The organism is Pseudokineococcus basanitobsidens (assembly GCF_037482545.1).
Classification (GTDB): domain Bacteria; phylum Actinomycetota; class Actinomycetes; order Actinomycetales; family Quadrisphaeraceae; genus Pseudokineococcus; species Pseudokineococcus basanitobsidens.
In genome coordinates this window covers 179,561-291,166 of sequence record NZ_JBBIAA010000001.1, presented here as the reverse complement: position 1 = coordinate 291,166, position 111,606 = coordinate 179,561, and the positions used below count along the sequence as shown (strand labels likewise).

Sequence of the window (111,606 nt, the reverse complement as noted above, 5' to 3'; positions counted from 1 at the left end):
GCCCGCCGCGACGCCCGGGAGAGCGCGGCGGCGCGCGCCGCCGCCGTCGCGACGAGCGTCGCCGACTCCCCCGACGTGCGCGACGTCGCCGTCTCGGGGGTCGCGGCGACGGAGGCGAGCGCCGAGCTCCAGCCCTTCGCCGAGCAGGTCCGCCGCGAGACGGGGACGTCGTTCGTCGTCGTCATGGCCCCCGACGGCACCCGCTGGACGCACCCCGACCCCGCGCAGGTCGGGCGCACCTACCTCGGCACGCGCGCCGGCGCCCTCGCCGGCGGCACCGTGGTGGAGACGTACACCGGCACGCTCGGCCCCTCGGTGCGCGTGGTGGTGCCCGTGCGCGCCGACGGCACGACGGGCGACGTCGTCGCGCTGGTCTCCACCGGGATCACGGTGGCGCAGCTCGGCCAGGGCTTCGCCGCCGACCTGCGCGTCATCGCCCTCGCCGGGCTGGGGGTGCTGGTGCTGGCGGTCGGCGGCTCGGCCCTCGTCGCGCGGCGGGCACGGCGGATCACGCTCGGCCTCGCGGGGCCCGAGCTGGCGCGCCTGGTCACCACCTACGACGCGGTGCTCCGCTCGGTGCGCGAGGGCCTCGTCCTGCTCGACGACGCCGGGCGGGTGCGGCTCGTCAACGACGCCGCCCGCGCCCTGCTGGACCTGCCGCCCGACGACGAGGTGCTCGGGCGCACCCCCGGCGACCTCGGGCTGGCCGCCGGGCTCGTGCGCGTGCTCGAGGGCCCCGCCGACGCCCACGGCACCGCCGAGCTCGACGACGAGGTCGTGCTCACCGAGCAGCGCGTGCTCGTCGCCTCGGCCCGGACGGCGCGGCCGGCCGCGGGCGCACCGGCGGGCGCCGGCGGCCGGGTCGTGACGCTGCGCGACCGCACCGACCTGCTCGCGCTGACCGACGAGCTGGAGACGACGCGCTCGCTCGCCGACGCGCTGCGCAGCCAGGCGCACGAGTTCGCGAACCGGCTCCACACCGTCGTCGCGCTCGTCGAGCTGGGCCGCGGCGCGGAGGCCGTCGAGCTGGCCACCGACGAGCTCGCCGCCGCCCAGGCGCTGACCGACCGCGTCGTCGGCGCCGTCGGCGAGCCCGTCGTCGCCGCCCTGCTCCTGGGGGCGAGCGCGCGGGCGGCCGAGCGCGGGGTCGAGCTCGTCGTCGCCGACGGCAGCCAGCTGGACGAGGGCGACCTCGCCCGCGCCGGCGTCCCCGTGCGCGACGTGCTGACGGTCGCGGGCAACCTCCTCGACAACGCCGTCGACGCGGCGGCCGCCCGGCCGCGGCCGCTCGGCGCCGTCGTCCGGGTCCTGCTGCGCACCGACGCGGACGGCGCCCTGCGGTGCCAGGTCGACGACTCCGGCCCGGGGCTCGCGCCCGACGACGCCGCGCGGGCCTTCCGGCGCGGGTGGTCGACGAAGGCCGACGACGAGCGGCCGCAGGGGCGCGGGCTGGGGCTGGCGCTGGTCGGGCAGGCCGTGCACCGCCACGCCGGCGAGGTCGCCGTCACCCGCTCCGACCTCGGCGGCGCCCGCTTCGCGGTCGTGCTGCCCGCCGGGCGCGCCGCCGCAGCCGCGCCCGCCACCGCGGGAGGGGCGGCGTGACCGCCGGGCCCGCGGCGGGCGGGGCGCCCGGCGGGACGTCGCCCCGCCCGGCCGACCTCGTGGTGCTCGTCGTCGAGGACGAGCCGGTCGCCGCCGCGGCGCACCGCCACCACGTCGACGCGACGCCGGGCTTCCGGGCGCTGGAGCCCGTGGCGACGGCGGCGGACGCGCTCGCACGCCTGCGCGGGCCGGAGGGGGCCGTCGTCGACCTCGTCCTGCTCGACATGCACCTGCCCGACCGGCCCGGCCTGGACGTCGTGCGCGCGCTGCGCGCGGCCGGGCGGTGGACGGACGTCCTCGCCGTGACGTCGGCCCGCGAGCTCTCGGTGGTGCGCGCCGCCACGTCGCTCGGGGTCGTCGGGTACCTGCTCAAGCCCTTCGCGGCCGCGGCGCTGCGCGAGCGGCTGCGCCGGTACGCGCTCTCGCGCGGCCGGGCGGACGACGACGGCGGCGCGGCGCTCACGCAGGCCGACGTCGACCGCGCCCTGGCCGGCCACCTCGTCGGCGGCGGGGACGAGCGCCCGTCCGGTCTGGCGGAGGAGACGCTCGCCGCCGTCGCCGGCGTGCTGGCCGGGGGCCCGGCGTCCGCCGGCGAGGTCGCCGCCCGCCTCGGCGTCGGCCGCGTGACGGCCCGGCGCTACCTCGAGCACCTCGTCGAGGCCGGCTCCGCCGAGCGCCGTCCCCGCTACGGCGGTGCCGGGCGCCCCGAGCTGGAGTACCGCCGCTCCCCCTGAGCGGCCTGGTCCCCGCACGGGGGACGGGGCGGGGGCACGGTCAGGACCGGTAGGGCCGCAGGCACGAGGCGGGCAGCCAGCCGAGGACGACGCCGGACGTCCCGCCGTCCCCGAGCAGGTACGCGACCCGGCCCTCCCAGGCCCCCGACGGGTCGCGCCGCCAGGCCGCGACGACGCCGGGCATCGGCTCCTCGTCCGGCATGAGCACCCAGCAGTGCGAGCCCCGCCGGGACCCCCGCGCCGAGCCGGGCTCGTCGTCGGGCTCGTCGTGGTCGTGGGCACCGGCGAGCGAACGGCGGAAGTCCGCCGCCCGGCTGCTCGACCACCCACCGCCCACGCACGGCAGGTTCGCACACGTGTTCGACTCGTCGCACGCCCGCCCCTCAGCCGGGTGAGCCGAGCAGCGCCTCGACGTCGCCGCGGCGGGGCGCGGACGACGCGGCCCCGTGCGAGCGGACCGACCAGGCGGCCGCCGCGGTCGCGAACCGCGCTGCCCCCCGGAGGACGTCCTCGTCCGACACGTCCTCCCCGGGCGTCTTCCCGGGCGTCATCCCGGGCGCCTCCCCGGCCGCCCGACGCGTCCGGGCCACCTCCAGCCCCGCGACGAGCGCCCCGCTGAAGACGTCCCCCGCGCCGGTGGTGTCGACGGCCTCGACCTCCAGCCCCGGGACGTGGACGCCGTCGGGCCCACCACCGCGGACGGCCACGAGCGCCCCGCGCGCACCGAGGGTCACCACGACGGCCGGCACGTCCTCGAGCAGGCGCCGGGCCAGCGGTCGTGCCCTCTCGACGACGGACCCGTCGGCGCCGGACCGTCCGGAGCCGCCGGCGAGCTCGGCCGCCTCGTGCTCGTTGACGACCAGGACGTCGACCGCCACGAGCAGGTCGGGCGGGAGCGCTTGCACCGGTGAGGGGTTCAGCACGACGACGCCCCCGGCGGACGACGCCGCCCGCGCCGCGGCGACCACGGTCGGCAGCGGCACCTCGAGCTGGCAGAGCAGGTGCCCGGCGCCGCGCACCGCGTCCAGCTCGTCGTCGGTCAGGTCCACCAGGCCCGCGTTCGCGCCGGCGTCCACGACGATCGCGTTCTCGCCGCCGGCCGCGACCGTGACGAACGCCGTCCCGGACGGCTCGCCCACGACCCGGCAGCGGACGTCGACCGCCTCCTCGGCGAGCACCTGCCGCAGCCGCCGCCCGCCGGCGTCGTCACCCACGGCGCCCACGAAGGTCGTCGCGGCACCGGCCCGCGCCGCGGCGACCGCCTGGTTGAGGCCCTTCCCGCCGACGTGCTCGGTGCGCGAGCGCGCCAGCACCGTCTCCCCGGGGCGCGGCACGTCGTCCACGCCGAGCACGACGTCGACGTTCGCGCTCCCCACCACGACGACCCCGCTGCGCTGCGCCACGGCCGACACCCTGCCGCACCCGCGCCGTGGGCACGGGGCCGTGCCGCGGACCCGGGCGGGGGCGGCGTCCTCGGGCCCGGGCGGGAAGAGGCAGGGCGGGAAGAGGCAGGACGGGTGGCCGGCCGGGTCGAGGACGGCCTGGTGCCGCCACCGGGAGGACGCGGCGAGCGCGCGCGGGTCGGACGGCGCCCGTGCCGGACCGTGGTGCCGCCGCGGCGGCTCAGCCGTCGCGTCGTCGCTCGCTGTGCACGTCCGCCCGCACCTGCCGCCCGGCGGGCACGCGCTGCTGCACGAGCCGCAGCGCCGCACGGCCCCCCAGCCAGTCACCGGCGTCGAGGGGGACGAAGAAGCCGCGCGCACCGACCAGCCGGTGCGTGAAGCCCTCGCTGTCGTCCTCGACGAGCGCGAGGGCGTCGTCCCACCGGACGGTCGTCCGGCGGTCTCCCCCGAGGTCGAGCATGACGCCCTCGTCACCGACGACGAGACGGGCGCGCACGGGGGTCCCCTTCCACCAGCGCGGCCGGAAGACCCGTCCCGTGACTTGCTCCGGCGACCACCCGGGACGCCGCGGCAGCCCGCGCACGTCGAGCTCGACCCCTTCGGGGACCACGACGAGCGCCGTCCGCTCGACGGCGCGGCAGACGTCGCGGACGTCCTGGGGGCGCAGGGCACGGGCCTCCGCGTCCCGACGGTCCGCGGTCGCGCTCGACCACCCCAGGACGAGGCACTCGGCGGCGTGCTGCACCTCCCCCAGCGCGTCCAGCCGCTCGACGTCGTCGTCCGGCTCGCCGCACCAGGCGTCCACGTGCTCCGCCAGCTCCTCCGGACGGGGGCCGTGCGCGGCGAGCTCGCCGAGCACGTCCCTCAGGACGGTGACGGCGCCGTGCTCCTGGCCCTCCTCGACCTCGAACGACACCAGGACGTGCCGCTCGGTCTCCGAGACCCGGTCCCACGCGACGTCGACGTCGTAGGTGAGACCGCGGCGGTAGCGCAGCTCCTCCATCAGACGGTCCTCCAGGACGACGACCGCCAGGTCACCGGCCGTGCCGTGCGGGACGACGGCCGACACCGCCACGGGGGCGCCCTCGAACGCGGCCCAGGCGGGGAAGTCCCCGAGGACCTGCTCGGACCGGTCCACGACGGGGGCGCCACCGCCTGGCAGCGGCAGGCTCAGGCCGTCGGGGACCGGCCCCGTCAGCCAGAGCGCCGCGTTGCCCCGCACCGCCCAGCGCGCGGCCCAGGCGCGGACGTCCTCCGCGGTGATCGAACGGACGGCGGGGTCGGGCACCGCCGTCCCGCCGGCCCCGCGGTTGCCGTAGCGCTCGCCGTGCACCGTGCCCAGGAGGGCCGGTCCCCCCTTCTCCCGGGCCTCGGCGAGCAGCACCGACGCCTCGAGCGCGAGGCGCTCGACCGGGGGGTCCGCGAGGAGCTCGCAGACCTTCCGGAGGAAGTCCCGCACCCGGTCGGGGCGACCGGTCGCCGTGAACTCCGTCGTCGCCAGCTCGACGCAGGCGTTCGTGCTGAGCACCCTCGACCGCGCCTCGTGCATGACGAGGTGCTCGAGGAGGTGGGTGGTGCCGGCCCGGGCGAGCTCCTCGTCGCGCCGCCCCACGCCGAGGACGAGTCCCGCGGACAGCGGACCCGGCGTCGCCCGCCAGACGACCGGGACCCCGTCCACCTCGGTGCGGCGGAGGGGGCCGACGTCGTCGGCGGGCGGCCTGCCGGCCGTGCCTGCGGTACCGGTGCTCATGCGGTCCGTCATCGGCCCCCGCCGGCGACGGCTGAGGACCCCAGCCGTGCGGGGGCCGGACCGGGGCCGTGCCCGAGCCGCGTGGGGGCCGCCGTCAGACCTCGTCGCGCCAGGAGTGCTGCGGGTCGAAGCCGAGCAGCTCGCGGGCGGTCCCGATGCCGAGCAGGGTCTCGTGCTCGCCGAGGTCGCCGCGCACCTCGACGTCCGGGAACACCTCGGCCGCGAGGCTCGCGCTGGAGCGGCTCATCACCGTGTCCGCCGCGGCGACGATCGCCACGTGGGCCCCGGGGCGGTCCAGCTCGAGCCCCTTGCGGACGGCCTGCGCGCCGTCACGGGCGTCGACGTAGCCCCACAGGTTCCACTTCCGGAGCATCGGGTCGGCGTCGAAGGACGGGAACTGCGCGTAGTCGTGGGGCTCCATGACGTTGGAGAAGCGCAGGCCCACCATCGTCAGCGCGGGGTCCCACCGGCACAGGTGGTGCGCCATCTCCTCCTCGAGCGTCTTCACGAGGGAGTACGTCGAGCCGGGCCGCGCCCGGTAGTGCTCGTCGACGGGCAGGTACGGGGGCGCCTCGTCGAAGGGCAGGCCGAGGACGGTCTCGCTGGAGGCCCACACGACGTGCTCGACGCCGGCCGCACGGGCAGCGGTCTGCACGTTCCACGACGCCGTCATGTTGTTCGTGAAGGTGGCGCTGTTCGGGAGGACCCCCGGCGCGGGGACCGCCGCGAGGTGCGCGACCGCGTCGACGGTGCCCCCGCGCTCGTCCGTCCGGCCACCGACGACCTCGACGACCTGCGCCTGGTCGGTGAGGTCGACGACGAGCAGCCCCTCCGGCGGGTCCGCGCCCGGGGCGCGGTCCACGGGCAGCACGTCCCAGCCGTGCGCGCGCAGCTCGGCGACGGTCGCCCGGCCCAGCTTGCCGGCGGCCCCGGTCACGACGACGCGGCTCACCGGGCGCTCCTCGTGCCGGCGGGGCTGCTCGTGGCGGCGGCGCTGCTGGTGGCGGCCGGCAAGGACGCCGGCGCGCGCGGGCCGACGGTGGGCGGGGAGGTCTGACGCATGGCGGCGACCGTGCCACCGGGCCCGGGGGCGCGCACGTCGGCGAGGCGTCCGCACCTCTCCCGGCGGGAGCACGGCTGCCCCGGCCCCGGCGCCCCGGAGAAGGCTGCCCCGGAGAAGGCTGCCCCGGAAAGGCGGCCCCGGAAAGGCGGCCCGGAAAGGGCTGCCCCGGGACCGGGCTTTCCCCCTGGCCGCCGTGGCCCGCACCTGGTATCCACGGACGGGTGACGCCGCCGCGGCGCCGCTCCTCCTGACCCACCGCCCGGGAGGCTCCCGTGCTCGCTCGCCTGCGCGTCGTCGTCCCGGACCGGACCGGGTCCCTGGGCGTCCTGTCCTCGGCCGTCGGCGCCACCGGCGCCGACGTCGTCGGCGTCCGCGTCCTCGGCTCGGAGGCCGGGCGCGCCGTGGACGACGTGCTCGTCGACGTCCGCGACGAGGCGCACCTCTCGCGGCTGGAGAGCCGCCTCGCCGCCACCGCGGGCGTCGTCGTCGAGGGTGTCCGCGCGCCGGCGCACGCCGCCGACGGCCACCCCGAGCTCGGGCTGGCCGCCCAGGTCGTCTCCCGCCCCGCGCACGCCGCGCGCACCCTCGTCGACGGCGCGCCCGCCGCGCTCGACGTCGACTGGGCCGCCGTCGTCCACCTCGACCGGCACGGCTGCGCGCTGGAGGCGGTCGCGGTCACGGAGCCCGGCCCGGGCGCCGACGCCGTCCGCCCCGGGGCGCCCGCCCGCGTGGCGACCCAGCCGCTGCCGCGGCCGGACGGGTCGGGGCACTGCGCCGGTGCCGCGCTGCTGCGGGCGGGGCGCCACCCCGTCGGCGTCCTGCTCGTGCGGGAGCACGGGCTCGGCCTGCACCGCGCCGAGCTGTGGCGGCTCGGCGCGCTCGTCGACGTCGTCGCCACGGCCCTCGCCCGACAGCTGCTCGACCGCGCCGCCTGAGCGCACGCCCCACCGGTCGTCACGCCTCGGGCGGCGGCACCCGGGACGACAGCACCCCGGGACGAGGCACCCCGGGACGAGGCACCCCGGGACGAGGCACCCCGGGACGAGGCACCCCGGGACGAGGCACCCCGGGACGACGACGGCGCCCGACCCCTCCGCGGGGTCGGGCGCCGTCGTACCCGGGTCAGCCCGGCGTCACGTCAGCCGACCGTCACGGCCGCCAGCGCGTCGACGAGACCCTCGCCGAAGTAGGCGTTGTCCTGCGTCGACCCGGTGCACGGCTTCGTCGCGGGGGACGTCGCCGGGCACGCCGTGTCGGTCGCCTGCTGCTCGAGCAGCGCCGTCAGCTCGGCCGGCGAGGCGTCCGGGTGCGTCGAGGCGAGGAGCGCGAGCACGCCCGCCACGTGCGGGGAGGCCATCGACGTCCCGGAGATGGACGCGTAGCCGGACGGCGACACGCTCTTCGGGAAGGTCGAGACGACGGCGCTGCCCGGGGCGGCGACGTCGATCACGCCCTCGCCGTAGTTCGAGAAGCCCGAGAGGGTGCCGGCCGACGTCGTCGAGGACACGGTCGCGACGCCCGGCAGCTCGGTGGGCATGTCGACGCAGCCGGTCACGTCGCGGTTCGGGATCGGGGTGCTGTCGTTGGGGCTCGAGCTGCTCGTCGTCTTGTGCGCGAGGTCGTAGCTGGAGTTGCCCGCCGCCGCGGCGCTCACGACGCCCTGCTCCTGGGAGTAGGCGACGGCGCGCTCGACGGCCTCACGGGCGGCGGCCTGGTTCACCTCGTCGTCGCACCAGAACTCCCACGGGTCGACGTAGTAGCTGTTGTTCGTGACCTCGAAGCCCTCGCTCGCGGCGTGCATGAAGCCGCAGATCGCCGACTCCGGGAAGATGTAGCCCTCGTCGCTGACGACCTTGACCGCGGCGAGCGTGACGCCGGGGGCGACCCCGACGATGCCCTGGCCGTTGTCGGCCGCGCCGATCGTGCCCGCGACGTGGGTGCCGTGGTACGCGCCGGGGGACGGCAGGTAGGCGCCCTCGCTGCCGTCGAAGCGGCCGCCGCCGGTGCAGTCGCCGGACAGGCTGCGGTCGACGCGGCCCGCGAGGTCGGGGTGGGAGTCGTCGATGCCGTCGTCCAGCACGCCGACCACGACGTCGGGGCTGCCGGGGTCCACCGCGTTGGCGTCGTCCGCGCCGATCGCGGCCATGTCGTACTGCACGGCCTCGCCCGGGTCCGGCACGTTGACCTGCGCGACGTCCACGGCCGTGCGCCCGCCGAGGCCGCGCAGGTCGGTGCGCTGCGGGTGGGCGCCCGGGCCGCGCAGCCGCCCGGGGACGCCCTCGACGACGGGCGCGGTGCGGGTGGGTCCGACCGAGTCGACGAGCGACGCGAAGTGCCCGCCGAGGACGGCGTCCCGGAAGCCGGGGTCCGCCGAGCGGGCCACGACGACGCCGATCTCGGGGTAGTCGACGACCGTGCTGCCGCCGGCGCGGGCCACGGCGACGCGCACCTTGGCGACGGCCGAACGGCTCGCGTCGGTGTTGACGACGTAGCTCATGACGCCGTCGCCCGGCTCGGTCCGGGTGATCGGGTCCGCCGCGGCGGGTCCGGCGAGCACGGTGGCGGTGGTGGCGCCGGCGAGCGCCAGGGCGAGCGCGGCCGCAGCGGCGCGGCCGGCCCGTCGGGGTGCGTGGGTCACGAAGGCTCCAGGGCTGAGGTGCGGACCGGGGCTCCTGCGCCCCGGGCTGGACCCGCAGACCGTACGTCGGGGCACCGACAACTGGGGCGGAGCGGACGGATCCCGTCGCATGGCCCGGCCGCGAGCTCAGCCCAGCTGGTCCACCAGCCGGCTCGCCAGCCCGGTGTACGTCGCGGGCGTGAGCGCGGCGAGACGCTCGGCGACGTCGTCGGGCAGCCCGAGGCCGGCGACGAACGCGCGCATCGCCGGGGCGTCGACACGGCGGCCGCGGGTGAGCTCCTTGACCCGCTCGTAGGGCTCGTCCATGCCGGGCACCCCCGCGACGGCCTGCACGCGCATGACGGACTGGACGGCCTCCCCCAGCACCTCCCAGTTGGCGTCGAGGTCGCGCGCCATGACGTCCTCGGCGACGTCGAGGCCGGCGAGCCCGCGGCGCACGTTGTCGAGGGCGAGCAGCGAGTGCCCGACGGCGGTGCCGATGTTGCGCTGCATCGAGGAGTCCGTGAGGTCGCGCTGCAGCCGCGACGTCACGAGCGTCGACGCCAGGACGTCCAGCAGCGCGTTCGAGACCTCGAGGTTCGCCTCCGCGTTCTCGAAGCGGATGGGGTTCACCTTGTGCGGCATCGTCGAGGAACCCGTCGAGCCGTGGGCACCCAGCTGCTGGCGGAAGTAGCCGACGGAGACGTAGCTCCAGACGTCGGTGCACAGGTTGTGCAGCACCCGGTTGAAGCGCGCGAGGTCGGCGTAGAGCTCGGCCTGCCAGTCGTGGGACTCGATCTGCGTCGTCAGCGGGTTCCAGGTGAGCCCCAGGTGCTCGACGAAGGCCCGGCCCTGCGCGGGCCAGTCGACGTCGGGCAGCGCCGCGACGTGCGCGCCGAAGGTCCCCGTCGCGCCGTTGAGCTTGCCCAGGTACTCGGCGCCCTCGACCCGGCGCAGCTGGCGGCGCAGCCGGTGCGCGAGGACGGCGAGCTCCTTGCCGAGCGTCGTCGGCGTCGCGGGCTGGCCGTGCGTGCGGGCCAGCATCGGCACCTCGGCCGTGGCGCGCGCGAGGTCGGCGAGCTGGTCCACGAGCGCCGTCGCGGCCGGCAGCCACACCTGCGTCACCGCGCCGCGGACCATGAGCGCGTAGGCGAGGTTGTTGACGTCTTCGCTCGTGCAGCACAGGTGGACCAGCGCCTCGGCGCCCTCCAGCGACGTGCCCTCCAGGTGGCGGGCGACGTAGTACTCGACGGCCTTGACGTCGTGCGCCGTCTCGCGCTCCAGGGCGGCGAGCTCCGCGACGGAGTCGGCGTCGAAGCCGTCGACGAGCGCGCGCAGGGCGTCGACGTCCTCGTCCGTCGGCCGGGGCGCGCCCGGGACGACGCCCGTCAGGTGCAGCAGCCACTCGACCTCGACGTGCACGCGCTCCCGGTTGAGCGCCGCCTCCGACAGGTGCTCGACGAGCGGCGCGACCGCGCCCCGGTAGCGCCCGTCGAGCGCACCGAGCGGGATGCCCGCGTCGGCCAGCGGGGTCGGAGTGGGCTGGGCTGCAGCAGGCGCGTCGGTCACGGCCGCCATGGTGCCGCAGGGCGGGGAGCCCCCGCGCCGAGCGCCGCCTCGCCCGACGGCCGCGCGAGGCGACCTGCAGAAGTCCTGCCCGCTGCGGCCCGCAGGCCCGCCACCTGCGGCGACGCGCGGAGGGCTCTCGGTTCTGCAGGTCGCCTCGCGGGCCTCGGTGCGCGCGTCAGGCGAACGGCAGCAGGGTCTGCCAGTAGTCCCAGAACCGGATGCCGACGAGCAGGACGACGACGGCGTAGGAGACCAGGACGAGGGGCACGCGCAGGTCGACGACCGCCGACGCGACCCCGCGCGGTGCGGGCAGCACCCCGCGCTCGAGGGAGCGGGCGGTCGTCGTCCAGAACAGCGGGATGACCACCGTCCACACGACCATGCAGTACGGGCAGAGCGCGCTGATCGAGTAGAGGCTCTGGCCGATGAGCCAGACGACGAAGGCCGTGGCGGCCGTCACGCCGACCTGCAGGCCGAGGCCCACCCACCGCGGCAGCCGCGCGCCGGTGGCCAGGACGACGCCGAGCGTCGTCAGCACCGCGAAGGACGCGATGCCGATGAGCGGGTTGGGGAAGCCGAGGACGGCGGCCTGGTCGGTCTCCATGACGCTGCCGCAGGACAGGACCGGGTTGATGCTGCAGGACGGCACGTAGCTCGGGTCGAGGGCCAGCTCGAAGCGCTCGACCGTCAGCACGAAGGCGGCGACGAACCCGACGAGCCCCGCGACGACGAGCCGGACGCCGAACCCCCGGTCACCGATGACCGGCTCGACCTCGGGGAGCTCGTCGTCGACGAGGTCGTCGTCGGGCGTGCTGCCCTCGGCGTCACGGGCGTCCCGCTCGCCCGCGGCGCGCTGGTCGGTGGCCGACATGCTCGAAGGGTAGGACGAACCGCCTGGGAGCGGGCTGAGGGCACGGGCCCTCACCCGGCCGGCGCCCTCCGCCACGTCGGTGGCGCCGCCGCGCGCCTCACCGCCGCGCGCCTCACCGCCGCGCGCCTCACCCCCGGGCGCGGCGCGGGCGCAGCGCGAGCGCGACGAGCGCCGCGGCGGCGAGGACCACGGCCGCCCCGATGGCGGCCGTGACGTCGACGCCGGCGGCGAAGGCGTCCCGCGCCGAGGCGAGCAGGGCGTCGCCGGCGGGGCCGCCGAGGGCGCGGGCGCCCTCGACGGCACCACCGAGGGTCTGCGTCGCGGCCTCGGCCGTCTCGGGCGTCGCGGCGTACGGCACCGCGAGATGCGCGCGGTAGACCGCGCCGAGCACGCTGCCGAGCACGGCGGTGCCGAGCACGGACCCGACCTCGTACGCCGTCTCCGAGACCGCGGACGCCGCGCCGGCCCGGTCCGCCGGCGCGGCGGTGAGGATGGCGTCGTTCGTCAGCGTCTCGGCGAGGCCGACGCCCGCCCCGACGAGCACCGAGGCCGCCACGAGCAGGCCGGCGGCGGGGGCACCGCCCAGCTGGGTGGCGAGGACGTAGCCCAGCGCCGACGTCGCGAGCCCGGCCGGCACGAGGACGTGCAGGGGCCACCGACGCGCCAGCCGGACGGCGAGCAGGCCGGTCCCGATCGTGGCGACCATGCTCGGCAGCAGGTGCAGCGCCGCGGCCAGCGGCGAGAGGCCGACGACGAGCTGCAGGTACTGCGAGGTGAAGAAGAGCAGGCCGACGAAGGCGAAGATGCCCAGGAGGTTCGCCGCCACCGAGGCGCTGAAGACCGGCGCGCGGAACAGCGAGAGGTCCAGCAGCGGCCGGGCGCGGCCGAGCTGACGGCGCACGAAGGCGACGCCGCTGACGGCGCCGGTCCCCGCGGCCGCGAGCGCGACCCCGGTGACGCCGTCCGCGGCGACCGCCTTCACCGCGTAGACGAGGGGCGCCATCGTCGCGAGCGACAGGAGCACCGAGAGGAGGTCCACGGGGCCGGGCGCGCTCTCGCGCGACTCGGGCAGGACCCGCGGGCCGGCCAGCAGGATGAGCGCCGCGACGGGCACGGCGACGAGGAAGGCCGAGCCCCACCAGAAGTGCTCGAGCAGCACGCCGCCGACGATCGGCCCGACCGCCGCGCCGGCCGAGAAGCCGGTCGCCCAGACGGCGACGGCCAGGCGCCGCTGGCCCGGGTCGGGGAAGACGCTGCGCAGCAGCGCCAGCGTCGGGGGCATGAGCATGGCGCCGAAGACGCCGAGCAGGGCCCGCGCCCCGACGAGGGCCCCGGCGGTGGGGGCGAACGCCGCGGCGACGGAGACGACGCCGAAGCCGGCGCTGCCGACCAGCAGGAGCCGGCGCCGTCCGACCCGGTCGCCGAAGGAGCCCATGGCGACGAGGAGACCGGCCAGGACCAGGGGGTAGACGTCGACGACCCACAGCAGCTGCGTCGCGCTCGGCCGCAGCGACGTGCTGATGGTCGGCAGCGCGAAGGACAGGATCGTGCCGTTGGCCGCGGTGAGGATCGTCGGCAGGACGAGGACGACGAGCGCCAGCCACTGCCGGGGCGTGATGGACGGGCTCGGCACGTCCGCCCGGCCGCGCTGCGCGGGCAGCGAGCCGGTCGGCGTCGTGGTGGCGTGCGTGGCAGTGCTCATGGCGGTCCTTCGTCGGTCGTGCTGCGGTGGCGCACGCCGCCAGCGGCCAGGGCCGCCGCGGCGGCTCGGGCCGGGCGACGGCGCTCGGGTGGCCGGTCCGCCGTCCGGGGCGACCACGGACCGGCGGGGGCCGACCCGCATAACTATACCGTCTGGACGGTTTATTTCCGACGCCTGGCTACGCTGCCCGGATGACGGCCCGCGACCGCGTGCTCGACGCCTACGAGTCCCTGCTCATCGAGGCGGGGCCGGCGGCGGCCACGCTGGACGCGGTGTCCTCGGCGGCGCAGGTCTCCAAGGGCGGGCTGCTCTACCACTTCCCCAGCAAGGAGGCCCTCGTCACCGGGCTGCTGGAGCGCCTGCGCCGGCGCGGGGCGGAGGACGCCGAGGCCATGCGCGCGTCCGCCGACGGCGCCGTCGTCACCTGGCTGCGCGGTTCGGCCCCGCCGCTGGGCGGGACGAGCGGGCTCTCGCGGACCTACGTCGCGGCGCTGCGGGTCGCCGGCGGCGACGAGGCGAGCGAGCTCGCGTCGTCCGTCTTCGCCGACATCGACGCCGGCTGGTTCGCCGCCCTGCGCGACGAGCTGGGCGACCCCGCCCGGGCGCGCCTGGTCCAGCTCGTCGGCGACGGCCTCTACCTGGCGGCGCTCACCGGCGCCGAGGACGCCGGCCCCGTGCCCGTCGACGACCTCCTCGCCGCTCTGGCGCCCGTCCTCGGCGCCCGGGAGCCGTAGCGGACCGAGGCCCGCCCGGCCGGCGCAGCCGCCTCGCCGACCCGGCGGGTCAGCGGCGAGGACGGGAGCGACGCGCCCCGACGAGGTGGTCGAGGCTCGCCCGGCCGGGGCCCGCGCCGAGCAGGGCCAGCGCCGCGGCGGCGACGACGGCGACGAGCTCCCAGCCGCCGCCGTCGACGAAGACGCCGTTGCTGCGGTGGACGAGCCAGAAGGCCCCGGCCATGTCGACGACGACGAGCGCGCACACGACGGTCGTCGCGGCACCGAGCACGAGCAGGGCGCCCCCGCCGAGCTCGAGGACGCCGACCGCGACGGCGACGACCTCGGGCACGGGCACGCCGAGCGACCCGAAGAAGCCGGCCGTCCCCGAGACGCCCTGGTCGACGAGCTTGTCCCAGCCGTGCGCGACGAGGACGACCCCCACCAGGAGCCGGGTGAGCAGCAGGGCGAGGTCACGGACGGGCTCGGGCACGGTGGGCCTCCCGGGTCGGCGGTGCAGGTCCGAGGACGGCGGACGAGGGCAGGATGCGTGAACCCTCAAGGAGTGTGAGCCTAGACGGTGCGGCCGGCAGGCCGGCACGACACCCGAGAGCACGAGGGAGACGACGATGGCTCGCTACGACGTCCAGGACCGTTCGGCCGTGGTGACGGGGGGCGGCTCCGGCATCGGCCGCGCCGTGGCCCTCGAGCTCGCCGCGAGCGGGGCCGCGGTGCTCGTGGCCGACCTCGCCGAGGACGCCGCCCGCTCGGTGGCCGACGAGATCACCGCCGCCGGCGGCACGGCGCGCGCCTTCACCGTCGACGTCACCGACCCCGACCGCGTCGCGGAGATGGTGGCGGCCGCCGGCGAGCTCGGCCCGCTGCGGGTCGCGGTCAACAACGCCGGCATCAGCGGCCCCTCCGCCCCGGTCGCCGACTACCCCGCCGACGGCTGGCGGAACGTGATCGACGTCAACCTCACGTCGGTCTTCACGTGCCTGCAGGCCGAGATCCCCGTGCTGGCCGCGAACGGCGGCGGGTCCGTCGTCAACATGGCCTCGATCCTCGGCAGCGTGGGCTTCGCCGGCTCCAGCGCGTACGTCGCGGCCAAGCACGCCGTCGTGGGCCTGACGCAGACGGCCGCGTGGGAGTACGCCGACGCGGGCGTCCGGGTCAACGCCGTCGGCCCGGGGTTCGTCGCGACCCCGCTCGTCGAGGCGGGTCTGTCCGACGAGGCGCGCCAGGCCCTGGGGGCCGCCCACGCGCCGGGCCGGCTCGGCACGCCCGAGGAGGTCGCCGGCCTCGTCGCCTTCCTCGCGAGCGACGCCGCCGGGTTCATCACCGGCAGCTACCACCTCGTCGACGGCGGGTACACCGCCCGCTGACGGGCGAGCAGGTGGACCCCAGACACGGACCACCCCCTCCCTGGTCCCCCCCCCCCCTCCCCCCCCTCTCCTCCCCCCCCACCCACCCCCCCCCGCCCCCCCCCTCCCCCCCCCCCCTTCCCCCCCCCCCCCCCCCCCCACCTCCCCCTCCCCCCCCCCCCCCCCCCGCCCCGCTCACCGACCTGCCCGTCGACCGGCCGGCTCAGGTCAGGTGGGCGTCCGCCCAGACGTGCATCGCCTCCCGGAGGTACGCCGCGAGGCCGGGCTCGACCTCGTCGTAGAAGGAGCGGAAGCGCTCGTCCTCGACGTAGAGGTCGCCGAGGCCCGCGTAGCTCGTCCGGTCGGGCGTCCAGTGCTCGGCCACGCCCGCGTGGTGCTCCGTGACGAGGGCTTGGACCGCTTCGGCCGACGGCGCGTCACCCCCGCGCCGGTGCTGCGCCAGCCGCTCGGCGAGCTCGCGGTGCTCGCGCGCGCCCCGCTCGAAGTCCTCGCGGCTCCAGCCCGACGTGCGCTGCTGCGCCTCGACGAAGCGCGCGCGGACGCCGTCGCCGTACCGCCCGGCAAGCTGCTCCTGCATGCTCGCCCGGTCGCGCGCCAGGCCCTCGAAGAACTGCTGCTCCGTCATCTCGACCTCTCCCTCCAGGTGGGCCGCGGTGCGACGGGCGGTGGCGGCGAGCCGGGCCAGCCGAACACCCTCCGCCTCCAGCCGGTCCGCGTGCTCGCGCAGGGCCGCGACCTCGTCGCGCTCCCCGGCGAGCACGTCGCCGACCACGGCGACGGGGACGCCCAGCTCGCGCAGCAGCAGGATCCGCTGCAGCCGCAGCAGGTGCTCACGCTCGTAGAGCCGGACGCCGCCCGGCCCGGTGCCGGCCGGCACGAGCAGCCCGACGGCGTCGTAGTGCCGCAGCGTGCGCGCCGTCGTCCCCGACAGGCGCGCCACCTCGGCCGTCGTCCACGTCACCGCCGTCTCCTCCCCCTCGCTCCCGCGGCGCCGGCGGGACCTCCCCACCGGCGCCGGCGACGCTAGGGACTGACGCAGCGTCAGCCGCAAGCCCGCAAGCCCGCAAGCCCGCAAGCCCGCAAGCCCGCACGCCGCCGTGCCCCGGAGCCGGTCAGGCCGGGGCCGGCAGCGGCTCCGGCGGCGCGGCGAGGACGTCGAGCACCCAGGCGTACTCGAAGGCGCGCTCCTCCCAGCCCTTGTAGCGCCCGGACGGGCCGCCGTGCCCGCCGTCCATCTCGGTGCGCAGCAGGACCGGACGACCGCCGGTGCCGACCTCGCGCAGCCGGGCGACCCACTTGGCGGGCTCGACGTAGAGCACCCGGGTGTCGTGCAGGCTCGTCATGGCGAGGACCGCGGGGTGGTCGACGGCCGCGACGTTCTCGTAGGGCGAGTAGCCCTTCATGTAGGCGTAGACCTCAGGGTCGGCCAGCGGGTTGCCCCACTCGTCCCACTCGGTGACGGTGAGCGGCAGCGAGGGGTCGAGGATCGACGTCAGCGGGTCGACGAACGGCACCTGGGCGAGGACACCGGCGAAGGCCTGCGGCGCGAGGTTCATCGCCGCGCCCATGAGCAGCCCGCCCGCCGAGCCGCCCATCGCGACGGTGCGCGCCGGCGTCGTCCACCCCTGCTCGACGAGCGCGTCCGCGGCGGCGACGAAGTCGGTGAAGGTGTTCCGCTTCCGCAGCCGCTTGCCGTCGTCGTACCAGTGGCGCCCCAGCTCGCCGCCCCCGCGGACGTGCGCGAGGGCGAAGACGACGCCGCGGTCGAGCAGCGACAGGCGCGAGGTGGAGAAGGCCGGGTCCATGCTCGCCTCGTACGAGCCGTACCCGTAGAGCACGAGCGGCGCACGCTCGCCGCGGTCGTGCGCGGCGGCGACGTCGCGGCGGGCGACGACGGAGACCGGCACCCGGACGCCGTCCGGCGCGGTGGCCCACGTGCGCCGCTGGACGTAGTCCTGCGAGGCGTACCCCCCGAGGACGGGCGTCTCGCGGCGCAGCGTCTGCTCGCCGGTCGCGACGTCGAGGTCGAGCACGCGCGGCGGGGTGACGAACGACGTGCGGACGAACCGCACGAGCGGCTGGTCGAACGCGCGGTTGCCGCCGAGCCCGACGCTGAACAGCTCCTCGTCCACCTCGACCTCCGACGCCGCCCCCACCGCCTGCGCGGTCAGCGGCGCGATCGCCAGCCGCGGCAGCACGTCGCGCCGGTAGGCGAGCGCGACGAACCCCGCGAACGGGGCCACGCCCTCGAGCCGCCGTCCCGGCTCGTGCGGGAGGACGACCTCCCAGTGCTGCGGCGACGGGTCGTCGACGTCGACGACGGCCAGCTCGAAGTCCTCGGCGCCGTCGTTGTGGAGCACGAGGAAGCGGTCGCGGACCGACCCGTCGGGCTGCGGCAGCACGACGTGCTCGACCTCGTACTCGACGCCCTCGCGGCGCGGCGCGACGACGCGCAGCTCGCCGCCCGGCTCGGTCGTGTCGAGGACCCGCACCTCGGTCGTCGTCTTGGCGGCGCTCTCGACGACGAGGTAGCGGCGGCTGCGGGTGCGCCCGACGCCGACCCAGAAGCGCGCGTCGTCCTCGCGGAAGAGCACGTCGTCCTGCGCCGCGTCCGTCCCGACGCGGTGGCGGCGCACCTCGTGGGGGCGCCAGGCCTCGTCGACGACGGTGTAGTGCACGACCTCGGAGTCGACCGACCACGTGGCGCCGTAGAAGGCGCCGGGCACCTCGTCGGGCAGGTCCTCGCCCGTCTCGAGGTCCCGCACCCGCAGCGTGTACCGCTCGTCGCCGGTGGTGTCGCCGGACCACGCCAGGCGCCGGCCGTCGGGGCTGACGGACGCGGCGCCGAGGGAGAAGAACTCGTGGCCCTCCGCCTCGACGTTGGCGTCGAGGAGCACCTGCTCGCCCGGCAGGGCGCCGTCCTCGCCGGCCGTCGGCGGCGTCCAGTCGTCGACGTCGGTCACGGGCGCGCGGCAGGACAGCCCGTACTGCTGCCCCTCGACGGTCCGGCCGTAGTACCACCAGCCGCCCTCGCGGGCGGGCACGGAGAGGTCGGTCTCCTGGGTACGGGCGCGGATCTCGTCGAAGACGCGTGACCGCAGCCTCTCCAGGTGCTCGGTCACCGCCCGCGTGTGGGCGTTCTCCGCCTCCAGGTGGGCGCGGACGGCCGGATCCTCCTTGGCGCGCAGCCACTCGTACGGGTCCTCGACGACGTCGCCGTGGTGCTCGCGGCGGACGGGACGGCGCTCCGCGACGGGAGGGGCGGGGTGCTCGCTGGACGACATGCGCCCGACCGTAGGGGCCGTGGGACGGCGGGCCCGCGCGGGGCCGACGCGCCGAGGGGGGCCTCAGGCCTTCAGGCAGGCCCAGACGTGCTTGCGGCCGTCCTCGACGTACCAGCCGCGGTCGGTCGCCAGCATGGCGACGAGCGGGAGGCCGTGCCCGCCGAGACCCGGGGAGCGGTCGTGCTCGGGCGTGGGCGGGCTCTGCGGGTCGTGGTCGGCCACGTCGAGCAGGCAGGTGGACCCGTCCTGGCGCACGGTCACCTCGGCGGGGGGCACGGCGTGCCGCAGCGCGTTCGTGACGAGCTCGCTCAGCAGCAGCGCCAGGACGTCGGGGACCCGCAGGGATCCCCGGGCACCGTCCGGCCCGCCGAGGTCGGCCACGAGCGTGACGAGGTCCCGACGGGCGCCGGTCAGCTCGGTCGCGCTGGTGAGGACCCAGTGGGCGAGCACCCCGCCGCCGACGTCCGGACGGGCGCGCGGCCAGTCGGTGAGCTCGGACACCGACCCCCACCCACTCCCGACCCTCGCGGTCCTCGACGTGGCCCGGCGAGCGCCGGCCCGGCACCGGCGGCGCCGTCGCGACCACCGTAGGTCCGACCCACCGTCCCCGCCCGCCCGACCGGGAGCGGCGCCGTGCGGGTCAGGCGTGCCCCGCCGCGGCCTGGTCGACCCGCGCCGCCGCCTCGTCGAGCATCTGCCGCCAGCGGGCGTCGTCCCGGAAGTCCTCCGAGGCCCGCACCACCCGGTCGCGCGCCGCGAGCACGTGCCGCAGCTGGTCGGGGGCCCCGCCCACGACCGCCGCCGCACGGGCGAGCAGCTCGTGGAGGGCGACGAGCACGACGGGGTCCTCGCTGGCGTACAGCAGCGGCTGGCCGACGACGACGTCCAGCACCTCGGGCACGCCCTGGCGGCGCAGGACGACGCGCACGACGTCGTCCTCGTCCCGCAGGAGGGCGTCGCCGACGCCGTGCTCGAGCGCCGCCGCCGTCACGTCGGCCAGGTGCGCGAGCGCGTGGACCGCCGTCGTCGGGTCGTTGAGGGACGGCGACACGGCCCGGACGGCGACGTCGACGATCTGCCGGAGCCCGTACGTGGGGTCCTGCGCGGAGGTGCGCTCCTCCCCCATGACGACGCCCGAGCGCACCGCGCGCTCCAGCTCCTCGTCGGCGTAGCGGGTCTCGCTGCCCGCGGCGACGCCGGGGAGCAGGCGGCCGAGGTGGTCGCCGCGGACGAGCAGGGCCCCCGGCGTGGCGGTGAGGTCGAGCACGGCGTCCCGGCTGCGGGCCAGCTCCACGAGCGCGTCGCGGTCGAGACGGGCGACGAAGCCGGTCTCCCCGGCGCGCACGACCAGCCCGTCCGTGCGCTCCTGCAGCGACGCCGGCACCGGCTCGGCGCGCTCGCTGCCGGTGACGGCGACCATGGCCTCGGCCCGGACGTCGACGAGGATCGGCTCGATCCGGATCCGCCGCACGAGGTGGGCGAGGAACAGCACGAGCCCGACGACGCCACCGACGGCCAGCAGCACCGCCAGCGTCACCGAGAGCTGGGGCACGAAGCCGCCGCCGTCGTCGAGCGGCTCCCGCACCGTCCTCAGGACGACGAGGGCGTAGACGAAGACGGACAGGAAGAGCCCCAGCGTGAGCTGCACGGCGCGGTCGCCGGCGAAGGTGCGCAGCAGCCGCGGCGAGTACTGGCTGCTCGCGAGCTGCAGCGTCACGACGGTCAAGGAGAACGTCAGCGAGGTCACCGTGACGAAGGCGCCGGCGATGGCGGCGAGGACGTCGCGCGCCGCGGAGGCACCCCCGCCGAAGACGACGTCGCTGACGAAGGTGGGCAGGTCGTCGTCGACGACCTCGTCCAGCAGCGGCAGGAGCGTGCCCGCCAGGAGGGCGAGGGCGATGAAGGCCAGCGGCGTCGGCCACAGGCGCGCCCGGGCCGCCTCGAGCAGGCCGGAGACGAAGCCCTCCCGCTGGTCCCGCTCCGCCTTCAGGAGACGTCCCCGCGCGCTTCCCGCGCCTCGCGGTCGGCCTGCTCGGCCCGGCTCTCCCCGCCGCTGCGCAGGCGCAGCTCGTAGCCCTCGTCGACGTCCTCGCGGGCCTTGGCGGCCTTCTTGTCGCTGACGCTCGTGTCGCGCGGCGGCAGCTGGATGGTCTCCTCCGCCCGGATGCCCGCCTGGAGCTCGCGCCCGCGCTCGACCTCGGTGTCGACCTCGGCGCCGAAGAGGAGCGCGATGTTCGTCACGTAGAGCCACAGCAGGAAGACGATGACACCGGCGAGGGCGCCGTAGGTGGCGTCGTAGCTGCCGAAGTTGACGACGTAGACCGCCAGGACGGCGGACGCCACGAGCCAGACGACGATCGCGACGAGCGATCCCAGGCTCATCCAGCGGAACTTCGGCTGCTGCACGTTGGGCGTCGCGTAGTAGAGGACCGCCACGACCACGACGACGATCACCAGCAGCACCGGCCACTTGGCGATCGACCACACCGTGACGGCCACGCCGCCGAGCCCGACCACGTCGCCGACGGCCTGGGCCACGGGCCCGCTGACGACGAGGATGACGAGGGCCAGGGCGATGAGCAGGACCGCGACGAGGGTGACGAGCAGCATCACCGGGCGCACCTTCCAGATCGGGCGCCCCTCCTCGACCTCGTAGATGCGGTTCATCGCGCGCGAGAAGCCGTTGACGTAGCCCGAGGCGGTGAAGAGCGCCCCGAGGATGCCGAGGACGAGGCCGAGGCCGGCACCGCCGGTGCTGAGGCCCCCGATGAACGTCTCGACGGCGCCGTTGATGCCGGAGGCGGTCGTCTCGTCCGGCGACAGGGTGCTGACGACCTGGGTGAGCCCGTCGACGACCGCCTGGCTCTGCCCGACGAGACCCAGCAGCGAGATGAGCGCGATGAGCGCCGGGAAGAGCGCGAGCACGGCGCGGTACACGAGCGCCGCCGCGAGGTCCGTGCACCCGTCCTCGGAGAACTCCCGGACCGTGCGCCCGAGCACGTACCTCACGGTGGGCTTCGTGAGGTCGTCGGGGCTGTCCGGCTTGCGCGGGTCCTCCGGGGGCGGTGCGGTCCGGGCCTTGGCGTGCGTGTCCGACATGGGCCGGTGTTCCTCTTCCTCGGTGGGGCCGGGGCCCTCGGCGGCCGTGCGCGGCCCTGCTCTCGACCGCTCAGGGTGGACCGCGACGGGCCCTGCCGCGCGCCGGACGCGCCGGAGGCCGGGCTCCGTCCGTCGCGGGCACGGGGGCGCCCGAGCCCGGCTCAAGGCCCGGGGCCGACGTGCCGATGCCCCGCCCGTGAGCGCCTCCCCGAGCCCGGCCCCGCGCCGGGCGCTCGCGGCCGTGCGCGCCGTCGCCCGGCGCCGCGGCCGCCGCCGCCCGTCCGCGCGCGCCTGGCGGCGCCGGCAGGGGCTGCTGGCGGGGGTGCTGTCCGTCCACGCCGCCCTGCTCGCCGCCGCGGCGGCGCTCGTCGGCGAGGCCGCCGTGCCCGGTCTCGTGGCGGCGGCCACCGCGGTCATGGCCCTGCTCGCCGTCGCGACGGTCCCGCTCCTCGTCCCGCGGCTGCACGTCCCGCGCGCCGTGGCCGCCGCGGCCGCCGGCGCCGGGCTGGCCGCGGCCGCCCTCGCCCTCGGCGCCCTGGCCGCCGGGGGGCTGGGCGTCGGAGCCGCTCCCCTCGTCGCGGGAACGCCCCTGACGGGCCTGCCGACCGGCGGCCTGCCCACCACCGTGACGACCGCCCACCTGCTCCTCGTCGTCGTCCTCGCCTCCCTGCACCGCTCGGCCCCGCCGGTCCTCGCCGTGCTCGCCACCGTCCTCGCCGGTCGCCTCGCCGCACCGGTCGCGGACCTGCCCGCCCCGACCGGCGCCGAGACGGCGGCGGAGCTCGTCGCCCTCGCCGCCGCGGGGACCGTCGCCCTCGTCTCCTGGCGGGCCGAGGCGCGGCAGGCGCCGCCGGGGCCGGAGGTCCGCAGCGCCGACCGCGAGGGCCTGCGCGCGCTCCTCGTGGCGCACCTGCAGGACCACCCGGACGCCCCGCTGGCGCTCCTGCTCGTCGCCCTCGTCCCCGGGGAGGGTCGCGACGGCGCCGGCGGGGGCGAGGCGGACCTCCTGCGTGCCGTGACGACGCGCGCCGCCGGCGCCGTCCGGGACGGGGACGTCGTCGTCCGGCTGCCCGAGGGACGTCTCGCCGTGCTGCTGCCGGGCGGGACGGCCGCCAGCGCCCGCCGCGTGGGCGAGCGCGTCCGCAGCGCCCTGTCCGAGGGCGTCGTCGTCGCCGGTGCCCTCCTGGACGTCGAGGCCTCCGTGGGCGTCGGGGGGTCGACGGCGACCTCGGCGCCCGAGCCGTCCGCCCGCGCGCACGACGCCGGCGGTGCACGCGCGACCGCCGACCGCCTGCTCGCGGAGGTCGACGCCGCGCTGGAGGTCGCCCAGGACACCGGCACCGGGGTGGCCGTCGTGGACCCCGACGAGCGCGAGGGGGCGCGCCTGGCCGACCTCGCCGCCCTGCGCGCGGCGCTGCGCGGCGCGCTGGCCCCGGCGCCCGGGGCGGGGCCGGGGCCGGGGGCCGGGCCGGGGCCGCGGCCGGGGGCGCGGCCGGGGGCGGAGGAGGTGGCGGGACCGACGACCGGGGGCCTCGAGCTGCGCTGGAGGCCGCAGTTCGACGTCCGGACCGGGCGCTGGACGACCGCGACGGCGGAGCTCGTCTGGGGCCCCGACGCGCCCGCCGCCGCGGGGGCGCGCCACGGCCGCCGTCGGGCGCCCGTCGAGCTGGCCGCGGGGACGACGGTCGCCCCGGACCTCGTGCACGTGCTGCTGCGGCGGGCGCTGGCGGCGACGACGACGTGGCGCGCCGAGGGCGTCCGCGTCCAGGCCGCCGTCGCCGTCCCCGGCGAGGCCCTCGGCCGACCCGGGCTCGTCGACCTCGTCACGGCCGCGCTGGCGGACGTGGGGGCCGAGCCCGGCGACCTGCGCCTGCTGGTCGCCGACGCCGACGTCGTCGCCGACCCCGCCGCCGCGGCCGCGGCGGTCAGCCGCGTGGCGGCGCTCGGCGTCGCCGTGTCCGTGACGGGCGTGGGGGCCAGCCGCTCCTCGGTGGCGGCGCTCGGCGCCCTCGCCGTGGACGAGGTGGTCGTGGACCCCGCCCTCGTCGTCTCCCTCGGCGCGGGCCGTCCCGACGACGCACGGCTCGTGCGCGCCGTCACCGGCCTCGGCCACGGCCTCGGGCTGCGGGTCGTGGCGGACGGCGTGGACGACGTCACGGCCCACCGGGCCGCCGTGGCCCTGGGCTGCGACGCCGTCCAGGGCGCCCACGTCGGCGACCGGACGACGAGCAGCGGGGTCGCCGACCTCGTGCGCGGCGGCCACGGCGGCGACCTGCTCGCGCCGTCACGGCGTCCCGGGCTGCCCGCCCCTCGCCGCCCGGACGGCGGCTGAGCCGACCGTCGGCCGCCCCCGGTCAGGCCTCGACGTCGAAGAAGTCCGTCATCGCGGTGATGTCGAGCATCTGCACGACCGGGCGGGACGGCCGGACGAGCCTGACCTTCTCGCCGCGGGCGCGTGCGGCGACGGCCGCGGTGATGAGGCAGTGCAGGCCCATCGAGTCGATGAAGGTCACCTCCTCCGCCTCGACGACCTCGACCCGGCGCAGCGCCTCCTCGAGCCCGGCGCCGGCCGTCTCGACGGCGTGGAGGTCCACCTCGCCCCGCATCCGCAGCAGCGTCGGGTCGTCGTCGTCCAGGGCGACCGCGGCCCCCTCTCCCGCGACCCCGTCACCCGGGGCCCCGTCACCCACGACCCCGTCAGCGGCGGCTGGTCCGAGGTCGTCAGAGGGGGTCACAGGCCCCATCGTCGGGGGTCGGACCGCCCCGCCGCACCACGAGCCCGCCACGGCCGACCGGCCCGGGACGTACGCCGACCCCGGGAGCCGACGGGGGGGACGGCTCGACCGGGGTCGACGTGACCAGGATAGGGCCACCACCGGGCCGGCCGCACCGGAGGCGCGCCGCCGCGCGCACCGACGGCGCACCGCGAGGAGCCCGGCGCCGGTGCGCGCCCACCGACGTGGTCCACGACGACCCGGCCCTCGGCCGTCCTCGTACGCTCGGGCGGCCACCGCCCACCGGGGGAGGTGCGCGGCCCCGGAGCCTCCATGCAGATCGACCTGTCGCAGGTCTCGCTCGTCGTCGCGACCGTCGTCGCGGTCGTGGACGTCGTCATCCGCGTCGTCGCGCTGGCCGTGGTCCCGCGAGAGCGTCGTCCCTCGTCCGCGATGGCCTGGCTGCTGCTCGTCTTCTTCGTGCCCTCGCTGGGCGTCATCGCGTTCCTGCTCATCGGGAACCCGAAGCTGCCCCGGCACCGCCGCGAGAAGCAGCGGGAGATGAACCAGCTCATCGAGGAGGCCGTCCGCGCCTCCCACGTGGCCGACGTGGTCGCGCACCCCTGGCCGCCGTGGGTCGAGGGCGTCACCGCGCTCAACCACCGGCTCGGGGCCATGCCCCTGCTGCCCGGCAACGACGCGCACATCATCGCCTGCTACGAGGACCAGGTGCCGGAGCTCGCCGCCGCCCTCGACCGGGCGCAGCGCTACGTGCACGTCGAGTTCTACATCTTCTCCTGCGACGACGCGACGAGGCCCTTCTTCGACGCGATGGAGAAGGCCGTCGCGCGGGGGGTGGAGGTCCGCGTCCTGCTCGACCACATCGGCACCTGGCGCTACCCGGGGTACCGGCAGACGCTCGCCGAGCTGGACCGGATCGGCGCCCGGTGGCGCCTCATGCTCCCCGTGCAGCCGCTCAAGGGGCGCTACCAGCGGCCCGACCTGCGCAACCACCGCAAGCTCGTCGTCGTCGACGGCGTCGAGGCCTACGTCGGCTCCCTGAACCTCATCGACCGCACCTACAACAAGCGGGCCGCCATCAAGCGCGGCCTGCTGTGGGAGGACCTCCTCGTGCGCCTGCACGGGCCGGTCGTCCACGAGGTCGACGCCCTCTTCGTCACCGACTGGTACAGCGAGACGGACGAGATCGTCGCCCCCGCCGCCGACCCCCTGCCGCAGCCGGTCGAGGAGAAGGGGCTGCACTGCCAGGTGGTGCCGAGCGGGCCGGGGTTCGAGGGGGAGAACAACCTCAAGTTCTTCAACTCGCTGATCTACGGCGCCCAGCGGCGGCTGTCCATCACGAGCCCCTACTTCGTGCCGGACGAGTCCCTGCTCACCGCGGTGACGACGGCGGCGGAGCGCGGCGTCGAGGTCGAGCTCTTCGTCGGCGAGATCGGGGACCAGGTCCTCGTCTTCCACGCCCAGCGGTCCTACTACGAGACGCTGCTGCGGGCCGGCGTGCGGATCTGGCTGTACCCCCCGCCGTACATCCTCCACGCCAAGCACATGAGCGTCGACGAGGAGATCGCGGTCGTCGGCTCCAGCAACCTCGACATCCGCTCCTTCGAGCTGGACCTGGAGCTCACCCTGCTCGTGCTCGGTCGGCAGTTCGCCCGCGAGCTGCGGGACGTCGAGGACGACTACCGCGCCAAGAGCCGCGAGCTGACGCTCGAGGACTGGTCCCGCCGGGGGTTCTGGCGGCGCACCGTGGACGACCTCGCGCGCCTCACGTCCGCCGTCCAGTGACGTGCCGGACGCGCGCGGGGCACGAGGGCGTCAGGACGAGCCGCGGCCACGGCGTCCGGCCCGATCCGACCCGGCCGACGGCATGATGATCCAGAGCACGGCGTAGGCGATCAGCTGGGTGCCGGGCAGCAGGAACGAGAGCACGAAGAGGACACGCACGAGGGTGCGGCTGGTGCCGAAGCGGTCGGCGAGACCGGCGCAGACGCCGGCCACGACGCGGCCGTCGCGAGGGCGGACGAGCACGGGGGCCTCCTGGGGTCGACGTCCGCGCCCGGGGCCGCGCGCGGTGACCCCGCAGCGTCCCAGCCCGTCCCCGCGCCCGCGCGGCGAGCCGCGGCCCTCGGCCGGACCCGGCAGCCGGCCCCGGCAGCTGGGCCCGGCGCCCGGCTCAGCCGGCGGGGGTCGCCGGCGCCGCGGACGCCTGCAGCTCGGAGAGCGGGACGGCACCCTGCGGCGCCTCGACGGCGACGTCGGTGCCCCAGTCGGAGAAGTCGACCGTGGACTGCGAGGACACCTGCTGGCTGTCGGCCGACGTCTCCACGGTCGTCGCCGTCCGCACGGGCAGCCCGTCCTGCCCGACGTAGAGGTCGAAGGGGATGGTCGACAGGCCGAGCTGCTGGTACTGCTGCCGCAGCTGGTCGAGGTCGGCCCCCTCCTGCTGCGCGCCCTCCGCCGCGGCCTCGAGGTCGACCTCGCCGCGGTAGTGCGTCGTCGCGGCGCCGTCCACGTCCTCGGCCCCGACCTCCTCGACGTCCCCGGCCTGCTCGAGGAGCGAGAGCTGCTGCGAGGGGTCGGCCCCGCCGAGCGGGCCCCCGGCCGCGCCGAGCTCCTCCAGGGACACCGAGACCCACTGGTCGGCCGGCTGCCCCGGGAGGCCGGAGACGTACGCCGTGCCGTCCACCTGCCGGAGCTCGAGGGCGACCTCGCCCTGGCCGGGGAGCTGGGAGGACAGCCGGAGGTCCAGCGCCTGGCTGCCGGTGTCGAAGGTGCCCTCGCCGGTGGCGACGACGGTCTGGCCCCCCGCGTCCGTCTGCGAGGAGAAGTCGAAGGCGCCGGTGCCGGCGTCCCGGGCGGCGGCGAGGGAGTCCGCGACCGCCTGCGCCGCCTCGCTGGTCCCGTCCACCGGGTCCGTGGGCGCCGGGTCCGTGGGCGCCGCGCTCGCGCCGGCGGACGCGGACGTCGAGGGGGACGCCGCCGCGGCCGAGGAGGCGGCGTCCGGCGCGTCGTCGTCCGCACCGCTGCAGCCGGCGAGCGCGAGGGTGCCCGCGGCGATCAGGACGACGGACGTCCGGCCGGTGCGGCGGGGGCGCCGCGCGGCGGGGGCGGCGGTGCGGGCGGTGCGCATGGGGGCTCCTCGGGGGGTCGTGTGGCGCCCACGGTCGCACGTCGACCTGCGGGGACGGGCGAGGGCCGCACGCCGTCACCTGGTCCGGTGGCGACCGGGTCGACGCGCCCCGACGGACGAGGACGCGGACCCGTCGCAGGCGCCGGGAGGTCAGGCGACCTGGATCGACCGCTTGGCGAAGCCGATCTGGAAGTCGTCGACGACGGTCGTCGGCGGGGCGGTCGGGTCCGTGGCCGCGCCGAGGGTGATGAACAGGGGCGTGTAGTGCTCCACGGTCGGGTGCGCGTAGGGCATGCCCGGCGCCTTGGTGAGGTCGGCGAGGGTGTCGACGTCGCCGCGGGCCAGCGCGTCGGCGGCCCAGGCGTCGAAGTCGGCCGACCACGCCGGCACCTCGTTGCGCTCCACCATCGCGCGGGTGAGGAACGGCAGGCCGTGCGTCATGTAGCCGGAGCCGACGACGAGGACGCCCTCGTCGCGCAGCGCGCGCAGCCGACGGCCGAGGTCCAGCAGCCGGGCGGGGTCGTGCGTGGGCATGCTCAGCTGCAGGACGGGGACGTCGGCGTCCGGGTACATGATCGTCAGCGGGACCCAGGCGCCGTGGTCGAGGCCCCGGGTCGCGTGCTGGTGCAGCGGCTCGGCGTCCGGCATGGCGGCGGCGACGCGGCGGGCGAGGGCCGAGGCGTCCGGCGTCGCGTAGCGCATCGTCGAGTAGCGCGGCGCGAAGCCGCCGAAGTCGTAGACGAGCGGGGTCCCCGCCGCCGACGCGGACAGGCTCAGCGGCGCGGACTCCCAGTGCGCGCTGACGATCACGACCCCCGTCGGCCGCGGCAGCTGCTGCGCCCAGCCGAACAGCTGGGAGATCCACAGCGGGTCGTCGAAGAGCAGGGGGGCGCCGTGGCTGAGGTAGAGCGCCGGCATCGGCCCGTCGGCCGGCGTCCACGCGCGGCGCTCCCGGGTGAGCGCGCCGTGGCCGGCGAGGAACTCGTCCCACGCGGCCCCCGGGCGCTCGGGGCGGAAGAGGTTCGGCATCGGTCGCTCCAGGGCACGGGGCCCGCAGGCCGTGCGGGTCACCGGCGGGCCCGCTGGGACGAGCGTACGCCGATGTACGTGAGCGCTCAAGCACCGACCGCGGGTGCTACGCCGGTCGGAGCTGCTCGGCCGTGAGCCAGGACTCGACGACGGTCGCCGTCTCGTCGTCACCCAGCGCGTAGACGACCCGACCCAGCCACCCGGTCGGCGTGGACCGCCACTCCGCGACCACACCCGCGAGCGGCTCGTCGAGGCCGTCGTCCTCGCCGGGGAGCACCCAGCAGTGCCGCTGCGTGCGCCGGACCTCGGCCGGGCTCGCCGTCGGGACGCGGGCGTCCGGCGCCGGGCCCTCCTCCTCGACGGGGGGTGGCGCCGACGGCCCCGAGGGGACGCCACGGCTGCCCGCGCCCTCCACGCCGGGCGGCCCGGCGCGGCCGAGCAGCACCCGGCCCGCCGCCGTCGTCGCCGTCGGCTGCCCGCGCTGCGGACCCCGGCCCGCCGTCATGCCCCCTGCCACCCGGCCATCCTGCCACGGACGTCGAACACCTGTTCGACGTCCGTGCGTCAGCGGCGCGGGCGGTGCGCCTCCACGAGCCGGTCCATGACGGCGTCCATGTGCGCGTCCACGACCTGCCGCGCGGGGTCGGCGTCGTACCACTCGAGCATCTCGCGGGCCCCGGTGGCGAAGGGCGTCGTCGCGACCCAGCCGGGGACGAGCGCCTTCACCTTGCTGTTGTCGAAGACCATCGAGTGCGCCTTGTCGCCGAGCAGGCCGGCGCCCCACTCGGCGTCCTCCGCGGCGATGGCGTCGGACGGGACGTGCACGAGGCGCGGCTCGGCACCGGCGGCCGCGGCGACCGTGCGGAAGATCTGGTCCCACGTCGGGGCCTCGTCGGAGGTGATCTGGACCGCCTCGCCGATCGCCCGCGGGTTGGCCAGCAGCCCGGTGAAGGCGGCGGCGAAGTCGCGGTGGTGGGTGAGCGTCCACAGCGAGGTGCCGTCGCCGTGCACGACGACCTCGGCGCCGCGGCGCATCCGGTCCACGACCGTCCAGCCGCCGTCGAAGGGCAGCAGGGTCTTGTCGTAGGTGTGCGACGGGCGCACCACCGTCACCGGGAAGCCGTCCTCGCGGTAGGCCCGCGTCAGCAGGTCCTCGCAGGCGATCTTGTCGCGGCTGTACTGCCAGAACGGGTTCCGCAGCGGCGTCGACTCGGTGACCGGGACCCGCAGCGGCGGCGTCTGGTACGCCGAGGCCGAGCTGATGAAGACGTACTGACCGGTGCGCCCGGCGAACAGCTCGACGTCGGTGCGCACGTGGTCCGGGGTGAAGGCGACCCAGTCGACGACGACGTCGAACTCCTCCTCCCCCAGCGCCTCCCGGACCGACGCCGGGTCGCGCACGTCGGCCTGCACGACGCGCGCCGCCTCGGGCAGCGGCCGGGTCGACGTGGTCCCGCGGTTGAGGACCGTGAGGTCGAGCCCCGCCTCGACGGCGAGGGCGGAGCAGGCCGAGCTGATGACGCCGCTGCCGCCGACGAACAGGACCCTGGGGGCGCTCATGCCGTCACCGTAGGAGCCGGGAGCGCTCCCCGCCGCCCTGCGCCCACCGGCCCCCCTCGTCGACCAGCTCGCGCAGGGCCTCGTCGACGGCGCGCAGGTGGCGCCCGGCCGACAGCCACAGCGCGCGGGTCGGCCCGTCGGCGCCGCCGGGCAGGGCGTCCGGGTCGTCGGCGGCCGCGGCGCTGCGCCGGTCGGCCGCGTCCAGCGCGTCCGTCGCGGGCCGGGCCACCTCGCCGCCGTCGGTCCGGTCGCCCCCGCGACCGCCGGCCGCGGCGGCCGCCACGGCGTCCGCCGTGGCGGCGACCTCACGCGCGGCGTCGCCCAGCCCGGGGTGCGCGGCGCGGGAGGGGCCGCCCGCGAGCCGGTCGACGACCCGGGTGAGGGCGCGCGCGTGGTGCTCGCACACCCCGAGGACCCGCACCGTGCGCAGCGCGCCGCTCCGCCGCGTGCGCCCGAGGAGGCCGCCGGTCACCGGGCGCGCCGTCGTCCGGAGCTCCACGACCGCGTCGCGCAGCGACCGCGACATGTCGAGCACCCGCGCGGCGCCGCCCGCCGCGGCCCGGTCGCCGGCCAGCCCCGCGCCGGCGGCGCGCAGCAGCTCGGCCAGGTCGTGCAGCGCCTCCTGTCCCTGCTCGTCCGTGCGCGTCCGCGACCGGGCGGGCAGCACGAGGAAGGCGACGGCGACCCCGACCGCCGCGCCCGCCGCCGTCTCCTCCAGGCGGAGCACCAGCAGGTCCACCGTCAGCGTGCCCAGCAACCCGTAGAGCAGCGCCAGCAACGTCGTGAAGAAGAAGACCGTGACGCCCTGGGACACCGGCATCATGAAGACGGCGCCGAAGAGGCAGAGGCCGACGAGCACGAGCGAGACGGCCACGTCCCCGCCGACCAGGGCCCCGACCAGCACCCCCGCGACGACGCCTGCCAGCGTCCCCACCACGCGCTGCCACCCCTTGCGGAGCGTCTCCTCCCGCGTCGACGTGCCGATGAAGACGACGAAGGTCGCGATCACCGCCCAGAACCACCGTGCGGGCGAGAGGAGCTCGCCGACGACGATGGCGCCGACCGCGGCCACGCCCACCTGCAGCGCCTCGCGCGCCGTCTCCCGCCGGGCCCGGCGCCGCTCGTCGGGGTCGTCGGGGTCGTCGGGCCCCGGCGACCGGTCCGGCTCGTCGTCCTCGCCGCCGCGCTCGGGCAGGGCGTCGTCGGCGTCCTGCGCGCCCGGGTGGCGCACCCGCGTCCAGGCCTCGTCGAAGCGGTCCACGGCGCGGACGAGCCGTCGGCGGAGGTCGGCCGTCCCCGGGTCGTCGTCCGGCGCCTCGCCGCCGCCCGTGCGTGCCGGGACGAGGGGGGCGTGCAGGCGCGGGTGCATCGCCCGGTGCCGCGTCTCGAGCGCCTCGGCCAGCCGGGCCCGGTGGTCGCCCGGCAGGTCCCGGCCGTCGAGGAGCTGCGTCGTCAGCGCCGCGACGCGCTCGACGGCGAGCTGGAGGTCGACGACGCGGACGTCCATGGCGTCGTTGTCGAGCGACGGCACGAGCCTCCCGTCCGCCTCCTCCAGCCGCTGCTCGACCATGAGCGCCGCCTCGGCGGTGGCCCGTAGGCGGTCGTCGAGGCGCCGGACGTCCGCGGCGGCCAGAGAGCCGGAGCGGGCCGCCGTGGCGAGGACGTCGAAGACCGCCCCCGCGCGCAGGCCCAGGGCCGCCAGCACCCGCCGGAGGTCGCGGTAGGGGTGCCGGGGACGCAGCAGCGTCCGCACCGTCCAGCTCACGCCCGCCCCGACGACGACGGACACGAGCAGCGGGGGCAGCTGCCCGGGCGTCGCGCCCAGGAACAGGGCGAAGAAGTAGCCGATGAAGGCGACGAACCCCACGGGGGCTCCCCGCGGCCCGAGCCGGCGCAGGAGCACCGCGCCGACGATGACGAGGACGAACGCGCCGTCCCCCAGGAGCATCCTGGAGCTCAGCACCGCCGCGAGGCTCACCGACGCCCCGGCCACCGGCACCATGAGCGCGACGGTGACGCCCCGCGCCCGGGGGTCCTCGCCCCGGACGGCGACCGAGGAGATCATCGCCACGACGACGCCGAGCAGCGCCGAGGTGACGGGCTGCCCCCAGACGCGCATGACGGCGGTGAGGACCCCCAGCGAGGTCGCCAGGGCCAGCAGCGTCGTCGCGGCGGTCCGCAGCCGGACGAGGCCGGGGTCGGAGGCGCGGAGCAGCGTCCACGCCCCGCGCACCGAGCGCTCCAGGGAGCCGGGCTCGCGCTCCCCCACGGGCGAGCGGGCGGGGGCGGTCGTCACGAGCCCATCCTCGGGCCCGCGCCTCCTACCGCCTACCGCCCGCCCGCCTGCCCGCCTGCCCGGAGGCGGGCTCAGGCCTGGGCGGCGCCCTGCGGTCGCGACGGGCGCTGGACGTGGCCGAAGCGGTGCCGGGTGCGGCTGACCGCCTGCTCGCGGACGACGGTGAGCAGCTCCCGGCGCCCGGCGGCGAGCGCCGGCCCGGGCACGACGCTCGTGCCCGCCTCCGCCGCGGCGAGGGCGACCTCGGGCTCGAGGCCGCCGAGCACCCGCAGCCGCTCGCCGCCGGCCAGCCGCTCGCCCAGCGCGGCCGCGTCCTCGACGACGACGTGCACCCGCGGGGCCGGGTGCGCCCCCGCCGCGGCGAGGGCCCGCAGGTCCTCGGCGCCCGTGCGGCCCGGCCCCTCCGGGACGCTCACCTCCAGCGGCGTGCCGGTGCGGGCGGCCGCGAGCCGGACGCGGGCGACGTCGCGCGCCGTCGTCCCCGGCCCGCACCGCACCCGCAGCCGCGGCAGGGGCCGGTACCGGAAGGTGTTCTCCTCCACCTCGAGCCCGGTCTCGTCATGCTCGACACCGACCTCCTCGGCCCAGGCGCGGGAGTCCGAGGCCGCCGCGGCGCGCAGCCACGCGAGGTCCTCCCCGGCGAGGCGGTCGGTCACCCCGGCGAGCACGGCGGTGACCTCGGGCGTCAGCGCGCGACCGTCCGTCGCCGGCGCCGCCCCCGTGTCCGCCCACGTCCCGAGCTGCGCGACGTAGTTCGGGCCGCCCGCCTTGGCGCCCGGGCCGACGGACGAGCCGTCCCACCCGCCGAAGGACTGGCGCTGCACGACCGCGCCGGTGATGTGCCGGTTGACGTAGGCGTTGCCGACGGGCGCCGTCGCGAGCCAGCGGTCCACCTCGTCGTCGGACAGGGAGTGGATGCCACCGGTCAGGCCGAACCCGGTCTCCGCGGCGACGGCGGCGGCCTCCTCGAGGTCGGCGACGGCCACGACGCCGAGGACGGGGCCGAAGCACTCCGTCGTCGCGAACCACGAGCCACGACGCACGCCCTCGCGCACGCCCGGCGACCACAGGCGCCCCGTCCCGTCGAGCTGCCGCGGCTCCACGAGCCACGACTCCCCCGGCTCCAGCGTCGTCAGCGCGCGCAGCAGGTTCCCGCTCGGCGGCTCGATCACCGGGCCCATCACCGTGGCCAGGTCCGTGCCGTCCCCGACGGGCAGCGAGCGGACGGCGTCGGCGAGCTGGCGGCGGAAGCGGTCCGAGCGCGCGACGCTGCCGACGGCCAGCACCAGGCTCGCGGCCGAGCACTTCTGCCCGGCGTGCCCGAAGGCCGAGCGGACGACGTCGGCGACGGCGAGGTCGACGTCCGCCGACGGGGTCACGACGAGGGCGTTCTTGCCGCTCGTCTCCGCCAGCAGGCGCAGGTCGGGCCGCCAGGAGCGGAACAGCCGCGCGGTACCCGAGGCGCCCGTGAGCACGACGGCGTCGACGCTCGGGTGGGTGACGAGGCGCCGCCCGGCGTCGCCCTCGTCGGTGCGCAGGAGCTGCAGCAGGCCGTCGGGGGCGCCGGCCTCGGCGAGCGCGGCCTGGATCGGCTCGAGGCCGACCTCGGCGCAGCGCACCACCTGCGGCGCCGGCTTGATGACGACGCCGGCCCCGGCCGCGAGCCCGGCGAGCACCCCACCCATCGGGATGGCGACGGGGAAGTTCCACGGCGGCGTCACGACGACGACGCGGGCCGGCGTGAAGGCGGCACCGGCCACCCGCTCGAGCTCGAGCGCGCTGCCCGCGTAGTACCGGGCGAAGTCGGTGGCCTCGGAGACCTCCGGGTCGGCCTCGGCGACGGTCTTGCCGGCCTCGTGGGCCATGACGGCGACGAGGTCGCCGCGGCGCGAGGCCAGCAGGTCGCCGGCGCGGCGCAGGACGGCGGCGCGCTCGCGCGCGGGGGTCCGCGCCCACCGCTCCCCCGCCGCGCGGGACCGCTCGACGGCCGCGTCGACCGCGGCGACGTCCGTGACGACCTCCGCCCGCACCGGACCCGGGTCCCGGGCGAGCACCTGCTGCGCCCACACCCGGTTGGCCGGCAGCGACGGGTCGGTGTCGGGCTCGCCGGCGAACGCGCGCTCCTCGTCCGGCGCGCCGCCCGTCGTCGGCGCGCCGTGCGCCTCCTCGGCCAGCCGGTCCTGGGTGCGCCGCGGTCCGGCGGCGACCTCGAAGCGACGGCGGACGGAGTCGCGGAAGCGCTGCACCTGGTCGGCGAGCGGGGCGCCGCCGGCGGACTCGGGCGCGAAGAGCGCGTACAGGTAGTTCTGCGGTGCGGCGTTCTCCTCGAGGCGGCGCACGAGGTAGGAGACGGCGACGTCGAAGTCCTCGGGGTGCACGACGGGCGTGTAGAGCACGAGGCGGCCGGCGTCGGCCTGGACGGCGCGCGCCTGCGCCGGCGCCATGCCCTGCAGCATCTCGACGTCGAGGCCGTCCTGCGCGCCGCGCTCCCGCGCGACCTCCACGGCCAGCGCCACGTCGGGCAGGTTGTGGCTCGCGACGCCGATGCGGACCCACCGGGTCCGCTCCGGCGTCAGCGCGACGTCGAGCAGCCGCACGTAGCTGGCGTCGACGTCCTCCTTGGTCGCGTAGGGCGCCTGGGGCCAGTCGTGCAGCTCGGCGTCGACGTGCTCCATCGCGAGGTTCGCGCCCTTGACGAAGCGGACCTTGACCGGCGCACCGCCGGCCTCGACCCGGGCCCGGGCGAGCGCCGTGACGCGCTCCAGCGCGGGCAGCGCGTCGGGCAGGTAGGCCTGCAGGACGATCCCGGTCTCGAGCTGCTCCAGGCCCGGCGTGGCGACGAGCTGCTCGAAGACGTCGACCGTCAGGTGGAGGTCCTTGTACTCCTCCATGTCGAGGTTGAGGAAGACGTGCGGCGAGCGCGACGCCGCCAGCCGGTACAGCGGCAGGAGCCGCTCGACCAGGCGGTCCCGGCTGCCCTCGACGTCCCACGGGACGAGCTGCGCCGCGACCGAGCTCGCCTTCACCGAGACGTAGTCGACGTCCTCGCGCTCGACGATCCGGCGGACCGCGGCCAGGCGCCGGTCGGCCTCCTCGTGGCCGAGGACGGCCTCGCCGAGGAGGTTGAGGTTGAGCTGGACGCCGTCCTTCGCCGCCTTCGCGAGGTGCCGCCCGAGCGGGCGGTCGCCGGCGTCGGCGACGAGGTGCCCGACGAGCTGGCGCAGCCGGGCCCGGGCCAGCGGCATCGCGACGCGCGGCAGCAGCGGGGCGACCCGGGCACCGGCCGCCATCATCAGCCGGTCGGGGACCGACAGGAAGTCGGGCAGCTCGGCGTCGACCATGGCGTTCAGCTCGCGCGCCGCGACGGCGTCGTCCTCGGGGCGGGCGACCTTGTCGACGAAGCGCATCGTCATGTCGACGCCCTTCGGGTCGTGCACGAGGGAGGCGAGGCGCTCGGTGGCCTTGCGCTCGTCGGCCGCCTGCGGGCCCTTCGTCGCCTCGACCCAGCGGGCGGCCCGCGCCAGCGCCGGCTCGACGCAGCGCTCGACGACGTCGTCGACGGGCGCGGTGGGGACGGCGGCGACCGCCGCGTCCCAGGCGCGGCGCTGCTCCTGCAGCCCGCGGAGGGTGGAGGAGCCGCCGCCGGGCGTCGTCGCCGAGCGGGGGGAGGGGTCGGTCAGCGTCATGCCCTCAGGGTGCGCCTGCCCCGGCGGTCCCGTCTTGTACGGTCCCGACTCCCATGACGAGCGGTCCCGACCACGGCGACGCCGGTGTCGTACGCCTCCCCGGCGGCTGGCCCGCCGAAGCCCTGGCCCCCGCGCTGCTCGACCTCCTCGACGAGACCCCCGACGTCATGTTCTGCGCCAAGGACGCCGGCGGCCGGTACGTCGCCGTCAACGACGCCTTCGTCCGGCGGACGGGCGAGCGCTCGCGCCGTGACGTCGTCGGCCGCACCGCACGCGAGCTCTTCGTCGTCGACCTCGCCGAGCGCTACGACGAGCAGGACGCCGCCGTCCTGCGCACGGGCGAGCCGCTCCGGCACGAGCTGGAGCTCATCCGCCGGGAGGGCGGCGCGCCGGGCTGGTACCTCACGACAAAGCTCCCGGTCCGGGGTGCGGACGGCGTGGTGCTGGGCCTGGTGAGCCTGAGCCAGGACCTGCGCGCGGCCGACGACGCCGACCCGGCGCTCACCGGTCTCACCCGCGTCGTCGAGCTGGTCCAGGCGTCGGTCGCCGACCCGCCGCGCACGGCCGACCTCGCCGCGGTCGCCGGCTGCTCCGTCGCCGTGCTGGAGCGCCGGGTGCGCAGGGTGTTCGGCCTCTCCCCCCGCCAGCTGGTGCTACGCACCCGCATCGACCGCGCCGCCGACCTGCTGACGACGACGCAGACCCCGCTCGCCGACGTCGCCACCGCCTGCGGCTTCTACGACCAGCCGTCCTTCACCCGCCAGTTCGCCCGCCTCGCCGGCGAGACGCCGGGGCAGTTCCGGCGGCGCGGACGCTGAGCAGCCCGGGCGCCCGCGAGGCGACCTGCAGACGTCGTCCCCGCCCGGGACCACGACGCTCTGACCAGGGCGGATCCGTGCGGCGCCCGACATCTGCAGGTCGCCTCGCGGGGAAGACGCCTCAGGTCAGCTGGACGGCCACCTGCTTCGTCGTGGCGTTCCAGCGGATCGCGCCGTGCTCGAAGAAGTTGGTCGTCCCCGAGACCGTCGGGATGGTCCGTGACGTCGGGTAGCCCAGCGAGGAGCGCTCCGCGCCGAGGGCGACCCACCGGTCCCGCACCGGGCCGAGCACCTCGTGGGCGCCCGTGGCCGCGCTCGCGTAGACCACGCCGCCCTGGAACTGGCTGTAGGTACCGCGGCCGTCGGACGTGGTCCGCTCGTCGGCCACCGGGAAGCCGAGCGCCGAGCGCTCCCAGCCCATCGCGGCCCAGCGGTCGCGGACGGCGCCGCGCACGAGGCTCGGGCTGGTCGACGGGCTGTCGTACAGCGAGCCCCGCTCGAAGTGGCGGTAGGTCCCGGTGGGCTTCGAGAGCGTCCGCTCCGGCGTCGTCGGGCGGCCGAGGACGCCCTTCTCCCCGCCGAGCGCGGCGTACTTCGCCGCGATGGTGGTGGGGGCGGGAGCCGGGGTGGGCGTCGAGGTGGGCGTGGGGGTCGGGGTCGGGGTCGGGGTCGGGGTCGGGGTGGGCGTCGTCGGACGGGCGACGGCCGCCGGGCACGGGGAGGTGTTGCGCCCGGCGTACCTCGGGACGGGCTCGCCGGTGTAGACGCGGCAGGGGCCGTAGTCGTGGCCGGCGAGCGTGGTGCCGCTCCAGAAGGACGTGCGCTTCATGGCGCCGTCCCAGCTGAGGGAGAGGTGGACGTGGTCGCGGTGCGGGCTCGCGCCGTTGTAGGCCTTCCACACGCCGTTGTAGGAGCCCCAGATCCTGCGGTCCCAGATGACGTACATGACGCCGAGGCGGCGGGCGTTGCCGGCGGTGACGCCCTGGGCGTCGGGGCCGACGAGCCACTGGATGAGGGCGGCGGCCTTGGCCGCGTCGGCCGGCTTCGTCGCGTCGAGCATCCAGTCGTAGGCCCGGCCGTCGGAGTGCTCGGTCGTCGACGACGAGCAGGCGCGGGTGATGCCGCCGGTGTTCCCGCCGTAGGTGGTCCGCAGCAGCTCGCGCAGGGCGACGGTGCCGGGCTTCTCGACCGGGTCGCAGGAGATCTGCGGGACGTACTTCGCCAGCGCCTCCGGCGGGCCGGTGTACGTGACGAGCGGGCGCGGCACCGGCGTCGCGAGCGCCGTCACCGAGCCGAGCGCGACGGCCGCCGACGAGGACGGGGGCGCGGCGAGCGCAGGGCCGGCCGCGGCGACGGTCGAGAGGGCCGCCACCGCCACGACCACCGCGGCGGTGCGGCGGAGGCGACCGGTGGTCGGACGGGCGGCGGTGGGTCGCGAGCTGTGGGGGCGCAGGCCCGGATCGCTGGTCATGGCCGGGGCGTCGGCGCGGTCGGCCCGACCCTGGAGCGGCCCGCGCCCGCACGAGCGGTCGAGGAGACCCGCTCGGCGCACGCGCGTGGGCCGAGCGGGTCACGGGCCCCGCCCGCCCGGCCCCGGGCCCGGCCCCGACCTCAGCTCAGTCGTCCAGCGGGTCGTTCCCCCAGTTCATGAGCGAGTAGCGCCACTTCGAGGTCTTCACGTCCTCCTCCGTCGGCTCCTGCGCCCGGTGGCGGTGCACGTAGCCGACGACCTTCCTCATGTGCGCGACGTCGTCCTCGGTGAGGTCGTCCTTCTTCGTGCGCAGGATCGTCACGATCCGCCGGCCGCTCTCGTGCCCGGTCGACTCGCCCTTGCCGCCCGTGTCCCCCACCGACATCGACTCGTCCGTCTCGAGCCACTCCTCGAGCTGCTTCGGGGTCATGGTGACCGCGTCCTGCCAGTCGTCCCACACGTCGTCGAGGCCCTCGGGCCGGTCGTCCTTCGCCATGGAGAGACCCTGCGGCACCGCCGGTCGGGCGGCACCCTGGAGGTGGACGCCGAGCCCGGCCCACCACCACGGCCGCCCCTCGCGGACGGCCTGCCAGACCAGCCAGGCGCCGCCGATCTCGGCGAGCGCGGCGAGCGCGGCGAGCGCGGCGAGCGCGGCGAGCGCGAGCAGGGGAGCCGAGCGCAGGACGGTCATGGCGAGCAGCCTCCCGGCGCAGGCACTGACGGCGGCAGCACCGGGAACCCGGTCGAGCTCGACCTCGCCGGTCCCTACGGTCTCCTCCCGTGGACGCCGCCCGTACCCCGCTCGAGAGCACCTCGTCCGCAGGTCTCCCCCCGGAGGTCGCGGCGAACCTGCGCAACTGGGAGGAGCGCGTGCCCATCCACCTCGTCGGCTACGGCACCGACGCCTTCGTGGCCGACCCGCACCGCCTCAGCGACGTGGCCCGGCAGGACCTGGCGCTCATGGCGCCGCACCTGCCCGGCGGCTCGCTCGAGGGCCTCGACCTGCTGCACCTGCAGTGCCACATCGGCACGGACACGCTGTCCTTCGCCCGCTGCGGGGCTCGGGTGACGGGCGTCGACCTCTCGCCCTCGGCGATCACCGCCGCACGGTCGCTCGCCGAGCGGGCCGGCCTCGCGGCGACGTTCGTCGAGAGCGAGGTCACGGCCGCGCAGCACGCGGTCACCGGGACCTTCGACGTCGTCCACACGAGCATCGGTGCGCTGTGCTGGCTCCCCGACCTCCCCGCGTGGGGTCGCACCGTCGCGGCGATGCTGCGGCCGGGCGGCCTGTTCTTCGTCCGCGACGGCCACCCCGTCATGGCCGCGCTGGACGACGTCCACGAGGACGGCCGCCTCGTCCTCGCGCGCCCCTACTTCGGCGGCACCCCGGAGCGCTGGTACGGCGACCAGACCTACGTCGAGAGCGACGTGCGCCTCACGAGCACCGAGACGTGGGAGTGGAAGCACCCGCTGTCGGAGGTGGTCACCGTGCTCCTGGACGCCGGGCTGCGGATCACCTCCCTGGGTGAGCAGGACCTCCTCCCGTGGAAGGCGTTCCCGCACATGGTCGAGGTGACGGGCGAGCACGGGTCGGCGTGGGCGCTGCCCGGGGAGCAGCGCGCCCACCTGCCGCTGACCTTCTCCCTCACCGCGACCCGGGACGCCTGAGGACGGCCGGGGAGCCCGCTCAGGCGGCGTAGGTCCAGCCGGACGGCGTGGCGGTGGTCCCGCCCTCGGGCGTCGTCCCGTCCGTGGAGCCTCCCGTCGACCCGTCCGTCGACCCGTCGTCGGTCGTGCCGGAGCCGCCGCGGTCGCCCCGCGGACCGTGACCCGGCCCGTGGTCGCCGCGGTCCGGGAGCTCGCGCGTCACCAGCTCGGAGATCCGGTCCTCGAGGTCGGCGGCGCGCGCGTCGGCGTCGGCCTGCGTGAGGTCGCCCTCGGCGACCTCCTCGTCGAGGTGGGCCTGGGCGGCGTCGACGAGCGCCGCGACGAGGTCGTCGGTGCTCACGCCCTGGTCCTCGGCGACCGAGGCGAGCGTCGCGCCGTCCTCGGCGAGCGCGTCGCGCAGCTCCTCCGGGGTCATCGAGAGGGCGTCCGCCGCGGCGTCGAGGCCCATGACGAGACCCCCGCCGTGGTGGCCGCCCCCCGGTCCGTCCCCGTCTCCCGATCCGTCCCCGTCTCCCGGTCCGTCCCCGGGCCCACCCCGGCCGGGAAGCTCGTCGGCGAGGGTCGCGGCGACGTCGTCGGCCTGGTCCTGCGTCAGCGTCCCGTCGGAGACGAGCCCGCCGAGGGCGTCGGTGATGCGCGCGACGCGCGAGGTGACGGCGTCGGCCGCCTCCTGCGCCGTGGTGTCCGCGAGCGCCGGGCCCGCGAGGGCGGCGCCCCCGAGGGCGAGCGCGCCCGCGACGGTGATGGTGGCCAGCTTCCTGCGCACGGCAGTCCTCCCTCCCGCGCGGTCTCTCCGCCGGGACCCAGGACGGTGCGCGGGCGACCTGTCAGGACGCTGTCGGCGCGGCGTGGCGAGCCTGGGGATCCGGCTCGCGTCCGGCCGGGCCCCAGCGCCGGCCCGGCACCGCCCCACCACCGGCGACGTCCCTCGCCCCGCGGCGAGCGCCCGAGGGAAGACAGCGAGCTGCTCCAGCGCTCACACACCTCGGTGGCGCCGAGGGACGGCGCCGGAGCGGAGGACCCCCATGTCGATCGTCGTCACCGGAGCCACCGGCCACCTGGGCCACCTCGTCGTCGAGGCGTTGCTCGCCCGCGGGGTGCCCGCCGACCAGGTGCTCGCGACGGGTCGCCGGACCGACCGCCTCGAGGAGCTCGCCGGCCTCGGCGTGCGCACCGCGCAGGTCGACCACGACGACCCGACGACGCTCGACGCCGTCCTGCAGCCCGGCGACACGGTGCTGCTCGTGTCCGGGTCGACGCCGGGCGCCCGGATGGACCAGCACCGCGCGGTCATCGGCGCCGCGACCCGCGCCGAGGTCGGCCACCTCGTGTACACCTCGGCGACGAGGGCGGACGACACCGACCTCGTCCTCGCGCCGGAGCACGCGCAGACCGAGGAGGCGCTGCGGGCCAGCGGCCTGCCCGTGACGGTGCTGCGCAACAACTGGTACACGGAGAACTACGCGGCGGACCTCGAGCGGGCCCGGCAGAGCGGCGTGCTCGCCGCGGGGGCCGGGGACGGGCGGGTCGCCAGCGCCACCCGCGCCGACTACGCGGCCGCGACCGCCGCCGTCCTCGCCGACCCGGCCGAGCACGCCGGGCGCACCTACGAGCTCGGCGGCGACTCGGCGTGGGACTACGACGAGCTCGCCGCCGCGATGGGCGAGGTCCTCGGCCGTGAGGTCACCTACGAGCGCCTGTCGGCGGACGCCCAGGGCGCCGCGCTCCGCAGCGCCGGGCTCGACGAGGGCACGACCGCCTTCGTCGTCGCGCTGGACCAGAACATCGCCGGCGGCGCGCTCGACGTCGTCACCGGCGACCTGGCCCGGCTCGCCGGGCGGCCGACCACGCCGCTGGTCGAGGGGCTGCGCCCGCTCGTGGGCTGACCGGGCGGCTCGCGGCCGACCGGCCCTCGCAGCTCGTCGGGCGGTCAGCGCGGGCGTGCCGGCAGCGTCGCCGGGTCGAGCAGGTCCGGGGCCAGCGCGCGCACCGACGGCGCGCCGACCTGGCGCAGCACGAGCGCGAGCTCCGCGGTGAGCCGGTCGAGAACGCTGCGCACGCCCGCCTCGCCGTCGGCGGCCAGCCCCCACCACGCGGGGCGCCCGACGAAGGCAGCGCGGGCGCCCAGCGCGAGTGCCGCCGCGACGTGGGCACCGGAGCGGATCCCGCTGTCCACCAGCACCTCTGCCCTCCCGTCGAGGGCGGCGACCACCTCGGGCAGCGCGCGCAGGGCCGTCACCGACGAGCCCAGACGACGCCCGCCGTGGGTGGAGACGACGACGCCGGCCGCCCCGGCGTCCAGGCAGCGCACGGCGTCGTCACCGCGCAGCACGCCCTTGACCAGCACGGGCAGCCCCGACACCTCGGCCAGCCAGCCGACGACGTCGGCGTCGAGGTCGCGCGCCATGGCGGTGGCGCCCTGGTCACGGTCGGCCAGGTCCTCGCTGGTCAGGGCGGTCGCCCGCGCGCGGGCCGGCCCCGGCGGCCAGTCCGTCGGCTCGACGCCCTGCCCGCCCGGCGCGTCCGTCGCCAGCGCCGTCGTGTCGAGGGTGAGCACGAGCGCACGGGCGCCCGCCGCGGCGGCGCGCTCCACGAGCAGCCGCGTGAGCCCGCGGTCGGCCATGACGTAGACCTGGTACCACCACGGCGCCCCCGTCGCGGCGACGTCGGCGAAGGGCACCGCGGTGTTCGTCGAGACGCCGAGCAGCGAGCCGGCGGCGGCGGCCGCCCGGCCCGTGGCGGCCTCCCCGTCGGGGTGGGCGGCCACCTGCTGGGCCATCGGCGCGACGAGCACCGGCGTGCGCACCGGCGTCCCGAGGACGGTCGTCGTCAGGTCGACGTCGCCGGTGTCGGTGAGGACACGCGGCCGGAACCGGAGCGCCTCCCACCCGGCCAGCTCCTCGGCGAGGCACTCACCCCCGCCGGCGGCGGCGGCGACGTAGCCCGCGACGTACGCCGGCAGCCCTACCCGGGCGCGGTGCTCGAGGTCATCGACCCAGCTCATGCCCCGACCTTCTCCTACGTCGTCCGCCCGGCGGCGCACGCCGACCCCGGGGCTGCGCCGCGGCCGGTGAGGACGTCGCGGTCGGAGCGCCGGCCACGACGACGACGACCCCCCGGGGACCCCTCAGACCTGCTCGCCGCTCGCGCCCGCGCCACCGCCGGCGACGCGGCCGGCCCGCCGGCGCCGGGACCGTCGCACGAGCAGCAGCAGGGCCACGACGACGAGCACCACGAGGACGACGTTGCTCGCCGTGCTGGCCCAGGAGCCCACCGTGGCCCACTGGGTGCCGAGGGCGTACCCGGCGCCGACCAGTGCGCTGTTCCAGATCGCGCTGCCGGCGGCCGTCCCGAGCGTGAACGTCAGCGGGTTCATCCGCTGGGCCCCCGCCGGCAGGGAGATGAGGCTGCGCACGCCGGGGACGAAGCGACCGAAGAAGACGGACCCGGCGCCGTGGCGGCCGAACCACTGCGAGGCGGTGACGAGGTCCTCGCGGTCCAGGAGGGGGACGCGCGAGAGCAGGCGGATCGAGCGGTCCAGCCCGAGCGCCGCCCCCAGGCCGTAGAACACCCACGCCCCGGCGAGGGAGCCGAGCGTGGAGGCCACGAGCACCCACGCCAGGACGAGGCGGCCCTGCTGGGCGAGGAAGCCGGCCAGCGGGAGGACGACCTCGCTGGGGATCGGGGGGACGACCGTCTCGGCGAAGGTGAGCAGGCCGACGCCCACCTCACCGGCGGAGCCGATGAGGTGGGCGAGCAGGCCGGTCAGGCCGGTGAGGCCGTCGACCGCCGAGGACGCCGCCGCGGTGCCGCTCACGCGCCGCCCCGGGTGGCCGGCGCGTCGGCGGCGGCGAGCTCGGGCGGCGTCCGGTCGCGCCCGGAGACGGTCAGGTACGCGACGACGGCGACGATCGCGACGAGGAAGACGGCGCTGACGACGGTCGTGCCCAGGCCGAGGCCGCCGTCGGCGGTCGGCTGCGAGAGCCCGTCGCCGAGGGACGCGCCCAGCGGCCGGGTGAGGACGTACGCCGTCCAGAAGGTCGCGACGGCGCTGACGCGCAGGCCGTAGCGGGTCGCGGCGACGGCGACGAGCAGGGCGACGACGAGGAGGGCCGTGGGCCAGTAGCCGAGGCCGACCTGCTCGCTGACGAGGTCCCCGGCGGCGGTGCCCAGGGCGAAGGTGACGAGCACGGCGAGCCAGTAGAAGCCCTCGCGGCGCGGGGTGGTGATGGAGTGGATCGACAGGGTCCGCTCCTGGCGGTACCAGACGGTGAAGGCGACGGCCAGCAGGACGGCGAACACCGGCGTGCTCAGCGTCAGGGGCACGCCGAGGCCGTCGGTGAGGTTGTCCGTGAGCAGCGTGCCGACGATGCTCACGAGCACCACCGTGAGCCAGTACAGCCAGGGGACGTAGCGGCGGGCGCGCACCTGGACCGCCAGCACGCCGACGAGCACGACGGACATCAGCACGGTCGTGCCGACGAGGCCGAGACCCACGGTGTCGGCCAGGAAGTCGGCGAAGGTCTCCCCGACGGTCGTCGCGAGGACCTTGACGACCCAGAAGAAGACCGTCACCTCGGGGACCTTGTTCAGCATCTGCCGGGCGGTGGGCAGGGGCGCCCGGGGAGCCCTCGGGCTCACGCGTGTGGTCATGGCCGCGAGCATGGACGCGGCGACCTGACACGGTCCTGAACGCCTCGCGTCGACGGACGGCGGCCGGCCGGGGCCGGGGCCGGGGCCGGGGCAGGATGCCCGCGTGGACGGTGCCCGGGTGCTGCTCGTCGAGGACGACCGGGTGCTGCGCCCCGCGCTGGCGCGCTCGCTGCGCGAGGTGGGCGCCGTCGTCGCGACGGCGGCGACGGGCGGCGAGGCGCTGCGCGCCCTCGGCGCCGGGCCGCTCGCGCCGTTCGACGTCGTCGTCCTCGACATCGGGCTCCCGGACTCCGACGGGCGCGACGTCTGCCAGGCGCTGCGGGCCCGCGGCATGGAGGTGCCGGTGCTCTTCCTCACCGCCCGCGACGGCAAGCACGACCTGCTCTCGGGCTACGCCGCGGGCGGGGACGAGTACCTGGCGAAGCCCTTCCACGCCGGGGAGCTGCTGGCCCGGCTCGGGGCGCTGGTGCGCCGCAGCACCCCTCGGCGTCCCCCCGAGCCGACCGGGCTGGCGCTCGACCCGGCGACGCACGCGCTGAGCGGGCCCGACGGCTCCCAGCCGCTGACGCCGACCGAGTACCGGCTGCTCGCGGCGCTGCTCGCCGCCGCGGGGCAGGTCGTGCGACGGCGCGACCTCGTGCGCGCCGGGTGGCCCGACGGCGCCCACGTCGCGGACAACACCCTCGACCAGTACCTGGCCCGGCTGCGCCGGCGCACCGCGGCCGCCGGGGGCGGCGCCACGATCACCACGGTCCACGGCGTCGGCTACCGCGTCGACGGGGTCGCCGGGCTCGACGGGGTCGGGGCGGGCGGGTGAGGCCAGGGCGGGTGAGGCCAGGGCGGGTGGGGCCAGGGCGGGTGAGGCCAGGGCGGGTGGGGCCAGGGCGGGTGAGGCCAGGGCGGGTGGGGCCAGGGCGGGTGAGGCCAGGGCGGGTGGGGCCAGGGCGGGTGAGGCCAGGGCGGGTGAGGCCAGGGCGGGTGAGGCCGGGGGCGGCCCGGAGCCTGCGCAGCCGCCTGTCGTGGGCGGCGACGCTCGTCGTCGCCGCGTGGGCGGTGGCCCTGGCCGTCGGCGCCTACCTGCTGCTGGGCGCGGCGCTGGAGTCCGAGGCCGACGGCGCGCTGCGCGCCCGTGCCCAGGCCGTCGCCGCGACCGTCACGGTGGGCGCCGGCGGCGCCGTGGACGTCGCCGAGGGCGCCGACGACTCGGCGCTGGACGTCGGCACCTGGATCTTCGGCCCCGGCGGCACCGCGGTGGAGTCCCCGTCCGGCAGCACCGCGGCGCTCGACGCCCGGGCGGCGCGCCTCGCCGGCACCGCCGCGGCGGCGCCGCAGGAGGAGGCCGTCGCCGACGCCGGGCTCGTCGACCCCACCCGGCTGCTCGCGCTGGCCGTCCCCGCCGGCCCGGGCGGTGCGGGGGACGGCGGGCCGGCGGTCGTCGTCACGAGCACCTCGCTGGCGCCCTACGAGCAGCTGCGCGACCTCGCCCTCGTCGGCTCGGCCGTCGCCGCGCTGGCGCTCGTCCTCGTCGTCCACCTCGTGCTGCGCGTGACGGTGCAGCGCGCGCTGCGCCCGGTGCAGGACATGACCGAGCAGGCGGGGCGCTGGAGCGCCGACGACGTCACCCGCCGCTTCGGGCCGGCGCCCCGCCCCGCCGAGCTGGCCGCCCTCGCCGGCGTCCTCGACGGCGTGCTCGACCGCCTGGGCGCGGTGCTGCGGCACGAGCAGACCTTCACCGCCGAGGTCTCCCACGAGCTGCGCACCCCGCTCGCCCGGGTCCGCGCGCAGGTCGACTGGCTGCGCGCCCACCCCCGTACCCCCGGGGAGGTCGACGAGGGCCTGCGCGCCGTCGACGACGCCGCCGCCGACCTCGAGGTGACGCTCGCCACGCTGCTCGACACCGCCCGGGCCGCCGGGACGACGGCGGCTCCCGGGCGCACGCCCGTCGGGCCGGTGCTGCGCGAGCTCGCCGACGACCACGGCCGCGAGGGGGCCGACGTCGCGGTCCGGGTGCTCCCGAGCGGCCCCGGGGCGTCGGACGACCCCGTCGCCGGGGTGGACGCCGCCGTGCTCCGCCGGCTGCTGTCGCCGCTCGTCGACAACGCGGTGCGCCACGCCGCCTCCGCCGTCGTGCTGTCCGCCGCGGCCACGGCGTCCGGCGTCGTCGTCGCCGTGGACGACGACGGCGCCGGCATCCCCTCGCACCTGCGGGAGGCGGTGTTCGCGCCCGGTGCCCGCGGCACGCCCGACGACGGCCACGACGGCGCGGGCCTCGGGCTCGCCCTGGCCCGTCGGCTCGCCCGCGCGGCGGGCGGCGACGTGGTCGCCGAGGACCCGCCCGGCGGGCACCTGCGCGTCCGGCTGCCCGCGGGGTGAGCGTCCCTCCGGCGGAGGCGTTCAGGAGTGGTTCAGGAGGAGGGCCGCACGCTCGGGCCTGCACGGGCCGGAGCACCGGCCCGGCCGCCGACGAGCCCCGGAGGGCCGCATGACCACCTCCACCTCCACCACCGGCCGGACGCGGGCCACGGCACCGGGGTCCGACGGCCTCCTCACCGCCCTCGTCGGCCTCGCCCTGCTCGCCGTGCTGTCGGAGGCCTGGCAGTTCGTCACCGCCGGGCAGCTGTTCCCCGGCGACGGGGCCCTGGAGGCGCACCAGGCGGGGGCGGTCGTCCTGCACGTGACCTCCGGGCTGACGGCGGTGGCCGCCGTCCTCGCCGCCCGCCGGGGTGCGGCGCCGACGTGGCTGTGGCTGCTCGCCGTCGTCGTCTTCGGCCTCACCTTCGTCCAGGCCGCCACGGGCGGCCGGAGCACCCTGTGGGTCCACGTGCCCGGCGCCATGGTGGTGACCGTCGGGTCGGTGTGGGTGCTGGCGACGGCGGTCGGGCTCCGCTCCCGTGGGACGGCAGCGCGGTCGTGAGCGGCGCGGCCGGGCTCGTGCACCACCTCCTGGACGCCCCGGCCTGGCTCGTCTACCTCGCGGTCTTCGCCGTCGTCTTCGCCGAGGCCGCCGTCTTCCTCGGGTTCGTGGTGCCCGGGGAGACCGCGGCCGTCCTCGGCGGGGCCGCCGCGAACCTCGGGCACGTCTCGCTCCCGGTGGTGCTCGTGCTCGCCGTCGTCGCGGCCGTCACGGGCGACGCCGTGGGGTACGCCGTCGGACGGCGGCTCGGCCCGGCCGTGCTCGACCACCGCCTCCTCGCCCGACGCCGGCCGGCCCTGGACCGCGCGTCGGACCTGCTGGCCCGCCGCGGCGGCGTCGCCGTCCTCCTCGGTCGCTGGACCGCCTTCTTCCGCGCCGCGATGCCCGCGCTGGCCGGTAGCGCCCGGATGCCGTTCCGGCGCTTCCTGCTGTGGGACGTCCTCGGCGGCGTGCTGTGGGCGAGCACCGTCGTCGTCGTCGGCTACCTCGCCGGCGCGTCGGCCGCCTCGGCCGCCTCGGCCCTCGGCCACGGGACGGCTGTCGCCGCCGCCGTCCTCGTCGTCGCGGGCCTGGTCACCTGGCGGGTGACCCGCCGCCGTCGCTCCCGGCGCGCCGCGACGGCGCAGGGGGCGCATCCCGCACCGGTCGGGCGCGTCGGCTGACGCTGGTCCCGGCTGCCGCGCCGCGCGTCTGGGCGAGGGCGTCTCGACGGGGGGCACCTCAACGAGGGCGGCCGCTCGTCGAGCGACCGAGCCGCTCCCGCTCCACGACCTCCCCCGTGTCGAGCACCCCTGCTCCTGTCCTTCTCCACCGCCGGCCGCCGCGGCGACTTCGCCGCGCTGGACCCGACGCTCGCCGACCTCCTCGGGCACGGGCCCCGCCGGGTCCGCGACGTGCTGGCCGCCGAGCTGGCCGCCGGGACGGACGCGTCGGGGAGCCGCTCCTAGCGGGCCGCGTGCCAGGTCCACGGCGTGGTCGTCGTGACGGCGAGCAGGCCCGCCCGCTCGAGGACGGGACGCGAGTGCGGGCTGCAGTCGCTGTGCAGCAGCGTCCGGCCCTGCCGCAGCGCCGACCTCGCCCGCTCGGCGGTCAGCGCGCGGTAGACGCCCCGGTGGCGCCAGGCCGCCAGGGTCGCCCCACCCCACAGCCCTGCGACCTCGCTGCCGGCCACCGGCTCTAGGCGGCCGGTGCCCACGACCTCCCCCGCCACCTCGGCGACCCAGAGCTCCGTCCCCTCCTCGGTGGCGAGGCGCTGCAGGAGGTCGTCGACGTACGCCCGCGAGGCGGGATCGCCGAAGACCTCGTCCTGCAGGGCGGTCGCGGCGTGGACGTCGGCCTCGTGGCTGACCGCGCGCAGCGAGACGTCCTCGGGCAGGAGGACGTCGACGTCGAGGGCTCGCGCCTCCCCCAGGACCACGACCTCCTCCTCGCCGGGCGCGAAGCCGTGCTCGGCGAGGGCGTCGACCAGCCCCGGGGCGACGTCGTGCCCCCGCGCCTTCCACTCCACCCGGGTGACGGCCGGGTCTGCGCGGTAGTGCTCGCGCGCCGCGGCCACGAGGGCCCGCACCCCGCCGGCGTCCGCGCCCGCGAGGTCCCGGTAGGTGACGAAGCCCCGGCCCCCGCCGGACGTGACGAGCCACAGCGGACCGTGCCGGACGACGAAGACGGCGCCGGTCGTCTCGGCGTCGGTGCGGAGCTGCTCGTCGTAGACGGCCAGGAGGTCGGCGCGGTCGAGGGGCACGGGTCGACCCAAGGGCCTCGCCGCCCGACGGGCAAGGACGTCCCGCCGCCGGACGTCAGGCGGCGCCCGACCCGGAGCCGTCTGCGCGGACGTCGTCCTGGGCGCAGGGGCGCCAGCCGAGGGCGGGTCAGCCCGCCGGCGGCTCGTCCCGGTCGTGCACCTGGGCCGGCGGGTGCGTCGCCTCGACGGCGGTGAAGGGCTCGATGATCGTGTAGGTGTGCACCGCGCCACGGGGCACCACCCACGAGTCTCCGGGCGTCAGGACGACGACCTGGCCCTCGCTGCTCAGCTCGGCCCGGCCGGCGATGACGTACCCGACCGTCTCGTAGTCGCGGGCCACCTCCGGCGCGGGGTCCCCGACGGGCTGCTCGCGCCACATCCGCATGCTCGTGCTCGCACCGCTGGCGAGGTGCACCTGGCCCATCGCCCCCCGCGGCGAGTGCGCGCTGTCCACCTTGATGATCGTCGTGTCGGCCATGGCCCGACGCTAGGCCGGTCGCGCCCGCGCGGCCCGTCGACGCCCTCCGTGCCGTCGGCGTGGGCCGGACGGAGGAGCGTCGCCGCCGGACCGGCCGTTCCCGCCGCTCGCAGCACCGGCGCGGCGCACCCTGCACGGACCCACCCACCGAGCGGAGGACGGATGGCGACGACCGAGGTACCGACCGACGAGCACGTCCCGCCCGCCCCGGGACGCCCGCGCACCGCCCGCCCGTGGCGACGACGAGCCGTCGTCGCCGGGGGCGTCGTGGCGCTCGTCGTCGTCGGGGCCGGCGCGCGGCTCCTCGTCGCGCAGCCGCTCGTCGCCGACGACGGCATGACCCGGGTCGTCGTCGTCGACGAGGCACCCGCGTCGCCCGGGGACTTCCCCGACGACGTGGACCTGGACCGGGTGACCGAGGTCACCACCGTCTACGGGACCGAGTACCACGTCCCCGTCGAGGACGGCTCGTTCCTCGACGTCGTCGTGTCCGTGGCGAACGACGGCCCCCTCCCCGTGACGCTCACGGACGTCGGGACACCGCTGGCGGCGGCACCGGGGCCGCTGGGCGTCCTCGACGGCGTGGACGTCGCCGTGCCGGTCGACCCGACGCAGGCCGCGTGGCGCAGCCTGGGCGACGGGGTCGTCGTGGAGCCCGGTCGGTCCCTGCCCGTCCGGCTGGTCGGGCGCGTCGCCACCGCCTGCGGCCGTCCCGGTGCGCCGCCGCCGTACGAGGCGGGCTCGTCGGCGGGCACCGACCAGCTCCTCGACCTGCGCTACGAGGTGCTCGGCGTCCCGCGCAGGTCGAGCCCCACGGCGTCGTGGACGCTGAGCCTCGACGGGCCGTTCGGCTGCGCCGACGCGGTGTCCTGAGGCCGTCCGTCGACCGGGCCGGCCGTCGCCGGACGCCGAGCCGGCGGCCGGGGCGCCGCGACGTCCCCGGTACCGTCGGCCGCAGACGACCGGCACCCAGGAGGCCACCGCGTGATCGAGATCCTCAGCCCCTCGGAGCTGGTCCGGGCCCGCGCCGCAGGAGCCCTCGTCGCCGAGATCCTGCAGACCGCGCGGGAGCGGGCGACGGTCGGCACCAACCTCCTCGAGATCGACCGCTGGGCGCAGGAGATGATCACCGAGGCCGGCGCCGTCTCGTGCTACGTCGACTACGCCCCCTCCTTCGGCCGCGGACCCTTCGGCCACTACATCTGCACCTCGGTCGACGACGCCGTGCTGCACGGGCTGCCGCACGACTACGCCCTCGCCGACGGCGACCTGCTGAGCCTCGACCTCGCCGTCACCCTCGACGGGATCGCCGCCGACTCCGCCCTGACCTTCGTCGTCGGGCAGTCGCGGCACGCCGAGGACGCCGCGCTGATCGGGGCCACCGAGCGGGCCCTGGCCGCCGCGATCGCCGCGGCCCGCCCGGACGCGCGCCTGGGTGACCTCTCGCACGCCATCGGCACGGTGCTCGGCGAGGCGGGCTACGCGATCAACACCGACTTCGGCGGCCACGGCATCGGCTCGACCATGCACCAGGACCCGCACGTCCCGAACTCCGGACGCCCCGGCCGCGGGTACCGCCTTCGCCCGGGGCTGCTGCTCGCGCTCGAGCCCTGGGTCATGGCTGACACCGCCGAGCTCGTCACCGACGCCGACGGCTGGACCCTGCGCAGCGCCACCGGGTGCCGGACGGCGCACAGCGAGCACACCGTCGCCATCACCGAGGACGGCGCCGAGGTGCTCACGCTGCGGCGCTAGACCCCCCGGCCAGGTCGGTCCCGGCCGGCCCGGAGACTCCTCGCGGCGGCCGGCGCAGCGCGGCCGCCCGTCATCGGCTGCCTACGCTTCCGCCGTGCCGCCCCGGGACCTCCCGTCCTCCCGCACGGCCCTCGGCGGTGCGGCGCAGGCCACCGGGTCGGCGACGGTCGTCGTCATCGGCGCGGGGCAGGCAGGGCTGTCCACGGCCCACCACCTCCGGCGCCGGGGTTTCGCGAACGCGCTCGACGCCGCACCCGGGGACCGGTCCTTCGTCGTGCTCGACGCCGGCGACGCTCCGGGCGGGGCGTGGCAGCACCGGTGGGCGTCGCTGCGGATGGGCACCATCAACGGCATCTTCGACCTGCCGGGCGCCCCGCTGCCGCCGGTGGACCCGGCCGAGCCGGCCCGCACCGCCGTCCCCCGCTACCTCGCCGCGTACGAGCACGACCAGTCCCTGCCCGTGCTGCGCCCCGTGCGGGTGGGGCGCGTCGAGCGTGCCGACCACGACCCGGACGGCGAGCTCCTGATCACCACCGACGCCGGCACGTGGCGGGCGGGCTTCGTCGTCAACGCCACCGGGACGTGGACCAACCCGCTGCGGCCCGCCTACCCCGGCGCCGAGACCTTCCGCGGCCGCCAGCTGCACACGAGCGAGTACGTCGGCGCCGAGCAGCTGCGCGGGCACCGCGTCGCCGTCGTCGGCGGCGGCATCTCCGCGGTGCAGCTGCTCGAGGAGGTCTCCCGCGTCGCCTGGACCGCCTGGTACACCCGCACCGAGCCGGTCTTCCGGGACGAGCCGTTCGAGCCGGAGACGGGTGGGCGCGACGTCGTCGCGCGGGTGACCGCCGACGCGGAGGCGGGACGGGCGCCGCGCAGCGTCGTGTCCTACACCGGGCTGCCGTGGTCGCCCTACGCCCTCGCAGCCCGCGAGCGCGGCGTCCTCGTCCGGCGCCCCATGTTCACCGCGCTCGAGCCCACCGGCGTCCGGGAGGCGGACGGCACCCTCACCACCGTCGACGTCGTCCTGTGGGCCACCGGTTTCCGCCCCGCCCTGGCGCACCTCGCGCCGCTCCACCTCCAGAACGACGAGGGCGGCATCGAGGTCCGCGGCACCCGGGTCGTCGCGGAGCCGCGGGTGCACCTCGTCGGGTACGGCCCGTCGCAGTCGACCGTCGGCGCCAACCGCGCCGGGCGGCACGCCGTCGTCGAGATCACCGCCGCGCTGCAGAGCCGCTGACCGGGACGACGTCCGACCCGGCCCCGGGGCGGAGCACGACCGGCAGCACGCCTCCTCCTGCGACGAGGTCCGGCGGTCGGGCCGGTGAGCCCGGCGTCAGACCTTCCCGCGCAGCAGCCGGCGGTAGTAGACGACCGGCAGCCCGTAGCGGTCGAGGAGCAAGGTCAGGCGGCGGGGCCGCTCGCGGCTGACGAGCGTCGCGTACCGGATCCGGCGTCCGCACGCCGTGGTCACGAGGTGCGCCGACGGGTCGACCTCGGCGACGGCGTCCTTGACCTACCGGCAGCCGTCGGCACCACCGGACCCATGGGCCGCTCGAGCGAGCGCATGCTCGCCTCGCCGGCCCCCACGTCTTTGAGCAGCGGCCGGTAGCGGTGCACCGGCGACGGCTCGACGAGCACGACGTCGTGCCACCCGTCCCGCAGCAGCCGGGCCGCCGACGAGATCCCGGCGTCGCCACCACCCACGACGAGGACCTCGGCGGTGTCGACCAGGGCGTCCTGCGGCGAGAGGGGCACGCCTGACCATCGCCGCCCGCCGACCCCGCCGGCACGGGGCGACGAGGTCGGGCGCCCCGGACGAGGCATGATCGGCGCCGACGACGAGGTGCGGAGGAAGGCTCATGGCCGAGCAGCACGCGGGCGGTTTCAGCGACGACGAGCGCGCGGCGGTGCGCCAGCGCGCCGACGAGCTGCGGTCGACGAAGGGGCTCAAGGGCGCAGCGAGGACCGCTCGTGAGCTCGAGGCGTGCCTCGAGGCCGTCGACGCCCTCGACGGCACCGACAGGGTCGTGGCCACGGAGCTGCACCGGGTCGTCACCGACGAGGCCCCGCACCTGGCGCCGAAGACCTGGTACGGCTTCCCGTCCTACGCCCTCGACGGCGAGGTCGTGGTGTTCTTCCAGCCGGCGGCCAAGTTCGGCACCCGCTACGGCACCGTCGGCTTCCAGCAGTCCGCGGCGCTCGACGACGGGCCGATGTGGGCGACGTCGTTCGCCGTCGTCGAGGTCGACGACGGCGTCCGGGAGCAGCTGCGCGAGCTCGTCCGTCGCGCGGCGCCGATCCCGGGCTGACGGACCGGGCTGACGGACCGGGCTGACGGACCTCGGGCGTGCGGAGCGGTCTCCCCCGGGGTTGGGTGGCGCCATGCGCATCTTCTTCACCGGTGGCAGCGGCAAGGCGGGCCACCACGTGGCCCCGTACCTGGCGTCGCAGGGCCACCAGGTCACCAACGCCGACCTCACCCCGCTGGGCCACCCCGACGTCACCGACCTGCGGGTCGACCTCACCGACGCGGGCCAGGTCTACTCCGCGATGGCGGGCATGCCGGCGATGGCCGACCTCGACGCACCCGAGCTCGTCCAGGGGGGCAGCGGGTCGGCCTACGACGCCGTGGTCCACTTCGCCGCCGTCCCCGCCATCGGCATCGCCCCCGACGCCACGACCTTCGAGACCAACATCCTGGCGCACTACCACGTGCTCGAGGCCGCGACCCGGCTCGGGATCCGGAAGGTGGTCTTCGCGTCCTCGGAGACGACGTACGGCGTCTGCTTCGCCCAGGGCGAGCGCAAGCCCCTCTACGTGCCGGTCGACGAGGAGCACCCGGTGGTCCCGGAGGACTCCTACGCGATGTCGAAGGTGGCGGGAGAGGTGGTCTCGCGCTCCTTCCACGCCCGCACCGGCGCCGACGTCTACGGCTTCCGCATCAACAACGTCATCGAGCCGCACGAGTACGAGCAGAAGTTCCCGGCCTTCCTGGAGGACCCGTCGCTGCGGCGCCGGAACCTGTTCGCGTACATCGATACCCGCGACCTCGGGCAGATGACGCTGAAGGCGCTGGAGACCGACGGGCTCGGCTTCGAGATGTTCAACGTCGCCAACGCCGACATGTCCGTCGCCGCGACGACGCAGGAGGTCGTCGAGCGCTTCTACGACGGCGTCGAGGTCCGCAAGGAGATGGGCCGGGACGAGACCTTCTACTCCATCGAGAAGGCACGCCGGCTCCTCGGCTACGAGCCGCAGCACTCCTGGCGCGACGTGCTCGACGACCCCCGCGCGGGGGCCTGAGCACCACCCCGGTTGGGCCGGCCGCACGACGACGTGCCCTACCGCGTCGTCGTGCGGCCGGCCTCCGTGCGGTGCAGATGACCCATGCCGCGGCTCACCCCTCCGGCGCCGTCCGCTCGACGCCCTCGCGCAGCGTGGCGGAGAGCCGGTGCAGGGTGCCGACGAGCTCGGCCTGCTGCCCCTCGTCGAGGCCGGACGCGGCGGTGATCTGCGCAGGGACGTCGTCGACCTCGGCGCCGAGACGCCGCCCGGCGTCGGTGAGCTCGACGAGCACCGTGCGCTCGTCGCCGACCGACCGGCGCCGGGTCAGCAGGCCCTGCGCCTCGAGCCGCTTGAGCAGCGGGGAGACGGTGTTGCTGGACAGCCCGAGCCGCCGGGCGACGCCCGTCACCGGTGACGGGCCGTCCTGGCGGAGCACCGAGAGCACCGTGTACTGCGGGTAGGTGAGCCCGTACCCCTCGAGCAGCACGCGGTAGGTCGCGTCCATGGCGTGCGACGCCTGGTACAGCGCCAGGCACAGCCTCTGGTCGACCGGGACGTCCGTCCCCGTCGTCGTGCCGACCGTCGTCCCCATCACCCGGCCGAGTCTAGACGTCGCCCTCGGTGACGTCGCGGACGACTCAATCGTGCGCGATCGAGTCGCGCGCGATACGGTTGCGTGCATCGCGATGGACGGCTCGACGAGCGAGACGTCCGGACGAGAGGAGCACGACCCATGACCGAGGTCACCGCCCACCACGGGCTGTTCAAGGACACGAACCTGCACGTCGACGACACCGGCGGCTCGGGTCGCCCGGTCGTCCTCGTCCACGGCTGGCCCCTGTCGGGCGAGGCGTGGAAGGACCAGGTCCCCGCGCTCACCGAGGCCGGCTACCGCGTCGTCACCTACGACCGCCGTGGGTTCGGCCGCAGCGACAAGACGCGCAGCGGCTACGACTACGACACCCTCACCGACGACCTGCAGGCCCTGCTCACCGAGCTGGACCTCCGTGACGTCACCCTCGTGGGCTTCTCCATGGGTGGCGGCGAGGTCGCCCGCTACGCCTCCCGCTACGGCTTCGAGCGGGTCCGCAGCCTCGTCTTCGCCTCCGCGGTGCCGCCGTACATGGCCCAGACGGACGACAACCCCGACGGCCCGCTGGACGACGAGACCGCGAGCACGATGGAGAACGGCCTCAAGGACGACCGGGCGTCGTTCTTCGACACCTTCACCACGCAGTTCTACTCGGTCGGCGACGACCTCAAGGTCACCGAGGCCCAGCGCGTCGAGGCCGTCGCCCTGTGCCAGCAGTCCGACCAGAAGGCCGCGGTGGAGTGCATGGAGTCCTTCGGCACCACCGACTTCCGCGGCGACCTGCCGTCGGTGACCGTCCCGACCCTGGTGCTGCACGGCGCCGGCGACGGCGTCGTGCCCTTCGAGGGCTCCGGCAAGCGCACGCACGAGGCCATCGCCGGCAGCGAGCTGCACGTCATCGACGACGCCCCCCACGGCTGCAACGTCAGCCACGCCGACGAGTTCAACCGCGCGCTGATCGACTTCCTCGGACGCTGACCACGCCCGCCTGCTGATCAGGTCCGCAGCGTCGAGCGCCACCGCACCGCCCGAGGGCGCGGCACCAGCTGGTGCCGCGCCCTCGGCGCGTCCCCCCTGCCGTCGCGAGCCTTGCCTCGGTCGAGTCCGACGTACCGCGGGCCCGGGAGTGCCTCACAGCCACCGGACGTCGGACTCGACGCCGTTCGTCGGGCCCAGGTCCTTGCACACCGCCGACGAGCGGACCCGCCCCGACGCGAGGTCCTCAGCCCTGCTGCTCCGCCGTGCACCACCAGGTCGTCCGGCCCCCGACCTGCCCGGTGGCCATCGCGGCCCCGCACCGGGGGCAGCGCTGCCCCTTCTTCCGGGAACCGATGACCTCGCCGGTGTGGACGCCGCCGTGGCGGATCGCCGCCCGGGTCGCGGCACGCAGGGCCCGGTGCAGGGCGGTCAGCTCGTCCTCGGACAGCTCGCCCGCCGGCCGGTGCGGGTCCTCCTTCGCCTGCCACAACGTCTCGTCGGCGAGGAGGTTGCCCACCCCGGCGAGGGTCGACTGGTCGAGCATCCGGGCCTTGAGCGGCGCGGTCCCACGGCCGACGCGCTCGCGGAACTCCGCGACGCCGATCTCGCCCGCGTCGGGGCCGAGGTCGTCGAGGTCGGGGTCCAGCCGCACCCGGCCCAGCCGCCGCTTGTCGAAGAGCCGCAGGCTGCCGCCGTCGTCGAAGGTCAGGGTGAAGCGGTACCACTCGGGCTTGGCGACGGAGGCGTCCGTGCCGTCGGCGCCACGGACGGGGTCGCCGCCGTGCACGGTCCGGTCGTCGGCGGTGCGGACGATGACGCGCCCGCTCATGCCGAGGTGCAGGCCCAGCTGCGGCCCGTCTCCGCCGTCGTCGCCCGTGGTGTCGCACCACATCGTCTTGCCCCGCCGATGGGCCGCGACGAGGCTCCGGCCGACGAGCGCGGAGCGGATCTGGCCCGGCGCGTGCGGGCGGCACACCCAGTCGTCGGCGTCGTCGACGTCAACGATCGTCCGGCCGAGCGCCGCCTCCTCGATGGTGGAGCGGGCCAGCTCGACCTCGGGCAGCTCGGGCACCTGCTCAGGCTAGGCGGGGGCGTCCACCGAGACCGCACGAGCTCGGCCCCCGCCCCGAGTCCGACGCCCCGCAGGTCGAGCAGCCCGCAGGACCTGCCGTACGTCGGACTCGACGGGCCCACGCGCTGCCGCTGGCGTCCTCCGATGGCGCCCGCTGGTCCGCCCGCCCACCTCTGCACGAGGGCAACTGCTCCCGAGCTGGCCGAGGCGTCCCCCTCACGACGGCCCGCCTATCGTCGGTCCATGGTCGACAGCCGCGCGCACGCCGCACCTGCCACCGTCGCGGCCACCCCGCCCGGCACCTACCGGACCGCCGACGGCTCCGCCGTCGCCTTCCCCGACGCCCTCGACGCCTGGACGAGCGCGGCGATCGCGGTCCTCACGGCTCGCGCCCGTACCTACGGCGCGACCGTCACCTACGGCGACCTCGCCCGCTCCCTCTTCGCCCGCTCCGGCGTCGCCACCAGGTCCTTGCTGCAGAACTGGATCGGTGACGTCCTCGCCCGCGTCGCCGACGCCTGCGCCGACGCCTCGAACGATCGCCCCCCGCTGGACGCCCTCGTCATCCGCGGCACGGACGGTGCCGTCGGCGGTGGGTACGGCGACGCCGTCGCCCGGAACACCGGCACGCGACCCCACGACGTCGAGCGGCACGCCGCCGAGGCGCGTCTCGCCTGCTACCGCGCCCTGGCCCAGGACCTGCCCGCCGACGGCGGGCATCCCGTCCTCACCACCCGCACGACGGCGCAGCCCCGCCGTCGCGCCGCGGCGCCGAGGCCCGCCAAGCCGGCCCCGACGCCCGAGCCTCTCCCGGCCGTGTGCCCCACCTGCTTCACGCAGCTGCCCCGCAGCGGGCAGTGCGACACCTGCGACTGACCTGACCGGCGTCCGTCCCGCGCGGCGTCGCCAACCGACGACGCCGACGAGGGCGGACTTCAGGGGCCTGGCGACGGCGCGTCGTCCCGCGAAGTCCCCTCGCGGAGCTGCGACGGCGCGTCGTCCCGCGAAGTCCCCTCGCGGAGCTGCGACGGCGAGTCGTCCCGCGAGGTCCGCGCCCCTGGCCCGCCGCGGGCGGCCCGGGACGGCCGCGGCAGCGGCGGCCTCACCCGGGCACGACGACCGGCACGTCGTACGGCCGGTCCTGCGTACCGGTGCCGTAGGGGCGCAGCTCCGCGAGGAGGTCGGTGTCCTCGACGAGCGGCGTCACCCGCGAGCGCCACCCCCGCAGCCGCTGCCGCGGGCCGGCGGCGCCGAAGAGGACGACGCCGAGGGCGCGCGCCGTCGGGTCGTGGCGGACGGGCGCCACCAGCCCGGGGGCGCCCGCCGCGCGCACGGCCCGCGCCCACCGCTGCGGCAGCGCGTAGTCCTCTCCCGTGACGAGGTCGAGGGTCACGCCGAGGGCCCGGGCGCCCGGGGCGTGGAGGTCCGCGAGCGCCAGAGACGGCCCGGTGCGTTCGGCGGTGACCATCCGACGGCGCTCGACGTCGACCCGGTCGACGAGAGCCGTGCCGCGGAAGACCTCGAGCCACGCCCCTGCGCGCCGGTCGCTGAGGTAGCAGGACCCCGCGGGCACGATCAGGTCGAAGCGGCCCGGCCCGACGGCGCCCGCCGTGGCGCTGGAGAAGAAGAACGGCTCCCGCGGGCGCCCGCCCTCGTCCCGCGCCCGGACGACGCGGTGGACGGCGTCTCCCGGAGTGACCTCGTGCCGCGGGAGGCCGTCGAGCGACGCCGGTGGAGTGGTCGCCGGCATCAGGCAGCCAGCGCGCGCGCCCAGTCGCGCGCTGCGGCGACGACGACGTCGGCGGCCCCCTCGCGCAGCAGCTGCACCGGCGTCGTCCCGTCGAGGCCCGGCTGCGGGGAGGTGAGCCACGACGCGAGCGTCCACCGCGACGCCAGGTACTCCGGGACCGCGCGCAGCACGTCGTCCAGGCCGGGCAGCGGCGAACCGCCGGTGAACTGGAAGGTCGGGTAGACCACCCGACCCGAGCCCGTGGTCAGCGCCAGCAGGCCGCGGCGCTGGCTCACCGCCTGCTTGGAGACGGGGCGCCCCGCACGCGAGAGGAGCCGGCGCACGCCGTCGACGTCGTAGAAGCCGCCGAGGTGGTCGGTCCACCGCTCGGCGGAGTCCAGCACCTGGTCGACCGCCCCTCGTGCGGCAGCCGCCGCGTCGACCCGGGCGAGCGCTGCCCCGTCGGGGTCGCGCAGCACCAGCTCGCGCAGGAGCTGCTCGACGAACGACCGCTGCGCGCCGCTCGTGCGCGCCAGGGCCTCGAGCATCGAGCGCGGCAGTCCGCCCGGCATCCCAGCCACGTCCGTCATCAGCCGCCTCTGTCGTCAAGGCCGTCAACCCGATGCTCCGCCGTCGCGGTGACGCCGTCAAGCACAGGACGGCGCGAAGGGCGGACGGGGCCGCGACCAGGAGCAGGGGAAGGACGGGTGACCCCGGGAGACACGACCCCTCCCGCAGGACCTCCCGCCGTGGAACAGTCCTCCCGTGCCGCGGGGGGTGGAGCACACGGAGGCCGGGCAGCGCCGGGAGGCCGCGGCGCTGCGGGCAGCCGCCCTCGTCGGCGGTCCGACGGACCTGCTCGACTTCGTCCTGCCGCTGTGGGCCGGCGCCGCGCTCGGGGCCAGCGCGGTCGGCGTCGGTGTGCTCGTCGCCCTAGAGATGGCGGTCGCGCTGCTGGCGCGCCCGCTCGCCGGGGTGCTCGCCGACCGCCGGGAGCGCCGGCTCGTCGCGGCGGCCGGTGCGGGGCTGTACGCGCTGTCCTGCGCCGGGTACGCGACGGCAACGCTCGCGGGCTCCCTCGGCGTCGCCCTCGCCGCCGCGGCGGTCGGCGGCGTCGGCGGGTCCCTGGTGTGGGTGAGCCTGCGCGCGGTCGTCGGGGAGCGGCTCGCGGAGGACTCCTCCGCCTACGCCCGCCTGTTCTCGGCCGAGGAGACCGGCTCGTGGGTCGCCTTCGTCGCCGGGCTCGCGCTCGTCTACCCGGTGCTGGGCTACGGCGGCGTCCTGTGGGCGTGCGCCGCCGCCTGCGCGGCCGGGGCGCTCGCGCTGCTGGGTGCGCCGGCACGACCGGCCCGTCCGCACGTCGACGGCCGCGCCACGGCGGACGGCCTGCGCTCGCTCGGTCGGCGCCTGCGCCCCATGCTCGCCGCCGTCGCGCTGCGCTCGGCTGCCGGCTCCGCGATCGGCTACCTCCTGCTGCTCCACCTGCAGCGCGACCTCGGCCTCGACCTCGGGCCCGCCGCGCTCGTCTTCCTGCCCGGGTCGGTGGCCGCGAGCGTGCTGGCGCCGCGGCTGCACCGGGCGGTGCTGCGCCACGGGCGGCGGCGGACCCTCGTCGTCGCGCTCGTCGCGAGCAGCGCCCTCGCCGTCGGCCTGTCCACCTCGCCCGGCGCCGTCCTCGTCGCCGTGCTGTGGGTGCTGTCCGCCGTCGCGGTGGCGGCCGTCGCGCCGATCCAGCAGGCGGTCGTCGCCGAGGCCTCCGGCGAGGCGGCCGGTCGCGGGCTGGGGCTCTACGAGTCCGCCGAGCTGGGCGGCGGCGCGGCCGGCGCCCTGGCGGCCGGCGTCCTGTTCGACGCGAGCTCCTGGCAGGTCGCCTGCCTCGTCGCCGCCGTCGTCATGCTCGCGAGCGCCGTGCTCGTGCCCCGGTCGGTGCGGGCGCTCGGCGTCGTCGACGTGCCGAGCAGCACCGCGGTCGTGCCACTGGGACCGGGCGCCGTCCCCGCGGCGCCGCCGACGGGGGACGACGCCGGGAGGTGACGCCCTCCGTCGGGGCCGGCGGCGCTGCCTGAGCGCCGTTTGGCCGCACGACGACGCTCTCTACCGCGTCGACGTGCGGCCAACCCGGCGGCGGACCTCCGTGTCAGCGGCCGGACGGGCGCACCCACGTGTCCGAGCGGCGGGCGATGTCGTGGAGCCGCGCCACCTCGCCGTCGGTCAGCCGCTCGGGCTGGGCGGCGAGCCAGCGAGCCAGCCGCCGTCGGCTCGTGACGACGACGACGTCGTCCGGCTGGCGACGGATGGTCAGGCCCCCGCGGGCGCCCACGACGGCGACCACGCCGGTCACGTCCACGGGCCCCGCGCCCGCTGCGGCGAGCAGCCGGGCCGCGCGACGCGCCTCGTGCCGGCTGTTGCGCACGTACGGCACCCGCTGGCCGTTCACGATGAACGTGCCGCCACCGATCCAGACGCGCGCCCGCGGGTGGTGCTTGGTGTTGACGGTGAAGACGCCGCCCGGACCGACGACGACGTGGTCGATGTCGCTGCCCCGGTCGCCGACGGGCACGGCGTGAAGCACCTTCCACCGCTCGCCGAGACGGAGGAGCTGCGCGGCGACGGCCTCCTCGCCGTCCGCGCCGATCCGCCACGCCCGCTCCTCGGTGTGGACCCCGAGAAGCCGGGTGAGGAACGTCCGGACGGGCGAGGTCTGCCGCAGCTCGAGCGCCTTGGCCCGCGCCGCGGCGCCGGGACGGGTGGCGGCGAGGTCGGTCCACGGGACCTCGGCGGCGGCCTCCCTCACGGGCAGCACCGGCACGGCGGCCGAGACCTCCGCTGCAGCGGACGCGCGGGGCACCGGGACGCCCACCGCCTCCTCTGCCGCGACGTCCAGCTGCTCGGGCGCGGCTCGCGGGCGCACGACACCGGGATGATGGGCGAGCGCGGCGTCGAAAGCCGCCCGCCCCGCGTCGTCGCACCCGTCCGCGAGGACGGCCGTGCCGGCAGCGCAGTCCCAGTAGCCGAGCCGCTCGCCGTCCGGCCGCTGCACGTACAGGCGGTCGTGGCCGTAGCGGCGCCAGGGTCGGACCTCGAGCTCGCTCATGCGCCGAGCCTCGGTGCAGCGCCGACCAACCGGTGCAGCCCGCCGGCACTGTCACCTGGATGCCTCCGTCTCCGACCGCGAGCAGAGCAGCGCTCGGGGTCGGGGACCACCGATCAGAGGACGTGCTGGGCGATCAGCTGCCCGAGCTGACGGATGTCCGCGCGGCCCTTGAACTCCAGCCGCACCTTCCCGAGACCGCTGAACCACAGGTCGAGCTCGGCGTCGAGGTCGAGCGTGCCGGCCGTCTCCACGCTGAAGGCCTGCACCTTGGAGTAGGGCAGGCTCGTGAAGTCCTTCTTCTTGCCCGTCAGCCCCTGGACGTTGACGGCGATGAGGCGCTTGTCCGTGAAGACGACGTAGTCGCGGATCGCCTTGAAGGCCTGGAGCACGCGCTCACCGGGGACGAGCAGCTCGGCGACGCCCTCACCGACCTCCGCGGGGTTGACAGGAGCCAGCTTGAGGAAGGTGCCGTTCGCGAAGTCGATCATGGTCGGCACCGTAGGCAGCGTGACCGCTGCCGGTCCGAAGAACGGCGACCGCCACCTCGTGAGCGTCAGGTGACGGCCACGCTCAGCCGGCGAGCCGCACCAGCGCCTGCGCGCGCTCGTCGAGCATCTCGGCGAAGCGTTGCCGCTCGCCGGCACCGATGCCGTGGCGACCAGCGACCTCTCGCCAACCTGCGACGGCGCCGCAGACCTCGCGCACGACGGCCCGCGCCTCCCCCGCGTCGAGGCGGCACTCGGCGGCCAGGGCGAGCAGCCCGTCCGGCTCGTCGTCGGGCGCGACGGCGCCGGCGATGCTCGTCACCCGACCGCGCCCGGGGTCCGGCTCGGGGTTCACGTCGAAGACCGGGCTCAACCGCCACCCTCCGCGTGCGCGCAGGAAGCCGTGGTTGCGGAGGTGGTCGTCGGTGCTGTGCACGGCGACGCTCAGGACGACCCGGCGGTAGAGCTCGGCGAGGTCGGTGGTCACCTGCGCCCCCTGCTCGGGCAGGGCCTCGGCGATGTCGAGGTAGTCGCGCTCGTCGCCGTCCCTGGCGCCGAGCAGGCTCATCGCGCTGAGGTAGCCGGTGCGTCGACCCTCAGGATCTCGGTCGAAGCGCTCGAGCAGCAGGACCGACCGACCGCCGACCCGCACGAGCCGGCGGGACGGCGTGCGGACACCGGCCGCCTCCGCCAGGTCGAGGACGGTCGCCTCCCACGCCATGACGTCCCAGTCGTCGCTGCGGTGGGGGAACTTCGCGATGAGCAGCCGCTCGTCGTCCCCCCGCACGGACGCCTTCGGTCGGGCTCCGCCCAGCGAGCCGGAGCCGGCGTCGAGCAGCTCCTTCACGGCGGCGAGGTCGTCGCCGACATCGGCGTGGTCCGCGGCGTCGAGCAGGTGCGGCAGCGCCACGAGCTTCGGCACGTCGTGCCCCGGGTCGAGGAAGGTGCCGCCGCCGACGCTGAATCGGAGGTCGCCCTGACGCGTCAGGTCGCTGACGCCGACGAGGTAGTCGGCGTCCGTGAGCGAGGGCAGCCGACGCTCCGCCGTGCGCTGGGCGGCGCGGTGCCGCTTGTCGAGGAGCATCCGCCCCCAGCGGTCCGGCGCCGAGTCGCCGAAGCAGCCGGGCAGGCCGTCGACGTACTGCTGCCCGGAGCGGCGCGGCAGCGCCGGCTCGAGGTCGACGCCGCGCGGGTCGGCGAGGTAGGCCGTGTCGTAGGCGAAGGACGTCGTCACGCCGCCGCGCCGTCCGTGCGTCAGGTACGCCGTCCCGGCACGGGTCGGGGACCCGCCAAGGTCGACGTGGACCTGCAGCTCGGTGATCGGCATGCTCACCGCCGCACCCGTTGCGGCAGCGACGCCCCGGCCCGGGCGCGGCCGAGGTCGGTCTGCCACGGGTCGAGCGCCTCGACGAGCCGGTCCAGCGCCCCGAGCGCCCGCGCGACGCCCAGCACGGTCTCCAGGCTGACGCCGACCTCGCCGTGCTCGAGGCGCCGCAGGGTGTCCCGCGAGATACCCGCACGTTCGGCGACCTGCTGCGCGGTGAGGTCCTGCAGCTTGCGCCACGCGGCGAGCTGGGCGCCGATGTCCTGGCCGGCGCGCTGGACGCGCGCGGGTGTCGTCTTGACGGCCATAACGCTCCTCACGCCTGACAGATCAGCCATTATGGCCCTCGGCGAACGAACCAACAGCCACTAGGGAGCTGGACCCCATGACCCTGACGCTCGGGGACGTCCTGCGCAGCGCTGGCGTCGACGCCTCCGACGCCCAGGCAATCCGCCACGCCTTCGTCCGTGAGCACGAAGACACCGGACTGCCCGGGATCCACGCGGACTCGACCGACGACGAGATCCTCGCCTACACGCGCCAGCAGTCGGCGTCGCCGCGGATCTTCCCGGCCACCCCGCCGCGGCTCTGGGTGGTCTTCCTCCGTGAGGGCGGCGACCGCGCACGCCTCTGGTCGGTGCTCGAGAACCGCGGTGAGGTGTCGAACGACGGCGCGCTGCGCACCTTCGACCTGGTCCCCTCGGGGCACCTGGCCGACCTGGACGACCGGCTCGTCATCGGCTGGAGGTCGCCGCGCACCTGGCGGCTCAACGGTCCGACGGCGGCCGGGTACCCGGTCGCGGAGATCGCCGACGCGCACCCGGTCCCCTTCCCCGGCTTCGACCGGCTCGTGCTGGACCGCGCGCAGCTGGAGGCGGTCATGCGGGACCACCGGTACGCGAGCTGGCGGACCGCCCTGGCGTCGGTCGTCGGCGTCTACCTCATCACCGACACCCGGGACGGCCGGCAGTACGTCGGCAAGGCCGACGGCGCCGAGAGCCTCCGCCAGCGCTGGGGCGCCTACGCCGCCAACGGGCACGGCGGAAACGTGGAGCTCCGCATCCTCGACCCGGCGACGTTCCGCTACTCGATCCTCCGGGTCTTCGACCCGGCGACGCCGACGCGGGTGGTCGACGAGACGGAGAGCCACTTCAAGACGGCGCTGGACACCCGCCGGCACGGGCTGAACCGAAACTGACGACAGGGCGCGCCTCCTCGTCGGAGGGGAGCCGCAGCTCCGCGGCCGCGCTGGTGGGTCCGCGGCTAGGGCTTGCCGGCAAACGCCGGGCGAAAGCACACTGCAAGCATGGTCAACATCCTCGTCCGCGACGTGCCGGACGACGTCCACGCGGCCCTGCAGCGGACGGCGGCGCGGCGGCACCAGTCGATGCAGCAGCTCCTCGTCGAGGAGCTGCGCGAGGTCGCTCGGCGACGGTCCGTCGCCGAGCTGCTCGACGACGTCGAGCAGCAGCGCGGCGGGCGCGTCGGCCTTGCGGCCGCCGTCGCCGACCTCGACGACGAGCGCAACGGGCGATGACCTCGACGAGCACCGCGCGGTGATCGTCGTCGACGCGTCCGTCGTGGCCAACGCCCTGGCCGACGACGACGATGACGGCGTCCTCGCCCGGGCCGCTCTGCGCTCCTCCGGCGGGCTGACGGCGCCCGACCTCGTCGACGTGGAGACCGCCTCGATGCTCCGGAAGCGGTGGCTGCGCGGCCACCTCGACGACGCCCGCCTCGAGACCGCGGTCGGCCACCTCGAGCGGTTGGACCTCGAGCGAGTCCCCACCCTGCGGCTGGTCGGGCGGGCGCTCGCTCTGCGACGGAACATCAGCGCGTACGACGGGTGCTACGTAGCGCTCGCTGAGGCGCTGGGATGCCCTCTCGTCACCGGGGACGTACGTCTTGCAGCGGCCGCCCGGGGCGTGTGCGAGGTGCAGGTGGTGCCCGGCCCCACGACCGGCTGAACAAGGGCCTCTCACCAGCGCGCGGGTCGCCGGGCGGCGACCGCACGCCACCGGACGAGGCGTGGCGCGGGCTCCTTGACGCGCGCCGCGCCCGGCAGCCGGGGTCACAGGTACAGCACCGCCGACGTCGCGATACCGCCGACGGCGACGACCCACATGTACGGCAGCGTGCGCACCATGACCTGCTGCGGCTTGGTGCCGGCGTACTGCGAGGCCCACACGGTCTGCGTGCTCGTCGGGTCCGAGACGCCGAGCACCTGGTTGTAAGAGGCCATCAGCCCGAGCACCGCGAGCGGGGAGAACGTGCCGACCGCCGTCAGCGCCCCGGCGACGCCGGCGCCGAGCCCGAAGATGTTGAGGGGCCCGCGGAAGAGGCACAGCGGCACGAGCACCGAGAAGACGAGCACGTAGAGCCACGGGTTCGTGGGCGCGACGGCCTCGACCACCGGCGTGAGGGCGTCGACCGCGGCCGGGAGGTTGACCGCGGCCAGCAACATCCCGATGGCCACGAACAGGGTGATCGGCGGCGCGGCCACGGTGAAGCCGTCGTACAGGGTCCGCAGCAGCCGCGTCGCGAGGTCGCGGGGGCGTGTGGTCGTCAGGGCGGCGTAGAGGACGCCCGCGAGCAGCGACGGGATGATCGGCACGGTCAGCCCCAGCGCCAGGACGATGGGCACGAGCGGCGTCAGGAGCGAGTACCAGGGCGCGTCGCCGAGCCGCTCGCGGCGGCTCGGGGCGCTGCCGCGGCCGGTCGAGGAGGTGAGCGACCAGGCGTGCACGGTCCCGCGCCGGCGCACCTCGACGAAGACGAAGCCGAGGGCGCCCACGAGGGCGAAGGGGAAGAGGAACACCATGTAGGAGCGGACCTCGGCGATCGACAGGTCCAGCGCCGAGGAGAAGAACTGCCAGACGGGCAGCTCGAAGGGCACGCCCACGCCGATGCCGACGAGGATCGTCCCGGCCGCGGTGACCTTGGGGACGCCGACGGCGACCATCGCCGGGATACCGATGACCCCGGCCAGCAGCGCCGCGGGGGCGGAGCCGGTGACGGTGCCGACGAGCGCGGAGACGACGAGGACGCCGAGGGCCACGACCACCGGCCGGTCACCGGCGAACTCCACCGTCTTGCGCACGAGAGTGCTGGCGATGGCCGTGTCCCGCATGAGCGAGCCGAGCCACGAGCCGATGAGGATGGCGATCATCGTGGAGGCGAGCCGGGTCGAGCCGTCCTGCAGGACGGTCTGCAGGACGCTGCCCTCCTCGCCCACGAGGGGGGCGCCGGCGACGAGCGCGATGCCCACCGAGAGCAGGACGAGGGCGAAGGCGGTCGGCACCTTGCCGCTGAGGATGAGGGCGACCCCGAGGGCCATGATGACGAGGATGGCGACGGCCACGGTCAGGACTCCTTGACGACGTCGGTGCGGGAGGGCGGCGCGAGCGCCGCCTCGAGGCAGGTCGTGGCCGCCGCGGTCACGAGCAGCGGCGAGCGGCCGAGGCCGAGCGCCTGCTGGGCGAAGGCGTGGGCGGCGAGTTCCTCGGCGCCGGCGACGTGAGCCCAGCGGACCCACCGGCCGAGGCGCAGCGCAGGCACGCCGACGGCGGCCCGCAGCTCGGCCGCGTGGCGCTCGGCCACGAGGTGGTGCGCCCGCTCGTGCGCGACGGCGGCCCCGCGCACCGACCCGGTGGGGAACCAGGCGCGCCACCCGAGCTGCTCGACGAGGTCCTCGCACAGGGCGACCGCGTCGGTGAAGACCTCGACGACGCCCTCGCGGTGGAGGTAGCGGGCCACCACCGGGTCCGGTCTGTCCAGGCCGTCGTCGCGCTCGACGACGCGGCCGGGTTCGCCCGCGCCCTCCGAGGCGGCGGCCATGCGCCGCCCGAAGGCCTGGGCGCGCTCGCTGACCTGCCGCAGGAGCTCCTCGCCGCGGCCGTCGTTCGTCGGGACGCCGCGCAGGAGGTCCGCGCCGAGATCGACGTCGCTGCGCCCGCCGAGCGCTCGGGCGCGGGCGAGCGCTCCCGGGCCCGGACGGCGGGCCCGGTCGAGGACGGCGGCCGGCGCGCTCACGAGCGCACCTCGAGGACGGCGACGAGGTCCTCGTCGCCCGCTCGGCCCTCGAGCTCGGTGCGGGCCAGGGAGACGAGCGAGCTCTCGTCGAGGACGCCGGAGAGGTCGGAGATGCGGGCCCCGACGAGCAGCTGCACCGCCGGGGCCCGAGAGCCGCCGTCGCCGTAGCTCGTCCGGGCGCTGATGACGCGCGGCAGCAGCTCGCCGGCGGCGCCGACGGTGGACTGCTCGACGTGGGCGTCGCGCGAGACGAGGCGGACGACGCCGTCGCGGTCGAGCACCCGCACGGGCCGGCGCGGCCGCCCGAGCAGGCGACGGGTCGACGGGCCGCCGTAGACGACGTGGTGCGGCGTCTCCGCGAGGACGCTGATGTCCCCCGCCGCGACGTCGAGGCTGCGCGCCGCCAGCCCGTCGAGCTCGGAGCGGTCGAGGCGGGCGGAGCGGTCCTGCGTCCGCAGCTCCGTGGCGCCCGTCGCGACGGCCCGCACGGTGCTCGACTGCGGGTCGACGGTGACGTCGACCTCGACGCCCTCGGGGGCGGCCCCCTGGGCGATGACGGCCTGCTCGGCCTCGTGGCGGACGCCGAGGACCTGCTGGTCGGTGGCGCCGGGGATGACACGCTCGACCTGCTCGCGGATGAGCGCGAGGGCGACCCCGATGGGGCTGATGACCTCGCTGTGCGCGGCGATGCCCCACTCGCGACCGCTCTCGCGGCCGACGAAGGGCGTGACGGCGGCGGCGCCGCCGCCCCCGCCGACGAGGCGGACGTGCTCGTCCTCGAGGCCGTAGTCGCGCACGAGCGCGTCGACGACCTCGCGGACGGGGGCGGCCGCGGCCCGGAGCACCCGGGTGGCGGCCTCCTCGGCCTGGAGGCCGAGCGCGGCGGCGAGCGGCTCGAGGGCGAGCCTCGCCGCCCGCGGGTCCGAGGCGGCGTAGGCATCCCCGGGGACGAGCCCCAGCGCGTTGGCCGCGCACGTGAGGGTCACGGCGTAGCGCGCGCCGTCGACCGCCTCGAGCACCACGTGGTCCGCGGGGTCACCGGGCTTGGGCGCGACCGCGGCGAGGCGGGCGCCCTCGAGAGCGTCGGGGGCCGCGAAGCACGCGTAGGGCAGGCCGGCGATGTGGGCGCTGCGCGGGCCGACGGCGACGACGTCACCGCCCTGCCCGAGGCGCGCCCGCACCATCGACCCGCCGCCGATGCCGACGGTGCGCACGTCGAGAGCCGTGAGGAACGTGGAAGACCCGCCGAAGCGCGTGTACTGGACGGCGACCTTGCCCCGCCGGACCACCGAGACGTCCGTGGACGTGCCCCCGGTCTCGAGGAAGACGCCGTCGCTGAGGCGCTCCTGCATGAGCGCCCCCGCGACCCCGGCCGCCGGGCCGGACAGGACAGTCAGCAGGGGCCGACGGCGCATCTCGTCCAGCGACATGACCCCGCCGTCGCAGCGCATGACCATGAGCGGGGCGGTGATGCCGGCGGCGTCGATGCTCGCCTGCACGAGCTCAGCCGTCGCGAACATCCGCGGGAGGATGACCGCGTTGAGGACGGCCGTGCGGGTGCGCTTGCTCAGGCCGTACAGCGAGGAGATGTCGTGCGTCGCCGTCACGAGGAAGCCACGGCTGCGGGCCCGCTCGGCGACGGCGCTCTCCCCCGCGCTGTCGTCGACGCTGAAGGGCTCGGTGACGACGAGCGAGGCGATGCCGCGGCCCTCGAGGTCGTCGAGCACGGCGTCGACGGCGGCCGTGTCGTCCGCGCGGCGCAGGTGCCGGAACTCCAGCGGCAGCCGCGACCCCTCGGTCAGCTCGAGCTTGGCGAGGCCCGCCAGGCGCTTGACGAAGAAGGACGACGGCCCGGAGCCGATGCCGACGAGCCCGACCGGAGCGACGTCCCCCTCGAGCAGCGCGTTGGTGGCCTGCGTCGTGCCGTGGGCGAGGAAGACGACGTCCTCGGGTCGGTGACCGGTGTGCCGCAGCAGCTCGTGCAACCCGGTGACGATGCCGTGGGCGACGCCGTCGGGGTGGTCGTGGCTCGTCGGGGTCTTCGTCTCGCCGACCAGCTGCAGGGTCGTGGCATCGACGGCGACGGCGTCGGTGAAGGTGCCGCCGACGTCGATGCCGACCCTGATCGGTGACCGGGCGGGGTGGTCCTGCTCCTGTGGTGCCACGTCGTCGTGACCTCTCTCCTCGGTGTGCACGGGACTGTCGTCAGCAGGGCCGCCGTCGGGCGGCCGTCGGGGGCGTCGTCAGTAGGAGGCGACGACCGGCCAGTGGCGCTGCACGCCCTGGCGGTCGAGCTCGCGCGCCAGGTCCGCGAAGTGCTCCGGGTCGGCGTGCAGGTCGCGCGGCGCCCGCCCGGTGGCGAGGGCGTGCACGGCCATCGCGCCGGCGACCTCGCCGACGTTCCACTCCACCGGGTGGAGCCGGAAGCAGCCGTTGCTGATATGCGTCGTGCCGAGCGTCTTGCCCGCCGGCAGCAGGTTGGTGACGCGCACCGGCAGCAGCGCCCCGACGGGGATCTCGAAGGGGACGCTCGGGATGTCGACGTAGTTGTCGCCGCCGGTGGAGGGGTGCAGGTCGAGGCGGTAGCTGCCCACGCCGACCGAGTCCTCCCGCCGGGTCGGGCTGCTGCCGGCGAGCTCGGCGGAGACGTCGTACTCGGTCACCGTGGTGAGCGCGCGGATGCGCCGGGACTCGCGGACGTACGCCGCCTTGGCCAGGCCGTCCTCGGAGCCCGTGACGTCGCCGCGCAGGCGCAGGCCCGGGAAGCCGGTGCCGCCGTCAGGCCGCGGCGCCTCCGTCTGCAGCCAGTGCAGCAGCGACAGGGAAAGCTGCCGCGCCTCGTGCAGCGCCTGCTCGGCCTCCTGCGGGTCGTCGGTGACGAGGGGCTTGAGCCAGTAGTCGTTGAGCGGCCAGTTCACCAGGCAGATGTCTGAGTCGAAGGCGCCGTCGGCGAACAGGCGCCGGGCGAGGATGCGGCGGAAGCCCCACAGCTCCTTGTCGCCGGCGTCGGCGCTCTGGTCGGCCGTCACCGCGAGGGGGTCCGTGTCGGGGTTCGGCTCCAGCGTGCGGCCGTGGGCCTCGAGCGTGCGCGGGTCGGGCGCCGAGAAGCCCAGCAGCGGCCCGGGCCAGAAGTCGGGGCGGTAGGAGCGCCAGAAGTCGTACATCTCGGGGCGGGGGACGGTGTGGTCCTCGCCCTCGTGGTGGGAGACGGCGAAGCAGAAGGTGATGCCCTGCTGGTTGCGGGGCTGAACCTCCTCCGGGGCGTGCGGCTCGTCGTGCTCCGAGCGCGCCTCGGCGCCGGTGACGTGCTCGACGCCGCCGAGGGCGAGCAGCTCGCCGGTCTCGGTGGCGTCCAGCACGTAGGGAGCGGTGACTTCGACCTCGCGGCCCTCCCGCCCGCGAACCGTGACCGAGCGCACCGCGTCGCCGTCCACGGCCACGGCCGTGGGCCGGTGCTCGGTGAGCACCACCAGGCGCCCAGCGCTGCGGAACGGCGCGAGCATCTCCTCGATGACTGCGACGGCGACGCGCGGCTCGTGGCACAGCTTGCTCACCCGCCCGGCGCCCGGGTTGAGGTCCGCGAGCGCCGCCGCCTCGGGGCGCAGCGGGTAGGTGCGCCGGTAGTGGTCGCGGATGCCCTCGCGCAGCGCGCGGTAGCTCGCCGTCGCGCCGAAGTGCTCGATCCAGGGGTGCTCGTCCGGGGGCACCGCCTGGGAAGTGAGCTGCCCTCCGAGCCAGTCGGTCTCCTCGGTGAGCACCACGGAACGCCCGGAACGGCAGACGGCCAGGGCGGCGGCCACCCCTCCGAGCCCGCCGCCGATGACGGCGACGTCGGTGGTGAGGGTCTGGTGCGGGGACGGCATGGGTCTCCTCGGCATGGGTGGGGAGGCGGGCCGGGTGGGGCCGCGCGGGTCGTGCTGCGGGGTGGGTCGGTGGTCAGGCGGGAGGCGGCGGACCGGTGGTCTCGCCGACGAGCAGGCTCGGGACGAGCAGCTCCTGGACGGTGCCGGTGCGACGCCCGGTGACGAGGTCGACGAGGAGCGCCGCGGCGTCCTCGCCCATCTGCTGCCGGGGCAGCGCGAAGCCCGTCACGCGCGGTGCGGGCTCGAGGCCGCCGCACTCACCGAGCACGGCGAGCGACATGTCCTGCGGGACGGCCACGTCGGCGTCGCGCGCGGCGGCGAGGAGCGCGGCCAGGAGGTCGTTGGCGTCGTTCTCCTCGGTGACGACGGCGGTGACGCCCGACGCGCGCCAGGACTGCAGGGCGCGGGCGTCGATGCTCGAGGCGTAGGCGCGCTGCACCTGCCCGCGGAGGCCGGCCGCGGCGACGGCCCGCCAGAAGCCCTCCTCCCGGTCCGCCGAGGCGACGGCGTCGTCGGTGCCGCGCACGTAGAGCAGCGCCGTGTGGCCGAGCCCGGCGAGGTGGTCGACGACCTGCGCGGCGCCGGCCACGTAGTCGGCGCCGACGTAGGACAGGCGCCCGCCGAGCTCGGTGCGCCGGCCGACGTAGACGACGGGGTACCCGGCGTCGAGCAGCTGCTGCAGCTGCTCCTCGGGCACGTGGCGGCCGAGGAAGAGGCAGCCGTCGGCGAGCCGCACCTTCTGCACGGCCTCGCCGCCGCGCGAGGACGACGTCCCGGTGAAGAGGAGCAGGTCGTAGCCCAGCCGCGCCGCCGACCGCTCGATGCCGACGAGGAAGGGGTAGTACGAGTCACGGACCTCGACGGGGAAGGCGTCCGTGAACGTGTAGACGCCGAGCAGGTCGGTGCTCTGCGCCGCGAGCCGCCGGGCCACCGGGTCGGGCACGTACCCCAGCGTCCGGGCGGCCAACGCCACCCGCTCGAGCGTCCCGGCCGAGAGCGACGCCCGCGCCGGGCTCGTGCCGAGCGCCGTCGAGACCGTGGCCTGCGAGACGCCCGCGAGCGCCGCGACGTCGGCCTGGCGGGGACGACGACGGATGACGTCCGTCACGGTCACCACCTCCTCCGTCGGCCGCGGCGTCGGCACCGGCCGGGGCGGCTGATGCGCATCGAGGTGGCGACCATGTCCAGCGGAGGAGTGCCGGGTCAACGGTCTGATGCGTATCAATGCGGCTTTCAGCCGCACCATCACTCAGCGTTGCTGATACGCATCAGATGCCCGACCTCCGCCCCATCGGAGCCAGCGACCCATGCCAGCACTGCCGTAGCACGCGCGCGCTACAGTTGCGGCATGCGCACCATCAGCCAGCGCGAGCTACGCAACTCCAGCGGCCAGGTCCTGCGTGACCTGGCCGCGGGCGAGGAGCTCATGGTCACGAGCAACGGCGAGCCGATCGGCGTCCTGCGCATGGATCCGCCGCCCACGGAGCGCCGGCGCGTCGTCGGCCCGGAGCAGTACGCCGCCGTCATGGGCGACGTCCCGACCCTGACGGCGGACCAGCAGCAGGCCTGGCTCGAGGACTCCCGGACGGACGACGAGAGCCGCGACCCCTGGGCTTCGGCGTGACGGACCTGCTGGACACCAGCGTCCTCATCAGCGACGACCCCATCCGTACTGCCTCCGCCGTCTCGGTCGTCAGCCTCGTCGAGCTGGCCTCGGGCATCAACCGCCCCGGCCTCAGCCCTGCCGAGACGCGGGTGCGCCGCACGCGCTGGACCGCGATCGAGTCGATGTTCGCGCCGATCCCGGTCGACCGCCCCGTCCTCCTCGCGTACCTGCAGGTCGACCAGGCCGTCCGCTCCGTCGGGCGCGACCCGCGGCCGCGCCGCATGGACCTCCTCATCGCCGCCACCGCCCTGGCCCACGACCTCCGCCTCCTGACCCGCAATCCCGCCGACTTCGTCGGGCTGGAGCACCTGATCGAGGTAGCCACTCCCTGAGAAGTCCGAAGCGCTCGCCGGGAGCGCTCGCAGGTTGCGGCGCAGCGACGGCGACGGGGACGACGACGACTGCGGACTTCGAGGGCCAGACGACGGCGCGTCGTCCCCCGAAGTCCGCGCTCGCGCGGGCGGCACCGGCGCGCCGCCCCGCGAAGTCCGCTCCCGAGCCCCCGCGGCAGCCGCCTGCCAACGTTGACAGGCCCGCCGCGCAGTCGACACCCTCACCCCGTTCCCCCGGGGACGACGACGAGGTCACGACCCAGGAGGAGCACTGCCATGACGGGGCACGCCGTCACGAGGTCCGACGCGGAGATCTGCACGACCGCCGGCATGGACCCCGGAACCCACCACGGCGCCGTCGCCCCGCCGATCTACCAGACGAGCCTGTTCGCACAGCCGTCGATGGCGGTCTTCGCCGAGCACCAGGCCTCCGAGCACGAGGACTTCGTCTACAGCCGCGGCGCCAACCCCACGGTGGCCGTGCTCGCCCGCGCGCTGGCCGAGCTCGAGCGCGGCGAGGCCGCCCAGTGCTTCGGCTCCGGCATGGGCGCCATCAGCGCCGTGTGGACGACGCTGCTGCGCGCCGGCGACCACGTGCTCCTGCTCAACGACGTCTACGGCCCCACGCTGCAGCTGGCCCAGCACCTCGAGCGCCTCGGCGTCGAGCACACCCTCCTCCGCTCGCCCGGCGAGGACTGGGAGCAGCACCTGCGCCCGAGCACGCGGCTCATCCACCTCGAGAGCCCGGGCACCTACCGGATGAAGGTCCTGGACCTGCGGGCGATCGCCGACGCCGCCCGCGCCCGCGGCATCACCACGGTCATCGACGGCACGTGGGCGACGCCGCTGTTCCAGAAGCCGCTCGAGCACGGCATCGACGTCGTCGTGCACTCCCTCACCAAGTACGTCGGCGGGCACAGCGACGTCCTCGGCGGCGCCGTCGTCGGCTCGGCCGCGTTCGTCCGCGACCTGTTCTACGCCGGCTTCCAGCTGCAGGGCTCGGTGATGTCGGCCCTGGAGGCCTCCCTCGTGCTCCGCGGCCTGCGGACCTTGCCGGTGCGGATGGCCGAGCACCAGCGCAACGCGATCCGCGTCGTGGACTACCTGCAGACACGCCCCGAGGTCGCGGCCGTCCATCACCCCCACGCCGACCTGCCCGCCGACCACCGCCTGCGCCGCGAGCAGCTGACCGGGGTCACCGGCCTGGTCGGCCTCGACCTCGCCGAGGCCACCCCGCAGGCGGTCGCGCGGTTCGTCGACGCTCTGCGCCTGTTCCGCATCGGCCCCAGCTGGGGCGGCTACGAGAGCCTCGTCACCTCACCGAGCAAACCCGGCGGCGAGGCCGCCATGGCCGCCCAGGGCTTCTCCTCCGGGATGGTCCGCCTGTCGGTCGGCCTCGAGGGCGCCGACGCCCAGATCGCCGACCTCGCCCAGGCCCTCGACTCCCTCGCCCGATATTCCCCTCACCCCCTCTGACCAGCGTGATGATGGCGTAAAGCAAAGATGAAGACAGGCTTGCGGCCCGCTCACCGCATCAGGCACTTCGGCTTGCACACTGCCGAAAGGCCCCGCATCACTCGCCCTTTAAACCAACAATATGCACCTGACGTGCCTGAGACCCTTCCCGAAACGATTGCGCCAACAACAGAGGTCGAGACCGTAGCAATACCCGAAGCCCTGGGGCAAGCAAGGCGGTCCGATTGTCCTATCCATCGCCCAGTCCTTCATCATCACTTGCGCCATGGGGTGGAGTGGTTGATTCACTCAATCCCGGCGGGCGCGTACCGGACTCACCTGACTCAATTGCCAGCATGGGTTCCCATCCGATTGCGGACGCCATAGGTGATCCGCTCAATGCCGCCGCAGCACTCACAATAGGCGGGCCATACTTGAAGACGATGCCGAGAACGTTGAAGAGCGCGGACACCGCAGGTGGCCTTCCTTTTTCCGACGTCGGCAGACGCGCTGCGATACGCTCAGCGATTATCTGGACAGACTCAGCGCCACCGAAGGCCAGGTCGTCAAGCGCTCTTGTCATGTCGTGCAGGCGGTGGGAGAATAGGCGCTTCAACTCATCGGGGAGGGATTCGTCCTCACGCAACACATGCAAGGCATCCTCGACCGCCCGGCGCAGATCGACCTCGTCATCATCGGTTATTTCTCGTACCAACGAGTTGCTGCCAGAGCTTACATCCAAGAGATCCGATACGACCTCAAGCGAGTCCACCGCTGCATAATTCATCACATGAGAGGCGGCTTGGGCCAGCGACTGGGAGGGGAACAGGACCATGTCGTACCACGCGTCGCCCCAGCGAACTTGTTGCCGCACCAGCGAGGAACGTCCGTCGCGCTGAATAGCATCCTCGGTGTTAGCAAGCAAAGCCGCCATCTTTACGAGACGGGAGCCTAGATCAGACGCCTCCACGTCTAGTGCGGCGGCCCAAGATGAACCAATGGAAGCGTTACCGTCTCGCGAAACCTCATGAAAGCGGAGGAGGAAGGCGTGCAGCCGGCCTGCGGGGTTCCGCGCGACACTCATATTTGTACGTTAGCGGAAGTTCGCACTAAGAGCACGCCCTCGCTCAGGACGTCGGCACGACACGAGACGCCTTCGGGGCGGGGCGCAACGCTCGACGACGCACAGGGCCACGCCCGGGAGTCCGAGCGAGGGATGGCTAGACCCCGGCCCCATCTCTCTCCGCAATCGGCATGATCATCGCCTTATGGATGGCGGCCGGGACCATCCCGCTGCTCGTCTCCTACGGCCTGCGGGTCATCGACCCGTCGTTCCTGTACGTCCTGGCCTTCGCGACGACGGCCGTCGTCTCCACCTTCACGGGGACCTCGTGGGGCTCGGCCGGGACCATCGGCGTCGCGCTCATGGGTGTGGCCGCCGCGATGGACGTCTCCCTGGCCGTCACCGCGGGCGCCGTCGTCTCCGGCGCGTACTTCGGCGACAAGATGTCGCCGCTGTCGGACACCACGAACATGAGCGCCATCGCCGCCGGGGCCAACCTCTACGAGCACATCCGGCACATGCTCTACACGACGATCCCCGCCTCGGTCCTCGCCGTGGTCGTCTACCTGCTCGTCGGCCGCTCGCTCGGCGGCTCGGACGCCCCGCTCGGCGACGTCGAGGCGATCCTCACCGAGCTCGACACCTCCTTCGTGCTCACCCCGTGGCTGCTGCTGCCGCCGCTCGTCGTGCTCGCCGGGTCGATCCTGCTCAAGCCGCCGCTCGTCGTGCTCTTCGCGTCCTCGACGGTCGCCGTCGTCCTCGCGCTCGTCGTGCAGGGCTCCTCGCTGGGCACCGTGCTGGCCGCGACGACGTCGGGCTTCACCACCGACATGCTCCCCACCGGCGGCGAGGCCAGCGACGCGCTGACGACGCTCGTCGAGCGCGGCGGCCTCTACTCGATGTACGCGGCGACGTTCTTCGTCTTCGCGGCCTTCTTCTTCGCCTCCGGCCTCGAGGCCTCCCAGGTGCTGCGGAGCCTGCTCGAGCCCGTCGTGGCCCGCCTGCGCTCCACCGGCGGCGTCGTCGTGACGACGCTCGTCTCCGGCTTCGCCATCGTCAGCGCGACGTCGAACGCGCTCATCACCTACTTCCTCGTGCGCGACCTCTTCGGCGGCGCCTTCGCCCGCCGCCGCCTGCACCCGGTCAACCTCTCCCGCAGCATGGAGGACTCCGCGACGCTCACCGAGGTCCTCATGCCCTGGACCGTCTCCGGTGTCTTCATCGCCACCACCCTCGGCGTCGGCAACTTCGAGTTCCTGCCCTGGGCGGTCACCAACTGGGCCGGATTCCTCTTCTCCGCGCTCATCGCCGTGCTCGCCCCGGTCACGGGTGGCTTCGGCATCCGGCGGCTCGGCAACGCCGACGCGCACGCCCACCGACAGACGACGGAGGACGCGCGCGCCTGACCGATCGCGGTCGACGTGCGGTCCTTGCGCGCCAGCGGCCGGCTGACACGTCAACGCACGTTGTGGTTGTTCGTGCGCTGCAGCGGTACCGTCTCCCCATGACCGCCACTGCAGGCCGCGAGGTGACGCCCGCTGACGCCCGCGAGCTGCGGGACGTCCTCGCCGACGCTGGCACGAGCCTGTCGGTGGGCGACCTGGCCGCGGGCCTGCGCGCACTGCTGCCAGGCGGGCCTGGCAGGGCCGAGGTGCCGATGACGGCGGCCGAGCACGACTACCTGCAGCAGCACTCAGGGCTGCCGGCGAGCGGTGGCGCCGCGCTCGCCCAGGCCGCCGTCGACGCGGGTGGCGCCTCCGCGGCGCGCCTGGTCGCCTCGAGCCTGTCGGCGGCGGAGCTCGCCCACGGTGCCGGCGTGGACGACTCGACGGTGCGGCACTGGGTGCGGCGGGGGGAGGTCGTCTCCGTCCCCGCGGCCCGGGGACGTCGCTTCCCCACCTTCCAGCTCGGCGAGGACGGTCGCCCGCTGGCCGGCCTCCGCGAGGTGCTCGCCGCACTGCCGGCCGGCCTGCACCCGCTGTCGGTCGAGCGGTTCCTGACGACGCCCGACACCGACCTCCTCATCGACGACGAGCAGGTCAGCCCGCGCTCATGGCTCCTGCACGGAGGCGCGGTCGCCGACGTCGTCGACGTCGCGCACACGGTCGGCGTGCGAGCGGGTGCCCGCCCCGCCGAGCGGGCGCTCGGCTCCAGCGACCGCGGGTGACGCACCTGCCCGACCCGCCGTCGCGGAGTGAGTTGCGGCAGCGGGGCTTCACGCCGGTCGAGCTCCCGGCCGGCACCCCGCTGTGGCGCGTCCACATGGCCCAGGGCTCGCACGCGCTCCCGTGGGACGAGCCCCGCCGCTACGGGCCGGTCGACCGCTTCGACCCGCACCCGCCAACGCCGCAGGTCCACGCGGGCGTCGGCGTCCTCTACACCGCGACGACGCTCGTGACCTGCCTGGCGGAGGTCTTCCAGGCGACCCGCGTGATCAACCGCACGCACCTGCGTCCGACCGCGACGTCATGGCTGACGACGCGCGACCTCACCCTCGTCGACCTCCAGGGGCAGGCGGCGTTGCGCCTCGGCGCGGCGGAGTCCATCAACGGCACCGCGCGCCGGTCACAGACCCAGGCGTGGGCGCGGGCCCTCGTCGACGCCTTCCCGGCCGTCGACGGCTTCTGGCACCGCTCGGCCATGGACGGCGGCCACTGCGCGTGTCTCGTCGTCGGCTCGCAGGCGGACGCCACGACGGCGCTGCCCGCGCACCCTGACTTCTCCCGACCTCTCGACGAGGTCGCCATGGGCGACGCGGCAGCCCAGGCAGCCGGGCTCATCGGGTACGACGTCGTCTGAAGGCGGCGCAGCCGTCGCCGCCAGCACGAGGATTCGTCACGATCTCGACGGTTAGACGCGACGGATCCCGTCGACGCCCCGACCGACGACGGCTCGACGCCGGTGGAATTGAGCTCTCTTACCAGCGTCGCGTCGTGCTCCCGACAGGTCCGCAGCAGGGCTCGTCGAGAGCATCCTCAGGCCCCGGCGCGGCGAGGACAGGCTTCGACAACTGAAAAGCGGCATGCCGTCCCACGAGGTTTGCACTCGAGCGCCCTTTGCCATCCCTGCCAACGTTGACAGGCCCTGCGGAGCCGACAGCCCCACCCCGTCCCCCCGGGACGACGACGAGATCACGACCCAGGAGGAGCACTGCCATGAGGGGCGCCGACGCCGTCACGATGTCCGACGCGGAAATCTGCACGACCGCCGGCATGGACCCGAGCACCCACCACGGCGCCGTCGCCCCGCCGATCTACCAGACGAGCCTGTTCGCGCAGCCGTCGATGGCGGCCTTCGCCGAGCACCAGGCCTGCGAGCACGAGGACTTCGTCTACAGCCGCGGCGCCAGCCCCACAGTCGCCGTGCTCGCCGGCGCACTGGCCGAGCTCGAGCGCGGCGAGGCCGCCCAGTGCTTCGGCTCCGGCATGGGCGCCATCAGCGCCGTGTGGACGACGCTGCCGCGCGTCGACGACCATGTGCTGCTGTTAAACCCCGTCTACGGCGCTGCTTTCGAGACGTTCGAGGACTTCAGCATCAGGCACACTTTGCCTACGGTCGGCTAAAAATGACTAGCGCATCCAAGCGATATAGCCAATGACCAGCAGCAAAGCCACGGCCGCTCCGCAAGCCACCGAGATCAAGTAGTACTTCCCCGCAGCCGAGTCGTTGGGAGCAGCGGTGCCTCCATGAGAGCCACAGCGTTTGCCATATCCCCGACGGGTATTCCTACAGGGAGCACCGCTGTTGGTGGCTAGAGAGCCGCACGTCACCACAAAGGCGTCCCCCGCCTTCCAGGAGACTGCCGCAGTGACGACGAAGGCCACCGTTAGAACCCCCCATAATACGCCCATCCCCGGTCTCCCATCTCAGGCGTCATACTTGAAGTTTCCCCCGCGTTCCCTTCCATATACTATACCTTCTCGCGACTAGTCACCAGGCGCAGGCGCCGTTACCGCCTTCGACGGGCAGCCAGGCTGAACGACTCAGACAGCTCCGGCGAAGTCACTTGGTTCATTCTGCCTATTGACCGGCTATTCGTACTTGAGATGGGGGTCATGTAGGCCTCCGCCGCTGAGGAGCATCCGGAGGTGGTAGTTGGTGCGGTTGCGGAAACCGCGGGCGATGCGGCGGTGGAGCCCGATGAGGCCGTTGATGACTTCGGTGCCGCCGTGAAGGCGCCGCCGCTGTCGAAGTAGGCCAGCAACTGGGTGCGCCACTGCCGCAGGGTCCGCCCGAGGCGCGCGATCTCCGGGATCGGGCAGGTGGCGAAGGAGTCGAGGACCTTCTCGGCGACCGCGCGACCCTCGGCCGGCAGGGCCTTGTGGTAGATCGACCGAAGTTGTTGGGCGCAGGACCAGGCGACCCGAAGACCTCGTGCGCGAACCAGCGGACCACGCCGTCGCGGTACCTGCCGGCGCAGCCACACTGTTGGCGCCAGTCGTCGGGGGCCAGGACACGGCAGACCAGCACCGCCCGGCCCCACTCCAGGCGTTGTCCGGGCACCTCCAGGCAGAGGACGTCCAGGCCGGTGAACGTGGTCAGGTCGGGGCGCGCGAAGGTAGCGTCAGGCACGTCGAGGTCTTCCTGATGGGCTGTGTGAGAACTCCCATCCTGGGAAGGCCTTGACCTCTACCCCGGCGCCGACGCGCGGGCCTCCCCAGCCCACCGCTGCACTCTCATCTGCGAAGAGCCGTGACACCATCTGGTGAGCCACCCGAAGCAGTCACCGAGATAGGTGCGACCCTCAACGCAGAGTGGCGTCCTCGGTCGTTGGCTATGACGTGACCGCCATCACAAATTTGGGAACGCAGGCGGGGGCCGCCGAAGACTAAGCGAGCCCGACCGCCTCCTCGTCAAGTCGATAGAGGAGGCTGCAGGCGAACATGATCGCCTGTACCGCGTTACGTTTGCTGTATTGACGCACGCTTACCGCGTGCGCGGTCGCGTGGCGACTGAAGGTTCCGGGCACCTTGCCCCCGTCCTTAACGTAGAATTGCTGGTACGTCTGCCACATCGGGGCGAAGGCAATGTACTCGCGCACTGTGAACTCGTCGTAAGCATCAGTGGTGCGCTTGCCCTGAGGGTGCGGCGTGTACTTGGTGCGAGCGTTCCCGAAGTAGTTGGAGACGACGGTGTCGACCAAAGACCCGGCGAGCGCCTGCGCGGCGGCCGTGTGCCCAGCATCCAAGGCGTCGACGGCCGCCAGCGCGAACGGCACATACGGCGCAACGACCTCTGACGAGCACCCCCGGACAACTTCACGGCAGTCCCCAATGATCGTCTTCCAACGTCGACCAAGAATGTTGCGCCGCTTGCTCCTGCTGCCAGCGCGAATTAACACCTCGGCGGTAGTGCTGCGCGGCAAGCCGTAGAGCGCAATCCCGTCAATCATGACGACCGACTGCACGTCCTTGAAGTCGAGATCATCTATCGCGCGCAGATTCGGTGGATAGAAACCCCCCCGCAGCGTCGCGAGCGCCGGAGCGAGGTTTTCTATTATGGCCGACTGCTGCTCGGCGAAGGCCTCACTTATCCTCGTGAGAATGGCCAGCGACGAGGCAACACCGCTAAAGTCGATATTCCGCGTCAACCGCTGGGTCACTTGTCCGACGTCGACCAGACACGCTGCGAGTTCTCAAAGGTGCTGCCTGCGAAGACCACGCTTAGCTGCCTCTGCCACGCCGCCTGAGCTTCGAGCACCGGCTCAACCGCAGACGTAAGCAGTGCCTGCCGTGCCTCGACCACACCGGAGAGGTCAGCGATGCTTCTCAACGTGGACTCAGGCAGCTTGGACAGCGACACTTGCATGTTGGGCGCCACCGAACGCACATTCCCCGTCTGCTTCGACCTGAGCCGCGAGCGCTCCTCGCTCCCAGCCTCGTCGTTGACCTCCTCGTGCAAATCGGCTCCATCGTCGTCAGGCCTCATGCCGACACGCTAGCAATGCACGAAACGCGCACATCAAGAGCTAGAAGCAATGAGAGGCGCGCCACTCGCTCACCCCCGACGCGTCAGCAGTCGGAAATACTCGGTCGCCTGCAATTCCTTCACTGACGCTATCCCAAGTTCAAGCCCGCAGGCAGAGCGGAATTCCGCAGTGAGGCTTGGCTGACCCAGGCGCCCCGTCCTCCAGTCTGACTTTTGATCGTCCGTCACAAGGAGTCCGTACTGTCCCGACGAATCCACAAGCTTTGGTCCGTATCGCATTGCCCCCAAAAGAAAGTCCGCCCAGACGAAAAAGTCGCCGAGCGCGTAAGCTTTATCCTTGGCATCATGGTAGCCAGGGGCCACCTTCGAAGCCAGTCGGGCCTGCCCAATTGGTGTGTACTCAAGCCTCGGCACGAAGGTGACGTGCGCCGTGCGGAGCAACTCATTCATGGCGTCTATTGACCGTTGCAGAAAAGCCTGGGCGTCACGGACGCCCTGAACGTCGCCCCGAAGTCCCGCTAAGGCGTTACTGATAGTCTCGACGTGCTCGCTTGTGGAGGTCGCCCCTACGTCTGCCAGGCTTTTTTGCAGACCAACAAGTTGTCCCTGAAGCTTATTCGCATCCTCGGCAGTGAACGCCTGATGGTTGTTCCAGTACTCTTGAACGGCCTGCCCCGGGGCTATGACCGGTATGCTTTGACTCGCTAGATTGGCCAAAAGCAAGTTCCACTTCAGCGGCTCGCGCCGCAAGGCCTTGAGCGCTGAGGTGTCGAACCCCACAAGGCTTGGAGGGTGCTTCGCGTCGAGCCCTGGGTTCGATTCCCCCACGGACCACTGAAGGGGCACCTCGCGATTCAAAATCTTCCCGAGCCTTGCGGCCGCTCCACCCGTCGCCCTACGCGCGTGCCGACTCATTGGCTGGTCTCCGGATACCAAACTCGCTTAGCCAGCTCTACCAAGTTCGAGTCGACGCGCTCCACAGTCGCGGGGGACCAATGTTCGATATCGGATACCGTCACGATCTCACCCGCCGCCAGGTCGGCCGCCAGTCGACTTACGGCCCCCTGCGATGAACTACTTCCGTGCGGACGTCGCTCAGACGTGAGTATCACGGTGTTGCCGATACGGTTCCCATAGCTCCGGAAGGCATCCTCGTCGAACTCAGACCACCCCTGCCCGTATCGGGTCCGAACGAGGTGCAGTCCACCCTCCAATACGGGCAGAGGGGTATTCTGGAGAGCGGAGGCCCGAAGGACATGCATCTGCCATCTCGAAAGTAGACGGCCACCCTTCAACGCATCTTCGAAAGCACGCGCCGGCGGCTTGAGTTCGTCTAAGTCCGCTAGGGGTTTACGCCAGTCACCCGACTTGCCAATTTCACGTGCGGCGTTCGCGAACCTTGCTTCAATACCACCGGTACCGAAACTCGAAACGGCGACTCGAGGGACAATCGTGCGGAGCGCCTTCGCGAATGCCTCCTGACTGTCCTGCACTTTCGTGAGGGCTAGGAATAGAGGGCGCACCGTAGCGAGCCCCAGGAAGTCGAGTACACGTGCAGCTTTCGCGAAGTTCTCATCGGCCACATAGTCGCCGGTCGGGTCGTCGAACTGTTGATAGTAAGACAACAAGGGCATTAAGTAGTCCGTGAATTCTTCGACTGCTGAAGCGCTCTTGTACTGCCGGGTTAGCAGTTGATACAGGTCCCTCTGAATGACGTACCCGTGGCGCAAAGTAGCGGCATGCCGAACGAACCGCGTGATCTCGGTTGAATCTAACGATGCTTCAACCAACTTCCACCGAGTGACAATGGACCCACGGCGCGCCTCCCCCGCCGTACCGATGAGGTATGACTTCAGTAGCTCCGCCGGCGTCAACTCTTTACCGCGAGTGTTAATGACCTCGTACACCTTGAAGGCGGCATTGCGGTCCGGGTGCTCAAACACCGCAAATTGCAATCCCGAGTTCAGGTGTTGTGCCCACTGTCCTAGTCGGAGAGGCGCATCTGAGTTCGCGAGGTCGCCCTGCACGCACCCCCGGAGGTAGCGCCACGCTTGTACAAGGTTCGACCCCGAGTCCGGGTTTCCCCCTTCGAGAATGGCGTCGAGATCCTGCTTGTCCCGATCTGAAGCAAGGAGAACGCGAAGCGCTCTCCGCTCCGTCTGGAAATCGAGCTCATACAAGAAAGTGTCTGTAAGGCTATTGGCCACGAGGCGCCGCCCCAGGGCATCTGCCTGCTCGCGTAGCGCCTGAGCCAAGAGGTAAGTCGTCAAGATTCGCTGCTGTCCGTCGACGATGGTCATCGTCTCCTGTTCCTCGGTCATGATAATCAACCCAAGGAAATGAGGAGTGCCGTCGTCAATAGTGGTCGACACGTCTCGCCAATAATCAGCGACCTCGTCGTTGACCCGCCAGGAGTATTCTCTCTGGAAGTCCGGGACATGAAAGCGGTGAACCGAAAAGAGTTGCCCCGCGCTCGTCGCGGCGGCCTCGACTGGGTTAGCCATACGAGCACCTCATCATTCCAGTGAGTTCATGCGTGCCACCGAGGCTACCGCTGGCAATCTAGCCGCGGAAGGGGTCTGAGCAACTTCGCCCCTCGGATGACGCCCACGCCGGTCGCACGGGTGGACCACCCACGGGTCGAGCCGCAACTGAAGGCTTGACCATACTCCGAAGTCTGGTGCAAGCATGGCGCGCCATGCGCCATGACTGCCCTTTTCAGTAAGAGGAAGTTAAAGGCCGTAGTTGACCCGTCACGCAGGCGGCGCACCTTGCCGCACTAGACTCGGTAAGACGCGCAGCGCGTCCGGAGCCATAGTGACACGCCGATGGCATCGCTGTTGAGAACGACCGACCGCGCCATTGCCTAGCGGACGCGGAAGCCGGTCGCCGTCGGGACGACCGCCACGGCGCACGTTACCGTCCTTTACCCACTCGCGAGGGTCCACATCACTCCCCCAATGAGACCGAGCGCCATGCTAGCCATACCCGCAATAGCAGCGCCATGAGAGGCCCACAAGCGTTGCAGTGCGTACTCCTTAATCGGCTCCCCTCCCCGGAACATTGGCGCCAACCACCGCAGGTAGTAGCTGAGGCTCGCCACGGTATTGACGACCAGCACCACCGCCAGCCACCCAGCCCCGCCGTCCCACGCCGCGGTCGCGACGAGCAGCTTGCCCACGAACACCGACGTCGGTGGCGTCCCCAGCAGCCCGAGGAGGCTCACCAGCAGCGCTCCCGCCAGCCACGGGTGCGCCCGTCCCAGCCCGCGGTAGTCCTCCAGCGACTCGCGCCCGGGCAGCGCCGCCACCACCGCGAACGCCGTCAGGTTGGTCACCGCGTACGCCGGCAGGTAGAACAGCAGCGCCGGCTCGGCGAGATCCGTGCGCCCCACCACGGCCACCGGCAGCAGCAGGTATCCAACCTGGCTGACCGTCGACCACCCCAGCAGCCGCCGCACCGCCGTCTGCCCCAGCGCCGCCAGGTTCCCCAGCGTCATGCTCGCCACCGCCAGCACCGCGACGACGAGCTGCACGTCCACTGCCGCCGGCATCGCGTCCACCAGCCGGAAGGCCGCGACCAGCGCGCCGACCTTCGGCACCGTCGTCAGGAACGCCGCCGCCGTCACCGACGCGCCCTGCGCGGCGTCCGGCACCCAGAAGTGCCCCGGCACGCCCCCGGCCTTGAACATCAGCCCGACGAGCACCGCCACCGCACCCGCCGCCACCGCCCCGGCCGGCGCCCCCGCCAGCGCGGCCGTCAGGCCCGCGTACCCGGCCTCGCCCCCGCCGACGCCGAGCAGCACCGTCACCCCCGCCATCAGGACGATGCCGAGCAGCGCCCCCAGCAGGTACGTCTTCATCGCGCCCTCGGCGGCCGGGCCCGTCCGCGCCTGCCCCACCAGCGCGTACAGCGGGATGCTCCCCAGCAGGAACGCCACCACGAGCACCAGCAGGTCCGCCGCCCCGCCGAGCACCACCGCGCCCGTCGCCGACAGCAGCAGCAACGCGTACGTCTCGCTCTCCTGCCGGTGCCCCGCCACCTCCTCGACGCCCAGCCCGATCACCAGCAGCGTCGACGCCGCCACGACCAGGCGCACCACGCCCGTCGCCGTGTCGACGTCGTACGTCCCCGAGAACACCGGCCCCGCCGGCGACGCCAGCCCGAACCCCGCCGCGACACCCGAGGCCACCAGCGCCGCGACGGCCGCCAGCCGCACCCGCCACTGCTGCTCGCGCGGGGTGAACGACCCGCCGACGAGCGCGACGAGCGCCCCCGTCAGCAGCAGGATCTCCGGCAGCACCGCGACGACGTCGGCGGGCCCCATCGCCGTCACCGCGGGTCCCGGCCGGGCGTCATCGGCCCGCCAGGTCGGCGACCGTCACCGCGGCCGGCTCGATCACGGCGAGCACCGGCCCCGGCAGGACCCCCAGCAGCAGCGCGCCGAGCAGCAGCGGCGCCACCGCCACGAGCTCGGACGGGCGGACGTCGACGAAGCCCACCGACTCCCCGCGCGTCCTCCCCGTCAGCACGCGCTGCAGCGCGCGCAGGAACAGCGCCGCGGTGAGCAGGATCCCCACGAGCGCGACCGCCGTCCACGGCACCGCGGCGATGGAGCCGGCGAAGATCTGCAGCTCGGCGACGAAGCCCGAGAAGCCCGGCAGCCCCAGCGAGGCGAACGCCGCCACCGCCAGCAGCACCGCGAACCGCGGCGCCGTGCCCGCCAGGCCGCCGAAGCGGCCCATGTCGTAGGTGCCCGCCCGGCGCCGCAGCACACCGGCCAGCAGGAACAGCGCGCCGGTGATGAGGCCGTGGCTGACCATCTGCGTCGTCGCGCCCGTCACCGCGAGCGCCCGCGCGTCGGCGTCGCTGCCGCCGACCACGCCCGCGGCGCCGACGGCGACTACGACGTAGCCCATGTGGTTCACCGAGGTGTAGGCGACCATCCGCTTGAGGTCCGTCTGCGCGAGCGCGACGAGCGCGCCCCACACCACCGAGACGACGCCGACCGCGATGACCACCCACGCGAAGGACCGCCAGGCGTCGGGGAGCATCGGCATCGCGATCCGCACGAACCCGTACGTGCCCATCTTCAGCAGCACCCCGGCGAGGACGGCCGAGCCGACCGCCGAGGCGTCGGTGTGCGCGGGCGGCAGCCAGGTGTGGAACGGGACGGTCGGCGTCTTGATCGCCAGGCCGACCACCACCGCCGCGAGCACGAGAGCGCCGGTGACGCCGGCGCCGACCAGCGGCGGGTCCGCGGCGATCTCGACCATGTCGAAGGTCCCCGACGCGACGTAGAGGCCGATGAACCCCAGCAGAAGCACGAGCGAGCCGAGGAACGTGTAGAGGAAGAACTGCAGCGCGCTGCGCCGGGCGTCGCCGTGCCCCCACCCGGCGATGGCGAAGTACATGCCGACGATGGACAGGTCGAAGAAGAGGAGGAACACGATGAGGTCGGAGGCCGCGAACAGGCCCAGGCACGTCGTCTGGAGGAAGAGGAACAACGCGGCCTGGGTGCGCGGGCGCCGCTGCTCGCGCAGGCCGTAGACGGCGCACGCGGCGAAGACGACGGCGGTCAGCGCCACCAGCGGCAGCGAGAGCCCGTCGAGGCCCACGTGGTAGCTGATGCCGACGCCGACGATCCACGGGACCTGCTCCTCGAAGGCCAGCCCGCCCGGCTCCGGCGTCTCGTAGAGCCCCCAGAGGACGGCGACGAGCACGACCTCCACGAGGCTGACGCCGACCCACGCCCACCGGGCGAGCGCGTCGGGCATCCCCCGCGCGAGCGCAAGCACGACCGCCGCGAGCAGCGGCACGAAGATCACCAGGCTGAGCACGCTCACCTCAGGGAGACGTAGAGGACGAAGGCCAGGCCGCCGGCGCCGAGGACGACGACGGCCTGCAGGTAGTAGGTGTGCAGCTGCCCGCTCTGGGACGAGCGGGCCACCGCGCCGAGGCGGCGGGCGCCGCCCGCGACGCCGTGCACGGCGGCGTCGACGCCGCGGTCGAGCCGCGTGGTCAGCCCTGCGAGGCCGCCGGTGCCGCGGACGGCGCCGCGGACGCCGCGGTCGAGGCCGTCGTCGAGGGCGCCGACGCCGCCCGCCGTGCCGACGACGCCGCGGGCCAGCGCGGCGGGAGCGCGCCCGAGGCCGTCGTCCGCGCGGGCCGCGGCCTCGGCGGCGCGCAGGGTGGCGCGCACGACGGCGTCCGTCGCCGCCCCGAGGCCGAGCCAGGCGCGCGCCCAGGCCGGCTCGGGGAGGCGGTCCGCGCGGACGGCCACGACGACCGCGGCCAGCGCCGCGACCGCGACCACCCCCGAGACGGCGAGCTCGAGCGCCCCGGCGCCCGCGCCGGCCTCCTGCCCGAGGACGCCGGCGAGCCGGCCGACCTCTGGCGGCAGCCCGAGCACCGCCAGGCCCAGCGCCGCGAGCGCGAGGACGACGAGCGGCGCCTGCGCCAGGCGCGGCACCTCGCGGGTGCCGGGCTGCTCGTCGTCCCAGACGTCGCAGACCTGGTCCGCCTGCTCCGCGCCGTGCGGCCGCCGCAGCACGACCACGAGCACCTTGCCCGCGTACGCCGCCGACAGCGCCGCCCCGAGCAGCCCGACGGCGTAGAGCGCCGGCGAGGTCTCGAGGGCGACGTGGAGGACGGCGTCCTTGGTGCTCCACAGCGCGAACGGCGGGACGCCGGCGAGCGCGAGCCCGCCCATGATCACCGCGCCGCCGACGAGCGGCCAGATCCCCGCCGCCCCGCGCAGCCCGGCGAGCCGCTTGGTGCCGAGCGCCGTGAGCCACGCCCCGGCGACGAGGAAGAGCAGCGCCTTGACGCCCGCGTGCGCCACGAGCTGCGCCGTCCCACCCGTCACCGCGCCGACGCCCGCGGCGAGGACGACGAACCCCAGCTGCGCGGCGGTCGAGGCGGCGAGCAGCTGCTTGAGGTCGCGCTGGGCGAGCGCGACGACGCCGAGCGCCACCGCCGTCACCGCGCCGACCCACGCGGCCGCCGTCGCCGCCCACCCGGTCGCGGCGAGCAGCGGCTCGACCCGCAGCAGCAGGTACCCGCCCATCGCGACCATCGCCGCGGAGTGCAGCAGCGCGCTCACCGGGCTCGGGCCCTCCATCGCGCGCGAGAGCCACCACGAGAACGGCAGCTGCGCCGCCTTGCCGAGCGCCGCGACGAGCAGACCGCCGGCGACGACGTCCCGCCAGCCGGGCGGGAGGGCGGCGAGGTCCGCCACTCTCAGCCCGGTCCCGGACCCCAGCAGCCCGCCGCCGACGGCGCCCGCGACGGCGAGGTAGAGCCCGAGGTCGCCGGCGCGGGTGGTGAGGAACGCCGTCGTGCCGGCGCCGACGCGGGTCTCGTCGCGCCACCAGAAGCCGACGAGCGCGTACGACGCCGCGCCCATCACCTCCCAGGCGAGCAGCAGCGCGGGCAGCGTCGTCGCCGTCACGGTGAGCGCGACGGCGGCGGTGAACAGGAGCATGAGACCGGCGAAGCGGGCCCGGGCCTCGCGCACGTCCGCCGCCGCGAAGACCAGCACGAGCAGCACCACGGCCGCGACGGCGACGAGGACGACGGCGGCGAGCCCGTCCACACCCAGGCCCAGCGGGGCGCCGGCGAGGAAGCGTGCGGACGCGCTCGGGCGGGTGGCGGCGACGACGCCCGCGAGCCCGAGCACCGCCGCGGCGGTGGCGACCGCGAGCGGGAAGGCCGCGCGGTCGGCGGCGGCGCGGGTGCGGCGTCCGCCCGTCGTCCCGGCGAACGCGAGCAGCGTGCCGACGGCCGCGGGGCCGAGAACCAGCAGAGCGAGGGCCGGCTGGGCGGGCGTCACCGCTTCAGCTCCGCGGCCATGTCGGTCATGTCCGCGCCGGACGCGCGATGCAGCAGCAGCGCGACGGCGAAGCCCATGGCCATCTCCACCGTCATCGCCGCGAGCACGACGACGAGCAGCACCTGCAGGCTCGGCTCCGGCGCGGTGAACCACCAGAAGCCCGCCGCGGCGAGGACGACGCCGTTGAGCATGAGCTCCAGGCCCATCATCACCATGACGACGACCTGCTGGGACAGCGCGCCGTACAGCCCCACCGAGAACAGCGCCGCGGCGAGGACGAGCACCACCTCGAGGGTCATCGCCGGCCGCCCTGCTTCGAGTGGCCGCAGAGGTCGTCGCCGAGCCGCTCGTACCGGCCGTGCGCCTGGGCGAGGACGACGCCGGCGACGATCGTCGCGAGCATCACCGGGCTCACGACCATCATCACGAGCATGTGGTCGCCCATGAGGGCGTCGCCCAGGGAGTACGTCGTCGCCCCCGGGCCGGTCGGCGGGGCGGAGGGTCGGGGCGGCCAGTCCACGAGCAGGATCCCGACGGTCAGCAGCACGAAGCAGCCCACCGCGGCGCCGACGGCGCGGCGCCCGTCGTGGACCATGCTCATCGGCATCAGCGCCGGGTTCATCCCCATGAGCATGACCATGAAGACGCCCATGACGGCCATCTCCATGAGCATCATGAGGACGACGACGACGCCCACGTAGTCCAGGTGCAGCGCCACGACGGCCGCGCCGACGGCGACGAAGGACGCGGCGAGCAGGTACGTCGCGCGCGCCATCGAGTCGACCTTGAAGACCAGCGCGCCGGTGACGACGGCGACGACGCCGAGCACGATGACCGCGACGCCCCTGAGGACGGAGAGGTCGGGCAGGGGCGCGTCGAGGACGGACTGCAGCGTCACGAGCGCACCACCACCACGACGGAGACGACGAGCAGCTGCAGCAGCGCCGCGGGCAGCAGCACCGTCCAGCCGACGGCGAGGAAGCGGTCGGGGCGCACGTCGGGCAGCCTCCGCCGGACGACGACGAGCACCGCCGCTAGCACCGCCGTCTTCACGAGCACCCACAGCCAGCCGGGCAGCAGCGGCCCGGACCCGCCGCCGAGGAACAGCGGGACGGCGAAGGCGGCCCCCGCGACGAGCAGCCCCGCACGCCCGGAGAGCACGAGCAGCCGGTCGACGCCGGACAGCTCCCCGAGCACGCCCCCGCTGATCGCCGGCCCGCCCGCCGGGGAGAGCGGCCCGCGCACCGAGAAGGCGAGGACGCCGGTGCAGTAGACGAGGAAGGCGACGGGCATCCAGACGACGTACGGCACTGCGCTCTGGGAGGCCGCGACGTCGCCGACCCGCAGGCTGCCCGCGGCGACGGCGGGCGCGGTGAGGGCGAACATCAGCGGCAGCTCGTACGCCATCGCCTGCGCGAGGAAGCGGTAGCCACCGGTCAGCGACCAGATCGCGTTGGGCCCCCAACCGGCCAGCCAGACGAGCACCCACACGAGCACGTCGACGGCGTTGAACCAGACGACGCCGACGCTCGCGTCCGCGAGCACCCACGCCCCCAGCGGCACGACGGCGACCATGAGCAGCGGCGCGACGACGAACCCGCCCACCGCGACGTGCCGCAGCAGCGTGTCGGCGGCGACCGTCGTCCGGCGGCGCTGGCGCAGGAGGCGGGCCGTCTCGACGAGGGGGTGCTGCGCGCCGACGGACGCCGGGCGGCCGGCGGCCCGGGCGGCGAGGGCGCCGTCGAGCGCGGTGACGCCGAGCGCCGCCACCCCGAGCAGCAGCGCGGCGGGGAGCACCCACGGCGCGGCCACCTGCACGACGTCACCCATGGGCGTGCCCGTGGTGCGCGTGCTCGTCGCTCGCGTCGTCGCTGTCGTCGTCGCTGTCGTCGTCGCGCGGCGCGAGGGCGGCGAGGTCGTCGGCGTCGAGCGCGTCGGTGCGCAGGTCGAGCGCCGCGACGAGCAGCCGCGCCGTCACGACGTCGACCCCGACGAGCCGCTCGGGCAGCGCCTCGAGTGCCGCGCGGGTGCGGCGTCCCGGGTCGTCGTCGTGGGCGTCTGGGTCGAGGAGGTCCAGCAGGAGCGTCCGGACGTCGTCACGAGTCCGACACTGCCCGTCGAGTCCGACGTCGCGCAGGTCTCCGGGCGCTGAGGCCTGGGCAGCGTCGGACTCGGCGCCGGACGTCGGACTCGACGTCGCGACGTCCCCTGCACGCAGAGCCCACGCCAGCACCCGCGACCGCTCCACCCGCCCCCGGACCTCCCCCACCCCCCGCAGATAGTCGTCGAAGTGCTGTGAATCGCCCTCCTTCTCGACATGAAGTCGTCGAAGTGCGCCAAGGGAAGGGGCGCCCTCCCCCGCACCGTGTCGTCGACGCGCCCCAGAAGGGGCCCGCCCTCCCGCACTTTGTCGTCGAAGTGCGAGGGAAGAGCGCTCCTGGTGACGAGTAGTCGTCGAAGTGCGAGAAGAAGGGCCGCCGGAAGGGGCGGTGGAGGAGCCGACGTCTATGACGGCGTCGCGGAGTCGGACGGCGCGCGCGGCGAGGTCGACGGCGCCCGCGAGCCTCAGCACCTGCGCCGCGGCGTCGAGGCGTCGGGCGACGTCGTCGACCGACCCGGGCTCGACGGCCGGCCCGCGCGCGCCGCCCGGCAGCACCTCGACCCGCCCGCGCACGACGACGTCGCCCGACAGCACCGTCCGCAGCACCAGCCCCGCGGGCCAGCACGGGAGCACCGGCCCGAGCGGCACGCGCAGGACGTCCATCTCGAGGCCGTCGCGCAGGTCGTCCTCCCCGCCGGCGAGCTCCATCCCGCCGGGGTGCATGTCGTCGCCCGGCGCGAGGTCCTCGGGCGCCAGGCCGCGGGACGCCGCGTCGGCCCGCTGCGCGTCGTCGTCCCCCAGGGACACCGCGAGCGCGTCCAGCACCCCCGCGACGTCCTCCACCGCTCGCACGGACGCGCGCGCCCGTGGCCCCGGCAGCTGCGCCCACGTCCGCCCGAGCACCTCGTCCCAGCCGCCGCCCGGTACCCCGCACACGACCAGCGCGTCGGCGTCGGCCGGCGAGGTCGCCTCGCGCCAGCCGCGGGCGGTCAGCGCCCGCTGGACGGCGACCCGGACCGCCCACCCACCGGGCACCTCGACGAGCAGCACGGCGGCCCCCCGCAGCGCCCACCGCGCCAGCAGGTCCCTCACTGCCACGAAAACGCTCCCTCGCGCCGCGCCCACACGACCCCGAGCACGAGCACGGCGAGGAAGACGAACATCTCCACGACCGCCGACACCCCCACGTCGGCGACGACCAGCACCCACGGGTACATGAAGAGCATCTCGACGTCGAAGGCGAGGAAGACGACCGTCGCCGGGTACCAGCGCGCGTGGTACCGCGAGAGCGCGTGCTCGACCGGGTGCCACCCGGACAGCCACGGCCACGCGGTGAGCGCGCGCGGCGCGACGGCGGTGACGCGGTGGACGGCGAAGGCCCCGGCGACGGCGACGCCCCCCAGCACGAGGACGGCGAGCAACCCGGCCCAGCCCGAGGTCGCCCCTGCACCCGCCACGCGCCACCTCCTGGGACGATCACCAGCGACGGCCGGACGCTACACCCGGACGATCGCACGGATGTTCGTGCCAACCCGAGCCCGGAGGTGACGTGGCCGACCACGCCCACCCTGTCGACGCCGACCGCGTCGCGCGCGCCAGGACGCGGGTGCCCACGCGCGAGGACGCCGTCGCCGTGGCCGAGGTGCTCACCGTGCTCGCCGACCCCACCCGCGCCCGGGTGCTGCACGCGCTCGACGCCGTCGAGGAGCTGTGCGTCGGCGACCTGGCCCTCGCCCTCGAGGCCAGCGAGGACGCCGTCGGCTACGCGCTGCGGGTGCTGCGCGGCGCCGGCCTCGTGAGCAACCGCAAGGTCGGCCGCGTCGTCTTCTACCGGCTCGCCGCCGGCTTCCCCGAGCCGCTCGCCGAGCACTGCCTGCGGGCGCTCACCGACCTCTCCCGACGGAGCGGGACCGGCGGGTCGACGCCGTGACACGGGTCGCGCCCGTCGACGTCCGCGACCCGGAGGTCCTCGCCCTCGTCGACGCCCTCACCGCCGAGCTGGCGACCGGCGGGTACGCCGAGGACGAGACCTTCGGCTACACGGCGGAGCAGCTCGCCGCCTCGGCCGTGCACCTCCTCGGCGCCCGCGCCGAGGACGGGACGCTCGTCGGCATCGCCGGCGTCGAGCTCGACGGCGCAGGCGGCGGCGAGCTCAAGCGCTTCTACGTCGCCCCCGCGCACCGCGGTACCGGCGTCGCGGACGCGCTGCTCGAGGCGCTCGTCCCGCACGCCCGCGCCCATGGCGCCGACGTGCTGCGGCTCGAGACCGGCGACGCCCAGGCCGCCGCGCTCCGCTTCTACGCCCGGCACGGGTTCCGGCCGGTCCCCCGCTTCGGCCCGTACGTCGACTCCGCGACGTCGGTGTGCCTGGAGCGACGCCTCGGCCCGTCCTGACGACGGACGACCGACGACGCTCAGCGTCCCAGCGCCGTGCAGACGCAGACGCGGTTGCCCTCGGGGTCGGCGAGCACGGTGAACGACGGCGCCGGCCCGTCGTCGACGACCCGCGCCCCGGCGGCCACGGCCGCGGCGATGCGCTCGTCCGCGACGTCGTGCGGCACCCACACGTCGAGGTGGAAGCGCTGCCGCGGCGTCGCGTGCGCGTCGGTGCCCTGGAACCACAGGAGCGGGACGCGGTGCCGGGGGTCGGCGACGTCGTCGCCGTCCACGGCATGGGCGTCACCGGTGAGCAGGGCCGCCCACACCGGCCCCTGCGCCGCGAGGTCGGCGGTGTCGAGGGCAACCTCCACCTCGGCCAGCAGGTGCGGCTGCGCCGTGGCCCCGTGCTCGGCCGCCAGGTCGCTGACCCGCCGGGCGAGCCGCAGGTCACGGGAGGTGACGCGGCCGACGTCGTGGCTGACGAGCGCGACGTCGACCTCCCGCCGGCGCAGCGTGACGTCGGGGTGGTGGTCGAGCTCCTCGGCGGCCGCGACGACGCCGGCCAGCAGCGCCGCGCCGACCGTCATGTCGGCGGTGCGGAACCGCGCGTGCAGGCCGGAGGCGAGCAGCCGCCAGTCCTCCAGCCCCGCGTCCGCCACGTCCTGGACCGTGATGCCAGTCACGACCCCGGAGCATCCTCGGGGTCGCGGCGGCACGCCAGAGGTGCAGGCCCGCCGACGTCCTCGCCCGCGCTCAACCCGGGGCCGCGGCCCGACCCAGCGGCGTCGTGATGACGCCGGACCCCTCCGTGCCCTCGAGCAGCGCGCCGAGCCGCTCGGCCTGCGCCACCAGCCCTCGTCGGGCGTCGTCCGCGACCGGCACGAGCAGGTGCAGCCGGAGCTCGCCCGACGGTCCGCGGGTCCAGCCGCCGACGACGCGGCCGTCGACCCAGGCCGTCGGGCCCGCGTTGCCGTTGCGGTCGAACAGCTGCGGGCCGAGGTCGCCGAGGTACCAGCCGCGGCCCTTCCACCCCATGACCGTCGGGTCGAGCACGGGCAGCAGCGCCACCCACGGGTCGGCCGCGCCCACCGGGTCGACGTCGTCCGGCAGCAGCCACCCCAGCCGGTCACCGTCGAGGGTCACGACCACCGCGCCGAGCTCGTCGAGCGCCTGCCGTGCAGCGGCTTTCGTCGCGCCGAGCCACCAGACGACGTCCTCCTCCGTGCCGGGGCCGAAGGCGGCGAGCCAGCGACGCACCAGCTCGCGGTAGCCCGCCGCGGCGTCGAGCACTGGCGGCGGCCCGCCGACCGGGTCCAGCCACGCCGCCGTGGGCAGCCACCGCGGCCGCGAGGTGCGCCACCCGCCCTCGTTGCGTCCGCGCAGGACGTCTCCCGTGGCGCCGAGGTGGGTGAGCACGCGCGAGCCCGTCCAGCTCGCGGAGGGCGCGACGTCGAGCCGGACCTGCAGCTCGGGGACCCGTTGGCGCACCTGGAGGGCGAGCAAGCCGTCGGGCTCGTCGGCCAGCGCCGCGAGCACCGCGGCGCGGGCGCGCCCCAGCCAGACCTGGCCGTCGTCGGCCAGACCGGCCCTCTCCACGTCCTGCGCCATCCGCAGGCCCTCGGTCCGCGCCACGCGGGCCGCGGCGGACGGCCACAGCGCCCCGAGCAGGTCCCGCGGCGCCGCGAAGAGCGTCCGCCGCATGGCGAGCTGCTTGACGAGGGTCCGGTCCGTCGCGAGCGCGCGGTCGACCTCCGCGACGACGTCGACCCCGTCCGGCATCCGCGCCCAGCAGGACAGGTGCACCGAGCCGGGGTCGGTCGCGTGCAGGACGACGAGCGCCACGGCGACCTCCTCGGGCGTCGCCCGCGGCGCGGCGAGCGCGTGCCGCACCCCCAGCCGGGCGCGCCGCTCGTCGTCGTCGACGTGCCGCACCACCGGACGCCCCTGCGCCCCGTCGCGCCCGCTCGTGGCCATCCGGCCCTCCTCCCCGCGCCGGCTCGCGGCGCACCCGTCGTCGACCGCGTCGCCGCAGGCCTGTGGCGCACAGCATCCCGGGACGACCCGGGGATCAGCCGCCGTACGGCGCCGCGACGTCGAGCACCCAGGTGATGCCGAAGCGGTCGGTCACCATGCCGTACAGCGGGGAGAAGCCCGACGGCGCCAGCTCCTCGCGGACGTGCCCGCCCTCGGCGAGCCCGCGGAAGTAGCGGGTGATCTCGTCCGCGTCGTCCCCGCGCACCGACATGAACAGCCGGTCCTGGCCGGGGTCGTACCCGCGCGCCGGCTGGACGTCGTAGGCCATGACCGAGAAGCCCGCCGGGGTGGCGACCTGGCCCCACTTCACCTGCTCGGGCACGACGCCCAGGTCGGCGTCGCTCTCCTGGGGCAGGTCGGCGTAGGTGACGACGACCGGCTCGCCGCCGAAGACCGCCGCGTAGTGCTCGAGGGCCTCACGGGCCTGACCGCGGAAGTTGAGGTGGGCGGTGGTGGTGACGCTCATGGGGTCTCCTCCGTCGTCCTCGGGGCCCTACGCCCCGAGGTGCGAGATGCACTCTGCCGGGGGTTGCGGTCAGGTTCTGGCCTAGAAGCAGGGCAGTCTGGGCGCATGAGCGGGACCCCCGGACGCCTCCTGTCCCTGCTGTCCCTGCTCCAGGCGCGCCGCGACTGGCCGGGCCACCTGCTCGCCGAGCGCCTCGAGGTCAGCCCTCGCACCGTGCGCCGCGACGTCGACCGGCTGCGCGAGCTCGGCTACCCGGTCCGGGCGACGACGGGGCCGGACGGCGGGTACCGCCTCGCCGCCGGCGCCGAGCTCCCGCCGCTGCTCTTCGACGACGAGCAGGCCGTCGCGCTCGCCGTCGCCCTGCGGCTGGCGACGGCGAGCGGCGTCGGCACCACGGACGCCGCCTGGCGGGCGCTCGCGACGCTCCGCCAGGTCCTGCCCGCACGGCTGCGGGCGCGCGTCGACGCCGTCGAGGCCACGCCGCTGCCCACGGCCGGTGCCGCCCCGACGGTCGACCCCGAGGTGCTGCTCGCCGTCTCCGCCGCCGTCCGCGCCCACGAGGTGCTCCGGTTCGACTACGCGTCGCCGTCGCCGCGGCCCGCTGAGGACGGGGCGGGGGCGAGCGCCGAGCACGGACCCGTCCCCGCCCGCCCGCCCCGCCGGGTGGAGCCCCACCACGTGCTCGCCCGGGGCGGTCGCTGGTACCTGCTGTGCTGGGAGTCAGTGGTCAGCACGGGCGCGGCCAGCAGAGGGGCGGGCGGCACGGGCGCGGGCAGCACCGGCGACGGCGACTGGCGCACCTACCGCCTCGACCGGATGTCGCCCCGCACGCCGACGGGGCCACGGTTCGTCCCGCGCGAGGTGCCCGGCGGCGACCCCGGCGCCTTCGTCGCCGCCCTGTTCCGCGGCTCGCGCGACCCCGGCGGCTCCGGGGCGTGGCCCTGCCGGGGCGAGGCCGTGCTCTCCGCCCCCGCCGCGGACGTCCTGCCGTACGCGCGCGACGGCGTCGTCGAGGCGCTCGACGAGGGCCGCTGCCGGCTGCGGACGGGCTCGTTCTCCTGGACCGGCCTGGCTGCGTCGCTCCTCCACCACGGGGTCGCGGTGGAGGACGTGCGACCGGCGGAGCTGAGGGCGGCGTTCGCGGCGCTCGCCGGTCGGTGCGCCGACGCGGCCGGGAGCGGGACCCCGACGGACGCCTGACAGCCCTGCCGCACCGGCCGAGTCCGACGCCGCGCAGGAGCAGAACCTCTGACGACCTGCGCGACGTCGGACTCGACGGTCACCGGGCTCGACGTCACCGGGCTCGACGTCACCGGGCTCGACGACGTCGGGTCAGCCCGCGTCGAGCAGCTCGCGCATGGTCGCGATCTCGGCCTGCTGCGCCGTGACGATCCCCTCCGCGACCTTCCGCACCCGCGGGTCGCCGGAGCCGTCGAGGACGTCCTGGAACATGGCGATCGCCCCCTCGTGGTGCTCGACCATCATCGACAGCCACGCCCGGTCGAACTCCGTGCCGGACAGGGACTCCAGGGAGGTCATCTCCTCGGCGCCCATCATCCCGGCCATCCCGGTCGCGCCGTCGCCGTGGTCCATGCCGCCCATGCCCGCCATGCTGTCCTCGGTCGCCCCGGCGGACGGCAGCGGCTCGCCGTAGGCGGCGAGCAGCGCCGTCATCTCCTCGACCTCCGGCTGCTGCTCCGCACGGATCTGCTCGGCCAGGGCGACGACGTCCGCGTCCTGCGTGCGCCCGTCCACGAGCGCCGCCATCTCGGTGGCCTGCTCGTGGTGCGGGACCATCCCCTGCAGGAACGTGATGTCCGCCGCCGAGGCGGAGGGCGTCGACGGGACCGGGGTCGACGGCGAGGGCGTCGTCGGCGTGCCCGCCTCGCCGTCGTCGCCGCAGCCGGCGAGCGCGAGGGCGGCTCCGAGCAGCAGGGCCGCCGAGAGCGCGACAGCGCGGGTGGCACGGCGTGCTGGGGTGCGGTGGGCCGTCGGGGTGCGGTGGGTCGTCATGGTGCTCGTCCTCCGGTGCGGTGCGAGAGCGCGTCCCGGGCGGAACGCGGTGTGCGGGTCGGCGCCGGGCGCAGGAGCGCCGGCGCGGGACCTGTCACACCCGCCAGAGGCAGAGCCGGGTCCGGGACAGGTGGACCCACGGGGGCACGGTGACGAGCGGCGCGGCCGACGGCTCGGAGGCCCGGACGGCCCGGCCCGGGCCACCCGGTCGCGAGGCCGGCCAGGGCCGCCGCGCCACCAGCGCGGCCCCGAGGACGACGCCCGCGCCGACGACGGCGAGGCACAGGTGCAGGAGGGAGCCCGCACCGTCGTCCGGGTCCGCGCCGTCGGCCGACCCGACGACGGAGGCGTCGACGTCCCCGGCGCCGTGACCGAGCGGGGCGACCTGGACGGCGCCCGCGGCGTGCGCGGCGTGCACGGCGTGCGCGGCGTGGCCGGTGCCGACGGCGTGCATCCCCGCCACGCCGAGGACGGCGGCGAGGACGAGCACCAGGCGCAGCGGCGCGAGGTGCCGTGCCACCGCAGGACGGCGACGCCGAACCGCTCGTTCTCGCACGACGACGTCACCTCCTCGACGGGGACGAGCAGAGCCTACGGGGTACCCCCCGGGGGTACGCGGCCGGGTCCGCCCGTGGGCGGCCCGGCGGCGACCCGGGCCTCCGGTCGTCAGCCGGCGACCCCGCCGAGGGCCGTGCCGATGAGGTAGGTCGCGACCATCGCCGCGCTGCCCCCGACGACGAGGCGCAGCACCGCGGTCCGCACCCGCGAGCGGCCGAGGCGAGCGCTGACGGCCCCGGTGACGACGAGCGCCACGAGCACGGCCAGGAAGGTCGCCGGCACCCGCGCCGACGGCGGCGGGAGCAGGACGGCGAGCAGCGGCAGCACCGCGCCGACGGTGAAGGCCAGCGCCGACGCGCCGGCGGCCTGCCACGGCCGGCTCAGCGCGTCGGGGTCCAGCCCGAGCTCGACGTCGACGTGGGCTGCGAAGGCGTCCTGGGCGGTGAGCTCCTCGGCGACCTGGCGCGCCGTGCCCGGCGTCAGCCCCTTCTGCTCGTAGAGGGCGGCGAGCTCGTCCAGCTCCTCGTCCGGCGTCGTGGCGAGCTCGCGCCGCTCCTGGGCGAGCAGCGCTGACTCACTGTCGCGCTGGGTGCTGACGGACACGTACTCGCCGAGCCCCATCGAGACGGCGCCCGCGACGAGACCGGCCGTCCCCGCCGTGAGCAACGTGCCCCGGTCGGTGGTGGCGCCGGCGACACCGACGACGAGCGCCGCCGTCGAGACGATGCCGTCGTTCGCGCCGAGCACGCCCGCCCGCAGCCAGCCGAGACGTGACGGACCGCGGCCGTGGGGTTCGTCGTGCCGACCGTCGTCGGCGGGGTCATCCCCCGGTGGCACTCGCTCGACGTCGGGCTCGGGTGCGCTCACGGCGGACGGCTCTCCTCGGGTCGGGACGGTCGCGGGGCGTGGCACCGGAGGGGACGTCGGGCGGCGTCGTCGCCAGGTCAGGCCCCACTCTGTCCCCGTGCTCGCCGGAGCGATGCGGCGGCCTCGGCGTCGGCCTTCTGGGACGGCGTCCCGCCGGCGGGGAGGTCCCGCGCCCGAGATGGACGACTGGTCCTTGCCGTCCCCTTCGCCCACCCCTAGCGTCACCGCGTCGAGCCGGTGCGGCGCCTCGCCCCGGGAGCGCAGGACGAGAGGTCAGGACCGATGCCCTTCCCCCGCTGGACCGCCCGCCGCGCCGGGTCGCTCGCCGCCGGTCTCGCGACGGTCACCGCCGTGGTCGCGGCCTCGACCCTCGCGGCCCCGACGGACGGCACGGCGAGCGCCCCGGAGCGCCCCCGCGGCGCCGACTGCTACGCCGAGGGCGCGGCCCTGACCGTGGAGGAGCAGCGCCTCGGCCTGCCGCTGCCCGGCGCGGACGCGGAGCCGGCCTCCCGCCGCTTCGTCGAGGCCGCCGGCTTCGACCGTCTCGTCGACCGGTTCCAGCGCCGGCTGTGCCTGACGGGACGCCTCGACATCGCCGACCAGCTGGTCCAGCAGTACGGCGCCGACCTGTGGCGGGCCGCCGTCGACCGGGCCCAGGGCCGGGCCGACCTCGGCACCATCGACCGCTACGACGACCGGCCGCTCTACTGGGCGCGGACCACGATGGCGCGGGCGCTGCGGGAGTGGCAGCCGCGGTTCGCGATGACCAGCCTGCAGCGGCAGGCGCTGGTCCGGCAGCTGTCCTACGCCTCGCGGGGCATCGACTCCGTGGCCTACCCCGCGGGCGAGGACGTCACGCGCGTCCTCGTCAGCGGCTTCGACACCTACAGCCTCGACTCCAGCCTGCGGAACTCCAACCCCTCCGGCGCCTCCGCGCTGCAGCTGGACGGTCGCACGGTGGAGACCGACGCCGGCACCGTCGTCGTGCAGGCCGTGATGCTGCCGGTGAACTGGAGCGACTTCGACCAGGGCATCGTCGAGGACGCCTTCGGGCCGTGGCTCGTCGGCGGCACGCCGGACGGCGGTCCCGGGGACCCGGCCGGCCCGGCCGCCGACGAGCGCGCCGACCTCATCATGACGATCAGCCAGACCGGCCGCGGCCGGATGGACGTCGAGCAGTGGGCCGGCGGCTTCCGCGGCGGGTTCCCCGACAACAACCGGGCCATCCAGTACGGGCCGGTCTCCGCCGCGGCGCTGTGGCCGCAGCCGCAGCCCTCGCCGCAGTGGATCGAGACGACGCTGCCGTACCAGGCGATGATCGACGCCGGGACGGGCCCGTGGCCGGTCGTGCTGCACGACGGGATCACGGAGTGGCCCGCGGGCACGTTCCCGGACCCGGGCTCCCTGCGCTCCGCCGCCGACCCCTCGCCCGGCTCGAGGGCCGCCAGCGCACCCGGCGGGAACTACCTCTCGAACGAGAGCATGTACCGCACCAACCGCCTGCGGCTCGGCGCCGGCCTGGAGGACCTGCCCGGCGGCCACCTGCACATCTCGTCCCTGGTGTACCCCGAGGACGGCAACGTGCTGACGAGCCCGGCGTTCGAGGCGGACCGCAAGGCCGTCGTCGACCAGACCGTCGCCCTCGTCGAGGCGGCCGGCAGGGCGGTGCAGCCGTGACGTCTGCCCGACGCACCGGCGCCCTCCGGCCCAGCGCAGCACCGGTCCCGCGCGAGGCGACCTGCAGAAGGCGCGGCAACAGAGCGTCACCGCAGGTCAGCGCGCCACGGCGGCTCGTCTCAGGGACTTCTGCAGGTCGCCTCGCGCGCAGCGTGAGGTGCGACGGGCACCGGCGCCCCGGCGACCGCCCCTCCCCCGGCACCGCGGGGGCCCGCACCACGGCAGGAGTCCCGTGAGCGACGCAGCACCGGATGCCGGTAGCGCACCGCCCCGTCCGTCCTCCTCGATGCGGGCGAGCACGCGCTCGACCCTGCTCGGCGCCATGTTCCTCATGGCGACGTCGTCCATCGGGCCGGGCTTCATCACGCAGACGACGACCTTCACCGCGCAGCTGGGCGCCGCGTTCGCCTTCGCGATCGTCGTGTCGATCGTCGTGGACGTCGCGCTGCAGCTGAACGTCTGGCGGGTGATCGGCGTCTCCGGCCGCCGCGCGCAGGAGCTCGGCAACCTCACGCTGCCCGGACTCGGCTGGGTCATGGCCGCCTTCGTGCTCGTCGGCGGGCTCGTGTTCAACGTGGGCAACGTCAGCGGCGCCGGGCTCGGCACCGACGCGATGCTCGGCCTCGACCCGCGGATCGGCGGGGCGGTCTCCGCCGTCATCGCCATCGCCATCTTCCTGTCCAAGCGGGCGGGCGTGGCGATGGACCGCATCGTCGTGGTCCTCGGCCTGGTGATGATCGCGCTGACGGTCGGCATCGCCGTCACTTCCGCGCCGCCGGTCGGCGAGGCGCTGCGCAACGTCGTCCTGCCCGAGGAGGTCAGCTTCCTCGCCATCACGACGCTCATCGGCGGCACGATCGGCGGCTACATCACCTTCGCCGGCGCCCACCGCCTCCTGGACTCCGGGGTGTCCGGCCCGGGGCGCGTGCGCGACATCACCCGCAGCTCGGTCACCGGCATCGTCATCACCGGCGTCATGCGCGTCGTGCTCTTCCTGGCGGTGCTCGGCGTCGTCGCCGGGGGCGCGACCCTCGCGGCGGACAACCCGCCGGCGTCCGCCTTCCAGCAGGCGGCCGGCGACGTCGGCCTGCGCGTCTTCGGCGTCGTCTTCTGGGCGGCCGCGATCACCTCGGTGATCGGCGCGTCGTACACGTCGGTCAGCTTCATCACCTCGCGCACGCGGACGTCGGAGCGGGCCCGCACCCTGCTCGTCGTCGCCTTCATCGTCGTCACGACGACGGCGTTCGTCGTCGTCGGCGCGGCACCCGCGACCCTGCTCGTCTTCGCCGGCGCCTTCAACGGCCTGCTGCTACCGCTGGCCATCGGGGTCGTGCTGTGGGTGGCCTGGCGCCGGCCGGACCTGCTGCAGGGCTACCGCTACCCGCGGGGGCTGCTCGCCGTCGGCGGTCTCGCCTGGCTGCTGACGATCTACCTGGCCGTCCGTTCCTTCGGGGGCGTCGTCGGCCTCTTCACCGGCTGACACGCCCGTGCGCACCCCGCCCCGACCACGGACAGTGGGCTCATGACGACCGTCGACCTGAACTCCGACCTCGGCGAGGGCTTCGGCCGCTGGACCCTCGGGGACGACGACGCACTGCTCGAGGTCGTCACCAGCGCCAACGTCGCCTGCGGCTACCACGCGAGCGACGCCTCGATCATGCGGCGCGTGTGCGACGCCGCGGTGCCCCGGGGCGTCGCGATCGGCGCGCAGGTCGGCTACCGGGACCTGCCCGGCTTCGGCCGTCGCTTCGTCGACGTGGAGCCGCAGGCGCTGACCGACGACGTCATCTACCAGGTCGGGGCGCTGGACGGCTTCGCCCGCGTGGCCGGGAGCCGGGTCCGCTACGTCAAGCCGCACGGCGCGCTCTACAACGCGATCGTCCACCACGAGGAGCAGGCGGCGGCCGTCGTCGCCGCGGTGGTCGCCTACGACCCGGCGCTGCCCGTGCTCGGGCTGCCGGGCTCGGCGTGGCTGCGGCTCGCCGCGGAGGCGGGCCTGACGTGCGTCCCCGAGGCCTTCGCCGACCGCGCGTACACGCCGGAGGGCACCCTGGTGGACCGGCGCCGGCCCGGCGCGGTGCTGCACGACGCCGGCGTCGTCGCGCAGCGCTGCGTCGACCTCGCGACGACCGGCCGGATCACCGACGTCGAGGGCGGCGAGATCACCGTGGAGGCGGCCTCGATCTGCGTCCACGGGGACACCCCGGGCGCCGTCGACCTCGCGCGCCGGGTGCGGGACGCCCTCGCCGGCGCGGGGGTGGCGCTCGCGCCCTTCGCCGGGGACGCCCCGTCGGCGTGAGGCGGACGGCGTGAGGCTGCTGCCCTGCGGGACGAGCGGGCTGCTGGTCGAGCTGGACGCCCTGGACGACGTCCTCGCCCTGTACGCGGCGCTCGTCGACGACCCGCCGGTCGGGGTGGTCGACCTCGTGCCCGCGGCCCGCACGCTGCTCCTGCACGTCGACCCCGAGGGCGGCGACGTCGCCGCGGTGGGCGACGCGGTGCGGGCGGCGCGGCCGGAGCGGGGCGAGCGCGCCCGGGGTGGGCTCGTCGAGGTCCCGGTCGTCTACGACGGCGAGGACCTCGACGAGGTCGGCCGGCTCACCGGCTGGGGCGCGGACGGCGTCGTCGAGCGGCACACGGCGCAGGAGTGGACGGTCGCCTTCTGCGGCTTCGCGCCCGGCTTCGGGTACCTGGTCGCCGGCGGCGACCCGCCGGCCGGCGAGGCGTGGCAGGTGCCGCGGCGCAGCTCTCCCCGCACCCGCGTGCCGGCCGGCTCGGTGGCGCTGGCCGGGGAGTTCAGCGGGGTCTACCCGCGCGAGTCCCCCGGCGGGTGGCAGCTGGTGGGACGCACCGGGCTCGACGTCTTCGACCTGCGGCGCGACCCGCCGGCGCTGCTGGTCCCGGGAGCGCGGGTGCGGTTCACGGCGGTGGACGAGGTGGCCGGATGACGCGCGCGCTCACCGTCGTGGCGCCGGGAGCGCTGACGACCGTGCAGGACGCCGGGCGCACCGGGCTCGCGGCGCTCGGCGTCGGGCGGTCGGGGGCCTGCGACCGGGCGTCCTACGCGCTGGCGAACCGGCTGGTGGGCAACGACGCCGGCGCGGCGGCGCTCGAGGTGACGCTCGGGGGGCTGGTGCTGCGCGCGGAGCGGGACGTCGTCGTGGCGCTCACCGGGGCACGCTGCCCCGGCTCACCGCACGCCGCGGTGTCGCGGCTGCGCGCCGGCGAGGAGCTGCGCCTGGTGGCCCCCGAGGCGGGGCTGCGCACGTACCTCGCCGTCCGGGGCGGCCTCGACGTGCCGCCGGTCCTGGCCTCCCGGTCCACCGACGTGCTCGCGGGCCTCGGCCCGGCGGCGCTGTCGGCCGGGGACTCACTCGGCGTCGGGCCCGCTCCGGCGCGCTTCCCCGACGTCGACGTCGCGCCCGTCCCGGACCCGGCGGGCGGTGACGTCGTGGTCCGCGTGGTGCCGGGTCCACGTCGCGACTGGTTCGCCGAGACAGGTTGGGAGGCACTGACCTCCGGCTCCTACGCGGTGACGAGCGAGAGCAACCGCGTCGGCATCCGGCTGGAGGGCCCCGCCCCGGAGCGCGCCCGCGACGGCGAGCTGCCGAGCGAGGGCATGGTGCGCGGCGCCCTGCAGGTGCCGCCGTCCGGCGCACCGGTGCTGTTCCTGGCCGACCACCCGGTGACCGGCGGCTACCCCGTCATCGGCTGCGTCGTGGACGCCGACGTCGACCGCTGCGCCCAGCTGCGCCCCGGCCAGCGGCTGCTCCTGCGCTCCGCGTGACCACGAGTCGCCGGGTCGGCCGCACCACGACGCGGTAGAGCGCGTCCTCGTGCGGCCGGTCCCGTCCGAGGAGCGCTCCACCCGGCGTCCCCGGGCCGGGCGGCCTAGCGTGACGGACGTACCGGCCCGTGCCCCGAGCACCGACCTCGTCACCCACCCGGCGCGGGCCTCGACGAGCGGAGGGAACCACCCGTGGAGCACCGCACCCTCGGACGCACCGGCGTCCAGGTCAGCCCGCTGTGCCTCGGCGCCATGATGTTCGGCGCCTGGGGCAACCCCGACCACGACGACTCGGTGAAGATCATCCACCGCGCGCTGGACGCCGGGATCAACTTCGTCGACACCGCCGACATCTACGCGACGGGCGAGTCGGAGGAGATCGTCGGCAAGGCCCTGAAGGGCCGACGCGACGACGTCGTCCTCGCGACGAAGTTCCACAACGGCATGGGCGAGGACGTCAACGCGCGCGGCAACTCGCGGCGGTGGATCCGCCGTGCCGTGGAGGACAGCCTGCGCCGCCTGCAGACCGACCACATCGACCTCTACCAGGTGCACCGCCCCGAGCCGCAGACCGAGGTCGACGAGACGCTCGGCGCGCTCACCGACCTGGTCCGCGAGGGCAAGGTGCTGTACGTCGGCAGCTCGACGTTCCCCGCGCACGAGATGGTCGAGGCGCAGTGGGTCGCCGACCGCCGGGGACGCGAGCGGTTCGTCACCGAGCAGCCGCCGTACTCCATCCTCGCCCGCGGCGTCGAGGCCGACGTCCTGCCCGTCGCCGAGCAGTTCGGCATGGGCGTCATCCCGTGGAGCCCGCTCGCCGGCGGGTGGCTCACCGGCAAGTACCGCAAGGGCGAGGCCGCGCCCGAGAGCAGCCGCGCCGCACGGATGCCTGCCCGCTACGACCTCGACTCGCCGGAGAACCAGGCGAAGCTCGACGCGGCGGACGCCCTCGCGAAGGTCGCCGACGAGGCCGGGATGTCGCTCATCCACCTGGCGCTCGGCTTCACCCTGGCGCACCCGGCGGTGACGGCGCCGATCATCGGCCCGCGCACCATGGAGCAGCTGGAGAGCCAGCTCGGCGCCGCCGACGTCGTGCTGCCCGACGACGTCCTGGACCGGATCGACGAGATCGTCCCGCCGGGGACCACGCTGGCGGCGGCCGACGCGGGCTACGTGCCGCCCGCGCTCGCCGACGCCTCGCTGCGCCGCCGCCCGCGGCGCTGAGGGCGCGGGCGCCCCGCCGGCCGAGCGCGCGACGTCGACGACGTCGCACGGCGGGCCCGCCCCTGACCGAAGTCGGCGACGACGTCGAGACGGGCGCCCTCCCCCACCCGAAGTCGGCGACGACTTCGGGGAAGGGGGGCGCTCATCACCGAAGTCGGCGACGACGTCGAGGTTCTGGGGGCCAGGGGGGCGTCGATCAGGCGGGCGGACCGGCCTGCGACGCAGGAGGGCCCGCCACCGCGGCTGCGGTGGCGGGCCCTCTGGCGTGACGAGCAGGTTGAGCCCACGACGGCGGTCCGCTGGCCGCGGCGGCCGGGCAGGCAGGCGACGAGCGCGAGCGCCACGGCGACGGCGTCCTCGACGAGCGCCGCGGGGAGGTCCTCGTCGAACGGCGAGCTCTTCTTCGCCGCCCAGGTGCGCCACGCCAGCCCGGCCCAGGAGCCGGCGAGGGCACCGGCCGCACCGGCGGCGGCCGGACCGGTCGGGCTCGCGCCGTCCCGCGCCGCCAGCGCCGCCGCACCGGCGCCGCCGCCGAGCACCCGGCCGGCCAGCGGCCCGCCCTCGAGCCGGCTCGGCGTCTCGGGCTTCTTGTCCATGACGAGCTCGGTCGCCAGGGCCCCGAGCGCCCCCAGGCGCGCCAGCACGCCCGCGCCGTCGGGACGGGCGCCGGTGAGCACCGGGCCCGCCAGCGCCAGCGAGCTGCGCCCGCCCGTCGCGACGCCGAGCAGGAACGAGCGCCCGACGAGGCCCGCGGACGCCGGGCGCCGCACCTCGTCGCCGGGCTGTGGGGAGAGCGCCTCGACGGTGGCGTGCGTCGCGAGGCCGTAGGCGAGGTGCGGGACGGCGTCCGCGACCCAGTCGCCCGCCTGCCACTCCCGGGGGTCGCTGACGCCGAGCGCGGCCATCGCCCCGTCGGTCGTCGCCATGGCGAGGGCGCCGGTCGCGGCGCCGCCGAGGAGGCCCGGCACCCGGTAGCCCTTGCGGTGCGCCACGCTCGTGACGACGCCGACGGCCAGGCCGGTGAGGGTGCCCGACAACGCCCCGAGGGCGGTCCGGCGGTTCGAGCGCTCGTCGCGGGAGCCCGGGATCGTCCTGCCGAGGCGGTCGGCGAGGGCGTCGACCGTCTCCTCGGGCGCCGAGCTCGTGCCCCGGCCGCGCAGCAGCATGTCGGCGTAGGTGACGGTGTTGAGGACGGTGGTGCCGACGGCTCCGGCCGCCAGGCCTCTGCTGAGTGCGCTCATGGTGCTCACCGTCGCGGCGGGGGCATCGGTCGGCAACCGGGACGCCGGGCCCGGCGACCAGCGGCGGCGAGGCCGCGTCCCGTCCGGTGACGTGGGGTGACCTCCGGCCGCTGCGCACCGGCCGGTGTGACGGACGTCTCACGCTGGGTCACCCGATCGGGTGGCAGAGCCGAGCCCTGGAGGAGTAGACCCGCGACGGGGGTCACCGAGGACTCCCGCACCCTGTGCCCGAGGGTCGGGGCAGGGACCGCCCTGGGGGGTCTGCCATGGACGACCTGGCTCCACGCACCCGCACCACCGCTCCTCCGGCTCCGACGGGCACCTCGCCCGGTCCCCGCCGGCCGCACGCCCGCGTCGCCCGCGGCCGACCCCGCACGCCCGGTCTGCTCGGGGCCGCGGCGCTCCTCCTGCTCTCCGTGGCCGCGGCGCCCGCCGCCGCCGGGAGCGCCCGGGGAGAGCCGGTCGTCGTCGCCGAGGACCTCGTCGGCCCCCTGTCGCTGGAAGTGTCGCGGCGCGGGGACGTCGTCGTCGCCCAGTCCTTCGCCGGCCTCCTGACCACGGTCGACCGGACCGGACGACGGACCGACCTCCCCCTGCACCCGGGGGAAGAGGCCGCCGGCCTGTCGACGACCGGCGCGGGCGTCCTGCTGACGCACTCGGCGGGCGAGGGACCGGACGCCGTCGCCCTCCTCGAGCGCCGGGACCGTCGTGGCCGCGTCGACGTCGTCGCCGACCTCGCCGCGCACGAGCGGGCGACCAACGTCGACGGCGGGACCACGTACGGCCTGCGCGACACCTCTCGGTCGTGCCTGGACCAGCTGCCCGACGGCTTCCCCGGTCGCTACACCGGCGAGGTCTACTCCCACCCCTACGCGACGGCGCCGCTCGGCGGGGGGCGGACCGTCGTCGCCGACGCGGGCGGCAACGCCCTGCTCGCCGTCGACGCCCGCGGCCGGGTGCGCACGCTCGCGGTGCTGCCCGCCCAGCCCGCCGTCCTGACGGCGGACCTGGTGGCGGAGAACGGGCTGCCCGCGTGCACGGTCGGGCAGACCTACTGGTTCGAGCCGGTCCCGACGGACGTCGAGGTCGGCCCGGGCTCCGACCTCTACGTCAGCCTGCTGCCGGGCGGCCCCGAGGACCCCAGCCTCGGTGCCCGCGGGTCGGTCGTGCGGGTCGACCCGCGCACCGGCGCCGTCCGGACCGTCCTCGACGGGCTGCTCGGGGCCACCGGTGTCGCCGTCGGGGACGACGGGACGGTCTACGCCGCCGAGCTCTTCGGCGGACGCGTGGTCGCCCTCGACGCCGGGGCGCACGAGCGCCGCACCGTGCTCGAGGCGGACCTGCCGGCCGCCGTCGAGGTCTCCGGGGGGCGGCTCTACGTCACGACGCAGGTCCTGGGGCCTCAGGGGCAGGTCGTCCGCGTGGACCTGTGACCCCTGCGCCGGCCGGTCGGCGTCGACCGGCCGGCGCAGGAGGTCGGTCCGTCCGCCGGAGGCCGGGTACGCACGGTGGCCGCGCCCCGCCGCCGGCCCCCCGGGCACGGCGGGTCGGGCACACCCGGTGAGCGGGGCCCGACCCGGGCGTGAGACCCGCCGTCCGGCCCACGGACCGACGAACCACACGCGTGTACTTCTGCGCGACTGCGGCGCAGCGCCTTTCGTCGGCGGCGCGTCGGGACGTCCGGGGTTGTCACCATCCCGTGACATCACCTACGGTCGCCCGCGTCCCTGGTCGCAGCGCTCCCCCGTGCCGCTGCGGCCACCGACGGCGCCCCGAGGCGCCGGACGGACCGGACGGCCCGCCGCACCGGTGGGCGACGACCAGCGTGTCCGCCTGCGCCTCCCCGCCCGGCGGACGCCCCTTCGAACCGACGCAGGGCGGGACCGCGGGACGCACCGCGGGCGGCGCATGCGCGAGAGGCACCGTCATCACCACCTCCAGCAGCTCGACCGCCCCCGCCCGCCGCCGGCGTCTGCGCCGGCCGGTGGACCGCACCGTGCGTCGCCGCTCCGTCGGTCTGGGCGCCGTCGCGGCGCTCGCCGCCGCCCCGCTCGTGGGCCTCGTCTCCGCCGGCCCGGCCTCGGCCGCGACTGACTCCACGTGGAACCGGTTGGCCCAGTGCGAGTCCAGCGGCAACTGGAGCATCAACACCGGCAACGGCTACTACGGCGGGGTGCAGTTCTACCAGCCGACGTGGGAGGGCTACGGCGGCACGCGGTACGCCTCCCGCGCCGACCTCGCGACGCGCGAGGAGCAGCTCGCCATCGCCGAGAAGGTCCTCGACGGCCAGGGCTGGGGCGCGTGGCCGGCGTGCACGCAGCGCCTCGGCTACGGCGAGGCCGAGAAGGCCGGCTCGCCGACGCCTCCCGGCGGCGGCTCCTCGACCCCGGCCCCGCCCCCGCCGTCGTCGGACCCGGCACCCACCGGTGGCTCCTACACCGTCCGCAGCGGCGACACGCTGGGCTCCATCGCCGCCCGGTACGGCGTCTCGTGGCGCGCGCTCTACGCCGCCAACGACGACCGCATCTCCAGCCCGAACCGCATCTACGTCGGCCAGACGCTGCGCGTCCCCGGCAGCGGTGGCGGTGGCGGCGGGTCGAGCGCGCCGTCCGGCGGCAGCTACACGGTCCGCAGCGGCGACACGCTCAGCTCGATCGCCGCGGCCAACGGGACCAGCTGGCGCGCGCTGTACCAGGCGAACAGCGGCAGCATCTCCGACCCGGACCGCATCTACGTCGGGCAGACGCTCCGGCTGCCCTGAGACGTCGACGACGCGGGCCGCAGCGCGGCCCGCAGCACCA

The 111,606-nt window shown here is 75.5% G+C and carries 108 protein-coding genes and 3 pseudogenes (1 of these 111 running past the window's edge); 43 read left to right on the top strand and 68 right to left on the bottom strand.

All coding sequences use genetic code 11. The annotated features are described in order from the left end of the window. A protein-coding gene (locus WDZ17_RS01280; RefSeq protein WP_339573317.1) for a sensor histidine kinase crosses the window boundary here: on the top strand, positions 1–1,602 show its 3' portion. 111 nt of this gene lie to the left of the window's left edge; only the last 1,602 of its 1,713 coding nucleotides appear in the window; its start codon lies beyond the left edge, outside the window; it ends in the stop codon at positions 1,600–1,602. Beyond that, a complete protein-coding gene (locus WDZ17_RS01275; RefSeq protein ID WP_339573316.1) occupies positions 1,599–2,336 on the top strand; it encodes a response regulator in 738 nt (245 codons plus the stop codon). Before WDZ17_RS01280 ends, WDZ17_RS01275 begins: the two co-directional genes overlap by 4 nt. 40 nt (positions 2,337–2,376) lie before the next feature. On the opposite strand, the gene WDZ17_RS01270 is transcribed toward WDZ17_RS01275, so the two are convergent. From WDZ17_RS01270 to WDZ17_RS01255, 4 genes are all read right to left on the bottom strand, one after another. Continuing rightward, positions 2,377–2,673 carry a hypothetical protein gene (locus WDZ17_RS01270; RefSeq protein WP_339573315.1) on the bottom strand — a complete coding sequence of 99 codons (297 nt, stop codon included), beginning with the start codon at positions 2,671–2,673 and terminating at the stop codon, positions 2,377–2,379. Between the two features lie 46 nt (positions 2,674–2,719). Further along, positions 2,720–3,739 carry a ribokinase gene (locus WDZ17_RS01265; protein WP_339573314.1) on the bottom strand — a complete coding sequence of 340 codons (1,020 nt, stop codon included), beginning with the start codon at positions 3,737–3,739 and terminating at the stop codon, positions 2,720–2,722. 220 nt (positions 3,740–3,959) lie between these two features. Further along, on the bottom strand, positions 3,960–5,489 hold the full coding sequence (locus WDZ17_RS01260; RefSeq protein ID WP_339573313.1) for a peptidase M16 family protein: 1,530 nt from the start codon (positions 5,487–5,489) through the stop codon (positions 3,960–3,962). Positions 5,490–5,583: 94 nt separating this feature from the next. Next, complete coding sequence (locus tag WDZ17_RS01255) at positions 5,584–6,441, bottom strand: NAD-dependent epimerase/dehydratase family protein (RefSeq protein ID WP_339573312.1); 858 nt, start codon at positions 6,439–6,441, stop codon at positions 5,584–5,586. A gap of 383 nt (positions 6,442–6,824) precedes the next feature. Between WDZ17_RS01255 and WDZ17_RS01250 the strand changes: the two genes are divergently transcribed. Beyond that, complete coding sequence (locus WDZ17_RS01250) at positions 6,825–7,487, top strand: ACT domain-containing protein (RefSeq protein WP_339573311.1); 663 nt, start codon at positions 6,825–6,827, stop codon at positions 7,485–7,487. A 203-nt stretch (positions 7,488–7,690) separates the two neighbouring features. On the opposite strand, the gene WDZ17_RS01245 is transcribed toward WDZ17_RS01250, so the two are convergent. The 4 genes from WDZ17_RS01245 to WDZ17_RS01230 all read right to left on the bottom strand — a co-directional run bounded on the left by WDZ17_RS01245 (position 7,691) and on the right by WDZ17_RS01230 (position 13,311). Further along, positions 7,691–9,190 (bottom strand): S8 family serine peptidase, encoded by a 1,500-nt coding sequence (locus tag WDZ17_RS01245; protein ID WP_339573310.1) that lies wholly within the window; start codon positions 9,188–9,190, stop codon positions 7,691–7,693. A gap of 126 nt (positions 9,191–9,316) precedes the next feature. After that, positions 9,317–10,747 (bottom strand): adenylosuccinate lyase, encoded by a 1,431-nt coding sequence (purB, locus tag WDZ17_RS01240; RefSeq protein ID WP_422631762.1) that lies wholly within the window; start codon positions 10,745–10,747, stop codon positions 9,317–9,319. Between the two features lie 166 nt (positions 10,748–10,913). Then, positions 10,914–11,609 carry a vitamin K epoxide reductase family protein gene (locus WDZ17_RS01235; protein ID WP_339573308.1) on the bottom strand — a complete coding sequence of 232 codons (696 nt, stop codon included), beginning with the start codon at positions 11,607–11,609 and terminating at the stop codon, positions 10,914–10,916. Between the two features lie 127 nt (positions 11,610–11,736). Next, on the bottom strand, positions 11,737–13,311 hold the full coding sequence (locus WDZ17_RS01230) for an MFS transporter (protein ID WP_339573307.1): 1,575 nt from the start codon (positions 13,309–13,311) through the stop codon (positions 11,737–11,739). A gap of 191 nt (positions 13,312–13,502) precedes the next feature. Here WDZ17_RS01230 and WDZ17_RS01225 point away from each other — a divergent pair, with 191 nt between their 5' ends. Continuing rightward, positions 13,503–14,045, top strand: a complete 543-nt coding sequence (locus WDZ17_RS01225; protein WP_339573306.1) for a TetR family transcriptional regulator — start codon at positions 13,503–13,505, stop codon at positions 14,043–14,045. Positions 14,046–14,094: 49 nt separating this feature from the next. Here WDZ17_RS01225 and WDZ17_RS01220 read toward each other — a convergent pair whose 3' ends face one another. Further along, positions 14,095–14,517, bottom strand: a complete 423-nt coding sequence (locus WDZ17_RS01220; RefSeq protein ID WP_339573305.1) for a DoxX family membrane protein — start codon at positions 14,515–14,517, stop codon at positions 14,095–14,097. Between the two features lie 136 nt (positions 14,518–14,653). Here WDZ17_RS01220 and WDZ17_RS01215 point away from each other — a divergent pair, with 136 nt between their 5' ends. Continuing rightward, positions 14,654–15,409, top strand: a complete 756-nt coding sequence (locus WDZ17_RS01215) for an SDR family NAD(P)-dependent oxidoreductase (protein WP_339573304.1) — start codon at positions 14,654–14,656, stop codon at positions 15,407–15,409. A 202-nt stretch (positions 15,410–15,611) separates the two neighbouring features. Here WDZ17_RS01215 and WDZ17_RS01210 read toward each other — a convergent pair whose 3' ends face one another. From WDZ17_RS01210 to WDZ17_RS01190, 5 genes are all read right to left on the bottom strand, one after another. Beyond that, positions 15,612–16,370, bottom strand: a complete 759-nt coding sequence (locus WDZ17_RS01210; RefSeq protein WP_339573303.1) for a MerR family transcriptional regulator — start codon at positions 16,368–16,370, stop codon at positions 15,612–15,614. 151 nt (positions 16,371–16,521) lie between these two features. After that, entirely contained in the window at positions 16,522–18,693 is a 2,172-nt protein-coding gene (locus WDZ17_RS01205; RefSeq protein ID WP_339573302.1) for a S9 family peptidase, read from the bottom strand. A 63-nt stretch (positions 18,694–18,756) separates the two neighbouring features. Then, positions 18,757–19,194: an ATP-binding protein gene (locus tag WDZ17_RS01200; RefSeq protein WP_339573301.1), complete on the bottom strand. Its 438-nt coding sequence runs from the start codon at positions 19,192–19,194 to the stop codon at positions 18,757–18,759. Between the two features lie 139 nt (positions 19,195–19,333). Continuing rightward, positions 19,334–20,617, bottom strand: coding sequence for a DUF2254 domain-containing protein (locus WDZ17_RS01195; protein ID WP_339573511.1), 1,284 nt, complete (start codon positions 20,615–20,617; stop codon positions 19,334–19,336). Positions 20,618–20,679: 62 nt separating this feature from the next. Further along, entirely contained in the window at positions 20,680–21,792 is a 1,113-nt protein-coding gene (locus WDZ17_RS01190) for a YihY/virulence factor BrkB family protein (RefSeq protein WP_339573300.1), read from the bottom strand. A 196-nt stretch (positions 21,793–21,988) separates the two neighbouring features. On the opposite strand from WDZ17_RS01190, the gene WDZ17_RS01185 reads away from it, so the two are divergent. Then, positions 21,989–24,124 carry an EAL domain-containing protein gene (locus WDZ17_RS01185; protein ID WP_339573299.1) on the top strand — a complete coding sequence of 712 codons (2,136 nt, stop codon included), beginning with the start codon at positions 21,989–21,991 and terminating at the stop codon, positions 24,122–24,124. Positions 24,125–24,146: 22 nt separating this feature from the next. Here WDZ17_RS01185 and WDZ17_RS01180 read toward each other — a convergent pair whose 3' ends face one another. Then, complete coding sequence (locus tag WDZ17_RS01180) at positions 24,147–24,527, bottom strand: STAS domain-containing protein (protein ID WP_339573298.1); 381 nt, start codon at positions 24,525–24,527, stop codon at positions 24,147–24,149. Between the two features lie 312 nt (positions 24,528–24,839). On the opposite strand from WDZ17_RS01180, the gene cls reads away from it, so the two are divergent. Next, positions 24,840–26,312, top strand: coding sequence for a cardiolipin synthase (gene cls, locus WDZ17_RS01175; protein ID WP_339573297.1), 1,473 nt, complete (start codon positions 24,840–24,842; stop codon positions 26,310–26,312). Between the two features lie 30 nt (positions 26,313–26,342). Here cls and WDZ17_RS01170 read toward each other — a convergent pair whose 3' ends face one another. From WDZ17_RS01170 to WDZ17_RS01140, 7 genes are all read right to left on the bottom strand, one after another. After that, on the bottom strand, positions 26,343–26,555 hold the full coding sequence (locus tag WDZ17_RS01170; RefSeq protein WP_339573296.1) for a PspC domain-containing protein: 213 nt from the start codon (positions 26,553–26,555) through the stop codon (positions 26,343–26,345). A 145-nt stretch (positions 26,556–26,700) separates the two neighbouring features. Then, on the bottom strand, positions 26,701–27,657 hold the full coding sequence (locus tag WDZ17_RS01165) for an SCO4651 family lipoprotein (RefSeq protein ID WP_339573295.1): 957 nt from the start codon (positions 27,655–27,657) through the stop codon (positions 26,701–26,703). Positions 27,658–27,807: 150 nt separating this feature from the next. Next, the gene (locus WDZ17_RS01160; RefSeq protein WP_339573294.1) at positions 27,808–28,686 is read right to left on the bottom strand and encodes a dioxygenase family protein; all 879 of its coding nucleotides are present in this window, start codon (positions 28,684–28,686) and stop codon (positions 27,808–27,810) included. A gap of 106 nt (positions 28,687–28,792) precedes the next feature. Beyond that, complete coding sequence (locus WDZ17_RS01155; RefSeq protein ID WP_339573293.1) at positions 28,793–29,203, bottom strand: hypothetical protein; 411 nt, start codon at positions 29,201–29,203, stop codon at positions 28,793–28,795. A 47-nt stretch (positions 29,204–29,250) separates the two neighbouring features. Beyond that, positions 29,251–30,246: an SDR family oxidoreductase gene (locus WDZ17_RS01150; RefSeq protein ID WP_339573292.1), complete on the bottom strand. Its 996-nt coding sequence runs from the start codon at positions 30,244–30,246 to the stop codon at positions 29,251–29,253. A 4-nt stretch (positions 30,247–30,250) separates the two neighbouring features. After that, positions 30,251–32,542 carry an FUSC family protein gene (locus tag WDZ17_RS01145; RefSeq protein WP_339573291.1) on the bottom strand — a complete coding sequence of 764 codons (2,292 nt, stop codon included), beginning with the start codon at positions 32,540–32,542 and terminating at the stop codon, positions 30,251–30,253. A 71-nt stretch (positions 32,543–32,613) separates the two neighbouring features. Further along, on the bottom strand, positions 32,614–36,228 hold the full coding sequence (locus WDZ17_RS01140; RefSeq protein WP_339573290.1) for a proline dehydrogenase family protein: 3,615 nt from the start codon (positions 36,226–36,228) through the stop codon (positions 32,614–32,616). 53 nt (positions 36,229–36,281) lie between these two features. Here WDZ17_RS01140 and WDZ17_RS01135 point away from each other — a divergent pair, with 53 nt between their 5' ends. Next, positions 36,282–37,046, top strand: coding sequence for a helix-turn-helix domain-containing protein (locus WDZ17_RS01135; protein ID WP_339573289.1), 765 nt, complete (start codon positions 36,282–36,284; stop codon positions 37,044–37,046). A 121-nt stretch (positions 37,047–37,167) separates the two neighbouring features. On the opposite strand, the gene WDZ17_RS01130 is transcribed toward WDZ17_RS01135, so the two are convergent. The 3 genes and pseudogenes from WDZ17_RS01130 to WDZ17_RS17410 form a co-directional block, all read right to left on the bottom strand. Next, the gene (locus WDZ17_RS01130; protein ID WP_339573288.1) at positions 37,168–38,517 is read right to left on the bottom strand and encodes an LGFP repeat-containing protein; all 1,350 of its coding nucleotides are present in this window, start codon (positions 38,515–38,517) and stop codon (positions 37,168–37,170) included. Positions 38,518–38,662: 145 nt separating this feature from the next. Further along, positions 38,663–39,013 (bottom strand): DUF3140 domain-containing protein, encoded by a 351-nt coding sequence (locus WDZ17_RS17415; RefSeq protein WP_422631774.1) that lies wholly within the window; start codon positions 39,011–39,013, stop codon positions 38,663–38,665. 57 nt (positions 39,014–39,070) lie between these two features. Then, positions 39,071–39,208: pseudogene (locus WDZ17_RS17410) on the bottom strand (hypothetical protein); the annotation flags it as partial. A gap of 89 nt (positions 39,209–39,297) precedes the next feature. On the opposite strand from WDZ17_RS17410, the gene WDZ17_RS01120 reads away from it, so the two are divergent. Continuing rightward, positions 39,298–40,185 (top strand): class I SAM-dependent methyltransferase, encoded by an 888-nt coding sequence (locus WDZ17_RS01120; RefSeq protein ID WP_339573286.1) that lies wholly within the window; start codon positions 39,298–39,300, stop codon positions 40,183–40,185. Between the two features lie 19 nt (positions 40,186–40,204). On the opposite strand, the gene WDZ17_RS01115 is transcribed toward WDZ17_RS01120, so the two are convergent. Then, positions 40,205–40,951 (bottom strand): hypothetical protein, encoded by a 747-nt coding sequence (locus WDZ17_RS01115; protein WP_339573285.1) that lies wholly within the window; start codon positions 40,949–40,951, stop codon positions 40,205–40,207. Between the two features lie 259 nt (positions 40,952–41,210). On the opposite strand from WDZ17_RS01115, the gene WDZ17_RS01110 reads away from it, so the two are divergent. Beyond that, on the top strand, positions 41,211–42,071 hold the full coding sequence (locus tag WDZ17_RS01110; protein ID WP_339573284.1) for an NmrA family NAD(P)-binding protein: 861 nt from the start codon (positions 41,211–41,213) through the stop codon (positions 42,069–42,071). Positions 42,072–42,115: 44 nt separating this feature from the next. Here the strand turns inward: WDZ17_RS01110 and WDZ17_RS01105 are convergent, their stop codons facing one another. From WDZ17_RS01105 to WDZ17_RS01095, 3 genes are all read right to left on the bottom strand, one after another. Beyond that, positions 42,116–43,189: an alpha-hydroxy acid oxidase gene (locus WDZ17_RS01105; RefSeq protein ID WP_339573283.1), complete on the bottom strand. Its 1,074-nt coding sequence runs from the start codon at positions 43,187–43,189 to the stop codon at positions 42,116–42,118. Between the two features lie 123 nt (positions 43,190–43,312). Next, the gene (locus tag WDZ17_RS01100; RefSeq protein ID WP_339573282.1) at positions 43,313–44,002 is read right to left on the bottom strand and encodes a DedA family protein; all 690 of its coding nucleotides are present in this window, start codon (positions 44,000–44,002) and stop codon (positions 43,313–43,315) included. Then, positions 43,999–44,838, bottom strand: coding sequence for a COG4705 family protein (locus WDZ17_RS01095; protein ID WP_339573281.1), 840 nt, complete (start codon positions 44,836–44,838; stop codon positions 43,999–44,001). The genes WDZ17_RS01100 and WDZ17_RS01095 overlap by 4 nt, the downstream gene beginning before the upstream one ends. A gap of 103 nt (positions 44,839–44,941) precedes the next feature. Here WDZ17_RS01095 and WDZ17_RS01090 point away from each other — a divergent pair, with 103 nt between their 5' ends. From WDZ17_RS01090 to WDZ17_RS01075, 4 genes are all read left to right on the top strand, one after another. Beyond that, positions 44,942–45,655, top strand: a complete 714-nt coding sequence (locus tag WDZ17_RS01090; RefSeq protein WP_339573280.1) for a response regulator transcription factor — start codon at positions 44,942–44,944, stop codon at positions 45,653–45,655. Positions 45,656–45,816: 161 nt separating this feature from the next. Further along, positions 45,817–47,211 carry a sensor histidine kinase gene (locus WDZ17_RS01085; protein WP_339573279.1) on the top strand — a complete coding sequence of 465 codons (1,395 nt, stop codon included), beginning with the start codon at positions 45,817–45,819 and terminating at the stop codon, positions 47,209–47,211. Positions 47,212–47,320: 109 nt separating this feature from the next. After that, positions 47,321–47,752, top strand: a complete 432-nt coding sequence (locus WDZ17_RS01080) for a hypothetical protein (protein ID WP_339573278.1) — start codon at positions 47,321–47,323, stop codon at positions 47,750–47,752. Beyond that, entirely contained in the window at positions 47,749–48,414 is a 666-nt protein-coding gene (locus WDZ17_RS01075; RefSeq protein WP_339573277.1) for a DedA family protein, read from the top strand. Before WDZ17_RS01080 ends, WDZ17_RS01075 begins: the two co-directional genes overlap by 4 nt. A gap of 281 nt (positions 48,415–48,695) precedes the next feature. Here WDZ17_RS01075 and WDZ17_RS01070 read toward each other — a convergent pair whose 3' ends face one another. Together WDZ17_RS01070 and WDZ17_RS01065 are read right to left on the bottom strand one after the other, a co-directional pair. Beyond that, positions 48,696–49,493, bottom strand: a complete 798-nt coding sequence (locus WDZ17_RS01070) for a GNAT family N-acetyltransferase (protein WP_339573276.1) — start codon at positions 49,491–49,493, stop codon at positions 48,696–48,698. A 127-nt stretch (positions 49,494–49,620) separates the two neighbouring features. Continuing rightward, positions 49,621–49,971 carry a cupin domain-containing protein gene (locus WDZ17_RS01065; protein WP_339573275.1) on the bottom strand — a complete coding sequence of 117 codons (351 nt, stop codon included), beginning with the start codon at positions 49,969–49,971 and terminating at the stop codon, positions 49,621–49,623. A 162-nt stretch (positions 49,972–50,133) separates the two neighbouring features. Between WDZ17_RS01065 and WDZ17_RS01060 the strand changes: the two genes are divergently transcribed. From WDZ17_RS01060 to WDZ17_RS01050, 3 genes are all read left to right on the top strand, one after another. Beyond that, the gene (locus WDZ17_RS01060) at positions 50,134–50,844 is read left to right on the top strand and encodes a hypothetical protein (protein WP_339573274.1); all 711 of its coding nucleotides are present in this window, start codon (positions 50,134–50,136) and stop codon (positions 50,842–50,844) included. Between the two features lie 111 nt (positions 50,845–50,955). After that, positions 50,956–51,726: a type I methionyl aminopeptidase gene (map, locus tag WDZ17_RS01055; RefSeq protein WP_339573273.1), complete on the top strand. Its 771-nt coding sequence runs from the start codon at positions 50,956–50,958 to the stop codon at positions 51,724–51,726. Between the two features lie 94 nt (positions 51,727–51,820). Beyond that, the gene (locus tag WDZ17_RS01050; protein ID WP_339573272.1) at positions 51,821–52,963 is read left to right on the top strand and encodes an NAD(P)-binding domain-containing protein; all 1,143 of its coding nucleotides are present in this window, start codon (positions 51,821–51,823) and stop codon (positions 52,961–52,963) included. A gap of 96 nt (positions 52,964–53,059) precedes the next feature. Here WDZ17_RS01050 and WDZ17_RS01045 read toward each other — a convergent pair whose 3' ends face one another. Together WDZ17_RS01045 and WDZ17_RS01040 are read right to left on the bottom strand one after the other, a co-directional pair. Then, positions 53,060–53,197 carry a hypothetical protein gene (locus tag WDZ17_RS01045; protein ID WP_339573271.1) on the bottom strand — a complete coding sequence of 46 codons (138 nt, stop codon included), beginning with the start codon at positions 53,195–53,197 and terminating at the stop codon, positions 53,060–53,062. Beyond that, positions 53,194–53,481: a hypothetical protein gene (locus WDZ17_RS01040; protein WP_339573270.1), complete on the bottom strand. Its 288-nt coding sequence runs from the start codon at positions 53,479–53,481 to the stop codon at positions 53,194–53,196. The genes WDZ17_RS01045 and WDZ17_RS01040 overlap by 4 nt, the downstream gene beginning before the upstream one ends. 104 nt (positions 53,482–53,585) lie before the next feature. Between WDZ17_RS01040 and WDZ17_RS01035 the strand changes: the two genes are divergently transcribed. Continuing rightward, positions 53,586–54,035, top strand: a complete 450-nt coding sequence (locus WDZ17_RS01035; protein WP_339573269.1) for a hypothetical protein — start codon at positions 53,586–53,588, stop codon at positions 54,033–54,035. A gap of 73 nt (positions 54,036–54,108) precedes the next feature. Beyond that, complete coding sequence (locus WDZ17_RS01030; RefSeq protein ID WP_339573268.1) at positions 54,109–55,029, top strand: NAD-dependent epimerase/dehydratase family protein; 921 nt, start codon at positions 54,109–54,111, stop codon at positions 55,027–55,029. Between the two features lie 94 nt (positions 55,030–55,123). On the opposite strand, the gene WDZ17_RS01025 is transcribed toward WDZ17_RS01030, so the two are convergent. After that, positions 55,124–55,603: a MarR family winged helix-turn-helix transcriptional regulator gene (locus tag WDZ17_RS01025; RefSeq protein WP_339573267.1), complete on the bottom strand. Its 480-nt coding sequence runs from the start codon at positions 55,601–55,603 to the stop codon at positions 55,124–55,126. 141 nt (positions 55,604–55,744) lie between these two features. Between WDZ17_RS01025 and WDZ17_RS01020 the strand changes: the two genes are divergently transcribed. Next, positions 55,745–56,581 (top strand): alpha/beta fold hydrolase, encoded by an 837-nt coding sequence (locus tag WDZ17_RS01020; protein ID WP_339573266.1) that lies wholly within the window; start codon positions 55,745–55,747, stop codon positions 56,579–56,581. A gap of 244 nt (positions 56,582–56,825) precedes the next feature. Here WDZ17_RS01020 and WDZ17_RS01015 read toward each other — a convergent pair whose 3' ends face one another. Further along, positions 56,826–57,653: a DNA-formamidopyrimidine glycosylase family protein gene (locus WDZ17_RS01015; RefSeq protein ID WP_339573265.1), complete on the bottom strand. Its 828-nt coding sequence runs from the start codon at positions 57,651–57,653 to the stop codon at positions 56,826–56,828. Positions 57,654–57,896: 243 nt separating this feature from the next. Between WDZ17_RS01015 and WDZ17_RS01010 the strand changes: the two genes are divergently transcribed. After that, complete coding sequence (locus tag WDZ17_RS01010; RefSeq protein WP_339573264.1) at positions 57,897–58,529, top strand: hypothetical protein; 633 nt, start codon at positions 57,897–57,899, stop codon at positions 58,527–58,529. A 226-nt stretch (positions 58,530–58,755) separates the two neighbouring features. Here the strand turns inward: WDZ17_RS01010 and WDZ17_RS01005 are convergent, their stop codons facing one another. Continuing rightward, positions 58,756–59,403, bottom strand: a complete 648-nt coding sequence (locus WDZ17_RS01005) for an RES family NAD+ phosphorylase (protein WP_339573263.1) — start codon at positions 59,401–59,403, stop codon at positions 58,756–58,758. After that, positions 59,403–59,954: a hypothetical protein gene (locus WDZ17_RS01000; RefSeq protein WP_339573262.1), complete on the bottom strand. Its 552-nt coding sequence runs from the start codon at positions 59,952–59,954 to the stop codon at positions 59,403–59,405. Before WDZ17_RS01000 ends, WDZ17_RS01005 begins: the two co-directional genes overlap by 1 nt. Before the next feature lie 205 nt (positions 59,955–60,159). On the opposite strand from WDZ17_RS01000, the gene WDZ17_RS00995 reads away from it, so the two are divergent. Then, the gene (locus WDZ17_RS00995; RefSeq protein WP_339573261.1) at positions 60,160–61,416 is read left to right on the top strand and encodes an MFS transporter; all 1,257 of its coding nucleotides are present in this window, start codon (positions 60,160–60,162) and stop codon (positions 61,414–61,416) included. Between the two features lie 103 nt (positions 61,417–61,519). Here the strand turns inward: WDZ17_RS00995 and WDZ17_RS00990 are convergent, their stop codons facing one another. The 4 genes from WDZ17_RS00990 to WDZ17_RS00975 form a co-directional block, all read right to left on the bottom strand. Then, complete coding sequence (locus tag WDZ17_RS00990) at positions 61,520–62,476, bottom strand: nuclease-related domain-containing protein (protein WP_339573260.1); 957 nt, start codon at positions 62,474–62,476, stop codon at positions 61,520–61,522. 113 nt (positions 62,477–62,589) lie between these two features. Further along, positions 62,590–62,964 carry a PH domain-containing protein gene (locus WDZ17_RS00985; protein WP_339573259.1) on the bottom strand — a complete coding sequence of 125 codons (375 nt, stop codon included), beginning with the start codon at positions 62,962–62,964 and terminating at the stop codon, positions 62,590–62,592. A gap of 82 nt (positions 62,965–63,046) precedes the next feature. After that, the gene (locus WDZ17_RS00980) at positions 63,047–64,288 is read right to left on the bottom strand and encodes a type II toxin-antitoxin system HipA family toxin (RefSeq protein WP_339573510.1); all 1,242 of its coding nucleotides are present in this window, start codon (positions 64,286–64,288) and stop codon (positions 63,047–63,049) included. 2 nt (positions 64,289–64,290) lie between these two features. Beyond that, positions 64,291–64,593 carry a helix-turn-helix domain-containing protein gene (locus WDZ17_RS00975; RefSeq protein ID WP_339573258.1) on the bottom strand — a complete coding sequence of 101 codons (303 nt, stop codon included), beginning with the start codon at positions 64,591–64,593 and terminating at the stop codon, positions 64,291–64,293. Between the two features lie 77 nt (positions 64,594–64,670). Between WDZ17_RS00975 and WDZ17_RS00970 the strand changes: the two genes are divergently transcribed. From WDZ17_RS00970 to WDZ17_RS00960, 3 genes are all read left to right on the top strand, one after another. Further along, a complete protein-coding gene (locus tag WDZ17_RS00970) occupies positions 64,671–65,483 on the top strand; it encodes a GIY-YIG nuclease family protein (protein ID WP_339573257.1) in 813 nt (270 codons plus the stop codon). Between the two features lie 108 nt (positions 65,484–65,591). Then, entirely contained in the window at positions 65,592–65,822 is a 231-nt protein-coding gene (locus WDZ17_RS00965) for a FitA-like ribbon-helix-helix domain-containing protein (RefSeq protein WP_339573256.1), read from the top strand. Between the two features lie 19 nt (positions 65,823–65,841). Next, a complete protein-coding gene (locus tag WDZ17_RS00960; protein ID WP_339573255.1) occupies positions 65,842–66,252 on the top strand; it encodes a type II toxin-antitoxin system VapC family toxin in 411 nt (136 codons plus the stop codon). Positions 66,253–66,356: 104 nt separating this feature from the next. On the opposite strand, the gene WDZ17_RS00955 is transcribed toward WDZ17_RS00960, so the two are convergent. The 5 genes from WDZ17_RS00955 to WDZ17_RS00935 form a co-directional block, all read right to left on the bottom strand. Next, positions 66,357–67,646, bottom strand: coding sequence for a hypothetical protein (locus tag WDZ17_RS00955; protein ID WP_339573254.1), 1,290 nt, complete (start codon positions 67,644–67,646; stop codon positions 66,357–66,359). Between the two features lie 2 nt (positions 67,647–67,648). Then, a complete protein-coding gene (locus WDZ17_RS00950) occupies positions 67,649–68,317 on the bottom strand; it encodes a hypothetical protein (protein WP_339573253.1) in 669 nt (222 codons plus the stop codon). After that, complete coding sequence (locus tag WDZ17_RS00945) at positions 68,314–70,482, bottom strand: hydantoinase/oxoprolinase family protein (RefSeq protein WP_339573252.1); 2,169 nt, start codon at positions 70,480–70,482, stop codon at positions 68,314–68,316. Before WDZ17_RS00945 ends, WDZ17_RS00950 begins: the two co-directional genes overlap by 4 nt. A 78-nt stretch (positions 70,483–70,560) precedes the next feature. Beyond that, positions 70,561–72,180 carry an FAD-dependent oxidoreductase gene (locus WDZ17_RS00940; RefSeq protein WP_339573251.1) on the bottom strand — a complete coding sequence of 540 codons (1,620 nt, stop codon included), beginning with the start codon at positions 72,178–72,180 and terminating at the stop codon, positions 70,561–70,563. A 73-nt stretch (positions 72,181–72,253) separates the two neighbouring features. Continuing rightward, positions 72,254–73,288 (bottom strand): LacI family DNA-binding transcriptional regulator, encoded by a 1,035-nt coding sequence (locus WDZ17_RS00935; protein WP_339573250.1) that lies wholly within the window; start codon positions 73,286–73,288, stop codon positions 72,254–72,256. Positions 73,289–73,528: 240 nt separating this feature from the next. On the opposite strand from WDZ17_RS00935, the gene WDZ17_RS00930 reads away from it, so the two are divergent. From WDZ17_RS00930 to WDZ17_RS00920, 3 genes are all read left to right on the top strand, one after another. Next, positions 73,529–73,804, top strand: coding sequence for a type II toxin-antitoxin system Phd/YefM family antitoxin (locus WDZ17_RS00930; protein WP_339573249.1), 276 nt, complete (start codon positions 73,529–73,531; stop codon positions 73,802–73,804). After that, a complete protein-coding gene (locus WDZ17_RS00925) occupies positions 73,801–74,178 on the top strand; it encodes a PIN domain-containing protein (protein ID WP_339573248.1) in 378 nt (125 codons plus the stop codon). Before WDZ17_RS00930 ends, WDZ17_RS00925 begins: the two co-directional genes overlap by 4 nt. 276 nt (positions 74,179–74,454) lie before the next feature. Beyond that, the gene (locus tag WDZ17_RS00920) at positions 74,455–75,654 is read left to right on the top strand and encodes a trans-sulfuration enzyme family protein (RefSeq protein ID WP_339573247.1); all 1,200 of its coding nucleotides are present in this window, start codon (positions 74,455–74,457) and stop codon (positions 75,652–75,654) included. A gap of 229 nt (positions 75,655–75,883) precedes the next feature. On the opposite strand, the gene WDZ17_RS00915 is transcribed toward WDZ17_RS00920, so the two are convergent. Further along, complete coding sequence (locus tag WDZ17_RS00915; protein WP_339573246.1) at positions 75,884–76,717, bottom strand: hypothetical protein; 834 nt, start codon at positions 76,715–76,717, stop codon at positions 75,884–75,886. Between the two features lie 170 nt (positions 76,718–76,887). Between WDZ17_RS00915 and WDZ17_RS00910 the strand changes: the two genes are divergently transcribed. The 4 genes from WDZ17_RS00910 (at position 76,888) to WDZ17_RS00895 (ending at position 80,259) form a co-directional block, all read left to right on the top strand. Further along, the gene (locus WDZ17_RS00910; RefSeq protein ID WP_339573245.1) at positions 76,888–78,102 is read left to right on the top strand and encodes a Na+/H+ antiporter NhaC family protein; all 1,215 of its coding nucleotides are present in this window, start codon (positions 76,888–76,890) and stop codon (positions 78,100–78,102) included. A 98-nt stretch (positions 78,103–78,200) separates the two neighbouring features. Next, complete coding sequence (locus WDZ17_RS00905; protein WP_339573244.1) at positions 78,201–78,863, top strand: hypothetical protein; 663 nt, start codon at positions 78,201–78,203, stop codon at positions 78,861–78,863. After that, positions 78,860–79,495 (top strand): RES family NAD+ phosphorylase, encoded by a 636-nt coding sequence (locus WDZ17_RS00900; protein WP_339573243.1) that lies wholly within the window; start codon positions 78,860–78,862, stop codon positions 79,493–79,495. The genes WDZ17_RS00905 and WDZ17_RS00900 overlap by 4 nt, the downstream gene beginning before the upstream one ends. A gap of 356 nt (positions 79,496–79,851) precedes the next feature. Then, positions 79,852–80,259: a PLP-dependent transferase gene (locus WDZ17_RS00895; RefSeq protein WP_339573242.1), complete on the top strand. Its 408-nt coding sequence runs from the start codon at positions 79,852–79,854 to the stop codon at positions 80,257–80,259. Between the two features lie 468 nt (positions 80,260–80,727). Here WDZ17_RS00895 and WDZ17_RS17405 read toward each other — a convergent pair. From WDZ17_RS17405 to WDZ17_RS00830, 14 genes and pseudogenes are all read right to left on the bottom strand, one after another. Next, positions 80,728–81,065: pseudogene (locus tag WDZ17_RS17405) on the bottom strand (transposase); the annotation flags it as partial. Then, a pseudogene (locus WDZ17_RS00890) lies at positions 81,059–81,268 on the bottom strand (ISL3 family transposase); the annotation flags it as partial. The pseudogenes WDZ17_RS17405 and WDZ17_RS00890, both read right to left, overlap by 7 nt. Positions 81,269–81,524: 256 nt before the next feature. Beyond that, positions 81,525–82,298: a hypothetical protein gene (locus WDZ17_RS00885; protein WP_339573241.1), complete on the bottom strand. Its 774-nt coding sequence runs from the start codon at positions 82,296–82,298 to the stop codon at positions 81,525–81,527. Next, on the bottom strand, positions 82,295–82,624 hold the full coding sequence (locus WDZ17_RS00880; RefSeq protein ID WP_339573240.1) for a hypothetical protein: 330 nt from the start codon (positions 82,622–82,624) through the stop codon (positions 82,295–82,297). Before WDZ17_RS00880 ends, WDZ17_RS00885 begins: the two co-directional genes overlap by 4 nt. Positions 82,625–82,693: 69 nt before the next feature. Further along, the gene (locus WDZ17_RS00875) at positions 82,694–83,404 is read right to left on the bottom strand and encodes a PIN-like domain-containing protein (RefSeq protein ID WP_339573239.1); all 711 of its coding nucleotides are present in this window, start codon (positions 83,402–83,404) and stop codon (positions 82,694–82,696) included. A 131-nt stretch (positions 83,405–83,535) separates the two neighbouring features. Further along, positions 83,536–85,128 carry a DUF262 domain-containing protein gene (locus tag WDZ17_RS00870; protein ID WP_339573238.1) on the bottom strand — a complete coding sequence of 531 codons (1,593 nt, stop codon included), beginning with the start codon at positions 85,126–85,128 and terminating at the stop codon, positions 83,536–83,538. 422 nt (positions 85,129–85,550) lie between these two features. After that, positions 85,551–86,951: an NADH-quinone oxidoreductase subunit N gene (locus WDZ17_RS00865; RefSeq protein WP_339573237.1), complete on the bottom strand. Its 1,401-nt coding sequence runs from the start codon at positions 86,949–86,951 to the stop codon at positions 85,551–85,553. A gap of 28 nt (positions 86,952–86,979) precedes the next feature. Further along, positions 86,980–88,464: a complex I subunit 4 family protein gene (locus WDZ17_RS00860; protein WP_422631773.1), complete on the bottom strand. Its 1,485-nt coding sequence runs from the start codon at positions 88,462–88,464 to the stop codon at positions 86,980–86,982. A 2-nt stretch (positions 88,465–88,466) separates the two neighbouring features. After that, positions 88,467–90,431 (bottom strand): proton-conducting transporter transmembrane domain-containing protein, encoded by a 1,965-nt coding sequence (locus tag WDZ17_RS00855; RefSeq protein WP_422631772.1) that lies wholly within the window; start codon positions 90,429–90,431, stop codon positions 88,467–88,469. Positions 90,432–90,454: 23 nt separating this feature from the next. Further along, positions 90,455–90,757, bottom strand: coding sequence for an NADH-quinone oxidoreductase subunit NuoK (locus WDZ17_RS00850; protein WP_339573234.1), 303 nt, complete (start codon positions 90,755–90,757; stop codon positions 90,455–90,457). Further along, positions 90,754–91,326 carry an NADH-quinone oxidoreductase subunit J gene (locus WDZ17_RS00845; RefSeq protein WP_422631771.1) on the bottom strand — a complete coding sequence of 191 codons (573 nt, stop codon included), beginning with the start codon at positions 91,324–91,326 and terminating at the stop codon, positions 90,754–90,756. Before WDZ17_RS00845 ends, WDZ17_RS00850 begins: the two co-directional genes overlap by 4 nt. Before the next feature lie 26 nt (positions 91,327–91,352). Continuing rightward, complete coding sequence (locus WDZ17_RS00840) at positions 91,353–92,288, bottom strand: NADH-quinone oxidoreductase subunit H (protein WP_339573232.1); 936 nt, start codon at positions 92,286–92,288, stop codon at positions 91,353–91,355. After that, entirely contained in the window at positions 92,281–93,657 is a 1,377-nt protein-coding gene (locus tag WDZ17_RS00835; RefSeq protein ID WP_339573231.1) for a hypothetical protein, read from the bottom strand. The genes WDZ17_RS00840 and WDZ17_RS00835 overlap by 8 nt, the downstream gene beginning before the upstream one ends. Continuing rightward, the gene (locus WDZ17_RS00830) at positions 93,648–94,016 is read right to left on the bottom strand and encodes an NADH-quinone oxidoreductase subunit A (protein ID WP_339573230.1); all 369 of its coding nucleotides are present in this window, start codon (positions 94,014–94,016) and stop codon (positions 93,648–93,650) included. Before WDZ17_RS00830 ends, WDZ17_RS00835 begins: the two co-directional genes overlap by 10 nt. Positions 94,017–94,165: 149 nt before the next feature. Between WDZ17_RS00830 and WDZ17_RS00825 the strand changes: the two genes are divergently transcribed. Both WDZ17_RS00825 and WDZ17_RS00820 read left to right on the top strand, forming a co-directional pair. Further along, positions 94,166–94,489, top strand: coding sequence for an ArsR/SmtB family transcription factor (locus WDZ17_RS00825; protein WP_339573229.1), 324 nt, complete (start codon positions 94,166–94,168; stop codon positions 94,487–94,489). After that, positions 94,486–94,953, top strand: a complete 468-nt coding sequence (locus tag WDZ17_RS00820) for a GNAT family N-acetyltransferase (protein WP_339573228.1) — start codon at positions 94,486–94,488, stop codon at positions 94,951–94,953. Before WDZ17_RS00825 ends, WDZ17_RS00820 begins: the two co-directional genes overlap by 4 nt. 20 nt (positions 94,954–94,973) lie before the next feature. Here the strand turns inward: WDZ17_RS00820 and WDZ17_RS00815 are convergent, their stop codons facing one another. The 3 genes from WDZ17_RS00815 to WDZ17_RS00805 form a co-directional block, all read right to left on the bottom strand. Next, complete coding sequence (locus tag WDZ17_RS00815; protein ID WP_339573227.1) at positions 94,974–95,621, bottom strand: 4a-hydroxytetrahydrobiopterin dehydratase; 648 nt, start codon at positions 95,619–95,621, stop codon at positions 94,974–94,976. A gap of 70 nt (positions 95,622–95,691) precedes the next feature. Then, on the bottom strand, positions 95,692–96,912 hold the full coding sequence (locus tag WDZ17_RS00810) for a winged helix DNA-binding domain-containing protein (protein ID WP_339573226.1): 1,221 nt from the start codon (positions 96,910–96,912) through the stop codon (positions 95,692–95,694). Positions 96,913–97,006: 94 nt separating this feature from the next. Beyond that, positions 97,007–97,438 carry a VOC family protein gene (locus WDZ17_RS00805; protein ID WP_339573225.1) on the bottom strand — a complete coding sequence of 144 codons (432 nt, stop codon included), beginning with the start codon at positions 97,436–97,438 and terminating at the stop codon, positions 97,007–97,009. A 105-nt stretch (positions 97,439–97,543) separates the two neighbouring features. Here WDZ17_RS00805 and WDZ17_RS00800 point away from each other — a divergent pair, with 105 nt between their 5' ends. After that, complete coding sequence (locus WDZ17_RS00800) at positions 97,544–98,638, top strand: helix-turn-helix transcriptional regulator (RefSeq protein ID WP_339573224.1); 1,095 nt, start codon at positions 97,544–97,546, stop codon at positions 98,636–98,638. Positions 98,639–98,770: 132 nt separating this feature from the next. Here WDZ17_RS00800 and WDZ17_RS00795 read toward each other — a convergent pair whose 3' ends face one another. The 3 genes from WDZ17_RS00795 to WDZ17_RS00785 all read right to left on the bottom strand — a co-directional run bounded on the left by WDZ17_RS00795 (position 98,771) and on the right by WDZ17_RS00785 (position 100,846). After that, the gene (locus WDZ17_RS00795) at positions 98,771–99,451 is read right to left on the bottom strand and encodes a DUF305 domain-containing protein (protein WP_339573223.1); all 681 of its coding nucleotides are present in this window, start codon (positions 99,449–99,451) and stop codon (positions 98,771–98,773) included. 94 nt (positions 99,452–99,545) lie between these two features. Beyond that, positions 99,546–99,971, bottom strand: coding sequence for a hypothetical protein (locus WDZ17_RS00790; protein WP_339573222.1), 426 nt, complete (start codon positions 99,969–99,971; stop codon positions 99,546–99,548). A 146-nt stretch (positions 99,972–100,117) separates the two neighbouring features. Beyond that, on the bottom strand, positions 100,118–100,846 hold the full coding sequence (locus WDZ17_RS00785; protein WP_422631770.1) for a VIT1/CCC1 transporter family protein: 729 nt from the start codon (positions 100,844–100,846) through the stop codon (positions 100,118–100,120). Between the two features lie 312 nt (positions 100,847–101,158). Between WDZ17_RS00785 and WDZ17_RS00780 the strand changes: the two genes are divergently transcribed. The 6 genes from WDZ17_RS00780 to WDZ17_RS00755 all read left to right on the top strand — a co-directional run bounded on the left by WDZ17_RS00780 (position 101,159) and on the right by WDZ17_RS00755 (position 107,564). Next, positions 101,159–102,553, top strand: a complete 1,395-nt coding sequence (locus WDZ17_RS00780) for a PA0049 family protein (protein ID WP_339573220.1) — start codon at positions 101,159–101,161, stop codon at positions 102,551–102,553. A 286-nt stretch (positions 102,554–102,839) separates the two neighbouring features. Then, positions 102,840–104,033 (top strand): NRAMP family divalent metal transporter, encoded by a 1,194-nt coding sequence (locus WDZ17_RS00775; RefSeq protein ID WP_422631769.1) that lies wholly within the window; start codon positions 102,840–102,842, stop codon positions 104,031–104,033. Positions 104,034–104,075: 42 nt separating this feature from the next. After that, complete coding sequence (locus WDZ17_RS00770) at positions 104,076–104,852, top strand: LamB/YcsF family protein (protein ID WP_339573218.1); 777 nt, start codon at positions 104,076–104,078, stop codon at positions 104,850–104,852. 10 nt (positions 104,853–104,862) lie between these two features. Beyond that, the gene (locus WDZ17_RS00765) at positions 104,863–105,501 is read left to right on the top strand and encodes a 5-oxoprolinase subunit B family protein (RefSeq protein WP_339573217.1); all 639 of its coding nucleotides are present in this window, start codon (positions 104,863–104,865) and stop codon (positions 105,499–105,501) included. Further along, positions 105,498–106,340 (top strand): 5-oxoprolinase subunit C family protein, encoded by an 843-nt coding sequence (locus WDZ17_RS00760; protein ID WP_339573216.1) that lies wholly within the window; start codon positions 105,498–105,500, stop codon positions 106,338–106,340. Before WDZ17_RS00765 ends, WDZ17_RS00760 begins: the two co-directional genes overlap by 4 nt. 192 nt (positions 106,341–106,532) lie before the next feature. Further along, the gene (locus tag WDZ17_RS00755; RefSeq protein ID WP_339573215.1) at positions 106,533–107,564 is read left to right on the top strand and encodes an aldo/keto reductase; all 1,032 of its coding nucleotides are present in this window, start codon (positions 106,533–106,535) and stop codon (positions 107,562–107,564) included. On the opposite strand, the gene WDZ17_RS00750 is transcribed toward WDZ17_RS00755, so the two are convergent. Further along, positions 107,510–108,805: a hypothetical protein gene (locus WDZ17_RS00750; protein WP_339573214.1), complete on the bottom strand. Its 1,296-nt coding sequence runs from the start codon at positions 108,803–108,805 to the stop codon at positions 107,510–107,512. The two genes, WDZ17_RS00755 and WDZ17_RS00750, sit on opposite strands and share 55 nt — an antisense overlap. 266 nt (positions 108,806–109,071) lie before the next feature. On the opposite strand from WDZ17_RS00750, the gene WDZ17_RS00745 reads away from it, so the two are divergent. Together WDZ17_RS00745 and WDZ17_RS00740 are read left to right on the top strand one after the other, a co-directional pair. Next, positions 109,072–110,238 carry a ScyD/ScyE family protein gene (locus tag WDZ17_RS00745; protein ID WP_339573213.1) on the top strand — a complete coding sequence of 389 codons (1,167 nt, stop codon included), beginning with the start codon at positions 109,072–109,074 and terminating at the stop codon, positions 110,236–110,238. A gap of 563 nt (positions 110,239–110,801) precedes the next feature. Beyond that, positions 110,802–111,566, top strand: coding sequence for a LysM peptidoglycan-binding domain-containing protein (locus tag WDZ17_RS00740; RefSeq protein WP_339573212.1), 765 nt, complete (start codon positions 110,802–110,804; stop codon positions 111,564–111,566). Positions 111,567–111,606 lie beyond the last annotated feature (40 nt).

Coding starts and splice junctions, on each gene's coding strand:
- WDZ17_RS01065 (WP_339573275.1), bottom strand. CDS start 49,971: ATGGCCGACACGACGATCATCAAGGTGGACAGCGCGCACTCGCCGCGG.
- WDZ17_RS00905 (WP_339573244.1), top strand. CDS start 78,201: ATGACCGCCACTGCAGGCCGCGAGGTGACGCCCGCTGACGCCCGCGAG.
- WDZ17_RS01190 (WP_339573300.1), bottom strand. CDS start 21,792: ATGTCGGACACGCACGCCAAGGCCCGGACCGCACCGCCCCCGGAGGAC.
- WDZ17_RS01150 (WP_339573292.1), bottom strand. CDS start 30,246: ATGAGCGCCCCCAGGGTCCTGTTCGTCGGCGGCAGCGGCGTCATCAGC.
- WDZ17_RS01135 (WP_339573289.1), top strand. CDS start 36,282: ATGACGAGCGGTCCCGACCACGGCGACGCCGGTGTCGTACGCCTCCCC.
- WDZ17_RS00970 (WP_339573257.1), top strand. CDS start 64,671: ATGACCCTGACGCTCGGGGACGTCCTGCGCAGCGCTGGCGTCGACGCC.
- WDZ17_RS00865 (WP_339573237.1), bottom strand. CDS start 86,951: ATGGGGCCCGCCGACGTCGTCGCGGTGCTGCCGGAGATCCTGCTGCTG.
- WDZ17_RS01230 (WP_339573307.1), bottom strand. CDS start 13,311: ATGAGCACTGCCACGCACGCCACCACGACGCCGACCGGCTCGCTGCCC.
- WDZ17_RS00915 (WP_339573246.1), bottom strand. CDS start 76,717: ATGAGTGTCGCGCGGAACCCCGCAGGCCGGCTGCACGCCTTCCTCCTC.
- WDZ17_RS01010 (WP_339573264.1), top strand. CDS start 57,897: ATGGTCGACAGCCGCGCGCACGCCGCACCTGCCACCGTCGCGGCCACC.
- WDZ17_RS00780 (WP_339573220.1), top strand. CDS start 101,159: ATGCCCTTCCCCCGCTGGACCGCCCGCCGCGCCGGGTCGCTCGCCGCC.
- WDZ17_RS00895 (WP_339573242.1), top strand. CDS start 79,852: ATGAGGGGCGCCGACGCCGTCACGATGTCCGACGCGGAAATCTGCACG.
- WDZ17_RS00930 (WP_339573249.1), top strand. CDS start 73,529: ATGCGCACCATCAGCCAGCGCGAGCTACGCAACTCCAGCGGCCAGGTC.
- WDZ17_RS00810 (WP_339573226.1), bottom strand. CDS start 96,912: ATGGCCACGAGCGGGCGCGACGGGGCGCAGGGGCGTCCGGTGGTGCGG.
- WDZ17_RS01000 (WP_339573262.1), bottom strand. CDS start 59,954: ATGCCGGGCGGACTGCCGCGCTCGATGCTCGAGGCCCTGGCGCGCACG.
- WDZ17_RS00805 (WP_339573225.1), bottom strand. CDS start 97,438: ATGAGCGTCACCACCACCGCCCACCTCAACTTCCGCGGTCAGGCCCGT.
- WDZ17_RS00775 (WP_422631769.1), top strand. CDS start 102,840: ATGCGGGCGAGCACGCGCTCGACCCTGCTCGGCGCCATGTTCCTCATG.
- WDZ17_RS01005 (WP_339573263.1), bottom strand. CDS start 59,403: ATGCCGGCGACCACTCCACCGGCGTCGCTCGACGGCCTCCCGCGGCAC.
- WDZ17_RS00850 (WP_339573234.1), bottom strand. CDS start 90,757: ATGACCCTCGAGGTGGTGCTCGTCCTCGCCGCGGCGCTGTTCTCGGTG.
- WDZ17_RS00920 (WP_339573247.1), top strand. CDS start 74,455: ATGACGGGGCACGCCGTCACGAGGTCCGACGCGGAGATCTGCACGACC.
- WDZ17_RS01020 (WP_339573266.1), top strand. CDS start 55,745: ATGACCGAGGTCACCGCCCACCACGGGCTGTTCAAGGACACGAACCTG.
- WDZ17_RS00840 (WP_339573232.1), bottom strand. CDS start 92,288: ATGGGTGACGTCGTGCAGGTGGCCGCGCCGTGGGTGCTCCCCGCCGCG.
- WDZ17_RS01130 (WP_339573288.1), bottom strand. CDS start 38,517: ATGACCAGCGATCCGGGCCTGCGCCCCCACAGCTCGCGACCCACCGCC.
- WDZ17_RS00760 (WP_339573216.1), top strand. CDS start 105,498: ATGACGCGCGCGCTCACCGTCGTGGCGCCGGGAGCGCTGACGACCGTG.
- WDZ17_RS00880 (WP_339573240.1), bottom strand. CDS start 82,624: ATGAGGCCTGACGACGATGGAGCCGATTTGCACGAGGAGGTCAACGAC.
- WDZ17_RS17415 (WP_422631774.1), bottom strand. CDS start 39,013: ATGGCGAAGGACGACCGGCCCGAGGGCCTCGACGACGTGTGGGACGAC.
- WDZ17_RS00985 (WP_339573259.1), bottom strand. CDS start 62,964: ATGATCGACTTCGCGAACGGCACCTTCCTCAAGCTGGCTCCTGTCAAC.
- WDZ17_RS00870 (WP_339573238.1), bottom strand. CDS start 85,128: ATGGCTAACCCAGTCGAGGCCGCCGCGACGAGCGCGGGGCAACTCTTT.
- WDZ17_RS01030 (WP_339573268.1), top strand. CDS start 54,109: ATGCGCATCTTCTTCACCGGTGGCAGCGGCAAGGCGGGCCACCACGTG.
- WDZ17_RS00795 (WP_339573223.1), bottom strand. CDS start 99,451: ATGACGACCCACCGCACCCCGACGGCCCACCGCACCCCAGCACGCCGT.
- WDZ17_RS00800 (WP_339573224.1), top strand. CDS start 97,544: ATGAGCGGGACCCCCGGACGCCTCCTGTCCCTGCTGTCCCTGCTCCAG.
- WDZ17_RS01095 (WP_339573281.1), bottom strand. CDS start 44,838: ATGACCACACGCGTGAGCCCGAGGGCTCCCCGGGCGCCCCTGCCCACC.
- WDZ17_RS01160 (WP_339573294.1), bottom strand. CDS start 28,686: ATGCCGAACCTCTTCCGCCCCGAGCGCCCGGGGGCCGCGTGGGACGAG.
- purB (WP_422631762.1), bottom strand. CDS start 10,747: ATGGCGGCCGTGACCGACGCGCCTGCTGCAGCCCAGCCCACTCCGACC.
- cls (WP_339573297.1), top strand. CDS start 24,840: ATGCAGATCGACCTGTCGCAGGTCTCGCTCGTCGTCGCGACCGTCGTC.
- WDZ17_RS00770 (WP_339573218.1), top strand. CDS start 104,076: ATGACGACCGTCGACCTGAACTCCGACCTCGGCGAGGGCTTCGGCCGC.
- WDZ17_RS01205 (WP_339573302.1), bottom strand. CDS start 18,693: ATGTCGTCCAGCGAGCACCCCGCCCCTCCCGTCGCGGAGCGCCGTCCC.
- WDZ17_RS00745 (WP_339573213.1), top strand. CDS start 109,072: ATGGACGACCTGGCTCCACGCACCCGCACCACCGCTCCTCCGGCTCCG.
- WDZ17_RS01110 (WP_339573284.1), top strand. CDS start 41,211: ATGTCGATCGTCGTCACCGGAGCCACCGGCCACCTGGGCCACCTCGTC.
- WDZ17_RS01235 (WP_339573308.1), bottom strand. CDS start 11,609: ATGTCGGCCACCGACCAGCGCGCCGCGGGCGAGCGGGACGCCCGTGAC.
- WDZ17_RS01025 (WP_339573267.1), bottom strand. CDS start 55,603: ATGGGGACGACGGTCGGCACGACGACGGGGACGGACGTCCCGGTCGAC.
- WDZ17_RS01215 (WP_339573304.1), top strand. CDS start 14,654: ATGGCTCGCTACGACGTCCAGGACCGTTCGGCCGTGGTGACGGGGGGC.
- WDZ17_RS01165 (WP_339573295.1), bottom strand. CDS start 27,657: ATGCGCACCGCCCGCACCGCCGCCCCCGCCGCGCGGCGCCCCCGCCGC.
- WDZ17_RS01140 (WP_339573290.1), bottom strand. CDS start 36,228: ATGACGCTGACCGACCCCTCCCCCCGCTCGGCGACGACGCCCGGCGGC.
- WDZ17_RS00975 (WP_339573258.1), bottom strand. CDS start 64,593: ATGGCCGTCAAGACGACACCCGCGCGCGTCCAGCGCGCCGGCCAGGAC.
- WDZ17_RS00910 (WP_339573245.1), top strand. CDS start 76,888: ATGATCATCGCCTTATGGATGGCGGCCGGGACCATCCCGCTGCTCGTC.
- WDZ17_RS00940 (WP_339573251.1), bottom strand. CDS start 72,180: ATGCCGTCCCCGCACCAGACCCTCACCACCGACGTCGCCGTCATCGGC.
- WDZ17_RS01260 (WP_339573313.1), bottom strand. CDS start 5,489: ATGAGCACCGGTACCGCAGGCACGGCCGGCAGGCCGCCCGCCGACGAC.
- WDZ17_RS00980 (WP_339573510.1), bottom strand. CDS start 64,288: ATGCCGATCACCGAGCTGCAGGTCCACGTCGACCTTGGCGGGTCCCCG.
- WDZ17_RS00965 (WP_339573256.1), top strand. CDS start 65,592: ATGGTCAACATCCTCGTCCGCGACGTGCCGGACGACGTCCACGCGGCC.
- WDZ17_RS01035 (WP_339573269.1), top strand. CDS start 53,586: ATGGCCGAGCAGCACGCGGGCGGTTTCAGCGACGACGAGCGCGCGGCG.
- WDZ17_RS01225 (WP_339573306.1), top strand. CDS start 13,503: ATGACGGCCCGCGACCGCGTGCTCGACGCCTACGAGTCCCTGCTCATC.
- WDZ17_RS00990 (WP_339573260.1), bottom strand. CDS start 62,476: ATGAGCGAGCTCGAGGTCCGACCCTGGCGCCGCTACGGCCACGACCGC.
- WDZ17_RS00750 (WP_339573214.1), bottom strand. CDS start 108,805: ATGAGCGCACTCAGCAGAGGCCTGGCGGCCGGAGCCGTCGGCACCACC.
- WDZ17_RS01080 (WP_339573278.1), top strand. CDS start 47,321: ATGACCACCTCCACCTCCACCACCGGCCGGACGCGGGCCACGGCACCG.
- WDZ17_RS01060 (WP_339573274.1), top strand. CDS start 50,134: ATGGCGACGACCGAGGTACCGACCGACGAGCACGTCCCGCCCGCCCCG.
- WDZ17_RS01105 (WP_339573283.1), bottom strand. CDS start 43,189: ATGAGCTGGGTCGATGACCTCGAGCACCGCGCCCGGGTAGGGCTGCCG.